81 protein-coding genes, 2 tRNA genes, 1 pseudogene and 1 other annotated feature (2 of these 85 cut by a window edge) are annotated in these 115343 nt (G+C 40.2%); of the genes and pseudogenes, 47 read left to right on the top strand and 37 right to left on the bottom strand.

Annotated features, from left to right (window positions below):
- The 5 genes in view from sapA to C9J42_RS02100 are tightly spaced (at most 3 nt apart) and all read left to right on the top strand, a layout consistent with a single transcriptional unit that may run on beyond the window.
- A protein-coding gene (gene sapA, locus C9J42_RS02120; RefSeq protein WP_107301611.1) for an ABC transporter substrate-binding protein SapA crosses the window boundary here: on the top strand, nt 1-1273 show its 3' portion. The gene continues 347 nt to the left of window position 1, outside the view; only the last 1273 of its 1620 coding nucleotides appear in the window; its start codon lies beyond the left edge, outside the window; the stop codon is at nt 1271-1273.
- 3 nt (nt 1274-1276) lie between these two features.
- Entirely contained in the window at nt 1277-2239 is a 963-nt protein-coding gene (locus C9J42_RS02115; RefSeq protein ID WP_107205706.1) for an ABC transporter permease subunit, read from the top strand.
- Nucleotides 2226-3113 carry a putrescine export ABC transporter permease SapC gene (gene sapC, locus C9J42_RS02110; protein ID WP_107205705.1) on the top strand — a complete coding sequence of 296 codons (888 nt, stop codon included), beginning with the start codon at nt 2226-2228 and terminating at the stop codon, nt 3111-3113. Before C9J42_RS02115 ends, sapC begins: the two co-directional genes overlap by 14 nt.
- A 1-nt stretch (nt 3114) precedes the next feature.
- Entirely contained in the window at nt 3115-4116 is a 1002-nt protein-coding gene (locus C9J42_RS02105; protein WP_107205704.1) for an oligopeptide/dipeptide ABC transporter ATP-binding protein, read from the top strand.
- Nucleotides 4113-4937 carry an ATP-binding cassette domain-containing protein gene (locus tag C9J42_RS02100; RefSeq protein ID WP_107205703.1) on the top strand — a complete coding sequence of 275 codons (825 nt, stop codon included), beginning with the start codon at nt 4113-4115 and terminating at the stop codon, nt 4935-4937. Before C9J42_RS02105 ends, C9J42_RS02100 begins: the two co-directional genes overlap by 4 nt.
- A 67-nt stretch (nt 4938-5004) precedes the next feature.
- Here C9J42_RS02100 and pyrF read toward each other — a convergent pair whose 3' ends face one another.
- The 7 genes from pyrF to aroA all read right to left on the bottom strand — a co-directional run bounded on the left by pyrF (nt 5005) and on the right by aroA (nt 11796).
- A complete protein-coding gene (gene pyrF / locus C9J42_RS02095) occupies nt 5005-5715 on the bottom strand; it encodes an orotidine-5'-phosphate decarboxylase (RefSeq protein ID WP_107245472.1) in 711 nt (236 codons plus the stop codon).
- A gap of 152 nt (nt 5716-5867) precedes the next feature.
- Nucleotides 5868-7037 (bottom strand): lipopolysaccharide assembly protein LapB, encoded by a 1170-nt coding sequence (gene lapB / locus C9J42_RS02090; protein ID WP_107205701.1) that lies wholly within the window; start codon nt 7035-7037, stop codon nt 5868-5870.
- Between the two features lie 6 nt (nt 7038-7043).
- Nucleotides 7044-7328 (bottom strand): LapA family protein, encoded by a 285-nt coding sequence (locus C9J42_RS02085; protein WP_107245474.1) that lies wholly within the window; start codon nt 7326-7328, stop codon nt 7044-7046.
- Between the two features lie 129 nt (nt 7329-7457).
- Nucleotides 7458-7748: an integration host factor subunit beta gene (gene ihfB / locus C9J42_RS02080; protein ID WP_008986714.1), complete on the bottom strand. Its 291-nt coding sequence runs from the start codon at nt 7746-7748 to the stop codon at nt 7458-7460.
- Between the two features lie 79 nt (nt 7749-7827).
- Complete coding sequence (gene rpsA / locus C9J42_RS02075; RefSeq protein WP_005370867.1) at nt 7828-9498, bottom strand: 30S ribosomal protein S1; 1671 nt, start codon at nt 9496-9498, stop codon at nt 7828-7830.
- A gap of 123 nt (nt 9499-9621) precedes the next feature.
- Entirely contained in the window at nt 9622-10299 is a 678-nt protein-coding gene (gene cmk / locus C9J42_RS02070; protein WP_107205700.1) for a (d)CMP kinase, read from the bottom strand.
- Nucleotides 10300-10515: 216 nt separating this feature from the next.
- A complete protein-coding gene (aroA, locus tag C9J42_RS02065; protein ID WP_107205927.1) occupies nt 10516-11796 on the bottom strand; it encodes a 3-phosphoshikimate 1-carboxyvinyltransferase in 1281 nt (426 codons plus the stop codon).
- A gap of 162 nt (nt 11797-11958) precedes the next feature.
- Here aroA and C9J42_RS02060 point away from each other — a divergent pair, with 162 nt between their 5' ends.
- Complete coding sequence (locus C9J42_RS02060; protein WP_107205699.1) at nt 11959-12384, top strand: NUDIX hydrolase; 426 nt, start codon at nt 11959-11961, stop codon at nt 12382-12384.
- A 43-nt stretch (nt 12385-12427) separates the two neighbouring features.
- On the opposite strand, the gene C9J42_RS02055 is transcribed toward C9J42_RS02060, so the two are convergent.
- Complete coding sequence (locus C9J42_RS02055) at nt 12428-13567, bottom strand: DUF5666 domain-containing protein (protein ID WP_107290422.1); 1140 nt, start codon at nt 13565-13567, stop codon at nt 12428-12430.
- Between the two features lie 91 nt (nt 13568-13658).
- On the opposite strand from C9J42_RS02055, the gene C9J42_RS02050 reads away from it, so the two are divergent.
- From C9J42_RS02050 to C9J42_RS02040, 3 genes are read left to right on the top strand one after another with little or no spacing between them, the layout of a single operon-like run.
- On the top strand, nt 13659-14330 hold the full coding sequence (locus C9J42_RS02050) for a response regulator transcription factor (protein WP_107290423.1): 672 nt from the start codon (nt 13659-13661) through the stop codon (nt 14328-14330).
- Nucleotides 14299-15549, top strand: coding sequence for a HAMP domain-containing sensor histidine kinase (locus C9J42_RS02045; RefSeq protein ID WP_107301610.1), 1251 nt, complete (start codon nt 14299-14301; stop codon nt 15547-15549). Before C9J42_RS02050 ends, C9J42_RS02045 begins: the two co-directional genes overlap by 32 nt.
- Nucleotides 15550-15559: 10 nt before the next feature.
- Nucleotides 15560-16084, top strand: coding sequence for a lipocalin family protein (locus C9J42_RS02040; RefSeq protein WP_107205695.1), 525 nt, complete (start codon nt 15560-15562; stop codon nt 16082-16084).
- A 31-nt stretch (nt 16085-16115) separates the two neighbouring features.
- Here the strand turns inward: C9J42_RS02040 and C9J42_RS02035 are convergent, their stop codons facing one another.
- The 4 genes from C9J42_RS02035 to C9J42_RS21480 form a co-directional block, all read right to left on the bottom strand.
- A complete protein-coding gene (locus tag C9J42_RS02035; protein ID WP_107259490.1) occupies nt 16116-18131 on the bottom strand; it encodes an EAL domain-containing protein in 2016 nt (671 codons plus the stop codon).
- A 193-nt stretch (nt 18132-18324) separates the two neighbouring features.
- Nucleotides 18325-19407: a 3-phosphoserine/phosphohydroxythreonine transaminase gene (serC, locus tag C9J42_RS02030; protein ID WP_107301609.1), complete on the bottom strand. Its 1083-nt coding sequence runs from the start codon at nt 19405-19407 to the stop codon at nt 18325-18327.
- Between the two features lie 434 nt (nt 19408-19841).
- On the bottom strand, nt 19842-22508 hold the full coding sequence (gyrA, locus tag C9J42_RS02025; protein ID WP_107205693.1) for a DNA topoisomerase (ATP-hydrolyzing) subunit A: 2667 nt from the start codon (nt 22506-22508) through the stop codon (nt 19842-19844).
- Between the two features lie 445 nt (nt 22509-22953).
- On the bottom strand, nt 22954-23100 hold the full coding sequence (locus C9J42_RS21480; RefSeq protein WP_158259261.1) for a hypothetical protein: 147 nt from the start codon (nt 23098-23100) through the stop codon (nt 22954-22956).
- A 171-nt stretch (nt 23101-23271) separates the two neighbouring features.
- Here C9J42_RS21480 and ubiG point away from each other — a divergent pair, with 171 nt between their 5' ends.
- The 4 genes from ubiG to yfaE all read left to right on the top strand — a co-directional run bounded on the left by ubiG (nt 23272) and on the right by yfaE (nt 28274).
- Complete coding sequence (ubiG, locus tag C9J42_RS02020; RefSeq protein ID WP_107205692.1) at nt 23272-23982, top strand: bifunctional 2-polyprenyl-6-hydroxyphenol methylase/3-demethylubiquinol 3-O-methyltransferase UbiG; 711 nt, start codon at nt 23272-23274, stop codon at nt 23980-23982.
- 552 nt (nt 23983-24534) lie between these two features.
- Nucleotides 24535-26802, top strand: a complete 2268-nt coding sequence (gene nrdA / locus C9J42_RS02015) for a class 1a ribonucleoside-diphosphate reductase subunit alpha (protein ID WP_107205691.1) — start codon at nt 24535-24537, stop codon at nt 26800-26802.
- A gap of 45 nt (nt 26803-26847) precedes the next feature.
- Entirely contained in the window at nt 26848-27981 is a 1134-nt protein-coding gene (nrdB, locus tag C9J42_RS02010) for a class Ia ribonucleoside-diphosphate reductase subunit beta (RefSeq protein ID WP_107245483.1), read from the top strand.
- On the top strand, nt 27978-28274 hold the full coding sequence (yfaE, locus tag C9J42_RS02005; RefSeq protein WP_107205689.1) for a class I ribonucleotide reductase maintenance protein YfaE: 297 nt from the start codon (nt 27978-27980) through the stop codon (nt 28272-28274). Before nrdB ends, yfaE begins: the two co-directional genes overlap by 4 nt.
- A 35-nt stretch (nt 28275-28309) precedes the next feature.
- On the opposite strand, the gene adiA is transcribed toward yfaE, so the two are convergent.
- The 4 genes from adiA to C9J42_RS01985 all read right to left on the bottom strand — a co-directional run bounded on the left by adiA (nt 28310) and on the right by C9J42_RS01985 (nt 34577).
- Nucleotides 28310-30604 (bottom strand): arginine decarboxylase, encoded by a 2295-nt coding sequence (gene adiA / locus C9J42_RS02000; RefSeq protein WP_107205688.1) that lies wholly within the window; start codon nt 30602-30604, stop codon nt 28310-28312.
- A gap of 68 nt (nt 30605-30672) precedes the next feature.
- On the bottom strand, nt 30673-31989 hold the full coding sequence (gene potE / locus C9J42_RS01995; RefSeq protein ID WP_107205687.1) for a putrescine-ornithine antiporter: 1317 nt from the start codon (nt 31987-31989) through the stop codon (nt 30673-30675).
- A 292-nt stretch (nt 31990-32281) separates the two neighbouring features.
- Nucleotides 32282-33121 carry an META domain-containing protein gene (locus C9J42_RS01990; RefSeq protein WP_107205686.1) on the bottom strand — a complete coding sequence of 280 codons (840 nt, stop codon included), beginning with the start codon at nt 33119-33121 and terminating at the stop codon, nt 32282-32284.
- A gap of 235 nt (nt 33122-33356) precedes the next feature.
- A complete protein-coding gene (locus C9J42_RS01985; protein ID WP_107245488.1) occupies nt 33357-34577 on the bottom strand; it encodes a CinA family nicotinamide mononucleotide deamidase-related protein in 1221 nt (406 codons plus the stop codon).
- A gap of 424 nt (nt 34578-35001) precedes the next feature.
- On the opposite strand from C9J42_RS01985, the gene tyrP reads away from it, so the two are divergent.
- Both tyrP and C9J42_RS01975 read left to right on the top strand, forming a co-directional pair.
- Nucleotides 35002-36216 (top strand): tyrosine transporter TyrP, encoded by a 1215-nt coding sequence (tyrP, locus tag C9J42_RS01980; RefSeq protein WP_107290429.1) that lies wholly within the window; start codon nt 35002-35004, stop codon nt 36214-36216.
- Nucleotides 36217-36475: 259 nt separating this feature from the next.
- Nucleotides 36476-38443: a bifunctional diguanylate cyclase/phosphodiesterase gene (locus C9J42_RS01975; protein WP_107205683.1), complete on the top strand. Its 1968-nt coding sequence runs from the start codon at nt 36476-36478 to the stop codon at nt 38441-38443.
- Between the two features lie 52 nt (nt 38444-38495).
- On the opposite strand, the gene C9J42_RS01970 is transcribed toward C9J42_RS01975, so the two are convergent.
- Nucleotides 38496-39686, bottom strand: coding sequence for a methyltransferase (locus C9J42_RS01970; protein ID WP_107245489.1), 1191 nt, complete (start codon nt 39684-39686; stop codon nt 38496-38498).
- 117 nt (nt 39687-39803) lie between these two features.
- Complete coding sequence (gene cysB, locus C9J42_RS01965; RefSeq protein ID WP_006647019.1) at nt 39804-40778, bottom strand: HTH-type transcriptional regulator CysB; 975 nt, start codon at nt 40776-40778, stop codon at nt 39804-39806.
- Nucleotides 40779-41170: 392 nt separating this feature from the next.
- Between cysB and C9J42_RS01960 the strand changes: the two genes are divergently transcribed.
- Complete coding sequence (locus C9J42_RS01960; RefSeq protein WP_107205681.1) at nt 41171-41932, top strand: DNA repair protein; 762 nt, start codon at nt 41171-41173, stop codon at nt 41930-41932.
- Nucleotides 41933-42023: 91 nt separating this feature from the next.
- Nucleotides 42024-42803: a tRNA isopentenyl-2-thiomethyl-A-37 hydroxylase MiaE gene (locus tag C9J42_RS01955; protein WP_107301608.1), complete on the top strand. Its 780-nt coding sequence runs from the start codon at nt 42024-42026 to the stop codon at nt 42801-42803.
- 102 nt (nt 42804-42905) lie between these two features.
- Here C9J42_RS01955 and topA read toward each other — a convergent pair whose 3' ends face one another.
- Nucleotides 42906-45560: a type I DNA topoisomerase gene (topA, locus tag C9J42_RS01950; RefSeq protein WP_107292031.1), complete on the bottom strand. Its 2655-nt coding sequence runs from the start codon at nt 45558-45560 to the stop codon at nt 42906-42908.
- Nucleotides 45561-46183: 623 nt separating this feature from the next.
- Between topA and C9J42_RS01945 the strand changes: the two genes are divergently transcribed.
- Nucleotides 46184-46432 carry a YciN family protein gene (locus C9J42_RS01945; protein ID WP_107292032.1) on the top strand — a complete coding sequence of 83 codons (249 nt, stop codon included), beginning with the start codon at nt 46184-46186 and terminating at the stop codon, nt 46430-46432.
- 59 nt (nt 46433-46491) lie between these two features.
- Here the strand turns inward: C9J42_RS01945 and sohB are convergent, their stop codons facing one another.
- Complete coding sequence (sohB, locus tag C9J42_RS01940) at nt 46492-47553, bottom strand: protease SohB (protein WP_107301607.1); 1062 nt, start codon at nt 47551-47553, stop codon at nt 46492-46494.
- Nucleotides 47554-47821: 268 nt separating this feature from the next.
- Between sohB and C9J42_RS01935 the strand changes: the two genes are divergently transcribed.
- On the top strand, nt 47822-48595 hold the full coding sequence (locus C9J42_RS01935) for a YciK family oxidoreductase (RefSeq protein ID WP_107287031.1): 774 nt from the start codon (nt 47822-47824) through the stop codon (nt 48593-48595).
- A 68-nt stretch (nt 48596-48663) separates the two neighbouring features.
- On the opposite strand, the gene C9J42_RS01930 is transcribed toward C9J42_RS01935, so the two are convergent.
- The 4 genes from C9J42_RS01930 to C9J42_RS01915 form a co-directional block, all read right to left on the bottom strand.
- Nucleotides 48664-49560: a DMT family transporter gene (locus C9J42_RS01930; RefSeq protein ID WP_233220718.1), complete on the bottom strand. Its 897-nt coding sequence runs from the start codon at nt 49558-49560 to the stop codon at nt 48664-48666.
- 161 nt (nt 49561-49721) lie between these two features.
- The gene (gene rluB, locus C9J42_RS01925; RefSeq protein ID WP_107205674.1) at nt 49722-50852 is read right to left on the bottom strand and encodes a 23S rRNA pseudouridine(2605) synthase RluB; all 1131 of its coding nucleotides are present in this window, start codon (nt 50850-50852) and stop codon (nt 49722-49724) included.
- Nucleotides 50853-51192: 340 nt separating this feature from the next.
- On the bottom strand, nt 51193-51813 hold the full coding sequence (locus tag C9J42_RS01920; RefSeq protein WP_005370802.1) for an L-threonylcarbamoyladenylate synthase: 621 nt from the start codon (nt 51811-51813) through the stop codon (nt 51193-51195).
- The gene (locus C9J42_RS01915) at nt 51813-52703 is read right to left on the bottom strand and encodes a PHP domain-containing protein (RefSeq protein ID WP_107205673.1); all 891 of its coding nucleotides are present in this window, start codon (nt 52701-52703) and stop codon (nt 51813-51815) included. The genes C9J42_RS01920 and C9J42_RS01915 overlap by 1 nt, the downstream gene beginning before the upstream one ends.
- A 175-nt stretch (nt 52704-52878) precedes the next feature.
- Nucleotides 52879-52973: a sequence feature (Trp leader region), on the top strand.
- A 79-nt stretch (nt 52974-53052) separates the two neighbouring features.
- Between C9J42_RS01915 and aroF the strand changes: the two genes are divergently transcribed.
- The 12 genes from aroF to gspS2 all read left to right on the top strand — a co-directional run bounded on the left by aroF (nt 53053) and on the right by gspS2 (nt 64705).
- The gene (aroF, locus tag C9J42_RS01910; RefSeq protein WP_107301606.1) at nt 53053-54066 is read left to right on the top strand and encodes a 3-deoxy-7-phosphoheptulonate synthase; all 1014 of its coding nucleotides are present in this window, start codon (nt 53053-53055) and stop codon (nt 54064-54066) included.
- Between the two features lie 11 nt (nt 54067-54077).
- Complete coding sequence (locus C9J42_RS01905; RefSeq protein ID WP_370445009.1) at nt 54078-55658, top strand: anthranilate synthase component 1; 1581 nt, start codon at nt 54078-54080, stop codon at nt 55656-55658.
- Between the two features lie 11 nt (nt 55659-55669).
- Complete coding sequence (locus tag C9J42_RS01900) at nt 55670-56290, top strand: aminodeoxychorismate/anthranilate synthase component II (RefSeq protein ID WP_107245498.1); 621 nt, start codon at nt 55670-55672, stop codon at nt 56288-56290.
- Between the two features lie 11 nt (nt 56291-56301).
- Nucleotides 56302-57312, top strand: coding sequence for an anthranilate phosphoribosyltransferase (trpD, locus tag C9J42_RS01895; RefSeq protein WP_107205669.1), 1011 nt, complete (start codon nt 56302-56304; stop codon nt 57310-57312).
- Between the two features lie 2 nt (nt 57313-57314).
- A complete protein-coding gene (gene trpCF, locus C9J42_RS01890; protein WP_107301604.1) occupies nt 57315-58715 on the top strand; it encodes a bifunctional indole-3-glycerol-phosphate synthase TrpC/phosphoribosylanthranilate isomerase TrpF in 1401 nt (466 codons plus the stop codon).
- 2 nt (nt 58716-58717) lie between these two features.
- Nucleotides 58718-59908 (top strand): tryptophan synthase subunit beta, encoded by a 1191-nt coding sequence (gene trpB / locus C9J42_RS01885; protein WP_107245502.1) that lies wholly within the window; start codon nt 58718-58720, stop codon nt 59906-59908.
- The gene (gene trpA, locus C9J42_RS01880) at nt 59908-60711 is read left to right on the top strand and encodes a tryptophan synthase subunit alpha (protein WP_107301603.1); all 804 of its coding nucleotides are present in this window, start codon (nt 59908-59910) and stop codon (nt 60709-60711) included. The genes trpB and trpA overlap by 1 nt, the downstream gene beginning before the upstream one ends.
- Before the next feature lie 821 nt (nt 60712-61532).
- Nucleotides 61533-62741, top strand: a complete 1209-nt coding sequence (locus tag C9J42_RS01875) for a dicarboxylate/amino acid:cation symporter (RefSeq protein ID WP_199187003.1) — start codon at nt 61533-61535, stop codon at nt 62739-62741.
- Between the two features lie 129 nt (nt 62742-62870).
- On the top strand, nt 62871-63410 hold the full coding sequence (locus tag C9J42_RS01870; RefSeq protein WP_107259469.1) for a septation protein A: 540 nt from the start codon (nt 62871-62873) through the stop codon (nt 63408-63410).
- Between the two features lie 11 nt (nt 63411-63421).
- Complete coding sequence (yciA, locus tag C9J42_RS01865) at nt 63422-63820, top strand: acyl-CoA thioester hydrolase YciA (RefSeq protein ID WP_107205663.1); 399 nt, start codon at nt 63422-63424, stop codon at nt 63818-63820.
- 164 nt (nt 63821-63984) lie between these two features.
- A complete protein-coding gene (locus C9J42_RS01860; RefSeq protein ID WP_107294102.1) occupies nt 63985-64284 on the top strand; it encodes a YciI family protein in 300 nt (99 codons plus the stop codon).
- Nucleotides 64285-64303: 19 nt separating this feature from the next.
- Entirely contained in the window at nt 64304-64705 is a 402-nt protein-coding gene (gene gspS2 / locus C9J42_RS01855) for a type II secretion system pilot lipoprotein GspS-beta (protein WP_107205661.1), read from the top strand.
- Nucleotides 64706-64780: 75 nt separating this feature from the next.
- On the opposite strand, the gene sbmA is transcribed toward gspS2, so the two are convergent.
- The 4 genes from sbmA to C9J42_RS01835 all read right to left on the bottom strand — a co-directional run bounded on the left by sbmA (nt 64781) and on the right by C9J42_RS01835 (nt 68203).
- Nucleotides 64781-65791, bottom strand: coding sequence for a peptide antibiotic transporter SbmA (gene sbmA / locus C9J42_RS01850; RefSeq protein ID WP_107287037.1), 1011 nt, complete (start codon nt 65789-65791; stop codon nt 64781-64783).
- 278 nt (nt 65792-66069) lie between these two features.
- Nucleotides 66070-67008, bottom strand: a complete 939-nt coding sequence (locus C9J42_RS01845) for a class I SAM-dependent methyltransferase (protein ID WP_107290449.1) — start codon at nt 67006-67008, stop codon at nt 66070-66072.
- 80 nt (nt 67009-67088) lie between these two features.
- Nucleotides 67089-67358, bottom strand: a complete 270-nt coding sequence (locus tag C9J42_RS01840) for a hypothetical protein (RefSeq protein ID WP_107205658.1) — start codon at nt 67356-67358, stop codon at nt 67089-67091.
- 149 nt (nt 67359-67507) lie between these two features.
- Entirely contained in the window at nt 67508-68203 is a 696-nt protein-coding gene (locus C9J42_RS01835) for a TIGR01621 family pseudouridine synthase (protein ID WP_107205657.1), read from the bottom strand.
- A gap of 288 nt (nt 68204-68491) precedes the next feature.
- Between C9J42_RS01835 and cls the strand changes: the two genes are divergently transcribed.
- Nucleotides 68492-69943 (top strand): cardiolipin synthase, encoded by a 1452-nt coding sequence (gene cls / locus C9J42_RS01830; protein WP_107205656.1) that lies wholly within the window; start codon nt 68492-68494, stop codon nt 69941-69943.
- Between the two features lie 81 nt (nt 69944-70024).
- Here the strand turns inward: cls and yiaY are convergent, their stop codons facing one another.
- Nucleotides 70025-71173 carry an L-threonine dehydrogenase gene (yiaY, locus tag C9J42_RS01825; protein WP_107287039.1) on the bottom strand — a complete coding sequence of 383 codons (1149 nt, stop codon included), beginning with the start codon at nt 71171-71173 and terminating at the stop codon, nt 70025-70027.
- 515 nt (nt 71174-71688) lie between these two features.
- Here yiaY and C9J42_RS01820 point away from each other — a divergent pair.
- Entirely contained in the window at nt 71689-72483 is a 795-nt protein-coding gene (locus C9J42_RS01820; RefSeq protein WP_107205654.1) for a M48 family metallopeptidase, read from the top strand.
- 54 nt (nt 72484-72537) lie between these two features.
- On the opposite strand, the gene C9J42_RS01815 is transcribed toward C9J42_RS01820, so the two are convergent.
- Entirely contained in the window at nt 72538-73404 is an 867-nt protein-coding gene (locus C9J42_RS01815) for a LysR family transcriptional regulator (protein ID WP_107301602.1), read from the bottom strand.
- Between the two features lie 98 nt (nt 73405-73502).
- On the opposite strand from C9J42_RS01815, the gene C9J42_RS01810 reads away from it, so the two are divergent.
- The 3 genes from C9J42_RS01810 (at nt 73503) to C9J42_RS01800 (ending at nt 76697) form a co-directional block, all read left to right on the top strand.
- Entirely contained in the window at nt 73503-74114 is a 612-nt protein-coding gene (locus C9J42_RS01810) for a LysE family translocator (protein ID WP_107292047.1), read from the top strand.
- 330 nt (nt 74115-74444) lie between these two features.
- A complete protein-coding gene (locus tag C9J42_RS01805) occupies nt 74445-75671 on the top strand; it encodes an NRAMP family divalent metal transporter (RefSeq protein WP_199187004.1) in 1227 nt (408 codons plus the stop codon).
- A gap of 216 nt (nt 75672-75887) precedes the next feature.
- Entirely contained in the window at nt 75888-76697 is an 810-nt protein-coding gene (locus C9J42_RS01800; RefSeq protein WP_158259491.1) for a S9 family peptidase, read from the top strand.
- Between the two features lie 289 nt (nt 76698-76986).
- Here C9J42_RS01800 and C9J42_RS01795 read toward each other — a convergent pair whose 3' ends face one another.
- The 3 genes from C9J42_RS01795 to C9J42_RS01785 form a co-directional block, all read right to left on the bottom strand.
- A complete protein-coding gene (locus C9J42_RS01795; protein ID WP_107290452.1) occupies nt 76987-77514 on the bottom strand; it encodes a hypothetical protein in 528 nt (175 codons plus the stop codon).
- 384 nt (nt 77515-77898) lie between these two features.
- Nucleotides 77899-77989 (bottom strand) — tRNA-Ser (locus C9J42_RS01790).
- 29 nt (nt 77990-78018) lie between these two features.
- A tRNA-Ser gene (locus C9J42_RS01785) sits at nt 78019-78106 on the bottom strand.
- Nucleotides 78107-78329: 223 nt separating this feature from the next.
- Between C9J42_RS01785 and mscM the strand changes: the two genes are divergently transcribed.
- From mscM to C9J42_RS01745, 8 genes are all read left to right on the top strand, one after another.
- The gene (mscM, locus tag C9J42_RS01780) at nt 78330-81620 is read left to right on the top strand and encodes a miniconductance mechanosensitive channel MscM (RefSeq protein WP_107301601.1); all 3291 of its coding nucleotides are present in this window, start codon (nt 78330-78332) and stop codon (nt 81618-81620) included.
- Between the two features lie 319 nt (nt 81621-81939).
- The gene (locus C9J42_RS01775; protein WP_233220717.1) at nt 81940-93303 is read left to right on the top strand and encodes an Ig-like domain-containing protein; all 11364 of its coding nucleotides are present in this window, start codon (nt 81940-81942) and stop codon (nt 93301-93303) included.
- A gap of 362 nt (nt 93304-93665) precedes the next feature.
- Nucleotides 93666-102857, top strand: coding sequence for a type I secretion C-terminal target domain-containing protein (locus tag C9J42_RS01770; protein WP_233220716.1), 9192 nt, complete (start codon nt 93666-93668; stop codon nt 102855-102857).
- Between the two features lie 7 nt (nt 102858-102864).
- Nucleotides 102865-105045, top strand: a complete 2181-nt coding sequence (locus C9J42_RS01765) for a type I secretion system permease/ATPase (RefSeq protein WP_107259448.1) — start codon at nt 102865-102867, stop codon at nt 105043-105045.
- Nucleotides 105035-106354 (top strand): HlyD family type I secretion periplasmic adaptor subunit, encoded by a 1320-nt coding sequence (locus C9J42_RS01760; RefSeq protein ID WP_107245533.1) that lies wholly within the window; start codon nt 105035-105037, stop codon nt 106352-106354. The genes C9J42_RS01765 and C9J42_RS01760 overlap by 11 nt, the downstream gene beginning before the upstream one ends.
- Nucleotides 106355-106421: 67 nt before the next feature.
- Entirely contained in the window at nt 106422-107732 is a 1311-nt protein-coding gene (locus C9J42_RS01755) for a TolC family outer membrane protein (protein ID WP_107205642.1), read from the top strand.
- A 2-nt stretch (nt 107733-107734) separates the two neighbouring features.
- A complete protein-coding gene (locus tag C9J42_RS01750; protein ID WP_107287048.1) occupies nt 107735-108343 on the top strand; it encodes an OmpA family protein in 609 nt (202 codons plus the stop codon).
- A gap of 10 nt (nt 108344-108353) precedes the next feature.
- A complete protein-coding gene (locus C9J42_RS01745; protein WP_107205640.1) occupies nt 108354-109280 on the top strand; it encodes a PstS family phosphate ABC transporter substrate-binding protein in 927 nt (308 codons plus the stop codon).
- Nucleotides 109281-109380: 100 nt separating this feature from the next.
- Here C9J42_RS01745 and C9J42_RS01740 read toward each other — a convergent pair whose 3' ends face one another.
- Both C9J42_RS01740 and C9J42_RS01735 read right to left on the bottom strand, forming a co-directional pair.
- Nucleotides 109381-109824, bottom strand: coding sequence for an L-alanine exporter AlaE (locus C9J42_RS01740; protein WP_107205639.1), 444 nt, complete (start codon nt 109822-109824; stop codon nt 109381-109383).
- A 331-nt stretch (nt 109825-110155) separates the two neighbouring features.
- Nucleotides 110156-110421, bottom strand: a pseudogene (locus tag C9J42_RS01735) (oxalate/formate antiport family MFS transporter); the annotation flags it as partial.
- Nucleotides 110422-110914: 493 nt separating this feature from the next.
- On the opposite strand from C9J42_RS01735, the gene C9J42_RS01725 reads away from it, so the two are divergent.
- Genes C9J42_RS01725 through C9J42_RS01715 form a run of 3 tightly spaced genes read left to right on the top strand, consistent with a single transcriptional unit; the run spans nt 110915 to nt 113828 of the window.
- On the top strand, nt 110915-112564 hold the full coding sequence (locus C9J42_RS01725) for an ABC transporter permease (RefSeq protein WP_107287050.1): 1650 nt from the start codon (nt 110915-110917) through the stop codon (nt 112562-112564).
- 18 nt (nt 112565-112582) lie between these two features.
- The gene (locus C9J42_RS01720; RefSeq protein WP_107287051.1) at nt 112583-113233 is read left to right on the top strand and encodes an ATP-binding cassette domain-containing protein; all 651 of its coding nucleotides are present in this window, start codon (nt 112583-112585) and stop codon (nt 113231-113233) included.
- Nucleotides 113223-113828 carry a CDP-alcohol phosphatidyltransferase family protein gene (locus C9J42_RS01715; RefSeq protein ID WP_107259438.1) on the top strand — a complete coding sequence of 202 codons (606 nt, stop codon included), beginning with the start codon at nt 113223-113225 and terminating at the stop codon, nt 113826-113828. The genes C9J42_RS01720 and C9J42_RS01715 overlap by 11 nt, the downstream gene beginning before the upstream one ends.
- On the opposite strand, the gene C9J42_RS01710 is transcribed toward C9J42_RS01715, so the two are convergent.
- Together C9J42_RS01710 and C9J42_RS01705 are read right to left on the bottom strand one after the other, a co-directional pair.
- Nucleotides 113820-114884 carry a MalM family protein gene (locus tag C9J42_RS01710; protein ID WP_107287052.1) on the bottom strand — a complete coding sequence of 355 codons (1065 nt, stop codon included), beginning with the start codon at nt 114882-114884 and terminating at the stop codon, nt 113820-113822. The genes C9J42_RS01715 and C9J42_RS01710 overlap by 9 nt on opposite strands.
- A gap of 174 nt (nt 114885-115058) precedes the next feature.
- Nucleotides 115059-115343, bottom strand: the end of a protein-coding gene (locus tag C9J42_RS01705; protein ID WP_233219347.1) for a trypsin-like serine protease. The gene runs 816 nt beyond the window's last position; only the last 285 of its 1101 coding nucleotides appear in the window; its start codon lies beyond the right edge, outside the window; the stop codon is at nt 115059-115061.

Below are 115343 nucleotides of genomic sequence, written 5' to 3'. Positions count from 1 at the left end.
TAATGCCGATGACGTTATTTTTAGCTTTGAGCGTATCATTAATCCACACCACCCTTTTCATAATATTTCTGGTGGTCGTTACCCATGGTTTGAAAGCCTTGGGTTTGCTGATTTAATTGATACCATCAAATCTAAAGACCCTCTCACCGTACAATTTACCTTAAATCGACCAGATAATTCTTTCTTATCTAACTTAGCAACCAGTTATGCGGTGATTTATTCTCAGCAGTATGGTCAGCAACTGTTAAAATCAGGCCGTATCGGTCTTATTGATACACAACCAATCGGTACGGGTCCTTTTTACGTTGATCAATTTATACCCAATGATCTTATTCGCTTAAAACGTAATAAGGATTATTGGCAAGGTGCCGCACCAATGGAGCAAGTGGTATTTGATATCTCAGCCCGTGGCATGGGTAATCTTGCTAAGTTGCTAAGCTCTGAATGTGATGTTCTCTCATCTCCTGTTGCGAGCCAGTTGCCTGTTATTTCAAATAACGATAACTATAAATTACTTGCACAAACGGGGATGAATGTATCCTTTCTGGCATTAAATACGGAACGTCCACCATTAAATAAATTAGAAATCCGTGAAGCTATTAATTATGCAATAAACCGTAAAACACTGCTCAATTCTGTTTATTACGGTACGGCAACAGAGGCAAAAAGCTTGTTACCCCCAATGTCTTGGGCTTATAACCACGACAGCAAAGCACTTTCTTATAATCCTAAATTAGCCAAACAACTGCTTGATGCCGCTGGCTATGATTATAACCAAGTCCTGACGATGTGGGTCCCACTTGAGCCTCGACCTTATAACCCGAGTCCTCGAAAAACAGCGGAATTAATCCAAGCTAATTTGAAAGCCGTTGGTATCAATGTGTCTTTACATCATCAAGAAACGATTGGTCGTGTTGGTTTAACTGATACTACTCAATACGATATGGTTCTTGCTGGTTGGATCGCAGATAACGGCGACCCTGATAATTTCTTAAGACCATTATTGTCATGCAATGCTAAAAAAGCAGGGCTTAATGTCGCTAACTGGTGTGATCTTGGTTTTGATAATTTACTTGAAATTGCACTACGCACAAATAAGCAACAACAACGTCAAGTATATTACCAGCAAGCGCAAAATATTTTGGATCAACAAGTACCTGTGATCCCATTGGCTCATGGTGTCCATTTCCAAGCCCACAGTAAAACGTTAGGGGGGTTACAGATGGACCCATTTGGTTCGCGATCTTTTTCCAGTGTTTATCGAATTGAGTAAAGCATGTTTATTTATACGATACGTCGCCTAAATTTGTTTGTAATTACGCTATTAATACTGACCATAATTGGTTTTAGTATTTTGCGTTTAGATACCCAATTACAGTGGGCGCATCAGAGCTTTTTTAGTGGTTGGATTTTATATTTAGAGAACTTACTTTCAGGTAATCTCGGTATCACTCCCAATGGTACACCTATTAGTAGCGAAATATTAACCGTATTTCCTGCAACGTTAGAGCTGTGCTTTTTTGCTTTTATACTCTCGTTAGTCGTTGGTATTCCGCTTGGCACTATCGCAGGCGTACATCGAGGACAACCCCTTGATACCATCATTTCCTCAATAACCTTACTGGGCTACTCCATCCCCCTATTTTGGTTAGCGATGTTATTAATTCTGTTGTTTTCGCTGAATTTAGGCTGGCTACCTGTTTCTGGTCGTTACAGTTTGTTATATCAATTTGATCATGTCACTGGCTTTGCTCTGATTGATATTTTGCTGTCAAATAAACCATACCGTATGGAAGCATTTCTTAACGCACTACAGCATTTAGTCTTGCCAACCATTGTATTAGCGATGGCACCTACAACGGAAGTGATACGTTTAACCCGTGCCTCAATTTCAGACGTAATGACGAAAAACTACATCAAAGTAGCCCAAACGAAAGGCTTATCTACCTTTGAAATCGTCCGCCGTCATGCGATGAAAAATGCCCTTCCCCCCATTATTCCTAAATTAGGGATGCAGTTTGCAGCAATGATGACCTTTGCCATGCTTACAGAATCTATTTTTAATTGGCCGGGTATTGGTCGTTGGTTACTTAATGCGATTGCAGATCAAAATTATGTTGCCATTCAAGCTGGTGTAATCACAGTAGGTAGTTTCATCTTATTGGCTAACATTTTATCTGATTTAGCTGGTGCTATGGTGAACCCATTAGTAAGGAAAGAATGGTATGCCATCAAATAGTGTTTACCAAGAAGAAACAATCCCAACCCAATGGGAGCGCGCTTGGCAAAACTTCAGGGAAAACTCACTGGCCATGTTTGGCCTATGGTGTTTACTGTTTTTGCTCATTGTCACCCTAACAGCACAATGGCTGGCTCCCTATTCGCCGATAAAACAAGTTGGTGAGCTGCTCATGCCACCATCATGGGACAACTCTGGTCATGTAAACTTTTTCTTTGGTACTGATGATTTAGGTCGTGATATTTTATCTCGCTTGATCATAGGTTCACAGCTAACCTTTGGCTATGCCTTATTAGTCGCCTTTGCATCCAGCGTTATTGGCTTGCTGATCGGTATTCTTGCCGGAATGAGCCAAGGCTTAAAATCGAGCTTTTTAAATCATATTTTAGATACCGTGTTATCTATCCCTTCGCTTTTATTGGCCATCATAGTGGTCGCCTATATGGGGCCGGGAGAAACACATATCTTACTCGCAATTTGGCTAGCTTTGATCCCTCGTTTTATTCGAGCGGTGTACACAGCCGTTCATACTGAAGTTGCTAAAGATTACGTTATTGCAGCACGATTAGATGGTGCTAATAATTTTTACCTCTTATGGAATTCAATCTTACCCAATATTTTATCAACCATCATTACTGAGATGACGCGCGCAATCTCTATTGCTATTTTAGATATTGCTGCATTAGGTTTCCTAGGGTTAGGCGCGCAAACACCACTACCAGAATGGGGGGCTATGCTAGGTGATTCTGTTGAACTGATTTACCTTGCACCATGGACAGTCACATTACCGGGTCTTGCCATTATGTTTAGTGTTCTAGTAATTAATTTAGTCGGTGATGGTCTTCGCCAAGCTCTTAATGCAGGGATTGATTAATATGCCATTACTCGATATACGCAACCTCACTATCGAAATCGACACACCACAAGGCATGGTGAAAGCGGTTGATAGAATGAGCATAACCATTAATGAAAGCGAAATTCGTGGTTTAGTGGGCGAATCAGGTTCAGGTAAAAGCCTTGTCGCGAAAGCTATTGCAGGCGTGTCTAAAGATAATTGGCGCGTCAGTGCCGATCGCATGCGCTTAGGTGATATTGACTTACTCACTCTATCTCATCGTGAGCGACGAAAAATTGTTGGCCGTGAAATGGCAATGATCTTCCAAGAACCATCAACCTGTCTTGATCCCTCTGAGACAGTTGGGGAACAATTGGAAGAAGCCATTCCCTCTTCATCATTTACTGGGCATTTTTGGCAGCGCTTTCACTGGCGTCAAAAACAAGCTATCGCACTTTTGCATAAAGTCGGTATCAAAGAGCACAAACGCGTAATGCGAAGTTACCCTTATGAATTAACCGATGGCGAATGTCAAAAAGTCATGATCGCAATGGCGATTGCAAACCGTCCACGATTATTGATTGCCGATGAGCCCACAAACGACTTAGACCCAATTACCCAAGCTCAAATTTTTCGCTTATTAAGCAGGATGAATCAATTAGGTAACACCACTATTTTATTAGTCAGCCATGATCTTACGACGGTTACCCAGTGGGCTGATAGAATTACGGTCATGTATTGTGGACAATCGGTTGAATCCGGCACCTCTAAGCAGTTATTAGAGTCACCGCATCACCCTTATACCGCTGCGTTAATGCGTGCTATGCCTGATTTTAGCTTAGAAAATATTAGCCATAAGACGAAACTAGAAACGTTACCGGGATCTATTCCTCCACTTCAGCACTTACCGATTGGTTGTCGATTAGGCCCTCGTTGTCCTCATGCCCAGCGTAAATGTGTAGAAGTGCCAAAACGTAGAAAAATTAAAAACCATAAGTTTAGCTGTCACTTCCCGCTAAACATGGAGGAAGACAGTAAATGAGTTCGTTATTGGAAGTAGAAAATCTAAAGAAAGATTACCACTATCGTTCAAGTCTTTTCCGTAGACGCACAATTGAAGCCGTGAAACCGGTCTCTTTTCATCTGGAAGCAGGTGAAACAATTGCATTACTGGGTGAAAATGGGTCAGGTAAATCAACCTTAGCAAAAATGCTATCAGGTGTTGTCGAACCAACCAGTGGCATTATTCGCGTAAATGGTGACACCTTATCAAGCGGTGATTACCAAACGCGCTGTAAGCTGATCCGAATGATTTTCCAAGATCCGAATACGTCGCTTAATCCTCGTATTCAAATTGGTCGTATTCTGGAAGGCCCATTAAAACGTAATACCAATATGACGCCGCAAGCGCGTGAAAAACGTATTATGGATACACTAAAACGAGTTGGCTTACTTCCTGAACATGCCTATTTCTATCCACAAATGCTGGCTACGGGTCAAAAACAGCGTGTTTCATTAGCTCGTGCTCTCATTCTTCAGCCCTGTATTATCGTTGCTGATGAAGCACTAAACGGGCTTGATATGTCCATGCGTTCTCAGATGATAAACCTGTTATTAGAACTGCAAGAAGAAATGGGATTGTCCTATATCTATGTGTCGCAGCACATGGGGGTGATAAAACACTTCAGTGACAAAGTAATGGTGATGCAAGATGGTGAAGTGGTAGAGAAAGGCCGTACCGCGAATGTATTTAACAATCCCAAACATCCATTAACGCAAAAATTATTAGATAGTCACTTTAGCTCACCAAAGAAAGATAAAAGCACACGAATTAATAACTCAACACCCAAAATAAGTACATAACGCAAAATATAAAAATGAAAAAGCCCGCTTTTACGCGGGCTTCTCATTTACATCTATATCGCGGATGCTACACAAGCGATTTGTTTATCTGTGCCAAGACACTTGCAGGATCTTCTGCTTGTGTTATTGGGCGACCTATCACGAGATAATCAGAACCAGCAGAAATTGCCTCTACGGGTGTCATGATTCGACGCTGATCGCCTGCATCACTCCCCGCAGGGCGAATACCTGGTGTTACTAGCTTAAAACCCTGACCTAGACTTTGTTTCAACGTATGAGCTTCATGAGCTGAACAAACCACACCATCTAAACCACTATTCTTTGCCAGTGATGCAAGGTTAAGTACTTGCTGATGAGGCTCGCAGTTAATACCAATACCCGCTAAGTCTGATGCTTCCATACTGGTTAGCACCGTTACACCAATCAATAGCGGGCGGTCTTTACCATACGGCTCTAAAATTTCACGTGAAGCTGTCATCATACGCTCGCCACCACTCGCATGAACGTTAACCATCCATACACCAAGTTCTGCTGCCGCTTTTACCGCCTTTGAACAGGTATTTGGAATATCGTGAAATTTAAGGTCTAAAAATACAGAATGACCCCGATCATGCAGTTGACGCACGAAATCAGGACCAAAAAAAGTGAACATCTCTTTACCGACTTTTAATCGGCAACTTCCCGGCTCAATACGATCGACGAAAGCGAGTGCCTCATTCTGATTATCATAATCAAGGGCTACGATTACTTTAGGGTCTATTACTTTAGCGTCTAGCATTGAGTCTCCTGTGATATCTCATTTTTCCTACTGCAGCAATCCAGCCGCACGCAAATTCTACATCAAACGCAAACGTTTACGAATAAAATTCACGCTTTATTAGGCATAAAAAAACCAGATCACAATGTCTGGTTTCTTTATTTTTTAATGCATTATTCGCCATCTAATCCACGAATTGGCTTAACTTGTCCCCAATTCTTACAAGATGGACATTGCCAATACAATGAGTGGGTAGCAAAACCACACTGGCGACAACGATAACGCGGTTTAATTTTTAATTGCTCACCAACAAGATGACGTAAGCTGGTTAAACTTTCTTTCGCACGGCCTTCTTCCGCTTCATCTAAATGGTAATCCATTAGCTGGTAAAAGCCTCTCATAGTCGGGTTCTTTTGTAGCTGACGAGTCATGAATGCTTGAGCAGACACAGCCCCTTCATTTTTCGCAATTTCGTCTGCTAACATCAGTTCTGCTGAAGCCCCCGCTTTGGCTTCTACACATTGCTGTAGATATTTCAGCCAGCCCGATTCATTATGTAATGCATCGTAACATTCTAATAATAAAGGTAAAGCTTCACCAATAAATTCAGCATCTTGCTCTAGAACACGTTCAAGCGTTTTGGCTGCCTGCTTAAAATCTTTATCTTTAATCTGAATCTTAGCCATAGTGATCGAGGCTCGGACACACTGCTTATCTGCTGAGAGCGCCTTTTTCAAACATTGAATCGCTTTATCCTGATTTTGCGCACTCATTTCAAGCATGGCAAGTTCACACCAATAGTGTGCAATATCATGCTTTAATTTTGTTTTACCTAATTTAACGAGTTGAGAAGCCATATCTATCGCATTTTCCCACTCTCGTGTTTGCTGATAGATAGACAATAACTGTTGTAGCGCAGGCTTTTTATATTCAGGTTCATCCAACAATTGTTCAAAGATACGTTCAGCACGATCTAAAAAACCCGCAACCATATAATCTTTTGCTAACTGCTGAAGCGCCAAATTACGTTGCTCTATCGTCAAGTTAGGACGAGCAATCAAGTTTTGGTGAATACGAATAGCACGATCGACCTCCCCTCGGCTTCGGAATAAGTTACCCAAAGCAAGGTGAGTATCGATAGTTTCGCTATCAACTTGAAGCAGCTCAATAAACAGATCGACGGCTTTATCTGATTGATCAGATAACAGCAAATTAAGACCTGTTACATATTGACGAGATAAGCGGTGAGACTGCTCTTGTCGATTGTTACTTGCGCTCCTGTTACCCATATACCAGCCATAAGCTGCCGCAATAGGTAATAGTAGGAACAACAGTTCAAGCATTAATACTTATTCCTTTACAGGCTGTGCGCGTAGAGAATCTAGTTCTTGTTGCTGTTTTGCCACTTTCTTCGCTAAGCGGTTTTTAGCAAAACGTGCTTTTAGATATAGCGTGCCACAGATTAACCAGCCAATGATAAAGCCAGAACCAAATGCAATACCTAATAGCGTTGATAATTGGAATTCGCCTTGAGCAACTAAATAGTCAAAGTTTACTAAAATTTGGTTTTGCGCACCGAGAGCCAGTGTTATTAAGAATGCAGCAACTAAAACAATAATACCCAAAATTTTCATCGTGAATCCTCTCACTAAATCAACAATATGATAGATTGATTATGCAGTAATTTTACTCATCAGACCATGATCAAAAGACATAAAAAAACGGCATACTGAGAGTATGCCGTTTTTTTGTTCTATTCGCGGTTAAGCAGCAATTGATGCATTAACACGGTCACGTAATTCTTTACCTGGCTTGAAGTGAGGAACGTATTTACCGTCCAACTCAACTTTATCACCAGTTTTAGGGTTACGACCTACGCGAGGAGCACGGTAATGCAATGAGAAGCTACCAAAGCCACGGATCTCAATGCGATCGCCTTCAGCAAGCGTGTTCGCCATATTTTCAAGGATATCCTTGATTGCATCTTCCACTTGTTTAGCTGAAAGATGTGTTTGTTGACTACATAGTCTTTCAATTAACTCAGACTTTGTCATAAACACTCCGTTTTAGTAAGTTTCTCAATAGTATAGCCGTTTAGAGGGAAAAAGCTAAGCCTATTCCCTCTATGCTCAATTATTCGCCTTTAGCAGCTTTGAAAGCGTCAGCCATAGCATTACCGAACGCAGCATCATCTTGCTTGTTCAGAGTAGCCATTGCTTCTTGCTCTTCAGCAACGTCTTTAGCACGTACAGATAGGTTGATTACGCGGTTCTTACGATCAACGCCTGTGAATTTAGCTTCAACAGAATCGCCAACAGAAAGAACTAGAGTTGCGTCTTCAACACGGTCTACAGATGCTTCAGAAGCGCGTAGGTAACCTTCGATGCCTTCGCCTAGCTCAACAGTTGCGCCTTTAGCGTCAACAGCAGTAACTTTACCAGTTACTAGAGCACCTTTCTTAGTATCAGCAACGAAAGAGTTGAATGGGTCTTCTTCTATTTGCTTAACACCTAGAGAGATACGCTCACGCTCAGCGTCTACTGCTAGAACTACTGCAGAGATTTCGTCGCCTTTCTTGAAGTCACGAACTGCGTCTTCACCAGAAACATTCCAAGAAATGTCAGATAGGTGAACTAGACCGTCGATGCCGCCTTCAAGACCGATGAAGATACCGAAATCAGTGATAGACTTGATCTTACCAGTAACTTTGTCGCCCTTAGCTTGCATTTCTGCAAATGACTGCCATGGGTTAGCTTTACACTGCTTAAGACCTAGAGAGATACGACGACGCTCTTCGTCGATATCAAGAACCATAACTTCAACTTCGTCGCCCACGTTAACAACTTTAGATGGGTGGATGTTTTTGTTAGTCCAATCCATTTCAGAAACGTGTACTAGACCTTCAACGCCTTCTTCGATTTCAACGAAGCAGCCGTAGTCAGTTAGGTTAGTTACGCGGCCAGTAAGCTTAGTGCTTTCTGGGTAACGCTTAGCGATTGCAACCCATGGATCTTCGCCAAGTTGCTTAAGACCTAGTGATACGCGAGTACGCTCACGGTCAAACTTAAGAACTTTAACGTTGATTTCATCGCCAACATTAACGATTTCAGAAGGGTGCTTAACACGCTTCCAAGCCATGTCAGTGATGTGTAGAAGACCGTCAACACCGCCAAGATCAACGAATGCGCCGTAGTCAGTAAGGTTCTTAACGATACCTTTAACTTCCATACCTTCTTGTAGAGAAGCAAGTAGTTCATCACGCTCAACGCTGTTCTCAGATTCGATAACTGCGCGACGAGAAACAACAACGTTGTTACGCTTCTGGTCTAGCTTGATTACTTTGAACTCAAGTTCTTTGTTTTCTAGGTGAGCAGTGTCACGAACTGGACGTACGTCTACTAGTGAACCTGGTAGGAACGCACGGATGCCGTTAAGTTCAACTGTGAAGCCGCCCTTAACTTTACCGTTGATGATACCAACAACTGTTTCAGCATCTTCGTAAGCTTTTTCAAGCTGGATCCAAGCTTCGTGGCGCTTAGCTTTCTCACGAGAAAGTTTAGTTTCACCGAAACCGTCTTCGATCGCGTCAAGAGCAACGTCTACCTGAGCACCAACTTCGATTTCTAGTTCGCCAGCAGCGTTCTTGAATTCTTCAGCAGGAATAGATGACTCAGATTTTAGACCAGCGTCAACTAGTACGTAACCGTTTTCGATAGCTACTACAGTACCTTTAACGATTGCACCTGGGCGAGTTTCAACTTGGTTTAGCGACTCTTCAAAGAGTTGAGCAAAAGATTCAGTCATTTAATTAATCTTCAATATGATAAACAACCATGGGTATCCTACCGCATGGGGTTGATAATAAAGTCAGTTATCATCCATGACACTGACGTTATTTAGCTGTTCACACAACTAAATATGGATTCGTTATTTTAGCTTAGCATCAACATATGCTAAGACTTTCTCAAGTACCTGTTCAATCGATAATTCGGTTGAATCCAGTACTAGTGCGTCATCAGCAGGACGTAAAGGCGCTACAGCACGATTGCGATCGCGGTAGTCTCGTTCCTGAATTTCGCTTAAAAGGCTGGCAAAGTTAACATCTAAGCCTTTTTTTTGCAACTGATTCATACGTCGAGTTGCGCGTTCTTCTGCACTTGCATCAAGAAAGATTTTTACTTCTGCGCCTTGAAAAACAACGGTTCCCATATCGCGACCATCTGCCACAAGGCCTGGTTGCTCATTAAAGGCGCGTTGACGACGTAGTAATGCTTCTCGAACGCGAGGTAAAGCAGCCACTTTTGATGCTGTATTACCTACTTCTTCAGTGCGAAGCGTGCCAGAAACATCTTCACCTTCAAGAATAACCTTAACCAACTCACCTTCTGCAATAAACTGAACATCTAAGTGCGCAGCAAGAGGAACTAAAGCGTCTTCTGATTCGATATCAACACCATGATGAATAGCCGCTAATGCTAAAACACGGTAAATTGCACCAGAATCTAATAAATTCCAGCCCAGTTTTTCTGCTAATAGCATACATAGCGTCCCCTTTCCGGCGCCGCTTGGACCATCAACAGTGATGACTGGAGCATGAGTAGACATAGGTTTTCTCCGATGTAGTTTCCGTAACAGATGAAAGACAGAACCAAAGGTTTCTCTGTACCTTCAAACGGTGGCACATTATACGGAAAAAAAATCTCAATTTATAGTGTAATGTCCTAACCTTATGTTTCTTTTTACGCCAATAAAAAAGCCTGATGCAAGAAGATCAGGCTTGTAAAAATGTAATCTCAGTTATCAGAAAAATTTATTACAGTCTTAACAACTCAATCCCTTTAATTTATCAAAATAGTCAGGGAATGTTTTTGAGGTACACTTTGGATCATTAATCGTCACTGGTGTATCGCTCAATGCCACCAGCGAGAAACACATCGCCATTCTATGGTCATCATAAGTATCAATCGCCGCATGCTGTAAGATGGTTGGTGGCACGATAGTGATATAATCCTCACCCTCTTCGACTTCTGCGCCAACTTTACGAAGCTCTGTCGCCATTGCAGCTAAACGATCAGTCTCTTTTACACGCCAGTTATAAACATTACGAATCGATGTTGTACCTTTGGCAAACAATGCAGTTGTTGCAATAGTCATTGCCGCATCAGGAATATGGTTAAAATCCATATCTACTGCGCTTAATTCTCCACAACGAGCAATAACATAATCATCGCCCCACTCGATATCCGCCCCCATCGCAGCAAGCGCATCTGCAAATTGAATATCACCCTGAATACTCTTTTTACCAATACCAGTGACTTTTACTTCGCCACCTTTAATCGCAGCAGCCGCTAAGAAATATGAGGCTGAAGATGCATCGCCTTCAACAAGTAATTCACCAGGTGAAACATAGGTTTGATTACCTCGAACAACGAACTCTTGATAATTACGGTTTTCAACTTCAACACCAAACTGCGCCATAATATGTAGCGTAATATCAATGTAAGGTTTTGATACCAAATCACCCTTAATGCGTATAACAGTGTCTGCTTGTGCTAAAGGTGCAGCCATTAAGAAAGCGGTCAAAAACTGGCTTGAAATAGAGCCATCAATCTCAACCTCGCCACCTTTTAAACCAGTACCCATAATCTTTAGTGGTGGATAGTTTTCATTTTCGAGATAAGTAATGTCCGCGCCAGCACTACGCAACGCGTCAACAAGATGACCAATAGGACGCTCTTTCATTCGCGGCTCACCCGTTAGTACAAATTCACCGCCGCCTAAACACAATGCAGCTGCAAGCGGACGCATCGCTGTACCCGCATTGCCTAAATATAATTCAAGGGGCTCATTAGGTGAAAATGCGCGGCCCAAGCCTTCAACTTCACAAACTGTTTTATCTTCAGATAATTGGTAATTCACACCTAACTGCTTTAATCCGTTAAGCATATGGCGAATATCATCACTATCTAATAAATTAGTGAGGCGTGTAGTACCTGTTGCTAACGCTGCCAATAATAGGGCGCGATTCGAAACACTCTTTGAGCCCGGTAAATTTACTTCACCATTGATCTTAGCTATCGGCTGTAACGTTATACTTTCCATTTGATTATTCATCCAATCCTAATTCTTTAACCTTTAAGAAGATTAACGAATATTGCATCAGTTAGCTAGTACCCGTTCCTTGCTCACTATAACAATCACGATATTTGATTTATTATTTGGTAAAATCAATAGGATGCAACAGCGGATTAAAGGACAGTAGTAATGACGACAACTCCTATGGTCGGGATCGGTATCATCATTGTAAATGAGCAAAACCAGATTTTGATAGGAAAACGAAAAAACAGTCACGCTCCCTACTATTCCATTCCAGGCGGTCATATGGAGGTTGGTGAAACATTTCGTCAATGCGCGATTCGTGAAGTTAAAGAAGAAACAAATTTAACGATTTATGATCCCGAGGTTATAGCTGTAACTAACAACCTAGAAACTTATGATGAATGTGGAAAGCATTATATTAGTGTTACTTTGTTAGCAACATCATTTACAGGTGAAGTCCAACTAAAAGAGCCTGATAAATGTGAGCATTGGTTATGGGTCGATCCTCATCATGTTCCATCACCACAATTTGATGCTAGCGAACAAGCTATTCGCTGCTATTTAGGAAATCGATTTTGTGTCAGTGAATAAACTAAAAGCACCCTTAGGTGCTCTTAGTTATTAAAATGGCTAATTAGTCATCTTCACGCTCAATTTCACGTGCAACTTTCTTACCGTTAATAATGACACCTTCAACCTCAACGTATTGTCCATGTAACGTCTCTAATGTTAAAAAGTCTTCAAACTCGGTATAAGCATCAACATAGAATGTTTCACCAGCCATCCTAAAATGCTCATCCCCTACTGAGGTTACATAGCCTTCACGATCAAATTCACGCCAGTTGCCTGTTTCACCGCCAAAGCCACGTTCAAATTCAATCTCTTTAGCAACACCATTAAACGCTGTAACTTCAACCAGTTCGCCTGCAGCTAAACGTGCTTTAGTTCCGTCTTCAAAGCGCGTTAGTGCATTAACAATAAAGCGCCCACGTGCATTTAATTCAAATTGGGATTTATCACTATTTACCCAAGTGACAATACCTTCAATTTCATGATCGTTATCAAAGTCATCATACGTTTCTACTTCCACTTCAGTTGCATGAAACTCATCATTAATCATGTGGCCTTTAACTTCGACCCACTGACCATTCATCAATTTGGCATTATCTTCGATGACGTAAGGGGTAAAGAAAACTTTTGTAGTCGCGCCTAGTTTAAAGGTTTGCGTGTTTTGATCTAAACCGCTCAAACGACCTTCAATTTCATATTGACCCGCAACATCTTCTTGTTCGATTTTTACAACCGACAATACTTTATATCCAAGACCATCCGCAGTGGCTTGTGGCAGTGAAGACACCATAACCCAATCATGTAATTCAATGTGGCGATCTAATGCAAAAGATAACGTCACACCATTCACTACAAATGTTTTACGATCTGCACTAATTGTTGTGACTACACCCACCATTGTCGGCTCAACAGAAACAACAGCACCGCTTCTGGATAACATTGAAACTTCAACCATCATATCAGGTTTAAGGCTAGTGATAGGTAGCACTTGAGAGCCATACTTAACTTGCTCTACCTTGTAACTATGACCATTCACATTAATAGTGTTGTAATCATAGTCCACACTCTTAATAGTACCTTGTGCTGCTGTAGGCTTAATATCAACAACAGGTGGTGGAGTCGGTTTACTCTCATCACTACCACCGCCGCCGCCGCAACCAGAAAGAGCAACACCAATCACTACCGCTAAGAGCAATTTTTTCATCAACTAACCTTTATAATTATGAATGTTGTTTTATTGAAAACTATATTAATATTACCTCTGTGAAATATTCGTGAAAAACATAAGGCAAAACGTGAAAATACTCATTGCTGATGATAATGACCAAATCGTTGAAACAATCTCTGACTATCTAGAGCTTGAAGGCAATATTGTTGACTGTGCTTACCACGGTGAAAGTGCGCTTAAATTAATTAAAAATAATTATTATGACGTGATTATCATGGATATCATGATGCCTAAATTGGATGGTATTTCGACCGTTGCTAAAATTCGGAATGAGCTCTTTTGTGGCGCGCCAATTCTGTTTCTAACGGCGAAAGATACACTCGACGATAAAATCGCAGCCTTTAAAGCCGGTGGCGATGATTACCTTCTAAAGCCATTTGCGATGGAAGAACTATCTCTTCGAATAATGGCTCTTGCTAATCGAGGTCAGCGTAAAGATATTGGATTGCTAAGTTATGCTGATATTCAAATAAACAACCAAACAGATGAAGTACGTAGAGAAAACCACATAATAAAATTAAACCGTACCCAACTTAAAATATTAAAATTGTTGGTTCAACATGCACCTAATGTTGTTACTAGACAGCAAATAATCGAAACCATTTGGGGAGAAGAATCGCCCTGCAGTGATGCATTACGAAGTCATATTTATGGTTTACGCAACGCCATTGACAAAGGTTTTTCTGAATCACGATTAGAGACAATTCATGGACAAGGCTACCGTATCAAAGCTGCATAAATATCCAAGTCTTTACCAAAAAGTTGGACTTAGCGTCAGTGTCATGGCATTCAGTATGTTCGTGCTCTTTTGGATCGTCATTTATATTGCAGAAAATCGATTAGAAGTAATTAGTCTTCATCACTGGTTAGATAAGGAATCTTCCCAGTACCAAATTGATTATAAGAAAATGGGCGAAAAAGCCCCTCTTCCCAACAATAGTGAATTTAAAAGTTATTGGAGCCAAAATTCGTTACCCGATTGGCTTAAACCATACCGTAGACCCGGATTTTATGAACACCTCCGCGGTACTGAAGATAAACACTTTATTGTCTTTAAACACCCATCAGGAAAAGGCTTGATGTATGTTGTGTACCAAGATGATGCTGATGATTACTTAGATGAGTTTGAAAATAGCTTACACTACTTCACTTTTATTTTCGGCGTATTGTTATCACTATTAATGGGCGGATATAGTTTTTATTTTATTCGTTCGCTATCGCATCCATTTGAACAAATTAAACATAAGATCGGTCAAATGCAGCCAGATCATACTGAGTTTACTATTGATACCCAATACAATGAAACACGCGCAATTGAACAAGCGTTATTAGATAGTAAACGTGAGATCTCACACTATTTTCAGCGAGAGCAAGAATTCAGCCGGTTTGCATCGCATGAGTTACGTACGCCTATTATGATTATTCAGGGCTCGGCAGAGCTGCTTGATAAGGTTCCTAATCAACCTATGATTGCAAAAAAGGCGATCAACCGTTTACACCAAGCCAGTGAGGATATGAAAATTCTCACAGAAACTTTTTTGTTATTAGGAAAGCAGCATATAGAGCCGCAACATTTTGTCGTTTGTGATATAGAAGACGAATTAAGTAAGCAGCTTACGGTTATGAAACCTTTATTTGCTAAACAAGATACCAATTATCAGCTCACGCTTTCATGTAACACCCCGATCAGTGCACCACTCAGTTTCATCACCATTATTATTAATAATCTAATAAAAAATGCATTTAGTTATAGCGTTGGTGACATTATTATTAAGTTAAACAAAAATACGCTAATGATTACTAACCGTCATGATGGTAATGAGATCTATAATCAAGGCTATGGGTGTGGTTTAGTTATTGTGCAACGGATCTGTGAAAGGATGAATTGGCCTTACCATATAACCAATGACAATGTCAGCTTTACCATTAGCGTCATATTTTTACCGCCAAATAATTAAGGAATAATTAATGGCAAAATATATCAAATCGCTAAGTTTTATCATGTTAATCGCAACCATGTTTGGATGCACAACAGGTAAACCCAACAATATTGAAGCAGTAACACCTTTTGTGCTTAATAAATACTTGGGAACGTGGCATGAAATAGCAAGAATGGATCATAGCTTTGAGCGTGATTTAGACTATGTCACTGCAACTTACAGTATGAATGAAGATGGCAGTGTAAAAGTCGTTAATCGTGGTTTTAACACTCACTTAAAAGAATGGAAAGAAGCCATTGGTAAAGCCAAATTTGTAGAAGATGATAATGTTGGCTACCTTAAAGTCTCTTTCTTTGGCCCTTTTTATGGCAGCTATATTATTTTTTATTTAGAGCCAGACTATTCAACCGCGCTGATCAGCAGTTATAACCACGATTACTTCTGGTTATTATCTCGTCACAAGCAAATAAGCCCACAGCAATTAGAACGTTATATCAACATTGCTAAAAAAGCAGGTTTCGATACAGATAAGCTGATATATCCAAAACAATAAACAAAAAGCCACATAATGCTGTGGCTTTTTGTTAAATCCGGATCTTACTGTTAGCCCAAACCTGTGCCTCATCTAATGGCATAGGTTTCGCAAAATAATAGCCTTGGCAAATATCGATACCACACTGTTCAACAAACTGTTTTTCTTGTTCCGTCTCAATGCCTTCTGCAACCAGAACACAGCCCGTTACTTCACTGATCTTAGCTAACAATTGGTAAAGGTTCTTTTCTCGCTCATTTTGCGTATTCAATAACAACGATCTATCAAGTTTTACCTTATCGAAGTTAAATTTAAGTAAATGCGGGAACGACGCGTAACCCGAGCCAAAGTCATCGATAGCAACAGTGATCCCTAATGCTTGCAGTGCATCTATATTTTTAGAAATCTGCTTATCTTCAGTGATAATAGCTTCTTCTGTGATCTCAACTTCTAAATTTTCTGGGTCAATATTATAAAAGCGTAAGCGCTCCATGATCAGATGAATAATTGCAGGATCAGCAATACTCTCAGCTGAAATATTCACCGATACTTTACAGCCATTAGCTAGAGGCATACTTTGCATATCATTTAAAACGAGATCGATAACCATCTGATCCAATTGTTTAATTGCACCAAGCTGATAAAAATCATTAATAAAGATTGGCGGATTTAGTTTACCCGTTTTATCTTTATAACGAACTAGCGCCTCAAAAGATAATTTCGTCGCATTAGTTACGTTTACCTGTGGCTGATAATGCATCAAAAACTCACCGTTATTAAGCATATGATTAACCCGACGGCTTATATCATGCTTACTCACATAACTACCCATCATTTGGTTTATATCACCTAAGAAGGTTTTAAATGTTGAGCTTTCTAATTCTGACTGTCGGCTCATCGTCATGTTATTTTGACGACTTCGCCCAACATAATTCAAATAAAACGGACGATAAATCATCACGCCAAGTGTTATCACCACAAACTGTAGAACAACGCCACCAATACTATTTTGGGTCGCAATATAGCCACTTAACAATGGCGGTGTCATCCAGTCAACAATCGTACCAACATGATTTACCAAGCCTAATGATATCGCGCTATAAACCACAACAAAACTAGCTAACGGTACACACACAAAAGGCACAATTAATATTGGATTAAATATAATAGGCAAACCAAACAGTAATAACTCATTAATATTAAAGATCACTAATGGTATCGCAGATATTGCTAACGTGATGTGGCGACGATCTTTTGAAAACAATAAAATACATAGCAAAAGGCTGATCGTGTTTCCAGAGCCCCCCATTGATAAAAATGCATCATAAAAACCTTGCCCTAAGACATTTAACGGTGCATCTCCAGCTTGCCATGCTGCAATGTTTAATTGTGTGTTTTCAAAAAGTTGCTGCTTTGCGCGAAATAAAAAGTTATGCCCATTAATACCAACAGCACCCAATAACCCCAAGATAAATTGGTATGCAAGACCGCCTAAAAAAGTTAATGGATTTAACGTTATAAATTGGCTCGCACCTGTACTAAAAGCGAGGAAACTTTCCATTAACTTTGCGAGTGCAAGTGTCATCAATAGAAAAGCAAAAAAGTGAGCCACTTGTATATAAAGTGTTTTCACAAAATCTAAACGAGACGGATCAAGTGGAAATAAACGAAACGACACGCAACAGATTGCTGAAATAATAGCCGTCAGTAACGCAATCAGAGGATTATTAGGTAATCCTGTATTTGCCGCAACAAGATCATTAGGCACCGAAATCGCAATGTACATAAGCAATGAATACGGCACAACAACCATAGCATTGACACCATGTTTCGTTGAAATGTAATAGCTTGTGATAATACACAACGTAATAGGATAAATACCTATTAGTAAATCTGAGAAATAGAAAAACGTACTCGCAGCTTGTGTTAATCCTGCAATATTTAAGGAGTGACCAACAAATATGGTTATTGCGTTACAAATCGTTAATGGCAATAACAATAAAAAGACAATCGATATATCTTTAATATAGTTGTTGTAATATGACTTAATTGACGCCATTTTCCACATAACGATAAAAGCTATTCTAGGGGGGATAATCGCGCGATTATATATATGAAATGCTTTTCATCAATAATAAAACTGTTAAGAATAGTAACAGAAATTAGCGTCTCTATTTATATCATTACACTACTATTTTTAAACATTATAAAAATAAAAAAAGCCATAATATCGACTACTATGGCTTTAATTTTATTTGATTTTACGCGTATTCTTTTTCAAATTTAGCCATAAAATCAACTAATGCTTGAACACCTTCTAATGGCATCGCATTGTAGATTGATGCACGCATCCCCCCCACTGCACGATGTCCTTTCAATGCTTTTAAACCAGCCAAATCTGCTTGCTCTAAAAATAAGTTATCCAACTCAGCATTTTGTAATTGAAACGGCACATTCATAATTGAACGATTATCACTGTGTACTTCGTTGATATAAAAGTCAGAGTGATCAACAAAGTCATACAGTAATTTAGCTTTAGCGAGATTACGCTCTTCCATCGCTTCTACCCCACCAACAGCTTTTAGCCATTTAAAGACTTCAGCAGCTAAGTACCATGCAAATGTTGGGGGTGTATTAAACATTGACTCTTTTTCTACCAAAACCGTGTAATCAAGAATACTTGGTAGAATAGATTTAGCTTTACCAAGCAAATCATCACGTACAATAACAATCGTTAAGCCAGCAGGGCCAATGTTCTTTTGCGCACCGGCGTAAATTACACCGTATTTTGATACATCAATCTTACGTGATAAAATTGTTGATGACATATCAGCCACAATGGGTTTATCCGTCTGAGGTAAATCACGGATTTCAATGCCATCAATCGTTTCATTTGGACAAAAATGCACAAATGCCGCATCGTCAGAGAGTGGCCATTGTGAAGCTGGTAATACTGCCTTTTTTCCGTCTTTTTTACAGGTAATATCAATCGCATTTGGCTGGCAATATTTCTTTGCTTCTTCAATCGCACTGTGCGCCCAGAAGCCACCATCCATATAATCAGCAGTTTCTGCATCACCCAATAAATTTAACGGTACAGCGGCAAACTGTCCACGTGCACCACCATGGCAGAACAGCACATGGTAGTTAGCAGGAATATTCAAAAGATCGCGTAAATCTTGTTCTGATTGTGCAGCAACAGCAAGAAATTCTTTACTACGGTGGCTGACTTCCATCACAGAAGTACCTAAACCATTCCAGTTAATCAATTCTTGTTGAGCTTTAGCGAGAACATCTGCGGGGATCATTGCGGGTCCTGCGCAAAAGTTATAAACCTTATCCATAATTTTGACTTTGCTCCTGCTTGGGGAAATAAAATAAATGCCTATTGCTTCATAAAGCTAATAACACCAAACACATAACGTTTTTAGCATTATAAAACAACATAAGAGAAAACATTGCCACGACAGCAAATGTCAATCCTTTGTTTTTACACCTTTATTAAGCAACTTAAAAGTTTTTATTATAAATTGCTAGCTTGATGAATAAACAAAGTACAAAAAGCCTACCAACAAAAAAATGATGCGCAGATGAATATTTGGAATAATTGAATTTTCCTGAAATATTTCGAATACGACAACGTAGATTTATTCAAAAACTCACGTATTGAGCGTTTTAATAACTATATTGATACATTCTTAATAAAAGCAAAATACGAGATAAAAAAATGGCGACTACTCTAGGAGTAATCGCCATCTCATCAACAAGTTAAGATAACTTATTCTTGTTCAGTTGAATCATCAGAGCTGGTATCAGTTGCTGGCAGCTGCTGTGCATTTTCTACAGCTTCGCCTTCAACTAATTCCGCATCTTCAATTAATTCTTCTTCTGGTTCATCAATACGTTGAAGGCCAACAACTTTCTCGCCTTCAGAAGTACGAATAAGCGTTACACCTTGAGTGTTACGACCAACACGACTTACTTCAGAAACACGAGTACGAACTAGCGTACCAGCGTTAGTGATCATCATGAATTCATCGCCGTCTTCTGCTTGAATAGCACCAACAACGCTACCATTACGCTCAGAGACTTTAATCGATACAACACCTTGTGTTGCACGGCTCTTCGCTGGGTATTCAGCCAATTCTGTACGCTTACCGTAACCATTTTCAGTTACTGTTAGTACATCACCATCGTTATGAGGAACAATAAGTGAAATCACTTTATCGCCTTCAGCTAACTTAATACCACGAACACCTGCCGCTGTACGACCCATGCCACGAACACCGCCTTTCGCGTTGCCTTCAGCATCAATCACAGGACTTTCGTAGAAGCGAACAACTTTACCAAATGCAGAGAACAGCATGATATCGCAGTCACCGTCAGTAACATCAACACCGATCAATGAGTCACCTTCACGTAGATTAACGGCAATAATACCGGCACTACGAGGACGACTAAAGTCAGTTAATGGTGTTTTCTTCACTGTACCATCAGCGGTTGCCATGAAGACAAACTTGTCCTCTGTGTATTCACGTACAGGAAGAATCGCGGTAATACGCTCATTTTCTTCAAGAGGTAGAATGTTCACAATTGGCTTACCGCGTGCAGTACGGCTTGCTAATGGTAATTGATATACCTTCAGCCAGTACATACGGCCACGACTAGAGAAACATAAAATCGTATCGTGGGTATTAGCAACTAACAGACGCTCAATGAAGTCTTCTTCCTTCATACGCGTTGCAGCTTTACCTTTACCACCACGACGCTGTGCTTCATAGTCGCTTAAAACTTGATACTTAACGTAACCTTCATGAGATAGCGTTACAACAACATCTTCTTGAGTGATTAAATCTTCTAAATCGATGTCGTGGCTAGCAGCAGTGATCTCAGTACGACGTTCATCGTTAAACTGCTCTTTAACTAGCTCTAGCTCTTCACGGATCACTTCCATCAAGCGCTCAGAGCTTGACAGGATGTACATTAGTTCCGCGATTTCATCAAGCAGTGCTTTGTACTCTTCTAAAATCTTCTCGTGCTCAAGCCCTGTTAGCTTGTGTAGACGAAGATCAAGAATCGCTTGTGCTTGCTGTTCAGTTAAGTAGTACTGATTATCACGAATACCGAATTGCTCTTCCAGCCACTCAGGACGTGCAGCATCTGTACCAGCACGCTCAAGCATTGCTGCTACATTACCAAGATCCCAGCCACGTGCAATTAAACCAGCTTTCGCTTCTGCAGGTGTTGGTGCACGGCGGATAAGCTCAATAATTTCATCAATGTTAGCCAAAGCAAGAGCAAGACCTTCAAGGATGTGTGCACGATCACGCGCTTTACGCAATTCGTAAATAGTACGACGTGTTACCACCTCACGGCGGTGATTCACGAAGCACTTCAGCATTTCTTTTAAGTTAAAGATTTTTGGCTGACCGTTATCCAGTGCAACCATGTTGATGCCGAATGTGGTTTGTAGCTGAGTTTGTGCATAAAGGTTGTTAAGTACAACTTCACCCACAGCATCACGCTTACATTCAATAACAATACGCATACCATCTTTATCAGATTCGTCACGTAGTGCACTAATGCCTTCAACTTTCTTATCTTTAACAAGCTCTGCAATCTTCTCGATTAAGCGAGCCTTGTTAACTTGGTACGGAATTTCGTGAACAACAATGGTTTCTTTACCATTCTTCTCAACTTCAATCTCCGCTTTGGCACGCATGTAAACTTTACCGCGGCCAGTATGATAAGCGTCAATAATCCCTTTACGACCGCTGATCATTGCAGCTGTCGGGAAATCTGGGCCTGGAATATATTCCATTAGCTGATCAATGGTGATGTCTTCATCATTGATGTAAGCCAAACAGCCATTGATCACTTCACCTAGATTGTGTGGCGGAATATTTGTTGCCATACCTACAGCGATACCAGAAGAGCCATTCACCAATAGGTTAGGGATCTTTGTTGGTAATACTGCAGGGATTTGCTCTGTACCATCGTAGTTTGGTACATAATCCACAGTTTCTTTATCTAGATCAGCAAGTAGTTCATGTGCGATTTTAGACATACGAACTTCGGTATAACGCATCGCAGCGGCTGAATCGCCGTCGATTGAACCAAAGTTACCCTGACCATCTACGAGCATGTAACGCAACGAGAATGGTTGGGCCATACGTACAATTGTATCGTACACAGCACTATCACCATGTGGGTGATATTTACCGATAACATCACCTACCACACGGGCAGATTTTTTATATGCTTTATTCCAGTCATTGCCTAGTACATTCATCGCGAATAAAACGCGGCGGTGTACTGGCTTAAGGCCATCACGCACATCAGGAAGAGCACGACCAACGATTACTGACATCGCATAGTCGAGGTAAGAGCTTTTCAGCTCATCTTCAATATTTATGGGCGTGATCTCTTTTGCAAGATCGCTCATGGAGCCAATATCCCTCAGGTAATTTCTGTCGTATTTTTATACGTGCAAGGCGTAAGAATATAGCATATTACAGCCCTAATAGGCACACCTTTCACGACTTATGTTGTGAGTAATTTAGCGGAAATGAAATAAAACAGAAATAAACGATGTCACAATTGTGAATTGAATATATGCACCTGTTTATAAATTACACACTATTGGAAGAACAACTCAAATCATAATGTAACTATTTTAACTTACCGAATATGTAACGATTTGTAAAAACTAGAGTGATAACTTAATTTTTTACTGTATGCGTTGCAATTGATTAATGAATCATAAGATTGAGAGTTGTCGCAACTTTTACGCCCCCAATACCCATTAAAATAGTGCGGTTACTAAGCCAATATACACAATATACAATAGATAGGCAGATTTTAGGTCAAAAATCTTATTATACGCCTACTTAATGGATGTATGAGGATACGCTGATGGGTACAGCAATAAATATAATTGGGCTATCAATAGTCATTGGAAAATACATATTAATGGCAATACTCGCGACACTCACTTTTCTTGGTGGCTCTGTGAGCCCAGAGCTTATTCCTGCCACCTTAACCTCCTTTAATGATTAGTTTTGCTATCAATACATAATCAAATAGCCAAACACATCTCGTTTGGATATTTCTTTTCTGAATCAATCACCCTTTATTTTACCGCTTTGCAACCATTCAATTATTTCGCATAATGCACAGTATCAATTAAGGAAAATGGCATCAATGTAATGAGCAAACCACTAAATGTTGATCCAGCAGAGATCAGTAAATTTGAAGATATGGCCTCTCGCTGGTGGGATCTAGAAGGTGAATTTAAACCTCTCCATCAAATTAATCCCCTTCGTCTAAATTACGTTATTGATCACGCTAATGGTCTCTTTGGCAAAAAGGTACTCGATGTCGGTTGTGGCGGTGGTATCTTAGCTGAAAGTATGGCAATTGAAGGTGCTGAAGTAACTGGTCTCGATATGGGCAAAGAACCATTAACTGTTGCTCGTTTACATGCATTAGAGACAGGGACAAAGTTAGACTACATTCAAGCAACAGCAGAAGAGCATGCTGATGAGCGTCATGGATATTATGATGTTATTACATGCATGGAAATGCTAGAGCATGTTCCTGATCCAGCATCAATAATTGCAGCCTGTGCGAGAATGGTTAAGCCGGGCGGCCACGTTTTCTTTTCAACCTTAAACCGTAATCTCAAATCTTACCTTTTTGCTATTGTTGGTGCTGAGCATGTGATGCGTATCGTTCCCAAGGGAACACATGATCATAATAAGTTCATTCGCCCTTCTGAATTAATAGCAATGATTGATAAAACAGAATTAGAAGAGCGTCATATTATCGGTTTACATTATAATCCTCTAACAAATGCTTATAGTTTAGGCTCCAATGTTGATGTGAACTATATTGTTCACACCCAAAAGCAAAGCTAACCTACATAAATGACGCTTTTAGCTTCAACATTGCGTATTCAATGTTGAAGCTCCGCTCTTGTTATTCCACCTTATGCATTTCAACTCTTCTATCAATAAACATCTCAATAACATTAGACCAATAAACTGTGTACATAGTCACTCAAAAATATCTTGTCATATCAAGGGTTACTTAGTATTTATTGATATCACTCACAACAATTTTTGAACTCCTAAAACCACTAAATTTCAACAAAAAAATATTTTTTTTCTCACTAAAATCTCATCATCCAATATTGCAATTTGCTATCTAATTGATGGCATTAGCGAGTTAAGTAAGTAGGCACTGACTTTTTTATAAAAATCCCCATCTTATCCACAGCTGGTCAAAAAATGTCATCTTGCAAAAAAAAGAAATCACCACTATCTTGTAATCACTTTGACAGCACACCCCAACATATAGTGTTTTTGTCTTACAAGAATTTTTATCAAAGATCACATTCTTTGCTAATCTATTTATAGAAAGTTGCAAAAAAAGCTCATATGCAAGGAAAACTGGGAAACTAACTAAAAATGACTCAACAACTAACAGTTACCAAGCGCGACGGCCGTACTGAAAATATCGATTTAGATAAAATCCACCGCGTAATTGAATGGGCTGCAGAAGGTTTAGAAAACGTTTCTGTATCTCAAGTAGAACTAAAGTCTCATATCCAGTTTTACGATGGTATCCGTACTGATGATATCCATGAAACAATCATCAAAGCTGCGGCGGATTTAATCTCTGAAGAGACTCCTGATTACCAATACCTTGCTGCACGCTTGGCGATTTTCCATCTACGTAAAAAAGCGTACGGTCAATTTGAGCCACCAAAGCTATATGAGCACGTTAAAAACCTTGTAGCTAAAGGTAAATACGACAGCCACTTATTAGAAGATTACACCGCAGAAGAATTCGCAGTGATGGATACTTTTATCGATCACTGGCGCGATATGAACTTTTCATACGCAGCGGTTAAACAGCTTGAAGGTAAATACCTTGTTCAAAACCGTGTATCAGGTGAAATTTTTGAAAGTGCCCAATTCCTATACATCCTGATTGCAGCAGCTTTATTTAATAAGTATCCAAAAGAAACACGTCTTGATTACATTAAGCGTTTCTATGATGCATCATCACTATTTAAAATTTCACTACCAACACCAATTATGTCTGGTGTTCGTACGCCTACACGTCAATTTAGCTCTTGTGTACTGATTGAATGTGATGACAGCCTTGATTCTATCAATGCGACGGCAAGTTCTATTGTTCGTTACGTATCGCAGCGTGCAGGTATTGGTATTAATGCTGGCCGTATTCGTGCACTAGGCTCTGAAATTCGTGGTGGTGAAGCTTTCCATACAGGCTGTATTCCATTTTACAAATACTTCCAGACTGCTGTTAAATGCTGTTCTCAAGGCGGCGTGCGTGGTGGTGCAGCAACACTGTTCTACCCTATTTGGCACCGTGAAGTTGAATCACTGTTAGTGCTTAAAAATAACCGTGGTGTTGAAGAAAACCGTGTTCGTCATATGGATTACGGCGTTCAAATCAACAAACTTATGTACACCCGTTTGATCAAAGGCGAAAATATTTCTCTGTTTTCTCCTTCTGACGTACCAGGAATGTACGATGCATTCTTTGCTGATCAAGACGAGTTCGAGCGTTTATACCTAAAATATGAGCAAGATAGCAGCATTAAGCGTGAAACAATCAAGGCAATTGATTTGTTCTCACTACTGATGCAAGAGCGTGCGTCAACAGGTCGTATTTACATCCAAAACGTTGACCACTGTAATACACACAGCCCATTTGATCCGGCGGTTGCTCCTATTCGTCAATCTAACCTGTGTCTTGAAATCGCACTGCCGACTAAGCCACTGAACAACGTTGAAGATGAAAACGGTGAAATTGCACTGTGTACGCTGTCTGCATTTAACTTAGGTGCTATTGATAGCCTTGATGATTTAGAAGAGCTAGCAGAGCTAACTGTTCGTGCGCTTGATGCGTTATTGGATTACCAAGATTACCCACTTCCAGCAGCGCGTCGTTCAACGATGAACCGTCGTACATTAGGTGTGGGTGTGATTAACTTTGCTTACTACTTAGCGAAAAATGGTGTGCGTTACTCTGACGGCAGCGCAAATAACCTGACACACGAAGCCTTTGAAGCAATTCAATATTACTTATTGAAAGCATCTGTGAGTCTGGCTAAAGAGCAAGGTGCTTGCCCTGCCTTTAATGAGACAACCTATGCACAAGGCATTCTACCTATTGATACCTATAAAAAAGATATCAATAATATTTGTTCTGCTGAATTACGCTACGATTGGGAAACATTACGTGAAGAGATCAAAACACACGGTCTACGTAACTCAACCCTATCGGCATTAATGCCATCAGAAACATCGTCGCAAATTTCTAATGCGACAAATGGTATTGAGCCACCACGAGGTTTCGTTTCAGTTAAAGCGTCAAAAGATGGTATCCTGAAGCAAGTTGTTCCTGATTACGCTAAGTACAAAGATAACTACGAGCTACTATGGAATATCGGCAGTAACGATGGTTACCTACAACTTGTGGGTATCATGCAGAAATTTATCGACCAAGCGATCTCGGCTAACACCAATTATGATCCAAGTAAGCAAGCTGGCGGTAAAGTTCCAATGAAGCTGCTACTTAAGGATCTACTAAATGCTTACAAACTTGGTGTAAAAACCCTTTACTACCATAACACTCGTGATGGTGCCTCTGATAGTCAGGGTGATATGGCAGCGGACGATTGCACCAGTTGTAAAATTTAATTATTAAATGGGAGCCTCATGGCTCCCCTTTGATTTGAGGAAATCATGGCTTACAGTACTTTTTGTCAAACACGTAATGATCAATTAAAAGAGCCTATGTTCTTTGGTCAATCTGTGAATGTTGCTCGCTACGATCAACAAAAATTTGAAATTTTCGAAAAACTTATCGAAAAACAATTATCATTTTTCTGGCGTCCAGAAGAAGTGGACGTTTCTGGCGATCGTATTAATTACAACAACCTGCCAGATCATGAAAAGCATATTTTCATTAGTAATCTAAAATACCAAACATTACTTGATTCGATTCAAGGCCGTAGTCCTAACGTGGCACTATTACCGATTGTTTCTCTTCCTGAATTAGAAACATGGATTGAAACTTGGTCGTTCTCTGAAACAATTCACTCACGTTCTTATACGCATATTATCCGCAATATCGTTAACAACCCTTCAGTGGTTTTTGACGATATCGTCGAGAATGAGCATATTATTAAACGTGCTGGTGATATTTCTAGATACTATGATGATCTAATTACTGCTACGAATGACTACCACCGCTTTGGTGAAGGTAATCATTCTGCTAACGGTGTTCCATTCACAGTTAGCCTTCGTGAACTTAAGAAAAAGCTATACCTATGTCTAATGTCTGTGAACGCACTAGAAGCGATTCGTTTCTACGTAAGCTTCGCATGTTCATTTGCTTTCGCTGAACGCGAACTAATGGAAGGTAATGCAAAAATCATCAAGCTAATTGCACGTGATGAGGCGTTGCACCTAACTGGCACCCAGCACATTCTGAACTTACTACGTAATGGTCATGACGATCCTGAAATGGTCGAAATTGCTGCAGAGTGTGAGCAAGATTGCTTTGATCTTTTCAAAGCAGCAGCAGAACAAGAAAAGGAATGGGCGGACTATCTATTTAAAGATGGTTCAATGATAGGCTTAAATAAGCAAATCTTGTGTCAGTATGTAGAATATATTACCAATTTACGCATGGTTGCTGTGGGTTTACGCCCAGCCTATGAAGGCGCAACACAAAACCCAATTCCATGGATTAATTCTTGGTTATCTTCTGACAACGTACAAGTTGCACCACAAGAAGCTGAGATCAGTTCATACCTTGTGGGTCAAATTGACAACGATGTAAGTGCTGATGATCTTGGTGACTTCGAACTATGAGTCAATTAACCATTAAGGTTAATGGTGTGAAGGTTCATGGAAATACCCATGAGCCTTTACTCAAGCAACTAGAGCAAGCGGGGATTCAACCTGAATACCAGTGTCGAAATGGTATGTGTGGTGCTTGCCGTTGTAAGTTAAAACAAGGTGCTGTTGATCAACATGACGCACTCGCTTTTATTGCACCAAATGAAATATTAACCTGTCGGTCAGTCCCTAAATCAGATGTCGAAATAGAATTTGATTACCAAGTTACAACAAAGCAAGAAACAACAAAAAAGGTAGCTCAATAATATAGAGCTACCTTTTCTTTTAGTGCTTAATCACGTTACTTATTTTTCACACACATTACGTGGTAAACACCGTCTTCAACTTCTGTCCCTTCTGTCTCATGCTCAAAGCCTGGGAATTCTTTGTCCCATACTTCAAGGCTATGAAGGTAACCAATCTGCGGGCTACTATCATCACCAAAGTTCTCACCTGACATCAACATTGGAATACCCGGTGGATATGGGATAACCGCATTGGCCGCAATACGACCTTGTAGCTTATCAGAAGGTACCATTTCAACATTATCATCAACTATCGCTTCAAACGCAGCGCGTGGCGTAATATCAGCCTTAGGTAAGGTTGAATAAGCCGCATTTAGCATTTCCGATGGCGTATGTTGTTTCAAATAGCCAAACATCTTATCACCAAGATCTTTTAAGCCTAAATGCCCATACACATCAGGATGAGCAGCAACAAGATCCGGTAAAGCATTTTTCAGTGGCGTATTATTATCGTAGTGTGTTTTAAAGCTCAATAAGGTATTAACAAGCGTTGCCCACTTACCTTTAGTGATCCCCATTGAGAATAAGAACATAACTTGGAAGTCTGTCGTTCGAGTTGGCACTATGCCAAATCGAGTAAGGTATTGTGTAACCAACGCTGCAGGTACACCTGTATCCAATAACTTACCATCATCTCCCATACCAGGTGCTAAGATGCTGACTTTAATTGGATCGAGCATACACCAATCAGCAGGCATATCTTCAAACCCATGCCATTTATCACCAGGCTTCATCACCCAGAAATCTTGATGCGTTGCTAAAAGCTCTGCCGGCGCATCTTCAAAATCATAGACTTTACCCGTATCAGGATCAGTGATCGTTTCTGCATTCCATGGTTTGAAGAACCACTCACCATCAGCAGCAAATTCTTTATGTAAACGCCCCATCGCCTGACGATAATCAATCGCTTCTTTAATTACTTCATGAGTTAAAGATTGACCTCGAGGACCATCCATTTGTGATACAGCGATATCGTTAGATGCACTAATTGCATATAACGGTGATGTTGTTGCATGCATCATGTAAGACTGATTAAAACGCTCAAAATTAATATGATCTTTACCATAGCGTACATGGATCCATGACGCCTGTGACAATGCGTTTAATAATTTATGCGTTGAGTGTGTCGCGAACACTGTTGGTGCATCAGGATCTTCTATTGGCTCACCACGCATCGCAAAGTGATCGGTATAAATAGGATTAAAACGCGCATAGCCATACCAGGCTTCATCAAAGTGAATACGATTACTACTTTCTGCTAATATATCTTGCGCACGCTTAGCGTTATAACACAAACCATCATAAGTACAGTTTGTCACCACTGCATAAGTTGCTTGTGTTCCGGCTTTAGCTTTCGTGAGTTCGCTACTTTCTGCTGATTTCTTTAAACCTTCTGGCGACATTTGATCTGGATAAATAGGACCAATAATACCGTAACGATTTCGAGTTGGTACCATGTAGACCGGTAATGCACCAGTAAGCATTAATCCCTGCTCAATAGATTTATGACAGTTTCGATCACAGATAGCGAGAGTATTTTCACGCATACAAATTTGCATAATGGTACGGTTTGCACCTGATGTACCAGTGACTAAAGAATAGGATTTATCTGCACCAAAAACTTTTGCCGCGTATTCTTCACTCTCACCAAACGCTCCCGTATGATCCAATAACGAGCCTAAAGAACCTCGCTCGATCCCCATATCAGAGCGGAATAGACCTTCCCCATAATAGTTATAGAATCGTTGACCCGCCGGTGTTTTACGGAAACCGACACCACCTTGGTGTCCAGGTGCGGCCCAAGAATACTCATGAATATCATCATATTTCATCATCGCAGATGCGAGTGGCGGCAGTAATTGCTCTCGATAACGTTCCATCGCCGCTATGGCACGACCAGCAATAAAGTCAGCCGTATCTTCTAATATCCACGCAAACTCATCAACCTGAGACATTAACTCGCGGTTAATAGTCAAGGTCACTTTTTTTCTTTCTGCCAGTAAAAATACGGGAACCCCTTCTTGGCGTTGATTTAATTTTTCAATCAACGAAAAGAACATATCGTTTTCTTCTTGTTGCTGCCCTGTCATACTTGAGGTCAGCATTAAGCAATCAATTGCTAAATTAACATTTAGAATAGAATAACAATCATCATAAGAAGAGGCGCTAAGAACGGTAATCGATTCATTTTTAAATTGTTCGACTAAACGATCAATTGCATTCGCAATAACCCCAGTTTTTTGCGAGTTATCAAAAATTAAAACTCTCTTATGTTTTCCGTAATTAAGCATATTCTGGTCCTGTTATAATAAAATTTATTTCGATAGATCATTTGTGTTTATAAATTAAATGCCAACATTTATGTTTTATTAGGAACTGCATCTCGGCTAGCGATGAACCCATAGAAGAAATAACCAAATAATGTAATAACGGCGCCATAGAATACGGCTTCCTCACCTGTAGAGTACGCACCATAAATACTGTAAATAACAGCAACAGATCCGACTAATATGCCCGTGTTATATTCTTTCTGACTTACATTAGCCTGCTTCATAATTATACCAAGAGCTGTAAGTGATAGAATATATGGCACCATATTGATAAACACGGCTAAATTAACCAAGACGTTAAATTGTTTTAATAAGGTTGGGGAAATAGTCATCACAGCCAGCGATAATTCTAAAGCTAGCATAATCATCATGCCTTTAAACGGCGCATCATGCTTATTTACATCAGAGAAAATCTTTGGAAATAATCGCATATCAGCAGCAACTTTCGAGACTTGGGCATTGGTGAACTGCCAACCAAGCAGTGAACCAACACAGGCCAGAATTGCCATTGCAGTAATAATCTCCCCAACGAATGGGTTAAACATCTGAGCAAAAACAAGACCAAAAGGGGAATCTGATTTAGCTAAAATATCGTTAGGAATAATACCTTGAATAACAGTTGTAGACGCAATATATGTTGCTGCAGAAAAAACGGTGGCGAGCATACAGGCAAGAGGCACATTACGTTTAGGGTTTTCAACAGTACCTGAGTTAGCCCCTGCTGATTCTATTCCTAAGAAAGCCCACAGCGTTAACGCCATACCAGAATAAACAGCACTACCGACCGAGACACCATGCGGGTTCCAAGCTTCCGAGAAAATTTTCGGGTCGAACCAGAACCAACCAATAAGTGATAAACCAAGTACGGGAATTATGATCCCCCATACAGTAACTGTAGATATTCGCCCTGTTATTCTTGCACCTCTAGCATTGGCAAACATAGTGATAATTAAAATAGCAATAACTCCAAAAAAAGTATGAATTGGAGTCTCTTTTAACCACGGGATAAAATACTCTAAATACCCGACACACGATACAGCAATCGCAACCGCACTAATAACTAAACACACATAGTAAGTATAAGAAGCAATAAAAAAACTGGATTTACCATGTGCTTTTTCAGCATATGCGGACATCCCGCCATCATCCGTACAATACATTCCACACTTTGCAAAAGCATAAGCAATTGCAAGTGCACCTAATGCTGTAACAACCCATGCTAATAGGGCTATACCTCCTGTTACAGCAAGACTTGATGGTAATAATATTATCCCGGATCCCATCATATTAACGGTGACAATGGTTGTTAAACCCATTAACCCCATTTTGTTACTGGTAGAACTCATAAAATAATCAACCTTCTAAGTTATTAATTATATTAAAATTTAAGTTTAAATTATTTATATAATCCTTTAATTAGTAATGAGTAAATTTAAGGTAGTACAAATAAACATAATAATAGAATAGATGTATATTCTTAGAATGCCTAAAAAAAATAATAAGTTTTTATTACAGTCTTATTTAGGATATGTGACGGTGATTTATATCACATAATAAAAAAGCGCGTAAATGTAATTAGTAATTACAATTTACGCGCTCTATCAATCTATTAAGTTTTAATATTTATTATATTAAGTCTTACTTACCATTTTTAAAGGTCGCAACCTGATTTCCTTGCTTATCTTTCACTGTAAGTACATTATCAACAATTACATAGCTTGCAAAACTAGGCATAGTTTCTAAAAATGACTTTTCTAGCTCCATACCATCCATACACATTTTACGTGTTGCAGCTGCAGGCCCCATCGTTAATGTGCCATTAGATGTTTCAAATGAGCCTTGGAAGTTATTACAGCCAGAAAAACCATGAGCCGATTTATTATCCATATCAAATTGGATAAATGCCACATTACCACCAGCACCAGGTTTTACAGTTTCACCTTCAAGCGTCACTAAATCCCATTTATGACCAACTAACGGAGTATTCTCTGTTGTTTCATTTGGCTGATGAGCAACACGGTCTAATTTAATCTCTATAGGCTGTTTTACGTCTGCTGCAAATGGGTCAATGCTTGTTGTTGAAGTCATGACTAGCTTATCACCAACCTTAATGGTTGCACGTAAGCTATAGCGATGATTATTTTGAATTTTCGCAGCGTCATATTGAAGTGCTACAGGGTATGGCGGCGCACCGGCAACGTCCATTGATTCACTTGTAATTGTCGTTGAGGGCGCATCAGCAAGAGACACATCTTCTAATGCAACTTTTAACACAGCACCTGGTGGTAGCATACGGCGATCAAGGTAAATAACATTAACATCTAATGATTTCATCTCAGCTTTCTCTGTTTTAGCCGTTGATTCTGTTTGCTGCTGGTTGTGATTTGCCGCAGTGTCAGCATCATTACAAGCTTGTAGCATGAATGCAGAAAGTACAACTGAAGTGGCTAACGCTAGCTTTTTTAATTTAAAAGTCATTTATCTTCTATCCTTTGCGATTTTCAAATCATAACCATAGCAACGAAATATGTTACTCAGTTAACTTCACTATCAGAAAGATAGGATACTGATTTGCAATTATTTTCTCTTAATACAACCTAATAATACAGCATTCAAAATAAGGCGCAATCTTTATAATCTATGCCAATATTATGCTTGCATTTTACTTGTCAACGCTATGATTCATAAACTGTAATATAGGTTAACCTAGCAGTTATAGACTATGTTTTTTCAATCTTCTATTTAACGATTCATAGTGACCAAAAACGTTAATCCCTTCCAGTTGACGACGAAGCATATCAAGAAGCACTGTGGCAATAATCGCGCGTTGATCGTTATATGTGTATTCACGCTTAAACTGTAATTGTTGGATCCACCGACCTTCCAAAGTGATTATCCCTACAGTAAAACAATCTTCTACTATAGCGCCAGAATATAAGCCAATATCAACCTTTGAGTGGCTATAAATGAGAGACAGTTGCTTATCTATTTCACTCACTAACGTTTCTAAACTGTTCTCTTCTTTCATAGCATTATGGTTGACGGTGGCAGATACAATGTATTCGCTTAACTTACATTTTTGATTAAGCCAATTGACTACAAAACCGCCTGTTGAACACTCCGACAAACCCATTTTTTTCTGCTTTTTTTCAATGAGATATTCAAGGTTATCAAGTAAGCTCAAATTTTTTCCCACAATGTTATCGCCTAGCAATCGTTCCATTTTATTTAATAGTTCTAGTGCATAGCGATCATTTGATGGTGCGAATAGTTTCACCTCAATAAAGGGTAATGAAGAACGGTACCCCAATTCATAACCGTGCGGTAAAACGATATGCTTCAAGGTGTCACTTATTCCGGACTCTGACAAACCATAGGTAAATAATCGATGACAGTGCAACGATTGGATCTGAGGATAGTGTAATTGTAAATATGGCAGTATTTTCTCTTTAACCATAAACTTAAATTCACTGGGAACGCCTGGAGTAAAACATATCCAAGCACGATTTAATTTAATTGAAAAGCCACAGGCAGTGCCAACAGGGTTATCGATTAATTCAGCCCCTTCAGGTAGCATTGCTTGCTTCAAATTAGCCACAGGCATTTCTCGATTTAGCTTTTTATATTTTGCTTTCATCTCCGAAACCCAATGCTCAGATTGCTCCAAGCCAACATCAGCAGCCATTGCCGCCGCGGCAGCACTTAAATCATCACTTGTAGGCCCTAGTCCACCATTAACAATAACAATATCGCTATTAAAACTGCATGACTCAATTTCTTTTGCTATTCGCTCACAATGATCACCAACAGTTATTCGACGTGTCATTGGAAAGCCATGTTGAAAAAAAAGACGAGATAACCACGTTGCATTAGTATCTGTTATATCACCCAGTAAGACCTCTTCACCGGTACTTATCATTGTAATTTCAAGCATCCTATCCCTCTGCATCATCCACCGAATATTGATTGTTATTAGTCTATGCTTTAGATCATTTGTTATACAGCCTTCCTTTCATAAATCACACAATTAATCTCCACACCAATCAGTGTAAATATTTATTTACATTCATTAAACTAATGTTGACAGAAGAGATATCTATCGTTAATGTGACCTTGTAGTGAAATACGCTATTAAAATCAACACATCCACTAGTAAAGAACAGTTAGAGCAAATTTAATGAAGTATACCTCGACAGCACATACCTATCGATAGCCACAGTGGCTATTATCAAGATGTAATCAAAACTTTACACTCATCTCGATACGCCTCTGTGGCCTCTATTTTCATAGTGAGCAACGATAGGTGATCAATAACGACCACCTCCCGATCTAATTATTTACCTCTGGGAGCAACACAAATGGCTTTAAATAAAACACTCGGCAGTATGCTTATTATTGCTGGTACAACTATTGGTGCTGGAATGTTAGCCCTTCCTCTCGCTTCTGCTGGACTTGGGTTTACCACCGCATTAGTTGCCATGTTCGGCATGTGGGCACTAATGACTTACACCGCTTTATTGATGATTGAAGTTCATCAACATTCAGATACCAATGCGACATTAAATACTTTGGCTCAACAACTTCTTGGTCGCAAAGGACAAATCATTGCTAATTTTGCCATGATCTTTCTGCTTTATTCTTTATGTGCAGCCTACATTGCAGGTGGTGGTGGTCAGTTAAGTGAGAAGTTAAGTGGCTGGTTTAATACATCCATTCCGCCACAATTAGGCGCATTATTATTTACACTTTTAATTGCCGCGATAGTTTCTGTTGGCACTCATACTGTTGATTTAGTAAACCGCTTACTTTTTGCTGCAAAAATTATTGCGCTAGCTGTCATGCTGGGGTTATTAGTTCCGCATGTTGAAGGACAACACCTTGTTGAAATGCCAGTACAAAAAGGCTTAATTTTATCAGCATTACCTGTTGTTTTTACCTCTTTTGGTTTCCACGGCAGTATTCCATCGATCGTGCGTTACATAGGCATTGATATAAAAACGTTAAAGAAAGTCATGATTATTGGCTCAGCACTGCCTCTTTTTATCTACGTTTTATGGCAATTAGCAAGTCAAGGTGTAATGAGCCAACCAGAGTTAATGGCAAGCACAACATTGGGCAGTTTTATTGCGAGTTTAAGCGATTTACTCCATAACCCTATGGTGAGCCAATCTGTCTCTATTTTCGCAGATCTTGCATTAGCAACATCTTTTTTAGGTGTGAGTTTAGGGTTATTTGACTTTATGGCTGATAGCTTGAAACGTTCAAGTAATGCCAGTGGTCGTATGCAAACGGGCATGATCACCTTCTTACCTCCCCTTGCTTTTGCTATCTTTTACCCACAAGGCTTTATTATGGCGCTAGGATACGCAGCCATTGCTTTAGTTATTTTGGCGATATTTTTACCTGTCGCAATGGTTAGATCTCAGAGAAAAAAGCATAATATATCTAATGAAATTTCACCTTATAAAGTGAAGGGTGGTAATTTTGGCTTAATTATTGTGACAATGGCGGGTGTTTTAATTATATCTGCGCAGGCCTTACAAATGGTCGGCTTAATTCCAGCTGTTGGATAATCGCTAAATGAACTTGGATAATAAGAAAGTAATGTTGTTACTTTCTTATTCCTTTTCATTTAAAGAATATAATTAAACAGTAAAAACATTTTATTACAATAAGTTAAATCCGCCTAAAAGCGACTTATTTGTTATACAAAAGCTTGCATGCAAAGCATAATTTTGTGGAGTAATATCACGTATTTATAGAAAATTTTATATTCTGTTGTTTGTATGTCAGTTAAAATCACCTCACATAATAATTAAAAAGATATTGGTGATGGATATTTACTCGCCTTTTAATCATCTTCAAAGTCCTATTTGGATTTTTGATTTTGACCACAAACAAATCATTTGGGCTAACGACAAAGCACTTCCTTTATGGGAGTCTTCCTCTCACGACGAACTTCGATCGCGCGATCTTGGCAAAGATATGTCAGCCGCAGTAGAAGCAACATTAGAAGAGTACCGCGAAACATTTAAACAAAATAAAACAATCAAAACCTGGTGGCATTTAGATCCAAGAAAGGTAGGCAAAAACTTGCTTTGCATTTTCTCTGGTATCAATTTGCCTGATAAACGTATTGCAATGCTTGTGGAAGTGGTTGGTGATGAATCAAGTATTCGACGTGAACTTGCTTTTTCTGATTACTCTAATCTAGCGCTGCTATTTAATGAGCAAGGTAATTTGGTGAGTGCCAATACCGTGTTTACCAAAAACTATGGTTCAGATCTCAGTAACTTAGCATCCTTTGTTGGCGACATTGATATTGCCCAACAATGGATATCTGACGCAAAAAATAACCTAAACCTTAAACATAGCCGATTATGTTGGACAGGAAAAAGTCATATTTGGTTTAACATTGAAACTAAATGGCTATCTGATAAATCTCAACTCCTACTTCAAGTTGTTAATATTTCTAAAGAAAAAGAAAATTTACAGCGCGAACGTTATAATGCTGAGCACGATTTTTTAACTGGGCTGATGAATCGACGCGGTATTTCTACGGCACTAAAAGCTAGCCATCATTCTTCATTTCCGTACCATTTATTATTTCTTGATCTCGATAGCTTTAAACTGATTAACGATACTTATGGTCACGCTATTGGTGATAAGTTATTAAGAGCAGTTGCAATTAGGTTATTAGATACAATAAGAGGACGAGGGCTTGTCGCCCGTTTTGGTGGTGATGAATTTATAATCCAAGTTGAAGATCGATATATCCCTAATTTAGTTCAACTAACCCAAGAGATAATTTCGGCACTAAACAGCCCTTTCTATATCAAAAATATTGGTGAAATATCGATTGGATGCAGTATCGGTACTGCGCAATACCCTAAAGATGCCAATAGTTTTGAAACCTTAATTACTCAAGCTGACATGGCAATGCATTGTGCTAAAAAGCATGGTCGCAACTGTAGCTATCATTTCCAGCCTCATTTGGCAGAAACGCTGTATCGTAAAAATGCACTACGCCATCACTTATCTCAAGCACTTGAAATTAAAGACTTTGAATTGTATTATCAACCTATAATTGATCTTAATACAATGTTGTTAAAAGGTTTTGAAGCGCTTATTCGCTGGCATGACGACTCTTTAGGTCATGTCTCTCCTGCTGAATTTATTCCATTGGCAGAAGAAACTGGGCAAATTATCCCTATTGGCTCTTGGGTGCTGAGAAGCGCTTGTAAACAATTGGAAGAGTGGAATCAACAATACGATACCAAGTTAATCATGAGTATTAATTTATCTCGTGCGCAACTAAAAATGTCTCTTTTAGATGAGCTAAAGTTAATTATTGAAGAGTATAATATAGACCCAGCTCAAGTAGCTTTAGAAATAACAGAATCTGCCATGCTGCAAGAATTCAGTGAGGCTATGTCGTGTTTAGAGGCTATTGCTGCACTGGGCTTTGAGCTTTATCTTGATGATTTTGGAACTGGGTACTCATCGTTATCACAATTGCAAAACCTTCCAATCAGTACTGTTAAACTAGATCAAAGTTTTGTTCAAAATGAGCACGACAGTGGGAAAGCAATCGTTGAAGCAACAAAAGCCATTTGTAATAAGCTCAATCTTAAAGTGGTCGCTGAAGGGGTTGAAACGAAAGAGCAGCTAGAATATATCCAAAGCTGTAATTTCAATTATTGCCAAGGCTATTACTTTAATAAGCCCCTCTCTGTTAGCGAATTAGAGAAGGGAATTCTTTCGACTCTACTGACGAAAAAACAAACTCAGCCTCACTAATATCAGTAATACCACCGTGATTTCACGGTGGTATTATATTGCCCATAAAACATTAGCAACGTTCTGCGTGAATCAATAAATTTCTTGGTGTCATTTGTTTTTCGCAGAATGTCCCTAACGATACGTCATAGCCAAATTCTTCAAGATAGCAAACACGATCAAGCACTAACCATAATTCTAATGGTCGACGAAACAATTGACGGACTAGCTCCATCCGCTCTGTTATCGCAAAACGTTGTTCGCCCTGTTGCTGCCAATAATCGAAGTCAATGTTAGCGGGTAATACAATCCCTTTCTGATCTGCAGCCCAACAACAAAAAGATTTAAAACCTTCACCTAATAACGCTTTTTGTACATTAGGGACAGGTAAGTAAGTACTAGATTGATTAATTTTTCGCTGTAATAAATCAAACCCTAACCGAAAACTAACCTCAACAAACCGAAGTTGCTTAACGCGATTTCCAGCCGTTACTGTCTCTTGCAACGGTAAACGTAAGTCATGCTTAGATAACTGTAGCTGGCTCGATTTTGCAACCGTTGATAACGGCTGATAATGTGAATCTTGGATCAAGTGATAGCAACACGGAGATAGGCTCACCGCCTTTCCTTTTTTTGCCACAACTTGTTTTATGAGCGACACATGCAAGTCACCACATGCATGCAGTGCAACAGCATGTTGCTGCTCTTTAATATATTGCTGGCTGCTTACATCAAACGCATCGCCTTGAACAAAATGGATATCTAAGCCCAATTGTTTCGCCGCAGCTTCACCATCTACACATAATTGCGGTTGCCATTCTAAACTAGTGACAGGCTGTTGGTGGGTAATTGATAATACGCGCCCTAGAAAGCCTTTTCCCGCGCACCATTCAAGCCACGGTACATTCAGGCGTGGCAATACATGATTAAATGCGGTGATTTGTTGCCATTTACGCCCAGGAATACCTGTATCAAAATTTTTAGGGTACGCATATTCTGTTTTTAATAACGACGGCGTTTTCGCTAAATCCGCTAAAATTTTGGCATCAGGGATCCAGGGGTCAAACGCTGCTAATAGTGCGTCATGATCTTGATTTAACTGCTGCAAACTTTGATCATCAATAAACTGTAACCATTGACAAAATTCAGGGTGTTGCTGTTGCCATGTAAACCCCTCATCAGCAAAAGGAACAAACTGCCAATATTGTCTATTTTTCGTCAATAACGTATCTAATTGGTGAAAAGTGTTGGCATAGCAAGTCATAAAGTAACAACTTCAAGGTACATAAAAACAAGGGGCGTTAGTGTATACCTAAATACGCCTTCCCATAAACAACAAAACCGCCAAGAGTGGCGGTTTTAAAAATAGATAACAAAAAAGTTATCTTACTGGTAAGTCAAAAGAAGCAAACATTGCTTCAATTTCACCATTAGTCTTTAATGCTATTGCTTGATCAACCACATTACGTGTCAAGTGAGGTGCAAAACGTTCCATAAAGTCATACATATAGGTACGCAAGAATGTACCTTTCTTAAAGCCTATCTTGGTCGTACTCGCTTCAAAAATATGACTGGCATCAATGGCAACTAAATCTTTATCTGTTTCAGGGTCCATTGCCATGCTGGCGATGACACCAACACCAATGCCTAAACGTACGTAAGTTTTAATGACATCCGCATCTGTTGCCGTAAATACAATCTTAGGCGTCAAGCCTGAACGATTAAACGCACTATCAAGCTCTGAGCGTCCAGTAAAACCAAAAACATACGTCACAAGAGAATAAGCGGCTAAATCGTGAATAGTAATATTTGTTTTGGTTGCTAATGGATGATCACTACGAACCACGATTGAACGATTCCAGTGATAACATGGCAACATGATCATATCTTGATATAAATGCAGAGCTTCTGTCGCAATCGCAAAATCTGAACGACCTTTACCAACGGCATCAGCAATTTGAGATGGCGTTCCTTGATGCATATGTAATGATACTTTCGGGTATCGTGCTGTAAAACCTTGAATCACCGATGGCAAAGCATAGCGTGCTTGGGTATGGGTTGTCGCAATGTTTAGCGTTCCCATTTCAGGGTGAGTATGTTCACCGGCTACCGCTTTGATGCTTTCCACTCTTGATAGAATATCACGTGAAATACGAACAATTTCTTCACCAGCAGGTGTTACTTGGGTTAAATGCTTACCACTTCGTTCGAAAATCTGAATGCCAAGTTCATCTTCGAGCAATCGAACTTGTTTACTAATACCGGGCTGAGAAGTATATAAACTCTCAGCCGTCGATGAAACGTTAAGGTTGTGATTAACCACCTCAACAATATAGCGTAGCTGTTGTAATTTCATGGTACCGCCTGCCTACTCAATAATCCGTTACCTTTCACACCACATCCATCAAGCCCTTATGGTATTTAATGAGACAGGTATAAGAATGCAACCATGTAATTAACATTTTATATATTGAAACCAGTTAATTTCATAGCATTTGTTTGTTTTTTAGTTACCTAACTCAATGTTTTGACAATAAATCAAGACCGGTAAAATATCTCAACATTTCAACAAGCACACATAATAAGCAACTTTCGGGAAATTTTGTTACGCCTAAATTTGCCGCACAGCACAAATTACATATCGATTTGAACAAAGCTCCTATTTAATAATCATCTCACTAGGCTGTTTTTTAGAGATAGTGTATCCTGCAATATTCAAGATTAATGCATGGAAGATAGATATATCTTATGAGTATTCCTTTAGTTATAGGCCTTGTTGGTCTGTTACTTGCGCTTATTGTTGGCTACAACGTTATTATTCAATATCGCCAGCGTTTAGAGTCGATCAAGCAACAAGAATTGGCTAAGCATATTGCGATTATTGATGCGACTGAAGAGTTAATCGGTAATGCGCATCATCTGCCTTACAGCAAAGAATTATTGGTCTGCTTAAACCAACGTATTGTTGATGCTTTACAACAAATGTCTGAAGCATCCCCTAATGATCGCTCTTTGACTCACCGTATAAAAAATGTCAGCGAGCAAATTACCCATTTAGAAGCTAACTACAGTAATGCCGACATTACCCCTTTTAAAGTGCCGAATACGGACAAACAAGCGATTGGTATGCTACAGCTTGTCAAACGTTTGAAGACAGTGATCAAAAGTGAGCACAGTAAGGGACGTATGGGTACTCAGGCATTTGTTAATGAGAATGCCCGTTTAGAGTCGATTCAACTGCGTATTAATATTGAAAATGTCGTTAAGCGCGCGAATGAAGCACGAATTAAAGGACAAATTGGTACAGCAAAGCAATTACTTAAAAAAGGCATTGATGTACTTTCAGCTAAAAATGACAACTATGCTAACCAAGCACGAGAAAAACTGCAGCTGATGCTTGATGAAATTGATAACAAGCAATCAATGAACTATGAGCAAGAACGTCAACAACAGCTCGATAAAGACCAAGACGATCTCGATGTCTTATTCCAGCCAAAGCGTAAATGGTGATTTGATTTACTTTGGCTTAAAATAGCTTCATCTACCAAGGTCGCAGTAGCGGCCTTTTTTTACGTCTTATAACAATAAAAAGATACGCCTTATGGATAACACACAACAGATGATCAATGAGCTACTAACGCCCATTAAACAATTTCTTCAATGTGAAACGCCTGATAGCTGGATTGAAGAGGCACGTAAACCAGAAAACCTAACGGCATTGTTAGTCGATCACTGTAACTGTGAACTAAAAGCCAGCCAAACGGCGATGTTCATGGTACGTAAATACGCAGTTGATAAAGCCAGTGGTGAAGTACTACTTGCATGGGCAAAGCCTTATGAAGATTTCGTTTATGGCGGTGCAAATCGCTCTACTGCGCTATTTCATAGCAAAAAAAATGGCTTGTCTGCACCATTGATCGCGCGTCCTGACTTTCCTTATGGTGAAGAACTGATTGAAAAAATGGTGCGCTTAATTAAAGAAGAATTTCACCATTTTGAGCAAGTGTTAGAGATCATGGAAAACCGTGATATTCCCTACTCTAACTTGCATGCGGGGCGTTACGCCAAAGGTTTAATGAAAGCAGTACGTACCCATGAACCAGCAACATTAATCGATAAGCTCATCGTTGGTGCTTACATTGAAGCGCGCTCTTGTGAACGTTTTGCCAAATTAGCGCCTTATTTAGATCCTGAACTCAAAAAGTTTTATATCTCGCTATTACGCTCAGAAGCTCGCCATTATCAAGATTATTTAACGCTTGCTGAAAAAATTGCGGGTCAGGATATCAATGAGCGTGTCAATGCGATTGGCGCAAAAGAAGCAGAGCTCATTCAAGCGCCTGATAACACTTTCCGTTTCCATAGTGGCGTACCTGAATAAGCTTATATTTACACTCATCACCACTATTTGATGTTTTGTTCGCTAAAAACAAAAACGCCATCAGCTTTCACTGATGGCGTTTTTATTAGCGAGAAATAAAGATTACTTTGTCTCTTTTTCTGCTTTCTCTTTCTTTGGTTTTTTACGCTTGTCCGTGATTTCCCACTTACCATCGACGTAAAGTGCAGTCCAACCTGAAGGCTTACCGTCAATCTCAGAACGCACGTAGTTTTCTTTACTCTTACGAGCAAAACGAACCACAGTTGGTAGACCATCTGGATCGGCCACTGGCGCTTCAGTTAGGTAAGTAAACTTAGGCGATAGACGATCTTTAAAGCGTACTAGCTCTTCCACTAACGGCGCACGTGTTTCACGTGATTTAGGGAACGTACTTGCTGCCATAAACAAACCAGACGCACCGTCACGAAGTACAAAGTAAGCATCAGTATCTTGCGTGCAAGGTATTTCTGGAAGATGTACTGGATCTTCTTTCGGTGGCGCAACTTCACCATTTTTCAGGATCTTACGCGTATTCTTACAGCTTTCGTTAGTACAGCCCATGTATTTACCGAAGCGACCGTTTTTCAGTTCCATATCAGAACCACACTTGTCACATTCGATAACAGGACCTTCATAGCCTTTAAGCTTGAACTCACCTTTTTCAACAATGTAACCTTCACAGCTTGGGTTATTACCACAAACGTGTAGTTTACGATCTTTGTCGATCAGGTAGGCGTCCATTGCGGTACTACAAATCGGACAACGTTTTTTGGCACGTAATGCCGCTGTTTCAACGTCTTCTTCAAGAACGTTAACAATGCCGTCTTCGTTACCTAAATTGATCGTTGTTTTACAACGCTCTTTAGGTGGTAGCGCATAACCTGAACAACCAAGGAATACACCCGTTGATGCGGTACGAATACCCATTGGGCGAGAACACGTTGGACATTCAATATCGGTTAATACGATATTGTTAGGCTTCATGCCGCCTTCTGATTCATCAAGCTCAGCTTTTTCAAGCTCAGTGGTGAAATCAGAGAAGAACTCATCAAGCACTTTCTTCCAGTTTTTCTCACCTTCAGCGATTTTATCGAGATTACCTTCCATACGGGCAGTAAAATCGAAATCCATCAAATCAGGGAAACTACCATCTAAGCGATCAGAAACAATCTCACCCATCTTCTCAGCATAAAAACGACGCTGATCAACACGCACATAACCACGATCTTGAATCGTTGAAATAATAGATGCGTAAGTTGATGGTCGACCAATGCCACGCTTTTCTAGCTCTTTAACCAATGCTGCTTCTGTAAAGCGCGCTGGCGGCTTAGTAAAGTGTTGCTTAGGCTCGAGTTGTTCTAGTTTCAATACGTCGCCCACGTTAACCATAGGCAGCGTAGTGTCTTCATTTTTACCCGATGGACGCTGTACTAGTGTCCAACCTGCAAAACGTAACGTACGACCTTTCGCTTTTAAGCTAAAGTCACCCGCTTTTACCGTAATCGTGCTCGAATCGTATTTCGCTGGCACCATCTGACATGATACGAATTGACGCCAAATTAAGTCGTATAACTTAACCGCATCAGCTTCCATACCTTCAAGGTTTTCAGCTTTCATTTCTACATGAGAAGGACGAATCGCTTCGTGCGCTTCTTGGGCATTTTTCTTACTGCCATAAACATTGGCCGCTTTTGGCAAATATTCATCGCCATACTCACTACCAATAAACTCACGTGCTGATTCAACCGCTTCTTTAGAAAGGTTGGTTGAGTCAGTACGCATGTAGGTAATGTGACCCGCTTCATATAAACGTTGCGCTAAGCCCATTGTACGCTTAACACCATAACCTAAGCGCGTACTCGCCGCTTGTTGCAGTGTTGAGGTAATGTATGGCGCTGATGGTTTACTGCTAGTTGGACGATCTTCACGATCAATCACTTCGTACGCTGCTTTTTCAAGTAACGCTTTTGCAGCCATGGTGTCTTTTTCATTAACAGGACGGAATGTTTTACCCGCCTGTTGAGCCACCATTAAACGTAACGCATCTTTACCAACTGTTAGTGTGTCAGCGTGGATATCCCAAAACTCTTCAGGATCAAAAGCATTAATTTCGCGTTCACGTTCAACGATTAATTTCACCGCTACAGACTGAACACGACCTGCAGATAAACCACGAGCGACTTTTTTCCACAATAATGGTGAAACCATAAAGCCAACAACACGGTCTAAGAAACGACGTGCTTGCTGTGCGTTTACACCATCAATATTAAGTTCACCAGGCTCTTCAAAGGCCTGCTGAATTGCATTCTTCGTAATTTCGTTGAACACAACGCGCTTATAGCGTGCATCATCGCCACCGATGATCTCACGAAGGTGCCACGCAATGGCTTCTCCTTCGCGGTCCAAATCGGTTGCGAGATAAACATAGTCAGCATCTGCTGCTAGTTTTTGTAATTCACTAACGACTTTTTCTTTACCCGGAAGCACTTCGTAATGCGCGTTCCAATCATCATAAGGATCAACCCCCATTTTACTGATCAGCGCTTTACGGTCTTTCTTTTGCTTGATGCGTGCTTTTTCTTCAACACTCAACCCTTTGGTCGATGTTGCCGCGGCTTTCTTGCCATTACTACGTGCACCTGTTGGTAAATCACGAACGTGACCAACACTTGACTTAACAATGAAATCCTTACCCAAGTACTTATTAATCGTTTTAGCCTTGGCGGGGGACTCCACGATAACGAGAGATTTACCCATAATGACTCTATTACGTCCTCGTGCTCGCTAAATATAAAAATAAAAAATTGCTACTGTATTACGGAGTAATTCAGCAACATTCAACCAATCTCATTAAGTCACTAATCATAAAAAGATAGGAGCAGTGAATTAATATGATTGCCTATGATCTTTTTCGTAATCAAACATTTTTGCAATGAAAAATTTCATTGCCGCTACGTAAAATTCTATTTACATATTGGGCTAGAATACAAGAAGGTCAACTGCTTTTTAACGAAATCTGTCTGTTTGGTTGCACCTTCCCCAATTGTTAACAAAATGTGTAACGTAAATGCAATGTAACAAACTATCAAATAACAGTTTGATTTAAAACGATATAGTCGAATAATAATGTTGTTTTACAAAAGCAATTCGCTACCACAAAATAAATTGGGTATGAATTTACGCAGATCATTACCATTTATCTAATATCACTGACTAGCGTAAAAAAATTTTTTATGTCTTTGGTCACACAATTAAAGACATTAAAACAAAACAAACCTTAATATTGATTAAATAATAAACACTCTACACTTTTGTTTATTTGTTTTATTCAATTAAGTTAAATAGACTATGCAGGCTATTCGATTGTTTGAGACTTTACTATGAGTGATAAAAAACCAATTTCATCAACTGATTTACTAATGATTGCTAACCAAATCATTCAAGATCAAGAGTCTTATATTGACGGGATGCGTGCAACTTCTGTAGAAGAGCGCGATGGTGTATTAATTTTCAAAGGTGAATATTTCCTTGATAATGAAGGATTACCAACACCAAACACCACTGTTGTTTTCAATATGTTCAAAATGCTCGCACACAAACTCTCTCCTCAGTTTACGCTAGCAAGCTAAAACGGATGAGAATAAAAAAACCCGCATCAAGCGGGTTTTTAATCTACGAGTATAAATACTTACATAAATGGACGCTGACCACGCGCAACCCACTTCATCAGTAAACTATCCGCAGCTTCGCTTGATGCGCCTGCTAGTTTCTCGGTAAGCTTCTTACGACGTACGTATTTTACTTTAAGTACTTCACGGTCTTTACATGCTTCAGTGATCAAATCATCACTGGTTGAGATCTGATCAACCAAGCCTAATTCAAATGCTTGTTGGCCGAACCAATGCTCGCCCGTTGCCACTTTTTCAAGATCGAGATCTGGGCGGTGAGCGGCAATAAAATTCTTAAATAAGCCATGAGTTTCTTCGATTTCCATCTGGAATTTTTCACGTGCTTTATCAGTATTCTCACCAAACATAGTTAATGTACGTTTAAACTCACCAGCTGTGATTTGCTCGTAGTCAATATCGTTCTTTTTCAATACCTTATTAAAGTTAGGTAATTGAGCGATCACGCCAATTGAGCCAACAATTGCAAACGGTGCTGAAACAATTTTATCAGCAACACATGCCATCATATAGCCACCACTTGCTGCTACTTTATCAACTGCAATAGTCAGCTTAATACCTGCCGCTTTTAAACGATCAAGTTGAGATGATGCTAAACCATAACCATGTACCATACCGCCGCCCGTTTCTAAGCGTAATAGCACTTCATCACCTTCGATAGCAACCGCCAGAATTGCCGTGATCTCTTCACGTAATGACGATACTTCACGCGCATCAATACTACCGTGGAAATCAATAACAAATAAACGAGGATCACGTGATGTTTCTAAGCTGCCATTTTTAGCCGCTTGTTTCACTTCTTGTTGGCGTGCTTTATCTTTTTCTTTCTCTAATTTCTTATCCGCTTTATCGCGAGCTTTTAATAACGCTTTATCAAATAAGTGAGATTCAAGTTGGTTTACAGTGTCTTTGTATTGTTCTGTCAGATCGCTCACTTCCAGTTCACCTTTCTGCGAACCATGACGACCATTCAATGCTTTTACTAGTACCAATACACCAACAATCGCAACAACCACTGTCGCGATTTTGGCGAAAAATAGTCCATAATCAAATAAAAATTCCAATATCCAATCCTCTTTGTTGGCAGTAAAAAGTGCCAACCGTTATTGTAACTGTGTTATCACGTTTATCGCTATCTTCTCTTTCAGAAAAAGGTAATGAATCGGTTTATAGATCACGTCTTAAGATGAAAGGAAATTTAATCAGCGAGTAAATTCTGATATGTTTTGTTTAGTAGTAATCTATATTGTTACCAAGCTCAATACTTGGTGGGGTTCTTCGGCGAATAATCAGCCAAAAAACAAGAAAAATCAACATTAGAAGGATGCTAACGTGGAATACCATAATGCTGCTGATTCTCTTAAAGATCGTGTCATTTTAGTAACAGGTGCCGGTGATGGCATTGGACGCGAAGCCGCTATTCAATATGCAGCCCATGGTGCAACGGTTATTTTACTCGGTAGAACAGTCGCAAAACTTGAAGCTGTTTATGATGAAATTGAAACTCTGGGCTACACAAAGCCAGCGATTATCCCTTTAGATTTAATGGGTGCGACTAAACAACACTATCTCGATATGGTGGATACCATCGAGCAACAATTTGGTCGCCTAGATGGTGTATTACATAACGCAGGGATCTTGGGCGTACTTAGCCCACTAGAACAAATTGAAGAATCGACCTTTGATGATGTCATGCAAGTCAATGTGAAAGCACAGTTTTTATTAACTCAAGCTGTTATTCCGCTTATCAAGAAATCGTCCGATGGCAGAATTATTTTCACAACATCAACCGTTGGTCATAGTGGTCGTGCATTTTGGGGCAGTTATGCTATTTCAAAATTTGCAACCGAGGGCATGATGCAAGTCCTTGCTGATGAATTAAGCAACACCAATGTAAAGGTAAATGCGATTAATCCTGGCGGAACAAGAACAGGAATGCGAGCCAAAGCCTTCCCAGCAGAAGATGCAAAGCAGCTTAAAACACCAAAAGATATCATACCGCTATATGTATATCTAATGGGCCCAGAAAGCCGCCATGTTTCTGGTAAATGTATCGATGCTCAGCCTAAGCCAACATCGTCTTACAGTCATTGTGAAGAAGAATAAAGCTGTTCATTGAGATATAAACAAAAAAGCCGACGCAATTGTCGGCTTTTTTACAGCTAAATCTAGTGTTAGTGACTTTGTGTTTTAAGTTGTTTTCGCCACTGCCAAGCAAATAAACAAGACAAGGTCAGTACCACAACCGCTGAGCCTAATAACACATTGTCTGTCGGTGTTTCACCAATGATCAACCATACCAACAACGGACCAAAAAGCACTTCCAGTAACAAGATCAAACTGGTTTCAGCTGCGGGTAAATAACGTGGCCCATGTGCAATCAAATAGAAAGACAATGGGATCACAACACCACCGAGTAAGAACATATAAATAGCATGTTGCATATCCAGTGCGAACGGTTTAGCGCCAACAGAAAGCGAAATAATCGATGTAAATACACCAGCCAGAATTATATAAATCGAGCCTAATTGCCCTTGGGTCTTACGAAGTGCTACAAGATAGACAGCTATCGCAACAGCAGAAACCAAAGCAAGCGAATCGCCTCTCAACTCGTCAACAGTGGGATGATAGCCGAACACTAACCCTATCCCACCCACAGCAATAATGATCGCAAAGATCGTTGCCTTATCTAACTTCTCTTTTAAGAAGAAGAAACCAATCACAGCCGTAAATAAAGGTGCTGTATTGGTAATAACTAACGTACTGGCCACTTGGGTATTATTCAGTGACAACACAAAACAAATGGTCGATGCGCTAAATAGTCCAGCAGTAATTAAAGTTAATAGCGATGGACGCAGTAAATGTTGCGTGATCAGTTTTTTATCTGAAAACCACTGCACAATAAACAACATGGCAGCAGGTAAGAAGCCACGCCAGAAAATTAATGTCCATTCATTACTATCAATTAAACGCACAAGTAGCGTATCAAAACTTAATACCATCACGCCAAAGACCGTGATCAATCGTCCCCGTTGTTGCTCTTTCAATGCATCTAACATTGCTATACTCACTGGCTATTCGTTATATGTTTAGCATCCCTTCACAGAAAAGTGCACCACAGCAATATTCACACTTTTTACTCCGTTGCTCTTTGAGTTATACCACGTCATTTACCGGATACAAAAAAACCGACACTAGGTCGGCTTTTAATTATTCATTTAGTCTAAACCAATTACTTACGAGTACGTGGCTTAGCAGGCTTATTGGCTAAAGGATTACGGCGATTTGCTGCATTTCCTGAAGGCTTACGCTTACCTGATGATTGCGGTTTACCCGATGTTTGTGGGCGACCTGCTGATTGTGGCTTACCGTTATCGCGACTGTCACGATTATCACGACCTTTTGCTGGTTGTGAACGACCATTACCACGATGCTCGTTTGATTGAGCTTCAACTTCAGCATTACGACTAGAGCCAGGGTTACGACGATCGTTACCACGACCACGACGACCGCGAGCACCGCCCGTTTCTACACGCTCTTCGTGACGACGAACAGCACGACGGATCTGACGAATGCCTTTTTTACGCTTTTGACCTTCAACAGTTAATGCTGTTTCAGTCTCAGGCGGAAGCTCAACTGTTGCACGAAGTTCATTCACTTCTTTTAGTTCAAGCTCACTCCAACCACCACGAGGCATATCTTTCGTTAGGTAAACATCACCGTAACGAACACGCTTAAGACGGCTAACAGTAACACCTTGCGAATCCCATAAACGACGAACCTCACGGTTACGACCTTCAGTGATCACTACGTAGAAGGTATGGTTCATACCTTCACCACCAGCGTAAACAACATCTTCAAAACGTGCTAAACCATCTTCTAGTTCAACACCTTTAACAACGTTCTTTACCATTTGCTCAGTCACTTCACCAAATACACGAACCATGTATTCACGTTCAACCGTGCGGCTTGGGTGCATTAAGCGGTTAGCAAGTTCACCGTCTGTTGTGAACAACAATAAACCTGAGGTGTTCGCATCAAGACGGCCTACTGATACCCAGCGACCTGTGTTTAAGCGAGGAAGACGATCAAATACAGTACGGCGGCCTTCAGGGTCGTGACGAGTACATAGCTCACCTTCTGGCTTGTTGTAAGCAAGAATACGGCAAATTTCTTCATCAGAAGAGATCAGCTCAATGTTATGACCATCAATACGAACACTTACTGATAAATCTTCAAGACGATCGCCAAGTTTAGCAACGACACCATCAACACTGACTCGACCGTTTTGGATCATTAATTCGATTTCACGACGTGATCCTTGGCCAGCTCGTGCCAATACCTTCTGTAATTTTTCACTCATTATAGACAAACCTTTGTCGCCTTCACAGGCGTCGAAATACTCATCAAAAGATTCCGGATAATATTTTCCAATTTAAAATCAGACTGTTACTTAACCAAAACCATTTATGCGAATAGCATTAATTTGGATTCTGTGTGAGGCATTAGCAACTCACTTTTTATCAGAATGTGGGCGCGCATTATGTCAAAAAACGGCAAAGTTAGCTATAAAAAGATAGTCGATTGCGAGGTTAGTTACAGGAAAATCAAACCAATAAAATAGGAATAAAAACAAAAAAGCAAACAGCTAGAAACTAACTATTTGCTTTTATTAGATTTACCTAGGTTTAGAACGTTCTAGATCATTCAAACGGTGTCACATCACCTGCACCAACTCGCACAATATTAATTTCACCTTCACTGAAATCAATCACTGTTGTTGGCTGCTCACCTAAGTAACCACCATGCATAATCAAATCAACAGCATGTTCTAACTTATCGCGAATTTCATCGGGATCTGCTTCTGTTGTTTCATTACCCGGTAAAATAAGACTGGTTGACATCAGTGGCTCACCTAGCGCTTCAAGTAACGCCAGTGCTATCGCATTATCAGGTACACGAATACCAATCGTTTTACGCTTAGCATTCATTAAACGGCGAGGTACTTCTTTTGTTCCTTTAAATATAAAGGTGTATGCGCCAGGGGTGTTATTACGTAAAAGACGGAAAGCGATATTATCAACACGGGTGTACAAAGATAGCTCAGATAAATCGCGGCATAACAAAGTGAAGTTGTGTTTTTCGTTTAAACGACGGATCTGACAAATACGCTCTAATGCTTGTTTGTTTTCTAACTGACAACCAAGGGCATAACCAGAATCCGTTGGATAAACGACAACGCCGCCATTTTTAATAATTTCTACCGCTTGTTTAATCAAACGCGTTTGGGGTGTTTCTGGGTGAACATAAAAAAATTGACTCATTATTCCTCCTTTGAGGCAGCAGGCTCAGCCTGAATTTCTACCTCTACTCGCTTTTTCTCAACTTCCCAATCATGCCAAATCGCTGGAACATCTTTAGGAAGCCACAAATTACGTCCTAATTCAGTCCAAGGTGATTGGTAATGAAAATCGGACCCTTGTGAAGCAAGTAAATTAAATTGTATGGCGTAATCCCCTAAGGTACGTCGTTCTTGCGGCCCTTGCTGAGGCTGTGATACTTCCATACCGTCACCACCAGCTTCAATGAAATGCTGGATTAATCGCTTAAGCCATTTTGCCGTCATATTATAACGGCCTGGATGGGCAATAACCGCTTTACCACCGGCGGCATGAATCACATCAATAGCATCGGCGATAGTGCACCAGTTTGGTGGTACGTAACCCGGATTTCCGCGTGTTAAGAATTTCTTAAATACCGCCTGCATGGTTTTCGCATAACCTTGTTCAACAATCCAACGGGCGAAATGTGCACGAGTGATCGATGCATCACCCGCAAGTTTAGCCGCGCCTTCAAATGCTCCTGGCATTCTGTTTTTTTCAAGTCGCGCACCAATTTCTTTAGCACGTTCAAGTCGACGCTCTACTTGCTGTTCAATAAACGTCACTAACGTTGGATTTTGTGGGTCTATATTAAGCCCAACAATATGAATATCAAAGTTTTGCCACACGGTAGAGATTTCAATACCGTTAATTAACGTAATAGGCAAGGCTTCTTGCTCTATCACAGTATGCGCTTCATGTAGGCCAGCAACCGTATCGTGATCAGTAATTGCCAGGATGTCGACCCGCATATCTACGGCTCGTCGAACTAATTCTTGCGGCGTTAAGCGACCGTCAGACGCTGTAGTATGGCTATGTAAATCAAACAACATAAGTTTTATTCTTGACTTTATAATCGTGAACTAGTTTACTAGTACGTAGATACCAAGTATCCAATACTTACTTGAAAGGCATCACGTACATTTAGCTGATAGAAAAAATGTAACTAATACCTAATAGGGCTCTTACATGTTACAGCAAATTCAAAATCAACAATGCGTTTTCTTCAATAATTGGTGGTGGCACTCCTACTTACGGGCGGTGTGAATTGCTGTAACTCAGCAAAATAGCAACGAGCCCGCCATCAATGCGGGCTTTTTTATAACGCCGAATTTAACCAAATAAAAAATAAAACGGGCACTGCACCTAGCCTTCACTGCGACCATTAACAAGGATGACCTCATGATTATTGTCTTAAAACCGCAAGCAACAGAAGCTGATGCCAAAAGCCTACTAGCTCTAATCGACAGTGTCGGATTAAAACCGCTATATATGCCTGGCAGTGAACGCATTGTTTTAGGTGCATTAGGTGATGAACGTGTTTTACAACGCTTAAATATCGAAGCGAACCCTTTAGTTGAAACGGTAAAACCCATTTTAACTAAATACAAATTAGTTAGCCGAGAAGTCCAAGCCCACAACACAGTGGTACGTTTTGGCTCTGCTGCGGTCGGTGGCGATCGTTTTGCTGTTATTGCAGGCCCTTGCTCTGTCGAATCAGAGCAACAATTATTGTCTGTGGCTGAAATGGTGAAGTCTCATGGTGCTATGGCACTACGAGGTGGAGCATATAAACCTCGCACCAGCCCTTATGATTTCCAAGGATTAGGTATTGAAGGGTTAAAATTGTTAAAAAAAGCCAATGACATGCTCGGTATACCTACCGTATCTGAAGTTATGGATGTGAGCCAAGTTGAAAAAATGACTCAATATATTGATTGTTTTCAAATTGGTGCGAGAAATATGCAAAACTATGGCTTGTTAAAAATTATCGTTGAAAGTAAAAAACCGATCTTGCTCAAACGCGGACTTTCAGCCACTATCGAGGAATTGCTGCTCGCTGCTGAATATATATATGATGCCGGTAACCCAAATATCATTTTGTGTGAACGTGGTATTAGAACGTTTGAGACAGCAACCAGAAATACATTGGATCTCAATGCTGTCGCTTATTTAAAGCAACATACCCATTTGCCCGTGCTGGTCGACCCAAGCCATGGAACAGGTATCCGTGAGTTAGTGATCCCACTCTCACGCGCAGCAGCTGCTGTTGGCGCCGATGGCATCATTGTCGAATCACATTTAAATCCATGTGAAGCCTTATCTGATGGTCATCAAGCATTAACCGCACCAATGTTTGAACAATTAATGCAGGAATTAAAACCGTTTGTGGAAGCGGCAGGGAGAACGCTGTGAATACTCACTCAATAGGAAATCATCCACTAGGGCAAAATACATTAGCGGCTAATGAGATCAATCTTCTCAGCCTTGATGTACCTTATGTTGCCGATCCCACTGAACTGTACTTTTCAGTTTGTGGCGATCGCCCGCACAACCTTTTATTAGAATCAGCAGAAGTTGATTCTAAGCAAGATTTAAAGAGCTTAATGCTTGTTGATGCAGCAGTACGTATTGTTTGCCGCGGTAAAGAAGTCACGTTGGAAGCACTAACAAGTAATGGTGTGAATGTCATTACGCATTTACAAAGCCAACTGCCTAACGATATTCATGCAGCACTAGATGGAAAAACATTAACCTTGGTATTTCCATCCCACGCTCATGATATTGATGAGGATAGCCGCTTACGCCAAACTTCATCATTCGATGCTCTACGTTTGATCCAACATGCCTTTGATACCAAGCACCACCCAAAAGAAGCTTTATTCTTAGGTGGTCTATTTGCGTATGACTTAGTCGCTGATTTTGAGCCGCTACCAGAAGTGAAGCAAGACAATAACTGTCCTGACTATATTTTCTATATTGCCGAAACCTTGTTGATTATCGATCACCAACGTCGTAAAGGCACGCTGCAAGCAACTTTATTTGGTGGCGAGCACTACACCAATAGCTATCATGATTTGAGTCGTCGCCTGCAAACGATTAAAGAGATCTGTTTAAACCCTCAGCCTGTGCCACCCGCACAAGTATTAGATAAATGTGAACCAGAGGCGTCTATTAGCGATGAAGATTTCTGCCAAACGGTTAACGATCTTAAACAATACGTTATCAATGGCGATGTGTTCCAAGTAGTGCCGTCACGCCAATTTACTTTGCCATGCCCTTCAACGCTCGCGGCATATAAAGCATTGAAAATTGGTAATCCAAGCCCTTACATGTTCTTTTTGCAAGACGCAGAATTCACCCTGTTTGGCGCCTCTCCTGAAAGTGCACTGAAATATTGTTCAGATTCAAACCAAGTAGAGATATACCCGATTGCTGGTACTCGACCACGAGGCAAAAACAGCGACGGATCAATTAACCTTGATTTAGATGGTCGCATTGAATTAGAGCTACGTTGCGATAAAAAAGAGAATGCTGAACACATGATGTTAGTGGATCTAGCACGTAATGATGTAGCAAGGATCAGTGAAGCGGGTAGCCGCTATGTGGCAGATTTACTGAAAGTTGATCGCTACAGCCATGTGATGCACTTAGTTTCTCGTGTAGTAGGCCAATTGCGAGGCGATCTTGATGCCCTTCATGCGTACCAAGCCTGTATGAACATGGGCACATTGACAGGGGCACCGAAAATCCGAGCTATGCAGCTTATCCGTGATGTTGAACAACGCCGTCGTGGTAGTTATGGCGGTGCTGTCGGTTATCTTACTGGTCACGGTGATATGGATACTTGTATCGTGATCCGCTCAGCTTACGTTGAAAATGGTATTGCAAGTGTTCAAGCTGGTGCTGGCGTGGTTTACGACTCCATTCCACAAGCAGAAGCCGATGAAACGCGTGGCAAAGCGCAAGCAGTCATTAACGCTATTCGCACAGCACATCAAGGTTAAGGAGAACCACAATGACAAACGCAACCCCAGCCCATATTGTGCTACTCGACAACTTTGATTCGTTTACTTACAACCTTGTTGATCAATTTCGTTCTCTCGGTCACCCAGTAACGATTTACCGTAATAACTTAACGGCAGAGCAAGTAGAAAATGCACTTAGTGCTAAAAGCAATCCCGTTTTAGTGTTATCCCCCGGTCCTGGTGTGCCAGCTGATGCGGGATGTATGCCCGAACTGATCCAACGCGTGAAAGGTAAAGTACCAATGATTGGTATTTGCCTCGGACAACAAGCGATTGTTGAAGCTTACGGCGGTAAAGTTTCAGGCGCAGGTGAAATTGTCCATGGGAAAGCTGCAATGATGAGCCACAACCAACATGCAGTGTTTGGCAATTTACCGAATCCTCTCTCTATTGCACGTTACCATTCTTTAGTCGCAACAGAAGTGCCTGATAGCCTAGAGACTATCGCCGATGTTAATGGCTTAGTCATGGCTGTACTGAACGAAGAAGATAAGGTATGTGGCTTTCAATTCCATCCGGAGTCAATCCTAACGACACAAGGGGCGGAGCTTTTAACACAGACCTTAAATTGGGTAACAACATCTAACGGAAAGAATAATTCAAAGCATTAAGGACGATGATTATGGATAACAAAATTTACGATATTGCCAATAAACTCTACGATCAAAAATCTCTGAGCCAACAAGAGAGTCACACCCTATTTGATGCCATTATCAAGGGTGAGGTCGATCCCATCATTCTTTCGGCCGTTTTAACCTCGTTGAAAATTAAAGGTGAAACCCCCCAAGAAATTGCTGGAGCCGCAAGTGCTTTAGTCGCTAATGCCAACGCCTTCCCAAGCCCAGATTATGACTTTGCCGATATCGTAGGAACAGGTGGTGATGGTGCCAATACCATCAATATTTCAACCACTGCGGCATTTGTAGCTGCAGCGTGTGGTATTAAAGTGGCGAAACACGGTAACCGTGGCGTTTCAAGCAAATCTGGCTCTTCAGATCTGCTTGATAAATTTGGTATCAACCTTGCGATGACACCAGAAAACGCGCGTGGCGCATTAGATGAACTTGGCGTGTGTTTCCTATTTGCGCCTGAATATCACGGTGGTGTACGCCACGCTATGCCTGTACGTCAAACATTAAAGACTCGCACCATCTTCAATGTACTTGGGCCTTTAATTAACCCAGCAAAACCTAACATTGAACTTATGGGTGTTTACGACAATAGCCTCGTTCGTCCGATTGCAGAAACCATGGCTACCATGGGCATGAAGCGTGCGGCTGTGGTTCACGGTAGTGGTTTAGATGAAGTGGCAATTCATGGTGAAACCCATGTTGCGGAAATCATTAATGGCGAAATCACCGAATACACTCTCACTCCTGCTGATTTCGGTTTGGATACCTACCCGTTAGAGGCGATTAAAGGCGGCGAACCTGAAGAGAACCGCGCCATTATCACTAACATTTTAACCGGTAAAGGTACACCTGCCCAAGTTGGTGCAGTAGCAGTCAACGTAGCCCTGCTATTACGTTTATTCGGTCAAGAAGATCTTAAACAAAATACGCAACAAGCTATTGAAGTCATGCAATCAGGCAAAGCTTTTGAATTAGTAGAAAAATTGGCAGCACGAGGATAATCATGGAAACAGTATTAGCAAAAATTGTTGCTGACAAAAAAATTTGGGTAGAAGCACGTAAAGCATCACAGCCACTTGATTCATTTATTCATGATCTCGTCCCAAGTGATCGCGACTTCTACCAAGCGTTATCATCCAATACTGATAATGGTGTAGAGCGCCCTGCATTCATTCTTGAATGTAAAAAAGCCTCACCATCAAAAGGCTTGATCCGAGACGATTTTAATCTTGATTACATTGCAAGCGTGTACAACAACTATGCGAGTGCGATTTCAGTTCTAACCGATGAAAAATACTTCCAAGGTAACTTTGAGTTTCTCCCTCAAGTCCGTGGCCAAGTACACCAGCCCGTACTATGTAAAGACTTCATGGTTGATACCTATCAAGTCTATTTAGCTCGTCACTATCAAGCTGATGCTATTTTACTTATGTTGTCAGTCCTCAATGACGAGGAATACCAAACCCTTGCTGATGTTGCCAATCAATTAAATCTTGGCATTTTGACCGAAGTGAGTAACGAAGAAGAGCTTGAACGTGCGATTAACTTAAAAGCGAAAGTTGTCGGTATTAACAACCGTAATTTACGCGACTTAAGTATTGATTTAGACCGCACTAAACAGCTTGCACCGAAATTATCACCAGACACAATTGTGATTTCAGAGTCTGGTATTTACAGCAATCAAGAAATTCGCCAGTTATCTCAATATGCCAATGGCTTTTTAATTGGCAGCTCGTTAATGGCAGAAGATAACCTCGATCTTGCGGTACGCCGTGTGTTACTTGGTGATAACAAGGTCTGCGGATTAACCGAAGCGAAAGACGCCACCATCGCTTACCAAAATGGTGCCGTTTACGGTGGTTTAATTTTTGTTTCTAACTCCCCTCGCTGTGTTGATATCGAGCAAGCACGCCATGTGATGACAGGCGCCCCACTCGATTATGTTGGTGTATTCCAAAATGCAGAGCTTGAAACAATTGTCGATACGGCAAAACAACTTGCACTCAGTGTTGTGCAGCTACATGGCACAGAAACGCAGCAATACATTAATGAGCTAAAAGCACAACTTCCTGCTCAATGTAAAATTTGGAAAGCGCACGGGGTATCAGATGCTTTACCTGATTTATCAGCATACCAAGTTGATAAACACCTTGTTGATAGTAAAGTAGGTAATCAAAGTGGTGGTACAGGGACAAGCTTCGACTGGTCGTTGATCCAAAGCGGCGATCGCAAAGGTATATTACTGGCTGGTGGCTTAAATGCAGACAACGCACAACAAGCGGCAGCATTAGGATTTGATGGCCTTGATTTAAATTCTGGTGTGGAAAGTGCGCCAGGCAAAAAAGACTCGAATAAATTGAGTGCGGCATTCGCGGCAATCAAAAATATTAAGGACGATAAATAATTATGAGTAAATTAGATGCCTTTTTTGGCGAATTTGGTGGTCAGTATGTACCACAAATTTTAGTGCCTGCATTAGACCAATTGGAAGATGCGTTTATTGAAGCGCAGCAAGATCCGAGTTTTCAACAAGAATTTATTACACTACTTAAAGAATACGCTGGTCGTCCAACCGCCCTAACGCTATGTCAGAACTTGACGAAAGGGACGAAAACAAAGCTATACCTGAAACGTGAAGATTTATTACACGGTGGCGCGCACAAAACAAACCAAGTTTTAGGTCAAGCATTACTCGCTAAGCGCATGGGTAAAAATGAGATCATCGCTGAAACTGGTGCCGGTCAACACGGTGTTGCAACTGCGCTTGCTTGTGCACTACTCGGTCTTAAATGTCGTGTTTACATGGGTGCTAAAGATGTTGAACGTCAAAGCCCTAACGTATTTCGCATGAAGTTGATGGGCGCAGAAGTTATTCCTGTCCACTCAGGCTCTGCAACCTTAAAAGATGCTTGTAATGAAGCAATGCGTGATTGGTCTGCAAGTTATGACAAAGCACACTACTTGCTAGGCACAGCGGCGGGTCCTCACCCATTCCCAACGATTGTACGAGAATTCCAGCATATTATTGGTGAAGAAACTAAAGCCCAGATCGTAGAGAAAGAAGGTCGCCTACCTGATGCAGTTATTGCTTGTGTCGGTGGCGGTTCCAACGCAATTGGTATGTTTTCAGATTTCATTGAAGAAACAGATGTGAAACTGATTGGTGTAGAGCCTGCCGGTAAAGGTTTAGATACCGATATGCATGGTGCACCTCTTAAACACGGTACATTAGGTATTTTCTTTGGTATGAAAGCACCACTGATGCAAGATAAACACGGTCAAGTTGAAGAGTCTTACTCTGTATCAGCAGGTCTTGATTTCCCATCTGTCGGTCCACAACATGCTCACTTAAATGCAACAGGTCGTGCTGAATACGGCTCAGTGACTGATGATGAAGCACTAGATGCATTCCAATTGCTCGCACGTAAAGAAGGGATCATTCCTGCGCTTGAGTCTGCTCATGCATTAGCTTATGCCATGAAACTTATTCATGCAGAACCAGAAAAAGAACAATTGCTAGTAGTTAACTTATCAGGTCGTGGTGACAAGGATATCTTTACTGTTCACGATATTTTGCAGGAAAAAGGAGCATTATAATGGATCGTTATCAACAATTATTCAGCACATTAGCTGAGCGCAATGAAGGCGCTTTTGTGCCTTTTGTTACCATTGGCGATCCGACTCCAGAGCAATCAATGAAGATCATTGATACATTGGTTGAATCTGGCGCTGATGCTTTAGAATTAGGTATTCCATTTTCAGATCCTCTCGCTGATGGCCCTACAATCCAAGGCGCAACCATCCGCGCATTAGAATCAGGCACCACACCAACCTTGTGTTTTGAGTTACTAACACAAATTCGTCAAAAATACCCTGACGTGCCAGTCGGGTTATTGATGTACGCCAACCTTGTGTTTGCCGCTGGCATCGATAACTTTTATCAGCAATGTGCAAAAGCTGGAGTTGATTCAGTATTAATTGCAGATGTTCCCGTTAATGCATCACATGAGTTTCGTGATGCGGCAAATAAATACGGTGTTCACCCTATTTTTATTGCGCCACCTAATGCTGATGATGCAACACTACAAGCGGTCTCTGAACTCGGTGGTGGTTACACTTACTTGTTATCACGCGCAGGTGTAACGGGTGCTGAAACTAAAGCAGGAATGCCAATAGATCACTTGTTATCTAGCCTTAAAGCGCATAACGCGCCGCCAGCTATTTTAGGATTTGGTATTTCTTCGCCAGAGCAAGTTAAAGAGGCGATCACTGCAGGTGCTGCAGGCGCAATCTCAGGCTCAGCAGTCGTGAAAATTATCGAGCAAAATCTTGAAAACAACACTGTAATGTTAGAAAAATTATCTGCATTCATTTCATCAATGAAAGCAGCAAGTAAATAACGCATTCTAACGAATGTAATAAGCCCATACATTTCAGCTTACTGATGCTGTTTATGTATGGGCTTTTTTATATAGCTATCGTTAACGAAAAAGAGTGCTTTAAATCTATCACCAATAATAAAGACAGTAACTTTGAAGACATACTTGATGACAATATAAGAGAATTCTCAATACCGTTAATAGCGCGTTATTGACGACCTATACACAACTCACACTAAGCTTAAAAACAAAAGCAAGGAAAAGAAAAAAGTTAACGACAAGGCAAATGTTGAACAACAAACGAATGCGATTAAAGAAACTTGTAATCGTGTAGTACAAGAAAACAAGGCATATCAATGTGTAAGAAATTGATGTCACATGAGACACTTTATTTAAATAACACACGCTTGGTAAATGATTAATAATTGTTATCGTATTGAAAACGATAATAACCAATAACAGAAATGCTTGTCCCAAACAGAGTATCAGACCCATTTTTCCATAGTGTTGAATAAACGCCTTGATTGATAAGTATTTCATTGATGCCTCCAGATTAAGAAATAAGAAACACTATAAAGAAAGGGTTCATTTTAACTTAACCATGCAATAAAAAGCCATCAAACGATAAGCAATTACTCTAATATATGCATATTGCTACCACTCTTTTTCAACGATCAACAGAAAACCTCAATCCTCGTGATTGCGAACAATGATCATTGCATGTAAAGACACACCCAATACACATTCGCGTAACGATTAAAACCAAATAAACACAACTATGCTTACTACACTTTTGCATCAATACTTTAGAGGTCGATACTGTGCAAAATAATGGAAGTTTAATGAAAAATATTGGCGTACAAGTTGTTATTGCCATGTTCGTTGGCGCATTTGTTGGCGCGATGATGGGGCATTCGGCTTCAATGTTTGCGCCGTTGGGCAGTATTTTTATCCACCTAATCAAAATGTTAGTTATTCCATTGGTCGCTGTTGCTATCATTTCAGGTGCCGCAGGATTAGGTAACAGTCAATCTGCTGGTAAAGTTGGAATAGCGACTCTGTTATTTTTTACATTAACATCCGCTATTGCTGTCGTACTTGCATTGGGGATGGGACATATTTTCAAACCCGGTATCGGTATTGATCTTAATGCGGTGTCAGGCCTCTTTGCTAAAACCTATGCCGACAAAGGCGAGCTGCCAACGTTTTGGAATACCGTATTAGGGATGATCCCGACTAACGTATTCCAGTCTTTAACCGAAGCTAATATTTTACAGATATTAGTGTTTTGTCTATTTTTTGGTATCGCTGTTTCTAAACTAGAAAAAGAACGACGTGAGCCATTAATCAACGGTATTAATGCCATCGTTGATGCAATGGTGTGGATGATTAACGTTGTTATGAAAATAGCGCCACTGGGTGTATTTGGTTTAATGGCAGATGCGGTCGGTACCTTTGGTTTTGATGCATTGATGGTGGTTTTTAAACTGTTTATTGTTTACGTTGTCGCCATTGCTATCTTCGGTTTTGTGTTCTATCCCCTGCTAGTAAAAATATTGAGTAAAACCTCTGCAATCAGATTTTTATCCGCCATGAAAAAGCCACAGATTGTAGCCCTTTCAACCGCTTCTTCTATGGCAACATTACCGGTTAACATGGAAACGTGTGAACAAGAATTAAAGGTCAGTAACGCTACCGCATCATTCGTTCTGCCATTAGGGGCGACAATTAATATGAGTGGTAATGCCATTTACTATGGTTTAGTTGCAACTTTCTTTGCTCAAATATTCCAAGTTGATTTAACCATAGGCGCCTATGTCGCCATCATTTTGACATCCACTTTAGGCGCAGTTGGACAAGCTGGTGTCCCTGGCCCATCTTTCCTTGTGGTTGCCGTTTTGCTTTCAGCTGGCATCCCCATTGAAGGTCTACCACTGTTATTTGCACTTGATCGGATCTTTGACATGATAAGAACAGCACTTAATATCACTGGTGATGCTGCTTGTGCGGTGATTGTTGATAGGCTTATCGATCAAGAACCGACTAAGTAATAAAGCACTACTATCCTTTTCTTAGCAACGCCCATCTAACAAAAATAGGCGTCGCTTTTTCTTCGCTCTTTTTCATTCACCATACTAAAAGGGTATACTCTTATTAATTATTAGAAATGAGTTGTTGTAATGAAACAATTATTAGATTTTATCCCCCTTATCATTTTCTTTATTTTATTCAAAACGAGTGGCATTTTTATCGCCACAGGCGCTTTAATTGCAGCAACAGCGGTTCAGGTAGCGTTGACTTGGTTTATCTATAAAAAAGTCGAAAAAATGCAACTGGTTACTTTCGTATTGGTGGCTATTTTTGGTGGCTTAACCATTTTCCTCCATGACGAAAACTTCATAAAGTGGAAAGTCACCATCATATACGCCATTTTTGCTCTAGCATTACTTATCAGTCAATTTATGGGTAAACCACTGATCAAAAGTATGCTTGGGAAAGAAATTACCTTACCTGAATCAATTTGGTTACGTATTAACCTTGCTTGGAGTGTGTTTTTTGTTGTCTGCGCTATAGTAAACATCTATATTGCATTCAATTTCCCGCTAGATATATGGGTAGACTTTAAGGTATTTGGGCTATTAGCATTAACGCTGCTCTTTACCTTCCTCACCGGTGGCTACATTTATCGCCACTTACCGAAAAGTGACAATAACCAGTAAAGTTGTAAATCATGAACACTAAAAATAATATCCCTCGCGGACAGCTTCTGCTTCGCACGCTTGCCATGCCAGCCGACACCAACGCCAATGGTGATATATTTGGTGGTTGGATCATGTCCCAATTGGACTTAGCAGGCGCGATCCTTGCCAAAGAAATTTCTGGCGGGCGTGTTGTGACTGTCTCTGTTGATAAAATAGAGTTTAAAGCCCCTGTTAGTGTTGGTGACGTGGTTTGTTGTTACGGTGAGTGTAAACGCATTGGCAATACATCCATGAGCATAGGTCTTGAAGTTTGGGTAAAACCTGTCGATGTTGAGACTGTCGGTGATCGATACCGTGTATGCGAAGCAACATTTAATTATGTTGCAATTAATAGCGAAGGTCGTCCGCGCCCAATTGTAAAAGCGTAATAAGACAAGGCGCTATTTCGCTAACAAGTACAACATTAACCGACAAAAAAGCACTAACGCCTAGTTAGTGCTTTTTTTATTGGTTACTATGGAGAAATAGAACAACAAGATAGCCAGCAACACCATAGTGCTGTCACTTCTGTACTTTATTAGGGAGAACAATAATGTGGTACGTCATTTTTTCTCAAGATGTTGAAAATAGCTTAGAGCGACGTATGAGCGTTCGTGAAAAACACCTTGCACGTTTACAAGATTTACAAGAACAAGGTCGATTGTTAGTTGCAGGGCCTATGCCTGCTATTGATAGTGAGACCCCAGGTGATGCCGGATTTACAGGCTCTACTGTTATTGCAGAATTTGCTTCTTTAGAACAAGCACAACAATGGGCTGACGCTGACCCTTATATTGATGCAGGCGTATACGCTAATGTGATTGTGAAGCCATTCAAAAAAGTGCTTCCATAATTTATTTAAGGGCGAGATTGTGAAATTAACTATAAGCAAAGCGCTAATCACCGCATCATTAGGTTTATTACTGCTTAGTGGCTGTGCTTCTCATGAAAAGCAACAAATTGCAGAAACATTAGCAAAAAGCCGCGCTGCAGCAATTGATAGTAAAGCACCTTATCCAAAAATTGATGCCTATCAAATAACCCAAGCCTACGCGTCAGGAAATACCGTTAAAATTAATGTTCTTTATGGTGGAAAAAGTCGTGTTTCGCCATCCAATGCTGCCAAAACGGCTGCAAGAAACTACTGTAATAACAAAGAAATACAACCTTTATTTGATAGCGGCGTAAATTACCTAATTACGATCAAAGATATCAGTGGTCGTACAATGGCGCAGCAAGCAGTATCTAAAGACTCTTGTGAAGAACTGAATTAATATTCATTTCCATAGCGATAAAAAGCCCGTACCAATAATCATTTGGCACGGGCTTTTCAATATTGATAGGTATATTTAAATTTGCTCGTCTATCGTTACTTCTGAAGCCGCAATGGCCTCGTTTATTTGTATTTCAAATGCTTTCAAACGCTTATAAATCGACATCAATTCAACAATAGTCTTCCAAGAATGCACCAAATATTGGAATGATTCTTCTACTTTACTGAAAGCATTAGAAATTTGTGTAAAGAGCCCTAAAGTCAGTGCACCGGAAACAATAGCAGGTCCCATCGCAATGAGAGGTATAATCATTGTATATTGAAGATAAGAAAACTTAGCAATATCAAAATACAGATAATGCTTGAACAATGTGAAGTAATTTTTCCTAACGTTTGAATACAGTTCTTTAAGTGTTTCAGGCTGCGCTCGCTCCAGATGATCCTCACCATGTACAAGCTCTTTACGATACGCGGCTTCAACTTTTTGATTATTAAACTCAAGCCCCGGAAGTTTAACTCCTACAATAGCGAGAAGCCCTGTTCCAAAAACAGAAATAATGATGGCTAAATAAACCAGGGAATGCTCAACGGGCCCTATCCAAGGTAGTTCTTTGATATTCTCACTTAACGTCCACAATAGAGGTAAAAAAGCAACAAGCAACATGACTGAACGTAAAAAACTAACCCCTAATGTTTCAAGGATCGCTGCCAACCTCATTGTGTCTTCTTGTACACGCTGTGATGCCCCTTCTATATGACGGATCTTATCCCAATGAGAGGTGTAATAATCATTCATTGCTGTTCGCCATCTGAACACGAAGTGCTTAGTAAAAAACTCTAAGAAAGCGGCAATAATGATATACAAAGACACTATGTTGAAAAATTCTAAGGTTCCCGCAAGTATTTCTTCAAACTTCACTGAGTTTGGCGTTGTCATTGCCTTTTGAAGTAAATTGTAAAAAGATCCATACCATTCATTGACTTCAACTGTAATTTGTACACTATACCAAGTACCATAAAGTATTAATGCGCTTCCCAAAATCGACCATAAAAACCAGCGTCGTTCGAGAAAAAAAGACTTAAACATAATGACTCATCCTTAATCGATGTTTTGTTATGTGGCTACCCTAAACGAACTAACAATCCTACGTTTTTATTTTTATATGCTGTCTTTTCAGTATTTGTCAGCAGCTGAAAAATTGCAACATTACCTTAATTATGAACAAGTTAGTAAGGTTGAATATATGGCTATGTGGCACTTTATCCATTTTTATCACTAGAAGCGTAGCAATTAGATATAAAAAATCCCTTATATTTAAAACATAAGGGATAAGATAATGGTTATCGCTATTTTCTATTTTTCAATTAGTTGCGTTGGAATACCAATGCCTTTAAACCACCTTCTGGCTCAATATCTTTAAACTCGGGTGGATTATCAAGACGTTTTTCAAACACGAGCTCTGGTGCTTCTGCTGCCATACCTTCAATTAAGAAAGTTGAAGTAATACTAGGATCATTCACACACGCTAACACTGTACCGTTTTCGGTTAACAATTCAGGTAAGCGACGTAAGATCTTTTGATAATCTTTCGTGAGCGCAAAGCTACCTTTTTGAAATGATGGTGGATCAATAATAATGAGATCGTATGGGCCATATTTGCGTACCTTACCCCATGATTTAAATAATTCATGGCCTAAGAAACTAACTTTCTTTAAATCATGTTTATTTAAATGGTGATTATCACGACCACGGCTTAATGCCGCTTTTGCCATATCAAGGTTCACAACATGCTCTGCGCCACCAGCAATTGCAGCAACCGAGAAACCACAGGTATAAGCGAATAAATTTAACACGCGTTTACCCGCTGCTTGCTCACGAACCCAATCACGACCAAAGCGCATATCAAGAAATAAGCCGTTATTTTGCTTACGTCCAAGATCCAGCTTGTACACTAAGCCACTTTCAATCACATCTTGATATTCAGACGTATCACCCCACATCACGTCCATCGGAGATCCTTCGCGATCACGATGTTGAAGCAATAGCGATGTCGCACCACTGTTTTGCCATTCTGCTGTTTTAGTCAGTTTATTCAGCAAAGTGGTAAGTTCAGCTAAGAACTCAGGAGATGGCTCTTTAAACAAGGAAACAAGTACTTGACCTTGTAGCCAATCAACCGTTATTTGCTCTAACCCTTGCCAGCAACGTCCACGGCCATGAAAGAGTCGGCGAACTTCATTTGGCGGTGAAGACAAGGCTGTGAGTAGATGAGCTTCTAAAGTGGGTAATGCACTTATTTCCATAATTTCAAACTATATAGTGAATTAAGGGCGCTATTTTAACCACTGGCCACAAGAATACCAGTTTCCATGTCTTATATTACTCAAGCCGCTAATAATAGAGCCGTTGGCAACACTGAAGTAGTGATTTTTTTAGGTAAACAATGCGGTATAAATGCAGGATAATTACGGTAAATTAAATGCGATGATAATTGAAAAATACCATCGTTAGTCTGTTTTAATTCAGGGAGGTAAGGGAAATAAAACGTAGCATACTTTAATTGAAAAAACTGCTGAGCCCGATACCGACAATGTCGAAGTTGGCGTTGATTACGACGTTGTTTTCTATGAGCTCGTGAGCGGACAATACGCATGTTTTTTCTCTTGCTAGGTGATCCTAGACAGCCATTATACGTTAAGCTTATTGATAGTTATAGCACCAAGAATATGTGCTGATGCTAGTTGCTGAGGATTTCTACAGTTCTAAATAAACTGCAGAAAAACACAGCATCCATACAAAGATTTATACACTCGCCTTTTTATAAGCTAATGTTGGCCACTCTAATTGCCATGGCTGATTCCAATCGCTTAACGCCTGTTGTGTCTCAGCGACTTGCCACAATTTACCGTCTGTTGGTGGACAAATAAAACGCTGTGTTTCGCCCTTATAAGGAAAAGACAGTGCATAAGCATGTAAGTAACCACGATCTGACGTTTCAGTGCCATAAATATCATCGCCAGTAATACCAGAACCCACACTACGTAATGCAACACGGATCTGATGCGTTTTTCCTGTATGCGGCTTACAGAGAAATAAACGTCGTCCTTCACCTGCAGCTGTTGAGAAAAACTGAGTAATGGCTGGATTTTCCTTCGTACTTTCTAATTTCCAGCTACTGCGACGTGAGCGAGTCATATCACCAATCACCACACCTTGTTTTTTCTTTGGCTTTTTGGTGCCTATTGCTACATAAAACTTTTCGACCACCCGCTCAGCAAAATTTGAAGATAGGATCGATGCCGCTTCTTTATTACGTCCAAGCAGCAGTAAACCTGATGTCATTTTGTCTAGACGATGGATCAAATACAGCTTTTCATCGCCGGTGTGTTCAGCAACAGCTGCGAGTAACGGCTGATCATTGTCATCTTTATGAACACTGATACCTGGATGCTTATTAATAACTAAAAAATCAGGGTGTTGGTAAATAAGAGTAAACATAGGGCAGCCTTACAACAAAAGAGCGAGCGAGTATACCAGCACAATATCAAAGGAAAAGTCAGGGGGTGAAATTAACACCGGAGAAAAATGGTATATCTCTATCTAATAAATGCTTCTCTTTATAATTTTCAATAATTAATATTTGGTCCAATTTATATATTTAATTAAACAGTTAAAAACTGATATCTCACCCAATTTTTGTTAATAAACACCCTAAATACTAGGTTTTTTTCACTTTTCAATGCACTATATATCTATAACGTATTATTAAAGCAATGAAGTCATTTGATGGAACAATTTTATCAAGTCTTAACGTGGATTGGCGTTTTCGCCTATTGGTTACTCATCGCATCGGTTACTGTTCGCGTCGTATTTAAACGTCGTGTAGTTGGAGTATCACTAGCGTGGATGATGATCATTTACATCGTACCTATCGGTGGGGTAATTGCATATTTATTATTTGGTGAATTAAATCTTGGTAAAAAGCGAGCTGAGCGTGCACGTGAAATGTTTTTGCCTTTTGCTAATTGGTTTAAACAACTCAATGATTGTCCAGGACATCAACCTCAGGAAATGAGCCTTGTTGCTAAACCGATCAGTAATTTATGTGAAAATCGATTAGGTATACCTGGGCTTATTGGTAATGATCTTTCCTTGCAATCATCGCCACAAGAAATTTTACGTTCATTGGTTAAGGACATAAATAATGCACAACACTCAATCCACCTTGAATTTTATATCTGGAACCCTGGTGGGCTTGCTGATGAAGTGGGCGTTGCTTTAATTCAAGCGGCTAAACGTGGTGTTAGAATTCGCTTGTTACTTGATTCTGCGGGCAGTATGCGCTTCTTTCGTTCACATTGGCCTAAGTTAATGCGTGGTGCTGGCATCGAATTAGTTGAGGCCCTAGCAGTATCACCGTTTAGGATGTTCTTCCGTCGTCTTGATTTACGTCTACACCGTAAAATTGTCGTGGTAGATGATCATATTGCTTATACTGGCTCTATGAACTTAGTCGATCCTGCATTCTTTAAAGTCGATGCGGGCGTGGGTCAATGGGTCGATGTCATGGTGCGAATTTCAGGCCCTACCGTCTCGGTTTTAAATTGTATTCAAGCATGGGACTGGGAGGTAGAAACAGGGAAACGCTTTTTACCCCCACTGCCTTCCTGTACCTTTGATACTGCGCACAAAGACACAGTACAAGTCATACCATCAGGGCCAGGTATGCCCGATGATATTATTCACCAAGCGTTGCTACTAAGTATTTACCAAGCACAAAAATCTGTCGTTATCACAACCCCTTACTTCGTGCCGAGTGAACATTTACTGCATGCCATGAAAGGAGCAGCTGATCGTGGTATTGCAGTACATATTGTTATTCCGCGTAAAAATGATTCGATAATGGTGGAATGGGCAAGCCGATCATTCTTTAGTGATTTACTTGAATCTGGAGTACATATCCATCGTTTCCACGGCGGGTTGTTACACACAAAATCAGTAGTTATTGATGATAGCCATTGCTTAATTGGCACTGTAAATCTTGATATGCGAAGCTTATGGCTTAATTTTGAAGTGACAATGGCGGTCGATAATATCGTTTTCACCCAAGAGCTCAGCCAATTACAACAACGTTATATTGCTGATTCCGACGAAATCGATCGTGAACAATGGAGTAAACGTTCCATGAAGAATAAATTTATCGAGCGCTTTTTCTATATGTTTAGCCCACTGCTTTAACGCAATTAAGCTTGTATAAAAGTTAACCATTAAAAAAGGCAATCATCTGATTGCCTTTTTACTATCTCAGTACTTTAGCAATTACATTGCAGCCATAAAGATCTGTGAAATCTCTTCATGGGTTGCCTGTTTAGGGTTAGTGAAACCACAAGCATCTTTCAATGCATTATCAGCCAATAATGCGATATCTTCTTCTTTCACACCCAGTTCTTTTAAACCGAGTGGAATGCCAACATCTTTAGATAGCGCCACAATCGCTTCAAGTGCCGCATTAGCCCCCTGCTCTGCAGTCATACCTTCGACATCAACACCCATAGCCTTAGCAACATCACGTAAACGCTCAGCTGATACTTGTGCGTTATAACGCTGAACATGCGGTAGTAATATCGCATTACATACACCATGAGGAAGATTGTAGTAACCGCCTAACTGGTGCGCCATCGCATGTACATAACCGAGTGATGCATTGTTAAATGCCATACCAGCCATGAACTGCGCATACGCCATTTGCTCACGAGCATTAAGGTTTTGACCTTCTTTCACTGCGGTACGTAGGTTTTGTTGAATTAACTCAATCGCTTTAATCGCCACAGCATCAGTAATTGGTGTCGCGGCTGTTGAAACATACGCTTCGATAGCGTGAGTTAATGCATCCATCCCTGTTGCAGCGGTTAGTGATGCAGGTTTCGCTAACATAAGTTGAGGATCATTGACTGACATTAACGGCGTGGTGTTCTTGTCGACAATCGCCATCTTAATATGACGCTCTTCATCAGTAATGATACAGAAACGGGTCATCTCCGATGCAGTACCCGCTGTGGTGTTAATAGCAACCACAGGTAACTGTGCTTTTGCAGAACGATCAACACCTTCGTAATCACCGATTTGACCACCGTTGGCAGCCAATAGCGCAATACCTTTCGCGCAGTCATGAGGCGAACCACCGCCCAATGAAATTACAAAATCACATTGGTTTTCTTTTAGTAACGCTAAACCTTCATCAACGTTTTTAATGGTTGGGTTGGGTTGGGTGCCATCGTAAACCACAGAGTCAATATCACGCTCAGTGAGCAATACAGCCACTTGAGTAACCACACCAATTTGGTTCAATACTTTATCGGTAACAATGAGTGCTTTTTTAAAGCCGTGAGATTTAATCGCATCAGCCGCTTGAGTTAAACAGCCTGCGCCCATAAAGTTAACAGTAGGAATATAGAATGCACTGCTCATAATATTTACCTTAATTTAAATAATATTAATTACCAAAACACTCTGTTAAAAAATGCTTTCGTAAATAACACAAGAATAATCAAATATCTTTTTACTATTGTTTTACCTACTTAATGATTTATTTATTTGATCTAAAACAAACAAGATCACGTCATAATAAAGATAAATTTTTAAATTGATAAAGGTCTCATTATTTGATTTTTATTATCTATTAGATGAAATTTATATTTTCAATAAAGAAACAAAATAAAAAATAAATGGCAAGACTTTATAATTAATGTGACATATCCCGATGAAAAGTCGAATCAATCATGATATAGCCTTAAAAAGATTAACTTAGTAACAAAAAGAACAATTAAGCCACCTAGTTACAACAAGAAATACCAAAAAGAAATAACATTATTTTTTCATTATGTGCATCGCACTTTTATACTCTTACATTTGCCTGTCATTACTCTTAATTGCACTATTTTTCCTATTGATCATTTTAATTAACTGACAAAAGGAATTATTTAATGAACGTTTCTTCGTTACGTCATCCTAAAGAACATCTTTATAAAATGTTATGCATTATTATTGGTGGATTAATTTGGGTTGGATTATTACTAGGCACATTTTTTAGTATTCTTATTTTTCTTATTCCAGTCGCATTCTTTATTTGGCTATCAAGTAAATTCTTTCAAGCTAGTATTTTTGGTAATGCCGTTCACGTTAATAAAAACCAATATGCAAACTTAAATAATATGGCTGACGAAATAGCCACTGCGCTAGATATGAAAGAAAAGCCTGAAATGTTTATTGTAAATTCTCATGGTTTAACCAATGCATTAGCGGTGAAATTTCTATCTCGTAAATACACGCTACTGTTTAGCGATTTAGTTGATTTATTATGGGAAGAGAAAAAACAAGATCAACTGCGTTTTGTCATTGCTCATGAACTTGCTCACCATGCTGCAGGTCACGTAAATTTCTGGATTAACTTATTAATGAAACCAGCAATGTTTATCCCTTTCTTAGGTTCAGCTTATAGTCGTGCGTGTGAATTAACCTGTGATCGCATTGCTGCTGAAATTATTAATAACAAATCCGCCAGCATTAATGCCCTCATCACGCTGGCATCTGGAAGCCGCGAACTGGTGACTGCGACCAATAACGACAGTTTTGTACAACAAGAGCTGGGTGTGCCTGCCGTGTTTGGCTTTTTACAAGAAATTACATCAAGCCATCCACGTATGACAAAACGTGTTATCGCGATTAATAACTATCAGCTTGGTGATCAGAAATCGACTCTAATCGCTCGTGAAGCCTAACAAAATCGTTGCCATAGCTAAAAGCCGCTTTAAATTGCGGCTTTATTCATTTTATCACTTCGGTATAGCCTGCGATAAATTATCCACTAACCAATCAGCAAACTGTTTTTCTTCACCGACTAAATTTGCTTTATCACTCATCAGAATATAATCACACCCCGACGGCACAAAACCAAATGGCGCGACCAACACACCTCGTTTGATATCATCCATAACAAAAGGATATGACCCCATTGCAGCTCCTAATCCATCAATAGCCGCTTGAATACAAAAATAAAAATGACCAAATGTCTGCTGGGAGTGGTGAGTAAAATCAGTTGCTGTATCGCTCATTTGCTGCCAGTTTTGCCATGCGCTAGCTCGAGTTGCACTATGAATCGTCGTGATACTGCCTAGATCGTGCTTCACTTTTTCCCAATAATCGGGCGAGAAAACGGGCCCCACCCATTCTTCAACTAATGACGTTTTGTAGTAATCACGATGACACTCAAAATCATCACGACGTATCGCAAGCGATAAGCCATTTATCCCTAATTGCACAGCACCACCAGCTGTCGATAAACGCACATCAATACCTGACGATTCATAAAAGCCACTTAATCGAGGCATTAACCAACGCATGGTTAATGTTGGCTCACATGATACCTCTAACGTATGAAGCCTTGACTGTCGCAACGCATTGACAGTGTTTTCCAATACGTTAAATACTTGACGGGTAGACACTTTTAACTTTTCACCTTCCTGCGTTAAAAAGACGTTACGCCCTTTTTTATAAAAAAGCGCAACGCCTAAATACGTTTCTAGCGTCTTGATCTGTTTGCTCACTGCACCATGCGTAATGTTCAATTGCTGTGCCGCTTCACTAAAACTTGAACACGACGCTGCCACATCGAATACATGAAAAGCTTTAAGATGTCTCATCTGTGAATTTTTCTCACATGTTATTTCACTTCTTTTCGATTAAAACATAGCCATCGCACGCATACAATATCGCCATAAAAAACTTGCTGGAGAGACAAATGGAACTGATCAGCTTAGCGATCTTGGGATTATTGATTGTAATAAGTCCCGGTGCTGATTTCGTATTAGTGTTAAAAAACAGCCTCAATCACGGACGTTCCGCGGGGATCTGGACTGCAATCGGTATTAGCCTTGCGATCACCATACACATTTCTTACTCATTATTGGGGATCAGTTACCTTATCTCACAAAATGAAATGCTATTTAATGCCATTCGCTATGCAGGTGCTGCCTATCTAATTTATTTAGGGATAAATGGGATCTTTTTTTCTGACAACAAAACCGATCTACAAGGTGCAACTAAGCCGAGTAAAAGTAGCCAACACTTTCTAGCACAAGGCTTTCTTTGTAACGCGTTAAATCCTAAAACCATGCTGTTTTTCTTAAGCGTGTTTAGCCAAGTAGTATCGACAGACGCAAGCGATAACCACATTGCCTTGTTATATGGTGGTTACATGATTGCGATGCACTGTTTATGGTTTAGCCTTGTTGCGATCCTATTTACATCAAAAGCACTGCAAACACGTTTATTGAATATGAAGAAGCGACTAAACCAACTCTGTGGCGTAGGACTGGTTACCTTCGGTACTGTACTGGCATTAAAATCTTAACGCTTCAAACTCAACGTCGCTGATCATCATTCAGCGACTTTCTCTTTATCGCTTCCAATATTTCGACAAAATCTAACTGACTTAGTGAAAAGTTCTCACTAAACATTCCTTACGAAAATAAATATCGCACAAATAAGTAAAATCTAATTTTTATTCTAATTTTTCGTTGACAGCTTTACCTCATGTCACTAATATCCGCGTCGAAGCAAACGATTACATTTCGTAACTATCTGTTTTTACGTTTTTTTTCTTTTCTTTGAGTCAGCTGATCTTGGTCAGTTGTCTTTCTTTTTTCTATATAAAGAGAGAGACAACATTTTAGAGATCAACATGACAACGATGACTTCTGCAGCACCTACCAGTACTCAAGACACTTCTTGGCAAAACAAAGCAATTTTAAGTGTAGCTTTCCTAATGGCTACGACCTCTGTTGGTCCGGGCTTTTTAACCCAAACTGCTGTTTTTACTAACATCTATAAAATCGACATGGCATTTCCTGTTTTTGCATCCATGTTTATCACCTTCGGTATTGTGATGAACTTGTGGCGCATTGTGGGTGTATCTGGCTTACGTATCCAAGACATTGCGAATCGTGTTACCCCGGGGATGGGCTATGTTGTTGGTATTCTACTTGCGCTTGGTGCAGTGGCGTTTAACTTCGGTAACGTCAGTGGTGCAGCATTAGGTATCAATGTTCTGACAGGTGTCGATACGACATGGGGCGCATTGTTCACAGGTGTTGTCGGTTGTTTACTGTTTGTCGTTCATAATGCCTCAAAACGCATGGATCAAATGGCGCGCTACCTTGGCTTGTTTATGATTGTGCTGATTGCTTATGTGGCAATGACTAGCCTTCCACCTATGGGTGAAACACTAAAAGCGGCAGTGATACCAACAGATATGAGTAACCTATTACTGCCAACGTTAACCATTGTTGGTGGTGCTGTCGGTGGTTACTACACAGGGGCGCAGCGCTTAGTTGATGTTGGCTTGCAAGGTAAAGAAAACGTAAGCGTAATTGAAAAAGCAGCATGGGCTGGCATTTCCATCGCTGTTGTTATTCGTATTCTGCTGTTCTTAGCAGTATTTGGCGTGATTGCAACAGGTGCGGTATTAGAGACCTCAAACCCAGCCGCCGATGCGTTCCGTCAAGGTGCAGGTGACATAGGTTATTTTATCTTTGGTTTGGTGTTATTTGTTGCTTCAATTACCTCGGTGGTTGGTAACTCTTACATGGCAATCTCGCTAATTAAAACCCTATTCCCTGTGGTTGCGCGCAATGAAAAAGCATGGTGTGTGGGTTTTATTATCATCACCAGCCTTGGCACCGTGACCATGAACATGCCTATTCTACTGCTGATGTTAGCCGGTCTTATTAACAGTATTATTCTGCCAGTGGTATTAGCCATGGTACTTGCCGCTACTCGCCGCAAAGACATCGTCGGTGATTACAAGCATCCAATGTATCTAACCGTTACAGGTGTATTGATTGTGGTGGTAATGGCTGCGGCTAGCCTTTCAAATATCAGCAACTTTATGACAAAGTTTATGGGATAAGCCCAATACTGGGTTCAACCCAATAAAGGTCTAGTGATGGCGCTAGACCTTTCTGCTTTTTATGACTCATGATTTGTAATAGACATCTGATTTTTAACTTTATTGTCAGATAGATAAACTAAATCAATTTAGAATAACCAATATATCATTCATTTTTAATCTTTAATCATGTTTAAAAAATATATCATCCCTTCGTTACTATTAAGTTTTTCTAATATGGCCCTTGCCGACGCTCAGCAAATCTCTCTACATAATGGCAGCTATGATATTCCAGCTATCTTCTCGGTACCTGATAAGAAAATAGATGAACAGATACCTGCAGTGATCATGCTCCATGGAACAGGGACACAAAAAGATGAAGTGGGTAATTTATATAAATCTCTCAGTGAAAAATTAGAAGCATTAGGTATTGCATCTATTCGTCTCGATTTTGCAGGCAGTGGTGACAGTAAAACATCTGACTTAGCATACTCTTTATCTTCTGCTGTTCTCGATGGACAGACCGCTTTTAACTACCTTCAAGCTAACCCCAAAATAGATAAGCATCGTATTGGGGTTATCGGCTTTAGCCAAGGCGCATTAATCTCACAATTATTGGTTATCGAAGAGCCCAACATTAAATCACTTGCTGTCTGGTCTCCTGCTGTTGGTAATGGCATTGCACCAATGAAAGCCTTTTTTGAACAATACTATGACGAGGCAAAACAGAACGGCTACGCATTAATTAAATATGATTGGCGTTCACCATTTAAAGTAAACCTAACATGGTTTGAACAATTAAAAGCCCAGCAATCACTCACATTGATAAAGCAATTTACAGGTTCCCTATTAGCGATTTCAGGTACTAACGATACCGTTTTACCGTGGGAAAATGCGAATACACTGATCACCGCATCAGGCAGTAAAGACGCTACAGCTGTCGTCATAAAAGATGGTGATCATATCTTTAATGTCTTTGATCCACAGGCACATCAAAGTAAAGAGCTACTAGAAATAACAGCTAATTGGTTAAATTCGCGCTTATAAATCATCATTTACGCTAAACGCAAAAAAGCCGCTGAGGATTAACTCAGCGGCTTTCTTTAATATTGTTGGGTGACACAAAACCAACGCCATAGGACTCTATAAGCAAACTCAAATATGAGCAGAAATTATTTAAAAACTCGCTCTATTTTTACAAGTAAATATTAGAAAAAGTAACGATAAATTCGACTATAAACATTTACTAGCCAAAATGATTAAAACTACAGAATCACTTCTTTTCTATGAAAAATGCTCTACAAGTAAACGTCCTGTTTATTTTATTTCTAGCTGTTTACTCAGCTTTCGCCAAAGTTACTTCTTGATCTAGTTTGCTGAAATCCCAGTATGTGAAATTTTCTCTCAGTGAAAAACCACCTAAATTCTCTTCCCAAGTAAAGTCTGTGTCACTGTTATTCCATTTTACCGAATACAGTAACCCGTCCCCCTTCTCATTACATTTTAATTTTTTCGGTGTGCCATCTGAAAATTTAGCGGATGTTTCAATTTCCTTATTCGCATTACATGACGTAACAAACAATGCAAACGCACTGAGACTATAATCTTTGTTCTTATAAACATGAATTACGTATCCCTTATTCATATTGACCTTTCTAAGAATACTCTTACCGTCTACCTCACGAATCTGAATACGTTCATATAAGTCATGCCATACCCAGTCTTTATCGGTAGCATAACTTAACTCAACCTCATCTTTCTTTCGCTGCTCATTCTCATTGTAAAAGTAGTAACTCACGCCACTTAATATTGAGATTAAAATAATTACAAGAGTTACTTTTAATAGCGTTCTTATGAACTTCACAATGTATCCTTTATCAAATTACAAATCAGTATTCTTACGCTATAGGCAAAAAAACACTCATAAATTACGCGATAATATTCTATTTAACTCATAGTTATCATTAGGTTGATTGCTATTTTTTGTTTCAAAGTGTTTTTTAAAGATGTAGAAAACAAGAAATGTACTAAATTCTCCTTAGAGAATTTGCCCTGCTTTAACAATACAAATGACCCAACTTAAAAAGGCTGCTGAGTCAAACTCAGCAGCCTTCTTTAATATGATGGAGAAGTTATAGGTATTAGAGGATTTGAATCCTTCTAATATGGGTATAAGTCTAGAAAAATATATTCATTCTTTCAGATGCAAAAAAGCCGCTGAGGATTAACCAGCGGCTTTTTCTAAATATGGCGGAGAGATAGGGATTTGAACCCTAGATACGCTATAAACGTATGCCGGTTTTCAAGACCGGTGCTTTCAACCACTCAGCCATCTCTCCTAAATTGTAATCTCTTATTAAATAAGAGATGGCGGTGAGGGAGGGATTCGAACCCTCGATACGTTGCCGTATACACACTTTCCAGGCGTGCTCCTTCAGCCACTCGGACACCTCACCACATTGTTGCTGAACCGCTATGCGTTTCAACGGCGGCCAATGTAATCACTTATGCGATATCGGTCAAGGTATTTTCCCATTCTCTTATTCATTCGCCGACTTATAGATCAATTAGGTCTATTCTCATACCAATCTATTGTTTTTCATCAATTTCAATTACTGTAACATAACGCTGATATACCTTGCTGTTTATGCATCCGTAGTACTCAATTACAGGTTTTTTATGCGATTTTTCTCATTTTTTTATCTCTTCTTATTCTTTCTCATTTCCACCCCTCTATCTGCTGAAGAGAATGCATCACACCAACACATTATTGCCAACAAGATCAGTCAGCTTGAAGCTCAACAAAAAACGCCTGAAATAATCAAACAGCTTTCTGCCTATCAAACAGCAGAAAACCAGCTTGAGAAAACTAAAAACTTTAATCAAGCAACACGTAGTTATGAAAAGTTAATGAACTCCTATCCAGAAGATAAGGCAAGAGTTCAAGATCAAATAGCGAATTTTAGCGCGACAGAATTTCCAGCATCTAACGACTGGGATCACGACCAGCTTACATTAGAAATTGCAGAGCAAGATACCAAGCTGATCCAACTAGAGATAGCACGCCAGTCATACCGCAATATTTTAATTGAAATTGAGCATGGTATTGACGATTTTTCCTACCAAACCAATAAGTTAAGAACACAAAAACAAAGTATCACTAAAGAGCTATCTCAAGCGCAACGGGGCAATAACACAGAAGCTATCATGCTGCTCCAAATCGCCGAGCAATATACGACTAGTCATTTATTTATGCTGGAAGCTGAACAGCTAAGTGCAGGTAATCGTCGTGCGTTAGCAAAATTAAATCTGCAATATGAAAACTTACAAATTGAAGCACATCAGGCATATCGTAATAACTTACAAAATACACTTAATCGTGTTTTACGCTCTAACGTTTCTGAAAATGATGAGCAAAATGAAGAGCTACAAGCTGATATTCAAAACCAGCCAGAAGTGATTAAACAGCAGTTAACATTAAACAAGCATTTGTCTTCTGAGCTAGCAGCGCTGACGTCTAATATTGAACAAACACAGCAGTCTATTAGTACAACCAATGAGCAAATTACTGAAACCACACAAACAGCAGATGCATTAAGAGTCATGGCTGATTGGCTTAAAATAAGCCCAATTATTAGTGAGAACCTTCGTAACCGATTACAAAGTTTACCGTCAAATCCACCGATTGATAAACTTAATCGTGATGTCGCCCGTAATCAAATTCGCCTTTATGATTATCAACAACAGTCTGATTTACTTAAAAATAACAAAGAAAAGATCAGTACCAGTAATCTATCACCGCAACAAATTGATCGTTTACACGCGCTAATACAAGATAATCTCAAACTATATAGTGATATTAATAAAGCGTCTGAAACGTTAATTTACCAACAAGCCAAGCTTAAAGTTATTTTCGATCGCCTAAATAGCATGCTGATCAAGATTAAAAATGAATCAGCAAAATTACTTTTTTGGGCACCCAATACTAACCCACTCAGCTTTGATGTCATCAAGCAAATGGGTGAAAAAATCAAATGGTTCTTTTCTCCAACACAATGGATAGGTCTTGTTAAAGTCCCGCACTTTATTAGCCCTTACTCATTGTTTGCTAGTATATTTGTCATTGCTTCACTGCTTGCATTTCTATATTTTGCCAAAAAGCATTGGGTACTTTATTTAGAAAAAACCAGCAAACGAATTAACCGTGTCACTGAAGATAAATTCCGTTATAGCTACACCAATGTTGCGATAGCCTTCCTTCTGGCATGGCCAATCCCTCTGATCATATTTGTTGTTGGTTATACTTTAAGCCTTGCTTGGCAGTTACCCTTTATTTTCCATTTAGGCCAAGCCCTATCACTACCCTATGCACTGGTTGTCTTCTTTTTCATTCGAGAGTTATGCCGCAAAGATGGACTTTTCATCAGTCACTTTGGTTGGTCTGAAGAAATTACGAATAAAGCATTAGATAATTATCGACGCTTAATGATGGTGTTTATTCCAGCACTTATCTTGCAGCAATTCACTATGCTAACAAGTGAACTCGATACAACGGCTACCCTTGGACGATTAGCTTTTATTATTTCTAATATCGCTATCAGTTTTTTCCATTGGCGATTGTGGAAACTCAAGATGCCAATGACCTATGGTGATTTGCCTGAAGGAAAAGCCCATATTGGACACCATATCTTTTGGTGGGTACTCATCATTACCCCACAGGTACTCAACTATGCGGCACTCAATGGGTACTTAGCCACATCACAAACCATCATGCTACGTATTCAGCAAGGTGCCGTGATTGGTGTTGTCGTCTTACTGGTGTACTTCTTAATAAAAAGATTGATGTTAATACAAAAACGTCGATTAGCATTTGAACGTGCAAAAGCAAAACGCCAAGAAATCATTGCTCAGCGTCAAGCTGAAATGTTGGAAGAGAAAGACGATCACCACGTTAGTAACGATCTCAGCATTGACATTGAAGAGCCGAAAGTAGACTTAGATAAAATCAGTGCTCAATCACTGCGTTTATTACGCTCGCTATTATCACTGATCTATCTGTTTATTTTAAGTTGGCTGTTTTCCGACTTTTATCAAGCCACATCACTATTAGAAGGTGTCACGCTATGGGATGTAACCAATACCATCAACGGCATTGAAGAGCTACATACTATTACGTTACAAAGTGTTTTGCTGGCAGTATTTGCTTTTGGTTTAACGGTTATTTTGGCACGCGATTTACCCGGTGCGATGGAGCTGCTTATTCTGCAGCATCTTGATTTAAGCCCAGGTACGGGTTATGCGATTACTTCTGTTACTCGTTATTTAGCCATTTTCATCGGGATTATTGTCGGCTCGGCATTAATTGGTTTTGACTGGAGCAAGATGCAATGGCTAGTCGCGGCCCTTGGTGTCGGTATTGGTTTTGGTATGCAGGAGATATTTGCCAACTTCATTTCTGGCTTAATTATCTTGTTTGAAAAACCAATACGTATTGGTGATACAGTGACAATTCGCGATCTCACAGGCGTAGTCGCGAAAATAAAAACCCGCGCAACTACGATTGTGGACTGGGATAGAAAAGAAGTGATCGTGCCTAATAAAGCGTTTGTTACTGAGCAATTTATTAACTGGTCGTTGTCCGATGCAATTACTCGAGTCAATCTTTCAATCAATGTGAAATTTAAAGCCGATCCTGAGCTAGTAACACAATTATTATTTGAAGCGGCAGAGGAATGTGAACTGGTACTCGATAATCCAGCACCTGAAGTGTTCTTCTTAGGTTTAACCGCTAATTGCCAACAATTTGAATTACGTGCTTATGCAGCGGAAACGGGGCATAGGTTAAGCTTAACTCATGACCTCCACTGCCGAATTAAGAACAAGTTCATTAAAAATCATATTGATATAGCATCGCCGCAGTTAGAAGTAACAATGAAAGGCCAGCAATTTCATCCCGCCAGTGGCAAATAACATTTAATCATATCTTCACGTACTGCTATTAAACCGATAGCAGTACGTATATTAAGAACCACTCTCGTTTCACTTCCCTTTTAGAACCCTCTTAATATATCTGTTAAAACAGAACAACATAATAACAATCACATTACCTTTTAGCGAAAAATCATGAACTAAGATCACAAAAAGTAGTTACTGATAAAACTATTATGTTAATTTAATGTTTTTAAGATATTTTTAACTCTAATATAGATATTTGTATCAATAGTTTTTTGATACAAATACTTATCAAAATATTGATTTTACAATAAGAATAAAAAGACAGGGGCCAAGGATGAAGCCAATGATGTATGTTGTTATTGAAGGCATTATCTGGAAAATTACAGAGTCAGGCGAATGGGTTCAAATTCCAGCTTCAGAAATTATTGATCAGTCGATTCCTTTCATCAAAGAAAGAGCCTACATCAATGACATTTTAAAAACACAAACCCACCAAGATGATGCCCCTGTTATCGAGAGCTCTTCGCATCGTACCCAGTTTTTTCTTGATACCAATATTGGCCAAGAGCCGCTATCAAGCAATAGCGCTTCTTTTATTTCTCAGATAAAAGCCACATTAGCTGAAACCTTGCCCAAAGCGGGATTTAGTACACGTTCAATAACATCCGTTCAAAAAGCAGAGAATGAATCTGTTGCAGATGCTATCCCTTCCCTTAAAGCTTCTGCGTTGTTAACCGCCTCCATTATTGATGGTAACGATGGTTATAAAAGCCGATTTGAAACACCTTCTGCGGTACTACTGGGCGACGCTATTGATATTGAAGATGGCAGAATAGTTATCGTTACTGTGACAGATATTAACGGCAAAGTATTCACTGCCAGTGCAGTCGTACAAAATCAAAAATGGATAGTTAATCATCAAGACTTGAGCTCTCTTGCTGAAGGTGAGCTTTCTATTTATGCCTCTGTTACTGACTTCTACGGCAATGTTGTTGATGCCAAAGACACAACAATCAAAGATACCTTTGCTGAAATAAACGCAAAAATTGACGGTAAAGGTGATAATTACTTAAACCTATCTGAAATTACAAATAGTGATTTATTCGGTGAGATAAATTTTGTTGAACATGATCAACCAATATTTATCACCATAACCGATAGCCAAGGTAAAACACTACACTTTGAAACCGCCAATGATGATGCTGCTTGGCAAATAAATAATGCTGATCTTTCTTCTCTTGCTGAAGGTGAACTCACTGTTCTAGCAGAAGCCGTCGATATTGCGGGAAATCCTGCTTCCGCCACCAGCACCATCATCAAAGATACCTTAGCCACTATTACGACTGATTTTGACGGCAACGGTGATCGCTTCCTCAATCAAGCCGAAGTCTCAACGACTGAGCTGTTTGGCAGTATCGCGAATATTGAAGATGGACAAACCGTGACTATTACCGTCACTGACAGCCAAGGCTTAGAGAAAACCTTTGAAAGTACTGTTAGCGCTGGGAAATGGACAGTTAGTAATGCCGACTTAACCGATTTAGCAGACGGTGAACTAACCATTCTCGCTGAAACTACCGATATTGCTGGCAACCCAGCCTCTGCTACCAACACTATTATCAAAGATACTGCGGCAAATATTACGACCAGCGTTGATGGTAAAGGCGATGCGTACATCAACGCCGTTGAAACACCCATAACCGATTTATTTGGCGCTGTTGAAAATATAGAAGACGGACAAACAGTGACTATTGCTATCGCAGATAGCAGCGGTGCCGAGAAAATTTACACCGCCACTGTTAATAATGGTAAATGGACAGTAAATGACGCCGATCTCACAACGCTTGCTGAAGGTCAACTCACCGTTACGACCACAGCCACCGATATTGCAGGTAATATAACATCAGCCACTAACACCATAATCAAAGATACCCTTGCTGAAATTACAGCGAGCTTTGATGCTAATGGCGATAGCTTTTTAAATAAAGCCGAAATCGACGCTAAAACCACTCTGTTTGGTGACATTGATTTTGTTGAAGACAATCAACCAGTCACAGTAAAAGTAACAGATAGCAATGGTAAAACTCTCACCCTGACCACTACAGTCATAAGCGGTGCATGGCAAATTGATGATGTTGATTTATCTGCACTTGCAGAGGGCGAGTTAACCGTTACTGCTGAAGTTATTGATGTTGCAGGCAACCCAGCGTCTACCACCAACACCATTATCAAAGATACCCTTTCTACCATTACGGCTAACTTTGATGGTAAGGGGGATGAGTATCTTAATCGTGATGAAATCTCTGTGACCGATCTTTTTGGCTCGGTATCCAATGTTGAAGATGGTCAAACCGTTGCAATTAAAGTCACCGATAGTAACGGCCTAGAAAAGTCGTTCGAAACCACGGTGATTGATGGCAAATGGACAATAAAAGATGCCGACTTAACCGATTTCGCTGAAGGTGAACTGACAGTCAATGCTGAAACAGTTGATCTTGCTGGTAACACATCGTCTGCTTCCAACACTATTACCAAAGACACATTCACTGGTATTAGCGCCGATTTTGATGGTAAAGGCGATGAGTATCTCAACCGCGTTGAAATTCCAGTTACCAATTTATTGGGTAAGATCGAAAATGTCGAAGATGGTCAGTTCATTACCATTACCATCACCGATAGTAACGGATTAGAAAAAATCTATACCACCACCGTCATTAATGGTAATTGGACAGTTGATAATGCTGACTTAACAGGACTTAGCGAAGGTGAGCTCACTGTCATCGCTGCTACTGTTGATCTTGCAGGTAACCAAGTATCAGCCACAGACACCATCATCAAAGATACCTTAGCGACTATTACGGCGGATTTTGAAGGCAACGGTGATCGCTTCCTTAATCAAGCCGAAATATCAACGACTGAGCTGTTTGGCACTATCGCCAATATTGAAGATGGACAAACCGTGACTATTACCGTCACTGACAGCCAAGGCTTAGAGAAAACCTTTGAAGGTACTGTTAGCGCAGGTAAATGGACAGTTAACAATGCCGACTTAACAAATTTAACAGACGGTGAAATAACCGTTCTCGCTGAAACTACTGATATTGCGGGCAACCCAGCCTCTGCTACCAACACTATCATCAAAGATACTGCGGCAAATATTACGACCAGCGTTGATGGTAAAGGCGATACGTATCTCAACGCCGTTGAAACCCCCATAACCAATTTATTTGGCGCTGTTGAAAATATAGAAGACGGACAAACCGTTTCTATTACCATCACAGATAGCAATGGTACTGAAAAAATTTATACCACGACGGTAAATAACGGAAAGTGGACAGTAAATGACGCCGATCTCACGACACTCGCTGAAGGTCAACTCACCGTTACGACCACAGCGACCGATATTGCAGGTAATACAACCTCGGCCACTGATACCATTACCAAAGATACCCTTGCTGAAATCACGGCGAACTTTGAAGCTAATGGCGATAGCTTTTTAAATAAAGCTGAAATCGATGCTAAAACCACTCTGTTTGGTGACGTTGATTTTGTTGAAGATAATCAACCAGTCACAGTAAAAGTAACGGATAACAATAGTAAAACTCTCACCCTGTCCACTTCGGTTATCAATGGTGCATGGCAAATTGATGATGTTGATTTATCAGCTTTTTCTGAAGGCGAGTTAACCGTTACCACAGAAGTGATTGATATCGCAGGTAATACTAAAGAAACAAGCAATACCATCATCAAAGATACGTCAGTACTTACTATTGATATTGATACAAGCAGTTACCAGCAAGGAGGCTTAAATGTCTCGGCATTAAAAAATGGTCAAGTACCTTACTTGCAAGGTTCAACAACAGGTACCCAAGCTGGCGATAAGATAACCGTTACCTTTAGTGACGGAGTAGATACTGTATCTCTGACAACATCAGTAGATAACTCAGGCAATTGGCGTATAGATAACATTGAATTATATCAATTAGATCCACAGCAAACTTGGCAGATGATCGCCACAGTTACAGACGCTGCAGGTAATACTGCCAGTGACGATATGCCCACATTCGCTAACTCTAGCGATATGACTTTCTCTGAAAAAGCGCTTGAAACGGAATCTTCAATTGAATCAAGCTCAACGATTAATATTGAATTCGCCGAATTTACTTTCGGCGCAGCGCAGAGTGCTTTAGAACAGTTAACTTCTAATGGTAAAGACGTTACCGTTACTATTTCTGCTGACGGCTTAACGCTAACCGTACAAACAGCCACCACAACCGTACTCACTGCGGTTATTGACCCTAGCACTCAAACAGTAAAAACAACATTAAGTGCTGCCATTGATCACTCCCCCGGCAACCCTAATACTGAAACAGTGATCTTCATTGACGGTATTCAAACGGATAATGATGGTACGAGTGAAACTGTCATCATGCCAATCGAGATCAATATTCAAGATGCCGCACCTGAGATTGTCGATGATACGAGTGACGTTATTGAAGGCAACGTTGTTACAGGTAATGTGCTAACCAATGATGTGGATGTCGATGCTTCTCTTTTCGTTAAAAGTATCACTATTAATGGAGAGACAAAGGCACTGAATAACACATCGGTTTCCTTTGATCTTCCTGAAGGAAAGTTCACCATCAATAGTGATGGCGAATGGACATTTACCGCCAATCGCAATCTTAATCATAGCCAAGGTGATATCAACCTTTTCATTGATTACGTCGCTTCAGATAAAGATCAATACGAGAACAATGCAAGCCTTACAATTTCAGTTAAAGATGGTCTTGCCAATGTCATACTCGATGATAATGCAAAGACGGTTGAAAGTGTGATTTCAGCTGGAAGCGCTACCTACAAGGGTGAGTTTACTGTACAAGCTGGAGCAGATAATCCTGATCCAAGTAGCCTAACATTTAATTCCCAGACAATAACGGCACTTGAAGCACTAAATTTGTATTCTGGTATCTCACCATCATCGCTTAGTTACACCGTCAGCATGGATGGTAAAACAATCACCGCCAAAGCGGGTGGCGATACTATTTTTACCTTGAGTTTATCGGCAACCGCCTCAGGCGATAACGCGACGGGTACTGTCACCTTGGTACAACACTTCCCTCTCAATCAACAAGGTTTAGCTGATGCTATCACCCTACCTCTGTTTATTGATGCCGTTGACAGTGATGGTACTGCTACTCCAACAGGGAAATTTGATTGGGTTATCGAAGATGGCGCGAATCCAGTATTAGCCGCATCTGGGCAATTAGAGTTTAAAGAAACGGATCTATCTAATCCGTCAAATCAACCTAATCAACCTAATCAACCATTGCAACAAACAGGCACGATCACCGTCACCATTGGTAGTGATGGTTTAAATGGCACCACAGAGCAAAGTCCACTGTATTTTGATTTAAGCCAACTACCAACCGGTTTAACCAGTGGTGGAAAAGCGATTTCTTATGTGATCTCTAATGATAATCAAACTATTGAAGCAAGAACAAGCTCAGGTAAAGTCTTTGAAATAAGCTTATCTTCTCGCCCAGATGCAGAAGCAAACTCAACCGTTGACTATGTTTTTACCCTGCATCAGGCACTGGATCAAACCAGCGTAAACGATGAATTAACTATTTCTATTCCGGTCTTTATTAAAGACAACGACGGAGATATTAACCAAACGGCTATCGATGTTGTCATTGTTGATGGTAATGCCCCTGTTATTAATACAACGTCAATAGAAATATCAGAAACGCCGATGAGTGCTTCTTCACCAGCAGGTAGTTCAAACCAAGCAGACGCCACAATCACAGTAACCGCAGGGCAAGATCCTATCGTCGATTTAAATCTTGTTTTATCGGGTACGATGAAAAGTAGTGATGGCAATAACATCACCTACCAAGGGCAAACATTAACTTGGCAATTTGATGGCAGTAACACCTATAACGCATCATTGCCTAATGGCACAGTGATCTTTTCTGTCCATTTATCAGATATTGGTGCAGTTCCATCGGGTAGTGCAGCAAATGCAACAATTACAGTGACGCTCAATGAGTCTATCGACCATACCAATGGCAACGATACCGAACTTAATTTATTACTGCCCGTTGAAGCGAAAGACAGTGATGGCAGCTCGAGCACATCAAACGTAACGGTGAGTATTTTAGATGGCTTAGTGCCGAGCATTACCGTCAACAGTAACCTTAACGTTCACGAAAATGACTTACTGGATGATAATTTAGCCGTTGATGCATCAACCACGTCAGCACCAACACTCAGCTTTAACCAAAGTAGTGATGCGCTTGCTTCCGTGCAGCTAGATACTGCGCAGTTTAATGGTCAAAACTATACCAGTGGTGGTGAAAACATCACACTTAGCGCAGCAGATACGAACGGTTGGTATAACGCAACAGCAAACGGTAATGATATTTTCCGTATTAAAGTCAATCTAGATGGTACCGTGCAATTTGAGCTTTTCGAAGCGATCGACCGCCCGTCATCATCAAGTCAAGGTGTGCTTAATTTAGAGTTTGGCGCCATTGCCACAGACGTAGATGGTGATGTGTCAGCCACCACACCTTTTGAAGTGACAGTGACTGACGATATCCCTGTTGCAGGTCCTGATGAACAACTTGCTGTTGTTGAGGGTGTTGATAAGACGCTACGTCTATTATCTAGAGGCGTTACTGGTGCTGATGGTGGTGAGGTCGTCAGTATCAAGTATCGTGGCAAAGAGTACCCAGCAGACGGCAATCCAATTGATTTAATAAATACCCAAACGAATCCACACACTAAATATGGCACTATATCTGTTAATGCAGATGGCACTGTCATTATTAAGACGATTGCCAGTAAGGAAAGTAGTGGCGAAATCAGTGATGATTTCAGCTACACCGTCAAAGACAGCGACGGTGACACTGCAGTAAGAACCAAGAAACTATCATTTGCAGATGATCCTGGTCGTATTGAGGTGAATGCAGAGCAGACACTTGAAGACAGTATGAGTAACCCACTCACTATTCAAGTATTCCTTGGTGATATTGACCAGAATGAATCACTTAGCACTATCACAATCAGTGAAAGCTCATTAGCGGGTGGACAGCTGTATTTAGATGGCAATTTGCTAACGGCAACAAATGGCGTAATTACCCTTACCGACTTTATTAGCGAAGGTGATTTCTACAAGCCAAACGGTGATCTTACTTATAAACCTGCACCTGATACTGCGCTTAATCAACAAGACACGGTTGTGCTTGAAATAACAGCGACGATATCAACCAATAACCAAGATAAAACACTGACCAAAGATCTCACTATCAAGGTGCTACCTGATGCTGATGCCGCGATTTGGGACGAGGCTAAAGATTACGAGTACACCGCAGTCGAAGATGATAGTAATGGCATTCAACTCAATGTTGCGGCGGATCTACAAGACACCGATGGTTCAGAAACCCTTAAATACCGTATTTCAGGGATCCCAGACGGCATTACACTCAAACTGGGTAATACCATCATTAGCGACGGCAAAATCATTAACGCTGATCAAATTAATGATGTGAAGATATTTTCTGAGAAACACTCAGCAGGCACATTTACCTTTACCATTACTGCGCTCAGCACAGAAAAAGGCAATCAGTTCCTTGATAAAAGTACCGATCGAACAGAAGAATCGCAACGTCTTGTCACAGTAAATATTATTCCTGAAGCGGATGCGCCAAAACTCTCGGTTAAAAACCTTAAAGGCCATGAAGATCAGCCTATTGATCTCAGTAAGGCCATTATTGGTAAATTAACTGATAACGATGGTTCTGAAAGCCTAAGTTACCGAATTAAAGTGCAAGATGGTTGGTCAATTCAAGGTGGCGATGCGGTAGAAGAGCCTGCCGGATCTGGCATCTATATTGTGAGTGCAGAATATATTGAAAATGGTCAAGCACAGCTTCATCCAAAAGCTGATATCAGTTCACACACTGAAAAACTCACTATTGAAGTAACGGCTATATCTACTGAAGCCGCTATTAACGGACTCACCTCTGCTACCAGTACAGAGGGTGCGACCAAGACTATTTCTATTAACTTAAAAGGCACCATTGACCGCCCAGACATTACAGACGGCGGTAATGGGCATTGGCAATACATTGCTAGTAGCACAGATAACACCACTGGCTTTAAGGGCACGCTCAAAGGCATTAATGGTTTTGATGAAGATAAGCCATTACCGCTCGATTTTTTAATTACCACCAGTGATAACGATAAATCAGAAGAGATAACCATCTTAATCACCAACTTGCCTGACGGTGTGAAGTTTATCGATTTTCATGGCAAGCCTTTAAACCTTGAAATTGTCGGTAAGGATGCTTCAACGGGGTTGATCTATCGGATCACATCCGATCAATTAACATCGACGTATTTGTCCACCCCTGAAGACATGAGTGGCAACTTAACATTTGATGTTATTGTAATTTCTACCGAGCCCGACGGTGCGAGTGGTGAATTTAACTACAAGGTGGATATTGAAGTCTTGCCTGCTGTTGATGAGAAAAATGAGATAGATAAGGAAGGTCGCCCTATATTGCAAATATTGCAAAACACAGGTTTTGAAGATCAACCTATCTCATTTTTAGTTGAGCCGACCATCAGAAAAGATAGCGACAACAGTGAAACGCTGACAGGTTATAAAATCACCGATTTACCAGATAGGTTAACCCTGTTTATTGATGGTGTAGAAGTTGTTATTCCTGCTAATGGGCTCGATCTTGCTAACTATAAAGGCAACCAATCATGGGCTGAATTTATTAACAGTGGTCGCGTGACCATTCTTGCAGATGAAGATCTCAGTGGCATTTTTGATATCAAGATTAATTATGAAGTAACGGATACGTCAACTTCCGGACAAACAGCGAGTGAAAACATCAATGCAACTATCCAAGTTGATGTTGCTGGGGTCGTTGAAACCGATACACGCTTAGAATCTACAGAAGATCTGCTAAGTAGTAACGATGGTAGCCCTATTGATTTAACCAATGCGGTTCACTTTATCGATGAAGATCTTGATGGCTCAGAATATCTAGATTACATCGTGATCGAAGTACCTGTTGGCATTAATCTCATCATCGATCACCCTAACGGTGCCCATATTGACGGTAGTGGTAACTGGATTATTCCCGCAACGGGCTTAACAAGCGCTAGCATTAAAGAAGCAATGCAAGATCTGTTAGCTGGAGCAACCGTAAGCGCTAGCTTTAATACACAGGTGATTGATCTTGTGGTTAAAGCTCGTGTGGTTAACGGCAACGATTCTCGCTTTTTAGAAGCACCCGTTCAGATCCAGATCACAGGTAAAACAGGAGGTGGAGGTTCATGTCCTCCGACCGAAGCGCCAGATAAAATTCAAGGTGATATGATTATTGCTAAAGAAGGCGAAGATATTAATTCATCAGGTCTACTAAATGGCGATATTGATAATAACCCAGAAATCGCCCTCTCCTTTTTTATTGACGTTAATGACTTACCTGACAATGTTGAAATTATAAGTAACAAAAATACTCCCGACTTTAGCGGTATCATTACCGAATATAACGATGCGGGTGAAATTATTGGTTACACCATCACAGAAAATGGTCTTTCCAATATGACATTCATTGGATTAGATGAAGCTTGGGCTGGATCTTTAGATATTCCGATCACGATCACTCAAACCTCTACCTGTAATGGTACAAAATCCACCACCACACAACATATCAAAATTGACGTTGTTCCGGTTGTTGATAACATCATTACAACAACAGATACCACCAGTATTATAGAAGATACCGCAACCGCAATTAACTTAACGGTGCTGTTAGGCGATAGTGTAAGTAACGGACAAACCATCACGGGTGAAGGTACTTCTGCGACTGGTAAAGAAACCATCAACTGGATGACAATCACCTTAGCACCTGGTGGTGAATTGATTGGCGATCCTGCGATAGTAGCCCAGAACCCCGATGGTAGTTGGCAAGTACTGGATCCAAGTCGTTTAGACGAATTGCTTTTAAAGCCGCCTCATAACTACAGCGGCGATTTAACCATTACTGTTGATACCAACATCACCGATAAATCCGATTCATCATCGCAAACGGATACTCAGACCAAAACCTCTTCTGTGATTATTAACGTTGAGCCTGTGACTGATATCGCCACCATGCCGAATACCATCACCGAGCAAGGTGATGAAGATGGCTACATTCATATCGTTGGATTAGGCGCAATCTTATACGATGATGACGGCTCTGAAACCATTTCACTGAATCTATCCGGCGTTCCTAATGGTGCCGTGATGTTCTATTCACCAGACGGTGGCACGACCTTTATCCAATTGCCTAATACTGGAAAATCATGGAGCTTTGATATTGCGCAAGCCGATAGTATCTATATTCGTCCACCCACAGATTTCAGTGGTGATATCACATTGAAGTTGGATGCGATCACGAATGAAATTGGTACAACGGAAATAATAACATCGACCTCTGAAGTTATTATTGGCGTCAATCCTATTGGTGATGATATTCAATTTATTGGTGTACCAGAGAGCCTATCGGGCGATGAAGGTGAAAGCTTCACGATTCCAGTCGATATTGAAAGTACCGAAACTAATAGTAATGAAACATTATTTTTAGAAGTGATCTTTAGTGCAGCTGAGCAAACTCAGTTAGCAGGCCTAGATAAAATTCAAATCGGTGATCAAGAAATAAGTATCATTAAAAGTGGTGATATATGGATTGCGACTGCAATAGTAAATAGCACTACCTTAGACCAATTAACCCTATTTAGCGGTGATGCTTTTGGCGACATTACTATCACACTCAAAGCCAGCAGTATTGATACCGATACTATTTTAGGCACAGAAATTACGCATTATGGTCAAACTGTTGAGAAGAATATCAGTTTAACTCTTGCACCTATGCCTGATGCGCCAGAGCTTAATCTTCAGTACAACAGCGTTATAGCTAAAACCGAAACGACGATTGCGCTAAATCTTGAGCTATCAATGTTTAATCCTGCGCCTAATGAGCAAGGGAGTATTATTATCACAGGTTACCCTAGTGATTTCGCATTCTCAGCAGGTCAAGCGAAAGGAAATGGTTGGGAAGTTGCATTTGACGATATTGCCGATCTGACGATGACTGCTAATAGTGAGCAAGATTTCTCTCTTTCTATTGAGCCAATTTCAACTCTGGATGGACAAACGGCTGCAGGTGTCACGCAAACCATCGACGTTAGCATCACTGATAAAAATGATAATTCGCTTATCGGCACTGCAAATGATGATGTGATCATTGGTACTGCCAATAACGATAACATGACGGGCGGTAGCGGTAATGATCGCTTTGTATTCAAAGCCGAAGATCAAGGAACCAGCTCTAGTCCGGCACAAGATACCATTGTAGATTTCGATGTCACAGCCAATAGTGACAACATTGATTTACGCGCTATTTTAAATAACGTTACAGATGGGATATCTGCTGATAACTTTATTGATATCACGGAGAATAACGGTTCAGTAACATTACATATTAAAGAAAATGGCGAAGATATTAGCCAAGAGATCACGTTAGAAAACGTAAACAAAGATACACTTTATAGTAACGATGCAAGTACAACAACAGATGCTGAACTATTACAAAAAATGATAGATGATAATAATTTACTCGCTGGATAATGACTCTATTTAGGCGTCTAACTCTATCAATTTAAGACTTTGATACTAGCTCATCTTGCGTACTACTATTCACCCAATAGTAGTACGCAACTTTTGCAATATATCTTTTAGCTCCTATAGATATAAATATCTAAACCCCACTGATTATTAATAAATTTTATTGGTCACAACGCACCCATCTCTATTAACAAATATGTAACCAGCATCACAAAAAATAATGTCTGCACCGTAGGTTTTGTAAAAATAATGTTTTTCAATCCTTTTGCTCTCTAATATTGATTAGCGTGGCGAGATTGTGCATTGGATGAAACAAACACTCGACACACTTTTCCACAATAAATAATAAAACGCAGGGGCCAAGGATGAAGCCAGTAATGTATGTAGTTGTTGAAAACGTTATCTGGAAAATAACAACGGAAGGTGAATGGGTACAAGTTCCGCCATCGGAGATCATTGATAATTCAGTACCTTTCATTGCAGAGCAAGCACAAGTTAACGACATCATAAAAACTCAAAATAATGAAGACGATGTTGTTAACTTGACGCAATCTGATACGGCACCTCGTCACACACAAAACGCCTCAGAATCTAATATCAGTTCAAGTGATGGTATTTCTTTTATTACCCGTATTAAACCTACGCTTGCTGAAACCTTGCCTGAAGCGGGATTTACTACCCGTCCAACAACTTCCCAAGAGAGAAACGAACGAGATGAAATTGGCGATACCATTTTGTCACTTCGTAACTCTGCCGCTTTAACAGTCACAATTGTTGACGGTGGTGATGGTTATGAGAACCGCTTTGAAGTGCCGACGGTCGATCTCTTTGGTGACGCTATTGATGTTGAAAATGGCCGTATTGTGGTTGTGACTATCACGGATATTAATGGCAAAGTGTTCACAACAAATGCGGTCGTTAAAGATCAAAAATGGTTTATTAACGATCAAGACTTAAGTGAACTCGCTGAAGGTCCACTTGATGTTTATGCTTCTGTCACTGATTACTATGGCAATTTTGTTGACGCCACAGATAACACCATCAAAGACACCTTAGCTGAAATTACCGCTGAATTTGATGGCAAGGGTGATAATTATCTCAACCAATTTGAAATCGTTGTTAGTGATTTATTAGGCGATATCACCTTTGTAGAAAATAACCAACCCGTTACGATTACCGTCACCGATAGCCAAGGTAAAACCATTACCTTTGAAACAACTAACACTGATGGTACTTGGAACATTAACGATACAGATCTATCTTCCCTCGCCGAAGGTGAACTCACAGTAGTTGCAGACACGGTCGATATTGCAGGTAATCCAGCCTCTGCCACCAGCACTATTATCAAAGATACCCTTGCAGATATCACCGCAGCCTTTGATAGCGATAACGATGGCGTTGCTAATGATTATCTCAATAACGTAACAGTAAAAAATACCCACCTTTTTGGTAGTGTTAATCACGTAGAAAATGGTCAAACCGTTACCATTACCGTTTCAGGACAAGGCAGTAATAATTTAACGTTTACCACCACTGTAACCAATAGCAGCTGGAATATTGCTAATGTCGATCTAAGTAATTTTAATGATGGCGAAATCACTATCACCGCAGAAACCATGGATATCGCAGGTAACCCAGCGGTATCGAGCAATACAATCATTAAAGATACCACGCCACCAACTATCGATATTGATACCAGCAATTACGATTTGGGCGGATTGAATATCACCGCACTCAAGCTTGGTTATGTCGAGTTTTTAGAAGGTACAACAACGGGCACTGAGGCGGGTGATAAGATCGAAGTCACTTTCAGTGATGGCACTGAAACCGTTATCTTAACCACCACTGTAGATAGTGCGGGAAATTGGCGTATTGAAGATTTCGATCTTAGCCAACTCAATGTACAAAAAACATGGGAAATGTCAGCAACCGTTACCGATATAGCAGGTAATACTGCGACTGATGATATGCCGACATTAAGACATCCTGATTCTTCAGTTTTTTATGAGACGACATTAGATTATCAAGGTTCAGAAACTGCAACGGCTTCTATCAATATCGAGTTTGCTGAGTTTACTTTTAATGCCAATCAAGCATTACTAGAAAAGTTAACCTCTAACGGTAACCCGATTACGGTTACCATCTCACCGGATGGGCTCACACTCACTGCGGTAAGCAACGGCGTCACCGTTTTAACGGCAACGATTCAAACCGTCTCTCAAGACATTAAAATTACGTTATTTGAACCTATTGATACTAAATTTGGTTTCAATAGCACTCAATCAGCGATCTTGATTGATGGTGTCCAAACCGATAGCGATGGCACAACAGAAACGGTTGTTGCGCCCGCGTTAATTTATATCCGAGATTCAGAACCTACGATTATTGATGACTATAGCAATGTGATTGAAGGCAATATTACCTCTGGCAATGTGCTCAACAATGATAGTGATCTTGATTCCCCCCTCTCTGTTGTTCGTGTCACGATTAACGGTGAAACCAAAGATCTAACAGGTTCTTCTGTAACGTTTGATCTTCCTGAAGGTCAACTGACCATGAAAGAAAATGGTCATTGGATTTTTAACGCCAATCGTAATCTCGACCATAGTGCGGGTGATATTGACCTCGTAGTTAACTATATCGCTGGCGATAAAGATAATGACAACGGAAGTGCGGATCTCACCATCACAATTAAAGATGGCGAAGCAAATACCATCATCAATAACAATGATAGTAACGTTGAAGGACTGATTTCTAATCCTACAGATACCTTTACAGGTGACTTTACCATTAAAGCAGGATCAGATAACCCCGCTCCTAATAGCATCACTTTTAACGCCCAAACTATTGCTACTTTAAGTGCTTTAAATCTAACGTCAGGTACTTCCGTTAAATACCTTGAATACACATTAAGTAATGATGGAAAAACCATTACTGCGACATCTGGTGGAGAAACCATCTTTACTTTAACCCTAACTGGTGCTGCCAATAGTGATGATGTAACAGGTACAGTAACCTTGGCTCAACATCGTCCGTTAAATCACACCAATGCCAGTGATGTGATCAAATTACCACTACTGATTGATGCCACCGATTTGGATGGTACAAAAACCCCAACAGGACAATTTGATTGGTATATAGAAGATGGTGCAGATCCTGAATTAATCGTCAACCAAGCACTCGACTTTGATGAAGCTAGCCTTTCTTCAAGCCAACCGATATCCAAAACAGGCACTATCGATGTTGTTGTTGGCAGTGATGGCTTAAATGGCCTTTCACCTCTCAGCCCATTATTTTTTGATCAAACACAGCTACCATCAGGATTAACCAGCGGCGGCGATATCATTACTTACACCGTTACTGGTACAGGTCAAATGATTGAAGCATCGGTCAATGGTGAAAAAGTTTTTGATATTGCCATTACACAAAAACCTGATGCTGAAGGTAACTCGACGGTTGAGTACACTTTCAACCTGTATAAATCTATCGACCAAACAGATCCAAATGGCATTGAAACCATTACCATTCCAGTCTTTATTCGCGATAACGATGGCGACGTTAACCAAGCCAATATCACTGTAACGATTGCCGATGGTGACACGCCAGTCATTACTAATACCACATTAGAAATTACCGAAAACCCAATTGCTGTCGCACCCGATGCGCCACCAGCAGGCACGACAGAAACAGCAAGCTCAACAATTTCTGTTACCGCAGGGCAAGATCCGATTGTTGATTTACAACTGGCTCTAACAGGCGCAGTTCAAACCAGTGATGGTGATGCGATCACTCATAACGGTGAAGCACTGACGTGGCAGTTTGATGGTAACAATACCTATGATGCGGTTTTAGCTAACGGTACGGTGATCTTTTCCATCAACCTTTCCGACATTGGCACTATTGCTGCAGGTGGCAGTGCAGATGCAACCATTACCATTGTGCTGAATGACTTTATCGATCACCTCAATGGTAAAGATACCAAGCTTGATATCACCCTTCCCGTTCAAGCTACTGATAGTGATGGCAGTGTTGGAACATCCAACGTAACGGTCACAATTTGGGATGGTTTGAAGCCAGAAATCATCGTTAATGGCAGCTTAAATGTCCAAGAAAATGATTTATTAGATGATGGTGTAGACAGTGATGCCTCTGATGTAGCAACACCAACACTGAGCTTTAATACAGGCAGTGATAGTGTGGTATCCGTGACCTTAGACACCGCCTTATTTAATGGTAAAAACTACACCAGCGCAGGCGATAACATCACGCTTGGCGCACCTAATGCTGATGGTTGGTATATCGCAACAGCCGCGGGTAAAGAAATATTCCAAATTAAAGTTAACCTTGATGGTACGGTGGAGTTTGATCTCTTTGCCTCTATTGATCATCCAGATGCCACATCACAAGATACGCTTAACCTTGAGTTTGGTGCCATTCTGACTGACAGCGATGGCGACACCTCGCCTGCCACTATCTTTGATGTGAATGTCTTAGATGATGTTCCAAAAGCCGGTACTGCCAGTACATTGTCTTTAGTTGAAGGACAAAGCCAAACCTTACAACTATTAACCGATGAGATCACTGGGGCTGACGGCGGTGAAATTGTTAGCTTCATTTACAACGGAACAACTTACTCTATTGATGGTAATCCGATTGATTTAATCAATACTACGATCTCGCCGTCGAAAAAGTACGGTACCATGGTCGTTAATGCTGACGGTACGGTTGAAATAACAACTGTCTCAACGTCTGAATTTAGTGGACGGATCCTCGATACACTAAAATATACAGTTAAAGATGGCGATGGTGATACCGCGAATCGAACCGCAACAATGGCATTGGGTGATAACCCAGGTCATATCAACGTTGAACTGATGGAAGTATTGGAAGACACGTTGACAGCCCCGTTAACAATCAAAGTCTTCCCAGGCGATAATGACCAAAATGAAACCCTTACCAGTATCACTATTAGTGAAAGCTCATTGGCAGGTGGACAACTTTATTTGAATGGCACGTTACTCACGGCAGTCGGCGGCGTCATCACGATTACCGATTTTATTAAAAACGGTAATTTCTACTCTCCTAACGGTGAACTCACCTATCAACCAGCCCCTGATGTTGCAATTAATCAGCAACGTATGGTGAACCTTGAAGTCACAGCAACCATTTCAAAAGATTCAGGCATTACATCCTTAGATAAGAAGTTACCTATAAAAGTATATCCAAATGCTGATGCGCCTGTATGGGACGCCCCTGAAACTGAATACACAGGCGTTGAAGATGATAACGGCAGCATTAAACTAGACCTTGCTGCCAATCTTACCGATACCGATGATTCCGAAAAATTAACATATCGAATTTCAGGTATTCCAGATGGCATTACATTAAAACTCAATGGCAATGTCGTTAAAGACGGTGATGTATTAAATCAAAATCAACTGAATAAAATCACTATCGTTTCAGATAAAAACCTTGCAGGTAAATTTGAATTTACCGTAACCGCTATAGCGACCGAAAAAGGTAATCAGTTCATTGATAAAAATGAGCATCAAACCGAAGAAACACCACACCAAGTTATTATTAACATCAAGCCAGACGCTGATACACCGACCCTATCGGTGAAAAACATTAAAGGTATTGAAGATCAACCGATTAACTTAAGCCAAGTATTAGTCGGTAAGCTTACCGATACCGATGGTTCTGAAAGTTTAAGCTATCAAATCAAAGTGCAAGATGGTTGGTCTATTCAAGGCGGTGGTGCTATTGAGCAACCAGTAGGATCAGGTATTTATATTGTCAGCGCTGAAGGTATTGAAAATGGTACAGCCCTACTTTATCCAAAAGAAGATATCAGCTCATGGACAGAAACGCTGACCATTGAAGTCACGGCGGTATCGACCGAAACCTCCGTTGATGGACTTGATCCCATTAATATCACTGCGGTTAGTGATACCAAAACCATTACTATTGATTTAAAAGGTGTGATTGATCGCCCTGATGTTGTAGATGGCGGTAATGGTCATTGGGAGTACGTTACAGAAAGCCCAAGCACTGGAAATTCCACGGGCTTTAAAGGCACAATCAAAGGTACATCCGGCTTTAACGAAGATAGTCCATTGCCTTTAGATTTCATGATCACCACCAGTGATGATGATAAATCGGAACAGATCACTATTATGATCACCAACCTTCCTGACGGGGTAATGTTTGTTGATAGTAACGGTGATCCGATCACACTAGAAATCGTAGGTGAAAATGCATCGAATGGCGTGATCTACCAGATCAGCAACGATCAGCTTAAAACCACCTTCTTAAAAACACCGAAAGACTTCAGTGGGCAACTTAATTTTGATGTTAACGTGATTTCAACTGAGCCTGATGGTGACAGCGGCGAATTCAATTACCAAGTAGAAATTGATGTGCTTCCTGTCGTTGATGAAAAAGATGGCGCTATCCTTGAAACAACAACGCTTGAGGATAAATCAGCAAGCTTCTTAAGTGAGCCCATGATTAATCAAGATATCGATCACAGTGAAAGTTTAACCGGTTATAAGATCACTGGATTACCTTCAGGCTTAACACTCTTTATTGATGGTATTGTCGTATCTGTACCTACTGGTGGATTAGATCTTGCTGGCTACAAAACCAGTGGCGAATCGTGGACTGACTTCATTAACAGCGGTCGTGTTACTGTGCTTGCTGATGAAGATTTAAGTGGTTTATTCAATATTTCAATTAGCTATGAAGTCACTGACACCTCACCTACAGGACAAACGGCGACAAAAGACATTAATGCAACCATTCAACTTGATGTGAATGGTATTGTTGAAGGCGATACCCGTTTAGAATCAACATCAGAAGTGCTCACCAGTACCGATGGAAGCCCTATCGATTTAACCAACGCGGTTCACTTTTTTGATGAAGATCTCGATGGCTCAGAGTACCTTGATTACATCATCATCGTCGTACCAAATAGTATTAACTTAATCGTTGAACACCCAAATGGTGCGTCCATTGACGGCAGTGGTAACTGGATTATTCCCGCAACGGGATTAACCAGTGACACAGTAAAAGAATCGATGAAAGATATCTTGGCAGGTGCAACCATTAGCTCTAGCTTTGATACTGACATTATCGATCTACGTGTTGTAGCCCACGTTATTGATGACGAACATTCACGCTATATTGAAGCTCCTCTTCAAGTCCAAATTACAGGTCACAGCGGCGGTGGTTCTTGTCTTCCAATTGACGATCCAGATAGCATTCAAGGTGACGATGCCATTATTGCCAAAGAAGGTGAAGATATTGATTTATCAGGGTTGCTGGATGGCAACATTGACTACAACCCTGAAATAGAAATATCGTTTTTCATTGATATCAAAGATCTACCTCTAGGTGTTGAAATTGAAGGCGATGGTGTTATTCCTGAATACAATGCTGTTGGTGAAATTCTTGGCTATACCATTACACCAAGCGGCTTAGAAAATATGGTCTTTGTTGGACTCGATGAAGATTGGGCTGGCTGTATTAATATTCCGATTGAGATCACTCAAACGTCCACCTGTAACGGTCAATCGTCCAAAACAACGCAGAATATTAAGATTGAAGTTATCCCTGTTGTCGATGATATCATTGTCAATGCAGGACAAACCACGATTCAGGAAGATACCGAATCTGCTATCAACTTAGAATTAATCTTAGGTGATAATATTTTCGCGGGGCAAACCATCAGCGGTGAAGGTGAATCAGCCACAGGTAAAGAAACCATTAACTGGTTGAAAATTACTTTACCTGCCGGGGCAGAACTCAACGGCAATCCCGCCATTTTACAAGACAACGGCGATAACACATGGACAATTAAAGACCCAACCCGTTTAGGTGAATTAACCTTAACACCACCACTTAACTTCAGCGGTGAGTTAATCATTAATGTTGCAGCCAACATTACTGATGAAGCTGATTGCCCAACCCAAACCGATACCCAAACCAAAACGGCATCAGTGGTCATCAATGTTGCACCAGTAACTGATTTTGCTGAAATGCCCGATAAAATCGAAGTTCTAGGTGACGAAGATAGCTACATTAATATCACAGGCCTAGACGCAATTTTATTTGATGATGATGGTTCAGAAACACTATCACTGAGTATTTCAGGGCTACTTGAAGGGGCTGTGCTGTTCTATTCACCTGATGGCGGAAATACATTCGTCCAGTTACCTAACAGCGGTCAATCATGGAGTATCAGTGCTAGCCAAATGGACGGAGTTTATATACGTCCACCGCTAGATTTTAGTGGTGATATGAAGCTCAAACTAGAAGCCATCACCAACGAAATTGGCACCAATGATATTAAAATCTCGACCACTGATTTAGTCGTAGGCGTTAAACCTATTGGCGATGATGTTCAGTTCTTTGATGTCCCAGAAAGTCTTGCTGGAACTGAAGGTGATAGTTTCACTATTCCAGTGAATCTAGAAAGCTATGAAACAAACAGTGATGAAGCATTACGACTCACAGTAACGATCAGTGCGAATGATCCTGCTCAGTTACAAGGGTTAGATAAAATCGTTATTGGCGGACAAGAAGTTACCTTTGGGCAAAAAGGAAATAATTGGTTTGCTACCGTCGTCGTTAATGCCAATACATTGGATGAATTCACACTTTATCCCGGTGATGCTTATGGCGACATGACGATCACATTAGCTGCCAATACTGTTGATACCAATATCGTATTAGGCACTGAGTACACTCATGAAGGTGTTATCGCTACCGAAGAGATCAAATTAACCATTGATGCGCTACCTGATGAGCCTGAATTAACGGCGCAATACAACAGTATTATTGCTGAAACAGATTCAGCGATCGCCTTAAATCTTGATCTCATGATGCAAAATCCAGCACCTAATGAAAAAGGCAGCATTATGATCACAGGCTTCCCAAGTGATTACACTTTCTCTGCTGGAAAAGAAAATAATGGTGGTTGGGAAGTCGAACTTGCTGATATTGCCAGCCTCACCATGACAGGCAACAGCGCACAAGATTTCACTTTATCTATTGAGCCAAGTGCCAGCATCGGCAACCAAACTGCAACGGGCACAGCGCAAACCATCGATTTCAAAGTCGCAGTATCGGGTGATAATACCCTAGTAGGTACAGCCAATGATGATGTGATCATCGGCGGTAAAGGCAACGACATAATGTCAGGTGATAACGGTAATGACAGTTTCGTCTTTAAATCTGATGATCTTGGTTCAATCTCTGCACCAGCACAAGATACTATTTTAGATTTTGATACCACAATTAATACCGACAACATTGACTTAAGCGCTATTTTATCAAATGTCACTGATGGTATTTCAGCCGATAACTATATTGATATTACTGAAAATAACGGTTCCGTCACATTACATGTTAAAGACAATGGTACAGATGTTACACAAGAGATAACTTTAGACAATGTAAGTAAAGATGCGCTTTATGGCGCAGATACGAGCTCTGCAACGGAAGCAGAGGTTCTACAAAAAATGATAGATGATAATAATCTAATTACTGGCTAGGGATGGTATGAGTAGTAAAAATCCGCCGTTAGATAATGACCTCTGGCTAGCTGCTATATTGTGGCTATGCCAGCATTACAGTATTCGCTGTCATCGTCTAAAAGTCACCACAGGTTTACCCTTAGTAGAGGGTAAGCTTGACGATTCTCTGTTTGAACGTGCAGCCAACCAAGCACAGTTGGATGTTGGCTTGCACCCAAAAAATAAGCTACCAGCAGCAAGTTTACCTGCCGTTGGTATTACCGAGGCTGGCTCACCCATCATTATCAGTGAATACACTGATAATGTATTTAAAACCGTCCAGTTTCAAACTAACGACAATCATCCCCCAACTCCCATTGTCTCTCAGCAATCAAGCGACGAGTTAACACATCTGCTCAGCGGCGATGTCTGGCAAGTTTCGCCGATCCAAGTTGCTGACCCGCGCGTGGATGATATTAAACCTAAGCCGAAAAAACATTGGTTACGTGCAGCGATTTCAGAGGTAAAACCTTGGTATCGAGATCTGCTTATTGCCTCTATTTTTATCAACCTACTCGCTCTTGTTGTGCCGTTGTTTACCATGAACGTCTACGATCGCGTGGTACCCAACCAAGCCTTTAATACCTTATGGGTGTTGGCGGCTGGGGTATCCATTGCGTTGATATTTGATTGGTTATTACGCGAAGCACGAAGCGCTATCACCGATATGGCTGGGCATCATATTGATACCAAACTATCAGCCATTTTAATGCAAAAAGTCTTGGGGATGAAACTTGAACATCGCCCCCAATCAGCCGCTGCATTTGCACGTCAAATTCAAGATTTCGACAGTGTGCGAGAGTTTTTCACGTCAGTCACTTTAGTTACCTTGGTTGATTTGCCTTTCACCTTGTTCTTCCTTGCATTAATTGGTTGGCTTGGCGGACCTATGATGTTTGTTCCTATCGCTGTAATGGCGGTGCTATTGCTCCTAAGCACCATTATGAAAGGAAAAATTGGTCAAACATTGGATGAATCCGCTCGCTTATCGACCCAGAAACAAACCCAACTATTAGATAGCTTATATAATCTGTCTGATATCAAACAAAACAATGCTGAAGGCATCATCCAACGCCGTTGGGAGCAAACCGTCTCTGCACTCTCTGATTGGCATATCAAATCACGAAAATACACCAATGTTGTTTCTCATTCGGTAATGAGTAGTCAGCAAATCGTAACCATAGGCTTAATTATCATTGGTGTTTATCGTATTTCAGAAGGCTTGCTTAGCATGGGTGGCTTGATTGCTATTGTTATGCTGAGCGGTCGAGCCGCGAGTTCAATCAACCAGTTATCGATGTTAATGCTGCGCTATCAGCAAAGCCGCTCTGCTATTACAGGACTTGATCAAGTGATGGCATTACCGCAGGAAAGTAATGAGCATCAGGTCATGGATCGCGGTGAGTTTAACGGTAACGTTCAGTTAGATGATGCGAATTTCGCCTATCCTGAGCAGCAATTCAACGCCCTTAGCCATATAAAATTAGCCATCCGCCAAGGTGAGCGTGTTGGAATTATTGGCGCGGCAGGCTCAGGTAAATCCACTCTGTTAGCCCTACTTTCTTATCAATATCGTCCAAGTTCAGGACAATTGTATTTTGAAGGGATTGATGCCCAGTTATGGCCGCCCGCCGCCCTTCGTAACAACATCGGTTGGGTTGGACAGCAGCCAGCTCTTATTTACGGCACTATTTATGAAAATATTCTATTTGGCTGTGATGACGTCGATGAAAAGCGCCTAAGTCATGCCATAACCACGTCGGGCTTAAATAGCTTTATGGATCGCCTTGCCAACGGATTAGAAACCCAAGTCGGTGAAAATGGCCGTAATTTATCAGGCGGTCAACGCCAAGCAGTCGCACTGGCTCGCGCCCTGTATCGCTCACCTAGCCTATTGCTGATGGATGAACCAACGAGCGCTTTAGATCAACAAGCAGAAGAACGTTTTCGTCAAGCCCTGCATCAATTACCGCGTGATATCACCATGGTAATTAGCTCTCACCGCCAGTCTATTTTGGCGCAATGTGATCGAATTATTATGCTAGAGCGTGGGCAAATAGTGGCTGATGGTGATGCAAAAACCATTCTTGCTAAACAAAAACCACAACGTCCAGTTAGCCGTGTTCGATCCGTCAGTATTGTTCAAGGAGGCGGTAATGAGCAGTAATTTAAAATGGGCAAATCAAAAACACGCCTATCGTTCTCGTAAAATCGTTTGGCTTTGTTCACTACTAGTTATCTCTATTATCACTTGGGCTGCTTATTCCAAATTGGAAGAAGTGGTCGTGGGTGATGGCAAAGTTGTACCGACCCTCGCCATTCAAAAAATTCAGAGTTTAGAAGGCGGTATTATTGAACAAGTCTTAGTTAAAGCAGGCGAACAGGTAAAGAAAGGTCAGCCTTTAATTATTTTAGATGACACCCGTTTCCGTACCGCTTTCCAAGAATCTGATGAGCATTACCGTACTTTACAAGCGCAAATCAAACGCCTGAAAGCCGAATTAGACACCGTAAAAGTCGATACCAAGGAAAAAGATTGGAAAAAACAAATCACAATTTCCCATCAAACTATCGCTTTTGATGATTTAAGTAAGCGTGCCCAGCTTAATGCTAAAGCCAACTACAACGAACGTATTGGACAAATTGAGTCACAACTTGAAGAAGCACAGCTTACGATTGAACAGCAAACTGAAGCGTTACGTGATGCGAAAAGTAATACATCCACACTTTATAGCAGTCTTCGTTTAGTCAATAAAGAAGCCAAAATGCTCGAAGGTGCGGTAAAACGTGGCGCAGTTGCGGAAGTTGAATTAATCCAAACACGTCGCGATCAGGTGAAACTACGTGGCGAAATTGCCAGTTCAAAAGTCGCACAACAAAAAGCGTCAGCAGCATTACGTGAAGCCATTGTGATGCGCCGCAATCTTGCGTTGGAATTTAGAACCTCAGTCCAAGCACAACTCAATGAAGTGACCAATCAGTTTGCCCAATTAGAAGATAGCCAAGAAGGATTAGCCGATCAGTTAAAACGCACTGAAATCACCGCCCCAATGGATGGCACTATTAAAGATATTTTAGTGCGCTCATTAGGCGGTGTTGTAAAACCCGGTGAACCCATCATGGAGTTAGTGCCTAATGACAGTAAGTTAATCGTTGAAGCACGAATTTCGCCGCAAGATATTGCTTTTGTACAAACAGGATTAGAAGCCACCATTAAATTTACAGCCTATGATTTTGTGGTTTACGGTGGACGTAAAGGCACGGTGACATATGTCAGTGCTGATGCCCTACAAACAGAAGACGGTACCGCTTATTACCGCGCCCATATTCAGCTCCATGATGATCCCGAAACACGTTTGCAAGCCATTCCTGGCATGCAAGCTATGGTGGATATCTTAACGGGAGAAAAAACCGTTTTGAGCTACTGGTTAAAGCCGTTATTACGCGCCAAAGCAAGTGCATTAAGAGAGCCATAACATTTAGCTAATTAGTCATGCCGTTTTACACAAAACGGCATACAGAATAAGAGATAAAGGAAAAGGAATGCGTTTATCATCATTAATAGCAGCTGCGCTATTTTCATCAAGTGCTGCGCACGCGCTCTCTTTAGAAGAGTCTGTTGCCTCAGCCATTGATTACAGCCCACAAATTGCGGGGCAATATGCCCGTTTTCAATCAGTACTTCGTGAAGTCGATGGCGCACAGGCTGATTACTTGCCACAAGTAAATCTATACGCTGCTGCGGGTTATGAAGAAACCCGTTACAACAGTGGCAATAAAATCCCAAAAGACGATCGCGGCATGAACCGAACTGAAATTGGTTTCAAAGCCTCGCAGTTAATCTTTGATGGCTTTAAAACCTCAGCCAATACTGATCGTCTGAGCTATGAAGCAGAATCTGAGCGGTTAACCTTGTTATCTGATGCAGAAGATATCTCATTAGATACCACACGTTTATACATGGAAGTACTGAAAGCCAAAACCATTCATGAATTAACCCAACGTAACGTTCGTGAACATGAAGCGATTTACCAAGATATTCTGGATAAAAACTCAAAAGGTTTAAGCAGTAATTCTGACTTGGCCCAAATCGCAGCACGTGTTGCGACGGCGCGCTCATCACTCATTGCCGCCGAAAATAACCTCTACGATCTCGATGCCCAATTTATGCGTTTAGTTGGAAAACCGGCAACGGGTTTAGTCGATCCTGTGGTCGATACTGCCCTGCTGCCTAGCAGCAAAGAAATTGCTATTAAACAAGGTATTAAGCAGCATCCTGAAATTCAAGCCGCCATGGCTGATATTCAAGCGGCACGTGAAGAAATTCGCCGTGAAAAAGGCAATTACTTCCCTGAATTTAAGCTAGAAGTACACGCAAATGCCAACGACAACGTGGGGAACACACTGGGTCCGGATCAAGATGCCCGTGTCATGCTAACCATGAATTACGACATCTATAACGGCGGAAAAACCAATGCTGATACAGAAGCCTCTGCATGGCGTCATGAAGAAGCACGTACTATCCGTTTGCGTGCAGAACGTGAAGTGGTTGAAGGGACAACCCTAGCGTGGAATGCCTACAACATGTTAGAGCAACAGAAGAAATTGTTAAAACAGAACGTTGATGCAGCAAAAGCCGCTGAAATGGGTTATGAAGAACAATTTCGTTTAGGCCGTCGTAGCTTACTTGACGTACTTGATGCAAAAGTAGAAGTGTTCCTTGCCCGCAAGAACTACATTAATACCGAATATGACCACACCTTAGCGGCATATCGCATTCTTAATGCTATGGGTAAATTGACCTATGCGTTACGTGTTGAATACCCAGAACAATGGCAGGCGAAGGAGCAATAATCATGAAAAAATCACTACTTTCTCTCATTTTATTGCCTTTGCTTTTAACTGGCTGTGCAGATATGCCTGATACTCAAGTCACTCGCCATCAGATTGATGATCTTCGCGATCATGATAAAGATGGCGTGATCAATCAACGGGATATGTGTGCCGATACGCCTGCTGGTACGCAAGTTGATATTACTGGCTGTGCACCTTGGGAAGTGCAGCCAAAATACGACATCCAGACAGTTTACTTTAACTTTGATGACGACCATATTCGCTTAGATCAAAATGAAACCTTCACTCAACTTTTTGATTTATTAAAGCAAAAGCCACAGGCAAAGGTCATCCTTGTGGGTGATACTAGCCCTGAAGGTACAAACGAATACAACAAAGCATTAGCGCAACGTCGTACAGGTGTGATTAAAGATGCATTGATTGAAAATGGTATTGCACCTGAGCGCATCTCAGAGCAAGAGTTTACGCAGGTGACCGAATTAACCAAGCACCTAAAGAAACGTGAGCGACGCACCATTGCTGTTATAACCAGCAACCAAATGGAGCCTGTAAAAAAATGGACAATTTACAGCTCTGAGCAATCAGCGCAACATGCATCAACAGCACAGTGAGGGAATACTCGTGAATAAATCAACTTTAACTTACATGTTACCACTGGCGCTGTTTGCTTCTTCTGCTTATGCCGATAGCAGTAAAACCATTGCGGTTGAAAATGAACTCAATACCGTTGTCAACGAGCTAATTTCAACAGCTACGTTGAACAATCATTTACTCACCGAACAAAGCAATGATATTCAAAAAGTCATGATTGAAGATGGGGTAAAAATTGGTATTAGCTCTCGTCGTTGGTTAGATAGCGAAGTCGCCGTTTTTAAAGATAAATACGGTTATAAACCAACCGAGCTGTACTTTACATCCGATGCCATCGCCATTTTGGTTAATGAAGATAATCCAATTAAGTCTATTTCAATCAATGCACTGGCTGATATTTTTGGCTGCCAATCATCATTAAAATCAATTCAATGGCAGACAGTAAGTCCTGTACTTGCCAACAATACTGAACTGGCACAAGTACACGCTTATTCAGTCAATGGTGATTTATCAGCACACCGTAATTTCACCAAGATGATCACCTGCTACGATGGCCAAAAAACGGCAACTAAATCGTTAAACAGCCGTAAAGATTTAATCGATACTATTGAATCAAAAGAAAACGCCATTGGTTACACCGTATATCAAAGCCAAGATAAAGATATTAAACGTATTGATATTATTGATAAAAATGGTGAGCGTTTTGGTCTAGATCATGAAACAATTTTATCAGGCCGCTATCCACTTGCTAACGTTTATTACATGTATCTGAATTTAGAGCCAACAAATAGCTCTCTATCGCCGCAGCAAGCAGCCTTTGTCAATTACGTAATGACACCAGAAGCGCAACAGACACTGACTGACAACGGCTTTATCAATTTACCAGCAGCGGCAATTACGCGTAACAAAGTCGTATTAAAGCAGCAGCAACCTGAAATTCAGGGCGGTTATAAATAATTTAACAATTGTTTTAAAACAGCCATGAATTGGTATCTATCGCTATCAAAGCAACAGGGGCCTTTACGCCCCTGTTTTTTATACTATCGCGTATTTTTAATCATACCGCATTCGGTACACGGAACATGCGGCGACACATTTCTAAAAACTGACCATAAACAATCCCCAACGCACCAGAAACCACGATATTACTGGTTACAGCAGTGACAATTTGATCAAAGTTCGCCCCTACAACTAATAATATGCAAGCATAGATCGGTGATTGAAATAACACATAAGCCACCATATCAGAGAAGCCCTTCATCCAACGTTTTGTTGAAAAGCGCATACCTGTTCGGATCATGTAATCTCTAAACATGCCATAAGGCCAAGCAATCGCAATATTAACAGGGATAGATAATGTTCGTGATGCTAACGACTGCTCAAACGACATACCTGAAATAAAGATCTCAATCATCATGCCAGCGGCAAAGCTAAACACAACCATCGCAAAAGTATCTGCTGCGGCATTTCTATACTTTAAAGGAAACTTAATCACAGACATGGCTATCTCTTACCAAACAATAAACTAATTAAAACACTGCTTAGAGTGACCTTCACTGCCTTTAAATTTATAAGCAGTTTATTTGCGTATTAAAACAGAGTTTAACTAAAATAAGACACCATATTTTAATGTTATTTTCATTCTGGTAACTAACTTTCAATATAAAAATAGTGTTTTAAACTGCCTTTATTCAAACTAGCCAGTGTAATCATTTATTTATATAGAGATTAACTATGCTGCGCCCTTTCTCACCTTCATACAGATAATAAAAAATCCGAACACTCATAATAAGTGCTCGGATTTATAGATATTCTTTTCTCAAATTATCCAGTTAGTGATTGACGACTAACTGTGCTTCATTTTCACCGTTAGGTAATTGGATGGTTAATGCAATCACAAAAGAGACAATCAATAATGCGAACATCAAGTAGAACGTTGCAATAAAGCCACCAAAAACGGATGCGACAATTGAACCAATCAAGCTACCAACACCGAAGCCTAGGTAAATAACAATGCACATACAGCCACTAAACAGATCGTCAACGCAATCGCTATTACCTTAGTACGTGCGATTTTATCTGTCAGAATACCAAGTACAAACGTCCACAGATGTTGGACAATAAATATTAATCAAATAACGGTGAATACCAGCAATCATCCATCAACTTTCACTCCCATATAGGTATTTAACACTGCAAAAAGGAGCAGTAAAAGAGACATAATGATAGTTTAAAAGGTCGACAATGTTGTTTTTTAACAATCGACTGAAAGTGCGGGGTTTGTGTTAATCAAAAAAGTGCCATTAATAGTAAAGCAGCACGTTCAAATACTGCTACCAACATCATTAATTGGTCGTTATACACAAGTAACCGACTAATAAGGATATAAACGCAATTATACGAAATATAATTTTAGTCATTGGTTATGAAACAAAAGTTTGCAAAAACGGGTCATAGTTATCGTCACGGGTAATTTATTGATTAAATAATTAAAATCGCATTGCTTATTGCATAATTATAATTACTATCAGCATCGTCTTACGTCTCTTATACCTTAAGACGGCAACCTTTTTTAACCATGAGAACACGGTATGTTACCTGCGTTTTACTTTCTTTTAATTGCCGTGTGTATTTTACCGACATTGCCAGGGCTACTCGGTGTAGTGATCACTGCATTAGGGTATATGCCACCATTAGGGCTAACTCAATTCTCATTCAACGGCTTTAGCCAAGTATTACAATGGCAAGGTGTCGAACACTCCATTGCCTTAACATTTTATACAACGGCAGCTAGCTGTTTTCTTGCTGGTTTATTTACTTTTGCAATCATCCAAACCTGTTGGGGCACCCGCCTGTGGCAGCGAATTGAATCAGCATTAAGCCCTCTTCTCGCTATTCCCCATGTTGCTTTCGCGATTGGCTTTGCCTTTTTATTTGCGCCAACAGGAATGGGCGTTCGTTTATTGTATTCAGTACTTCCAGCCAATCTCAGTACTCATGCTGTCAGTGAAACCGCGTTACTGATCAATGATCCATATGGCTTAGGGCTTATCGTTATGCTCGCCTTAAAAGAGACGCCTTTTTTAGTGCTAATGAGTATTCCGGTTCTCCAACAATTAAATATTGAGCAAACCCAAAAAGTATCAACATCTCTGGGCTATAACCGTGCTCAAACATGGTTAAAGTGTATTTTCCCTCAGTGGTTACCTAAGATGCGTTTTCCTCTATTTGCTATCGTGGCTTATGGTGTCTCTGTCGTCGATGTTGCACAAATTATAGGGCCAACCAATCCACCCACCTTTGCTGTTTTAGTCTGGCAATGGTTTATAGATCCAAACCTACAACTCATGCCGCGAGCTGCCGCTGGGGCAATCATGCTATTTGTTATCGGCACAATATTATTAGGTATTACGGTGGCGATAGAATGGCTACTCACCCAATTTTTTAAACAGTGGCAATGGTCGGGCAGATATGGTTTTGCATTACCAGGAAAATCACTTTTTACCCTATTGCTGACATTAACAGCGTTGATTATCCCAATATTAAGTCTATGGTCAGTCGCACTGCGTTGGCGCTTTCCTGATGTACTTCCAAGTCGTTATAGCTTGCGCTTTTGGCAACTAGAATGGAGTCATATTCTTAGTACAATCAACATCAGTGTGGTGATCGCACTGATCAGTGCATCGCTTGGATTATGTTTTGCCATTGTCGCGCACGAATATCGTATAAAACATAAATGGCATATTCCTCACTACATTATTGCTATTCCGATGCTGATCCCACAGCTATCGTTGCTCTTCGGTTTGCAAGTACTAACTTTATTTTCCTCACTGAATACTTATCTACTATGGGTCTGTTGGGCACATCTCTTTTTTGTTTTCCCTTATGTCTATCTCGCACTTGATGGCCCTTATCGCAGTTATGATCAACGTTTAACTCAAATTGGATTAAGTTTAGGGAAAACACCTTTTCAGGTATGGCTTAAAATAAAGCTGCCGCAATTATCATCGGCATTTATTTTTGCATGGGTTATTGGCATTAGCGTCAGTTTGGCACAATACCTCCCAACATTAATGCTGGGTGCTGGCCGAATAAGTACGTTAACGACAGAAGCCGTAACCCTTGCCAGTGGTTCGGACAGGCGAGTTACCGCTATTTACGCCTTATGCCAAGCGCTGCTCCCGTTCGGCTTTTTTATTTTAGCTCGACGAATAAACCGACGAAAAACAATAAACGTTTAAAAATAGAGTCAACTAATCATGAGTCTACATATCAACAACGTCACAATATCAATGTCTAATGGTGATGCTTTACTGACTTCTTTTTGCTTACAAATCGCAAAAGGAGAAATCGTGACCTTAATGGGAGCGAGTGGCTGTGGAAAATCCACCTTATTAAATTACATAGCAGGCCATTTAAGTGATGCATTTCAGGTACAAGGTAACCTTATATTAAATAATAACGATATCACCGAAGTACCTGCTCACTTACGTCAGATAGGCATGTTATTTCAAGATGATTTGCTCTTTCCTCATCTATTAGTCTGGGAAAACCTTGCGTTTGCACTACCCAATCGCATTAAAGGTAAAGATCGCCACAAGCTGGCTCTTAATGCCCTTGAAGAGTTGCAGCTATCAGCGTTAGCAAATGCTTACCCTCATCAAATTTCAGGTGGGCAACGTGCGCGAATTAGCCTTACTCGACTGTTATTAGCCCAGCCTCAATTAATCTTATTGGATGAGCCATTCAGTAAATTAGACAGTGGCCGCCGTGCACAATTTAGAGATTGGGTTTTTAACCAAATTCAGCAAGCACAAATACCCACTTTAATGGTGACGCATGATAAACAAGACATCCCAAACAATAGCCGTGTGATCAATTGGCAAACGGAGAGCCATTATGCTCGATAATGTAAGTATTAAGCTTATTAAAGCCCCGCTGAATATTATTGCAGCCCGTCTACATCCCTATGGTATTACTGCAAATCAAGTCACCTTTACAGGCTTTCTTATCGGTTGCTTAGCGTTTCCAGCTTTAATGACAGAGCACTATTTCATTGCCCTGTTTTTTATCTTGCTCAATCGTATTTGTGATGGTGTTGACGGGGCTCTTGCACGTATTCAAGGTATTACTGATGCGGGTGGCTTTCTGGATATTAGTTTGGATTTTTTATTCTATTCCTTAATACCTTTCGGCTTTGTACTCGCCAATCCAGAGCAAAATGCCATTGCTGGCGCATTTTTAATCTATGCCTTTATTGGAACGGGCAGCAGTTTTCTTGCTTTTGCTGTTATGGCCAGTAAGCGAGGTATTGAAAACCCCGTATATCGTAATAAATCATTGTATTACATGAGTGGATTGACAGAAGGCACAGAAACAATTGCTTGTTTCATCCTCTTTTGTTTGTTCCCTCAACACTTCGCAGTCATTGCCTATATTTTTGCGTCAGCATGCTGGTTTACCACTTTTACGCGGATATATAGTGGATTTAACACTTTAAAATAAGGAGTTAGAATTATTTTTACCTTCAAACTTCTTTTTAACCTGCTCTAAAAAAACGGTTTCGGCTGTTGGCGATCCTACACGATTCGCCTCTAATAATAATTTTAGTGCTTTAGCAAAATCCCCTTTATTTAAAGACTGAGTGATTAATTGATTATAAATTCTTTCCGTTTCTACAAGCATACGTTCACTTTTCGTTGAAGTTTCTTGTTCAACTAATTTAACAGGCAACTCATCGGTTGAATTGTTTGACCATGAATTTTTATTATTATCAACTGTTTGAAATTTAAATGGATATTCTGCTTTTTTTGCTATCTCTTGATATGCTTTATAAGTTTGAGAATCATCAATAATATTTATATTTTCTTTTAAAGGTGTTGAAGGCACTTTTTTCAAAGGTACAACCAAAGGAGCTGCAGCAACTACTGGTGATGGCGATGGTATTACATTTTTCTTGATATTTAATGGTATTAGCTCAACATCTACCATTTCTGTTATTCTCTTTGTTATAGACACATCATCAAAAGATAAACTCCCCTTGGTATACAAATTGACAAGCTCTTGTCCACTAGGGGTATCGAATATAATCTTAGTACCTTCATGACTTTGAGGTGTGAATATAATCATATAAGGTGTTTTTCTACTTAACCTTATATTTTTAATACTATAGCTTTCGTCTTTTCCATTATTTTCAAAATCAAAAAAATTAACTGATTTAAAAAGTGAAAGTTTATCATCGAAGATCATAACATTAGGTGAAAATACATTATTACTTGTAATTTTGCTTTCAATAGAGAATGTAATATCCTCAATACCATCAGCTAATTTATAAGCTTTATATAAACTTTTTTCACCAGAAAAGTAGCCAATATTTGATTTTTCATTGATATAAAGTTTCTTTTCTTCACCATTTATCACTTGCCAATCTATATATTCAAACGATCTACAACATACAAAAGACTTTGATGTTGGATCATTATCAGACAAACTGAATAAGTGCGATGAGCAACCACTTAATAAAAGCCCTCCTAAAATAATAACATACCAATATTTTATCATAGTTATACCTAACTCAATATGTTTAACTTATTTAAGGTTTATATGAACATATAAGTACTATAGTAAATATAAAAAATTAATCTCTCTGCTATTCGTATTATTTTTAAGAATTAAAACGAGCAACTTGTCTGGTAAGACATAAACTTAAGCTGTATAGGGGTTTATTTCTCGCTATTAATTTTTAAGTAATATAAACTTATCGATCCAAGTAATAGCCAAAATAATCAAAATGAAATACCAAGAAACTAAACCACCGCTGCTATCCGTCGTTACGATTTCTTTCTCAGGTTCAGGTTCTGGTGAAGTTCTTTCTTGAGGGTAATCTGGTATTGATACAAATGGGTCAATATCTATAGTTGGTTTTAAGTTATTATCGTTGAGTGTAAAATCCTGATAACCATGGTGTTTCGTTACACAATCTTCTATCCAGAGTTTGTAAGATGAAACCTGCGTATATTG

The sequence above is a fragment of the Photobacterium sp. GB-56 genome, assembly GCF_003026105.1.
Taxonomy (GTDB): domain Bacteria; phylum Pseudomonadota; class Gammaproteobacteria; order Enterobacterales; family Vibrionaceae; genus Photobacterium.
This window is presented reverse-complemented; position numbering and strand designations above follow the sequence as displayed.

Excerpts from the sequence above, each read along its gene's own strand:
- trpD (WP_107205669.1), top strand. The coding sequence starts at position 56,302 with ATGGATAACAAAATTTACGATATTGCCAATAAACTCTACGATCAAAAA.
- trpA (WP_107301603.1), top strand. The coding sequence starts at position 59,908 with ATGGATCGTTATCAACAATTATTCAGCACATTAGCTGAGCGCAATGAA.
- C9J42_RS01985 (WP_107245488.1), bottom strand. The coding sequence starts at position 34,577 with ATGCTTGAAATTACAATGATAAGTACCGGTGAAGAGGTCTTACTGGGT.
- C9J42_RS01945 (WP_107292032.1), top strand. The coding sequence starts at position 46,184 with ATGAGTGATAAAAAACCAATTTCATCAACTGATTTACTAATGATTGCT.
- C9J42_RS01755 (WP_107205642.1), top strand. The coding sequence starts at position 106,422 with ATGCGTTTATCATCATTAATAGCAGCTGCGCTATTTTCATCAAGTGCT.
- C9J42_RS02055 (WP_107290422.1), bottom strand. The coding sequence starts at position 13,567 with ATGAAAAAATTGCTCTTAGCGGTAGTGATTGGTGTTGCTCTTTCTGGT.
- nrdB (WP_107245483.1), top strand. The coding sequence starts at position 26,848 with ATGGCTTACAGTACTTTTTGTCAAACACGTAATGATCAATTAAAAGAG.
- aroF (WP_107301606.1), top strand. The coding sequence starts at position 53,053 with ATGATTATTGTCTTAAAACCGCAAGCAACAGAAGCTGATGCCAAAAGC.
- C9J42_RS02105 (WP_107205704.1), top strand. The coding sequence starts at position 3,115 with ATGCCATTACTCGATATACGCAACCTCACTATCGAAATCGACACACCA.
- C9J42_RS02035 (WP_107259490.1), bottom strand. The coding sequence starts at position 18,131 with ATGTGGAAAATGGCGTCAATTAAGTCATATTACAACAACTATATTAAA.
- C9J42_RS01955 (WP_107301608.1), top strand. The coding sequence starts at position 42,024 with ATGGATAACACACAACAGATGATCAATGAGCTACTAACGCCCATTAAA.
- C9J42_RS02085 (WP_107245474.1), bottom strand. The coding sequence starts at position 7,328 with ATGAAAATTTTGGGTATTATTGTTTTAGTTGCTGCATTCTTAATAACA.
- C9J42_RS02045 (WP_107301610.1), top strand. The coding sequence starts at position 14,299 with ATGGACAAGGCTACCGTATCAAAGCTGCATAAATATCCAAGTCTTTAC.
- C9J42_RS02115 (WP_107205706.1), top strand. The coding sequence starts at position 1,277 with ATGTTTATTTATACGATACGTCGCCTAAATTTGTTTGTAATTACGCTA.
- ubiG (WP_107205692.1), top strand. The coding sequence starts at position 23,272 with ATGAGCAAACCACTAAATGTTGATCCAGCAGAGATCAGTAAATTTGAA.
- mscM (WP_107301601.1), top strand. The coding sequence starts at position 78,330 with ATGCGATTTTTCTCATTTTTTTATCTCTTCTTATTCTTTCTCATTTCC.
- C9J42_RS01815 (WP_107301602.1), bottom strand. The coding sequence starts at position 73,404 with ATGAGACATCTTAAAGCTTTTCATGTATTCGATGTGGCAGCGTCGTGT.
- rluB (WP_107205674.1), bottom strand. The coding sequence starts at position 50,852 with ATGAGTGAAAAATTACAGAAGGTATTGGCACGAGCTGGCCAAGGATCA.
- cls (WP_107205656.1), top strand. The coding sequence starts at position 68,492 with ATGGAACAATTTTATCAAGTCTTAACGTGGATTGGCGTTTTCGCCTAT.
- C9J42_RS01875 (WP_199187003.1), top strand. The coding sequence starts at position 61,533 with ATGAAAAATATTGGCGTACAAGTTGTTATTGCCATGTTCGTTGGCGCA.
- rpsA (WP_005370867.1), bottom strand. The coding sequence starts at position 9,498 with ATGACTGAATCTTTTGCTCAACTCTTTGAAGAGTCGCTAAACCAAGTT.
- gyrA (WP_107205693.1), bottom strand. The coding sequence starts at position 22,508 with ATGAGCGATCTTGCAAAAGAGATCACGCCCATAAATATTGAAGATGAG.
- C9J42_RS01725 (WP_107287050.1), top strand. The coding sequence starts at position 110,915 with ATGTTACCTGCGTTTTACTTTCTTTTAATTGCCGTGTGTATTTTACCG.
- C9J42_RS01770 (WP_233220716.1), top strand. The coding sequence starts at position 93,666 with ATGAAGCCAGTAATGTATGTAGTTGTTGAAAACGTTATCTGGAAAATA.
- C9J42_RS01860 (WP_107294102.1), top strand. The coding sequence starts at position 63,985 with ATGTGGTACGTCATTTTTTCTCAAGATGTTGAAAATAGCTTAGAGCGA.
- C9J42_RS01990 (WP_107205686.1), bottom strand. The coding sequence starts at position 33,121 with ATGACTTTTAAATTAAAAAAGCTAGCGTTAGCCACTTCAGTTGTACTT.
- yiaY (WP_107287039.1), bottom strand. The coding sequence starts at position 71,173 with ATGAGCAGTGCATTCTATATTCCTACTGTTAACTTTATGGGCGCAGGC.
- C9J42_RS02100 (WP_107205703.1), top strand. The coding sequence starts at position 4,113 with ATGAGTTCGTTATTGGAAGTAGAAAATCTAAAGAAAGATTACCACTAT.
- trpCF (WP_107301604.1), top strand. The coding sequence starts at position 57,315 with ATGGAAACAGTATTAGCAAAAATTGTTGCTGACAAAAAAATTTGGGTA.
- pyrF (WP_107245472.1), bottom strand. The coding sequence starts at position 5,715 with ATGCTAGACGCTAAAGTAATAGACCCTAAAGTAATCGTAGCCCTTGAT.
- C9J42_RS02040 (WP_107205695.1), top strand. The coding sequence starts at position 15,560 with ATGGCAAAATATATCAAATCGCTAAGTTTTATCATGTTAATCGCAACC.
- sbmA (WP_107287037.1), bottom strand. The coding sequence starts at position 65,791 with ATGTTTAAGTCTTTTTTTCTCGAACGACGCTGGTTTTTATGGTCGATT.
- C9J42_RS01760 (WP_107245533.1), top strand. The coding sequence starts at position 105,035 with ATGAGCAGTAATTTAAAATGGGCAAATCAAAAACACGCCTATCGTTCT.
- lapB (WP_107205701.1), bottom strand. The coding sequence starts at position 7,037 with ATGCTTGAACTGTTGTTCCTACTATTACCTATTGCGGCAGCTTATGGC.
- C9J42_RS01800 (WP_158259491.1), top strand. The coding sequence starts at position 75,888 with ATGGCCCTTGCCGACGCTCAGCAAATCTCTCTACATAATGGCAGCTAT.
- C9J42_RS01740 (WP_107205639.1), bottom strand. The coding sequence starts at position 109,824 with ATGTCTGTGATTAAGTTTCCTTTAAAGTATAGAAATGCCGCAGCAGAT.
- serC (WP_107301609.1), bottom strand. The coding sequence starts at position 19,407 with ATGGATAAGGTTTATAACTTTTGCGCAGGACCCGCAATGATCCCCGCA.
- nrdA (WP_107205691.1), top strand. The coding sequence starts at position 24,535 with ATGACTCAACAACTAACAGTTACCAAGCGCGACGGCCGTACTGAAAAT.
- cysB (WP_006647019.1), bottom strand. The coding sequence starts at position 40,778 with ATGAAATTACAACAGCTACGCTATATTGTTGAGGTGGTTAATCACAAC.
- C9J42_RS01775 (WP_233220717.1), top strand. The coding sequence starts at position 81,940 with ATGAAGCCAATGATGTATGTTGTTATTGAAGGCATTATCTGGAAAATT.
- C9J42_RS01820 (WP_107205654.1), top strand. The coding sequence starts at position 71,689 with ATGAACGTTTCTTCGTTACGTCATCCTAAAGAACATCTTTATAAAATG.
- C9J42_RS01920 (WP_005370802.1), bottom strand. The coding sequence starts at position 51,813 with ATGAGTCAATTTTTTTATGTTCACCCAGAAACACCCCAAACGCGTTTG.
- yciA (WP_107205663.1), top strand. The coding sequence starts at position 63,422 with ATGAACACTAAAAATAATATCCCTCGCGGACAGCTTCTGCTTCGCACG.
- potE (WP_107205687.1), bottom strand. The coding sequence starts at position 31,989 with ATGAGTTCTACCAGTAACAAAATGGGGTTAATGGGTTTAACAACCATT.
- aroA (WP_107205927.1), bottom strand. The coding sequence starts at position 11,796 with ATGGAAAGTATAACGTTACAGCCGATAGCTAAGATCAATGGTGAAGTA.
- C9J42_RS01805 (WP_199187004.1), top strand. The coding sequence starts at position 74,445 with ATGACAACGATGACTTCTGCAGCACCTACCAGTACTCAAGACACTTCT.
- C9J42_RS01975 (WP_107205683.1), top strand. The coding sequence starts at position 36,476 with ATGGATATTTACTCGCCTTTTAATCATCTTCAAAGTCCTATTTGGATT.
- C9J42_RS01845 (WP_107290449.1), bottom strand. The coding sequence starts at position 67,008 with ATGGAAATAAGTGCATTACCCACTTTAGAAGCTCATCTACTCACAGCC.
- trpB (WP_107245502.1), top strand. The coding sequence starts at position 58,718 with ATGAGTAAATTAGATGCCTTTTTTGGCGAATTTGGTGGTCAGTATGTA.
- C9J42_RS01960 (WP_107205681.1), top strand. The coding sequence starts at position 41,171 with ATGAGTATTCCTTTAGTTATAGGCCTTGTTGGTCTGTTACTTGCGCTT.
- C9J42_RS01710 (WP_107287052.1), bottom strand. The coding sequence starts at position 114,884 with ATGATAAAATATTGGTATGTTATTATTTTAGGAGGGCTTTTATTAAGT.
- C9J42_RS02060 (WP_107205699.1), top strand. The coding sequence starts at position 11,959 with ATGACGACAACTCCTATGGTCGGGATCGGTATCATCATTGTAAATGAG.
- C9J42_RS01900 (WP_107245498.1), top strand. The coding sequence starts at position 55,670 with ATGACAAACGCAACCCCAGCCCATATTGTGCTACTCGACAACTTTGAT.
- yfaE (WP_107205689.1), top strand. The coding sequence starts at position 27,978 with ATGAGTCAATTAACCATTAAGGTTAATGGTGTGAAGGTTCATGGAAAT.
- adiA (WP_107205688.1), bottom strand. The coding sequence starts at position 30,604 with ATGCTTAATTACGGAAAACATAAGAGAGTTTTAATTTTTGATAACTCG.
- sapC (WP_107205705.1), top strand. The coding sequence starts at position 2,226 with ATGCCATCAAATAGTGTTTACCAAGAAGAAACAATCCCAACCCAATGG.
- C9J42_RS01750 (WP_107287048.1), top strand. The coding sequence starts at position 107,735 with ATGAAAAAATCACTACTTTCTCTCATTTTATTGCCTTTGCTTTTAACT.
- C9J42_RS01840 (WP_107205658.1), bottom strand. The coding sequence starts at position 67,358 with ATGCGTATTGTCCGCTCACGAGCTCATAGAAAACAACGTCGTAATCAA.
- cmk (WP_107205700.1), bottom strand. The coding sequence starts at position 10,299 with ATGTCTACTCATGCTCCAGTCATCACTGTTGATGGTCCAAGCGGCGCC.
- C9J42_RS01970 (WP_107245489.1), bottom strand. The coding sequence starts at position 39,686 with ATGACTTGCTATGCCAACACTTTTCACCAATTAGATACGTTATTGACG.
- ihfB (WP_008986714.1), bottom strand. The coding sequence starts at position 7,748 with ATGACAAAGTCTGAGTTAATTGAAAGACTATGTAGTCAACAAACACAT.
- C9J42_RS01720 (WP_107287051.1), top strand. The coding sequence starts at position 112,583 with ATGAGTCTACATATCAACAACGTCACAATATCAATGTCTAATGGTGAT.
- topA (WP_107292031.1), bottom strand. The coding sequence starts at position 45,560 with ATGGGTAAATCTCTCGTTATCGTGGAGTCCCCCGCCAAGGCTAAAACG.
- tyrP (WP_107290429.1), top strand. The coding sequence starts at position 35,002 with ATGGCTTTAAATAAAACACTCGGCAGTATGCTTATTATTGCTGGTACA.
- C9J42_RS01870 (WP_107259469.1), top strand. The coding sequence starts at position 62,871 with ATGAAACAATTATTAGATTTTATCCCCCTTATCATTTTCTTTATTTTA.
- C9J42_RS01835 (WP_107205657.1), bottom strand. The coding sequence starts at position 68,203 with ATGTTTACTCTTATTTACCAACACCCTGATTTTTTAGTTATTAATAAG.
- C9J42_RS01810 (WP_107292047.1), top strand. The coding sequence starts at position 73,503 with ATGGAACTGATCAGCTTAGCGATCTTGGGATTATTGATTGTAATAAGT.
- C9J42_RS01765 (WP_107259448.1), top strand. The coding sequence starts at position 102,865 with ATGAGTAGTAAAAATCCGCCGTTAGATAATGACCTCTGGCTAGCTGCT.
- C9J42_RS01915 (WP_107205673.1), bottom strand. The coding sequence starts at position 52,703 with ATGTTGTTTGATTTACATAGCCATACTACAGCGTCTGACGGTCGCTTA.
- C9J42_RS01715 (WP_107259438.1), top strand. The coding sequence starts at position 113,223 with ATGCTCGATAATGTAAGTATTAAGCTTATTAAAGCCCCGCTGAATATT.